Origin of the sequence: Bradyrhizobium sp. SSBR45G, assembly GCF_030159255.1 — a bacterium.
Lineage (GTDB): Bacteria > Pseudomonadota > Alphaproteobacteria > Rhizobiales > Xanthobacteraceae > Bradyrhizobium.
The window spans coordinates 1-115,343 of sequence record NZ_BSCT01000025.1 but is presented as its reverse complement, the minus strand read 5'-3'; the positions used below and the strand labels follow the sequence as shown (position 1 = coordinate 115,343).

General features: G+C 64.1%; 90 protein-coding genes, 1 tRNA gene and 5 pseudogenes (1 of these 96 running past the window's edge). 44 read left to right on the top strand and 52 right to left on the bottom strand.

What is annotated here, in order from left to right:
- A protein-coding gene (locus QQL87_RS25285) for a homospermidine synthase (protein ID WP_284421561.1) crosses the window boundary here: on the top strand, positions 1 to 400 show its end. 1,025 nt of this gene lie to the left of the window's left edge; only the last 400 of its 1,425 coding nucleotides appear in the window; the start codon falls outside the window, past its left edge; it ends in the stop codon at positions 398 to 400.
- Positions 401 to 743: 343 nt separating this feature from the next.
- On the opposite strand, the gene QQL87_RS25280 is transcribed toward QQL87_RS25285, so the two are convergent.
- From QQL87_RS25280 to QQL87_RS25240, 9 genes are all read right to left on the bottom strand, one after another.
- Positions 744 to 1,064, bottom strand: coding sequence for a hypothetical protein (locus QQL87_RS25280; protein ID WP_284421562.1), 321 nt, complete (start codon positions 1,062 to 1,064; stop codon positions 744 to 746).
- Positions 1,065 to 1,148: 84 nt separating this feature from the next.
- Positions 1,149 to 2,168, bottom strand: coding sequence for a WD40 repeat domain-containing protein (locus QQL87_RS25275; RefSeq protein ID WP_284421563.1), 1,020 nt, complete (start codon positions 2,166 to 2,168; stop codon positions 1,149 to 1,151).
- Positions 2,168 to 3,205, bottom strand: a complete 1,038-nt coding sequence (locus QQL87_RS25270; protein WP_502871214.1) for a CobW family GTP-binding protein — start codon at positions 3,203 to 3,205, stop codon at positions 2,168 to 2,170. The genes QQL87_RS25275 and QQL87_RS25270 overlap by 1 nt, the downstream gene beginning before the upstream one ends.
- A 71-nt stretch (positions 3,206 to 3,276) precedes the next feature.
- Positions 3,277 to 4,152, bottom strand: a complete 876-nt coding sequence (locus tag QQL87_RS25265) for a metal ABC transporter substrate-binding protein (protein WP_284421565.1) — start codon at positions 4,150 to 4,152, stop codon at positions 3,277 to 3,279.
- Between the two features lie 11 nt (positions 4,153 to 4,163).
- Positions 4,164 to 5,033, bottom strand: a complete 870-nt coding sequence (locus QQL87_RS25260) for a metal ABC transporter permease (RefSeq protein WP_284421663.1) — start codon at positions 5,031 to 5,033, stop codon at positions 4,164 to 4,166.
- Entirely contained in the window at positions 5,033 to 5,785 is a 753-nt protein-coding gene (locus QQL87_RS25255; RefSeq protein WP_284421566.1) for a metal ABC transporter ATP-binding protein, read from the bottom strand. Before QQL87_RS25255 ends, QQL87_RS25260 begins: the two co-directional genes overlap by 1 nt.
- 8 nt (positions 5,786 to 5,793) lie before the next feature.
- Positions 5,794 to 6,024 carry a hypothetical protein gene (locus QQL87_RS25250; RefSeq protein WP_284421567.1) on the bottom strand — a complete coding sequence of 77 codons (231 nt, stop codon included), beginning with the start codon at positions 6,022 to 6,024 and terminating at the stop codon, positions 5,794 to 5,796.
- 272 nt (positions 6,025 to 6,296) lie between these two features.
- Complete coding sequence (gene crcB, locus QQL87_RS25245) at positions 6,297 to 6,683, bottom strand: fluoride efflux transporter CrcB (RefSeq protein ID WP_284421568.1); 387 nt, start codon at positions 6,681 to 6,683, stop codon at positions 6,297 to 6,299.
- 173 nt (positions 6,684 to 6,856) lie between these two features.
- Positions 6,857 to 7,456 carry a superoxide dismutase gene (locus tag QQL87_RS25240; protein ID WP_284421570.1) on the bottom strand — a complete coding sequence of 200 codons (600 nt, stop codon included), beginning with the start codon at positions 7,454 to 7,456 and terminating at the stop codon, positions 6,857 to 6,859.
- Between the two features lie 105 nt (positions 7,457 to 7,561).
- Here QQL87_RS25240 and QQL87_RS25235 point away from each other — a divergent pair, with 105 nt between their 5' ends.
- Complete coding sequence (locus QQL87_RS25235; protein ID WP_284421571.1) at positions 7,562 to 8,095, top strand: GNAT family N-acetyltransferase; 534 nt, start codon at positions 7,562 to 7,564, stop codon at positions 8,093 to 8,095.
- A gap of 158 nt (positions 8,096 to 8,253) precedes the next feature.
- Positions 8,254 to 8,688, top strand: a complete 435-nt coding sequence (locus QQL87_RS25230) for a DUF2147 domain-containing protein (protein WP_284421572.1) — start codon at positions 8,254 to 8,256, stop codon at positions 8,686 to 8,688.
- 6 nt (positions 8,689 to 8,694) lie between these two features.
- On the opposite strand, the gene QQL87_RS25225 is transcribed toward QQL87_RS25230, so the two are convergent.
- The gene (locus QQL87_RS25225; protein ID WP_284421573.1) at positions 8,695 to 9,843 is read right to left on the bottom strand and encodes a DUF3095 domain-containing protein; all 1,149 of its coding nucleotides are present in this window, start codon (positions 9,841 to 9,843) and stop codon (positions 8,695 to 8,697) included.
- Positions 9,844 to 9,996: 153 nt separating this feature from the next.
- Here QQL87_RS25225 and QQL87_RS25220 point away from each other — a divergent pair, with 153 nt between their 5' ends.
- On the top strand, positions 9,997 to 10,800 hold the full coding sequence (locus QQL87_RS25220) for an RMD1 family protein (protein ID WP_284421575.1): 804 nt from the start codon (positions 9,997 to 9,999) through the stop codon (positions 10,798 to 10,800).
- Positions 10,801 to 11,021: 221 nt separating this feature from the next.
- On the opposite strand, the gene QQL87_RS25215 is transcribed toward QQL87_RS25220, so the two are convergent.
- On the bottom strand, positions 11,022 to 11,738 hold the full coding sequence (locus QQL87_RS25215; protein WP_284421576.1) for an MgtC/SapB family protein: 717 nt from the start codon (positions 11,736 to 11,738) through the stop codon (positions 11,022 to 11,024).
- 156 nt (positions 11,739 to 11,894) lie between these two features.
- Here QQL87_RS25215 and QQL87_RS25210 point away from each other — a divergent pair, with 156 nt between their 5' ends.
- On the top strand, positions 11,895 to 12,284 hold the full coding sequence (locus QQL87_RS25210; protein WP_284421578.1) for a hypothetical protein: 390 nt from the start codon (positions 11,895 to 11,897) through the stop codon (positions 12,282 to 12,284).
- 1 nt (position 12,285) lies between these two features.
- On the opposite strand, the gene QQL87_RS25205 is transcribed toward QQL87_RS25210, so the two are convergent.
- From QQL87_RS25205 to QQL87_RS25185, 5 genes are all read right to left on the bottom strand, one after another.
- Complete coding sequence (locus QQL87_RS25205) at positions 12,286 to 14,580, bottom strand: heavy metal translocating P-type ATPase (RefSeq protein WP_284421579.1); 2,295 nt, start codon at positions 14,578 to 14,580, stop codon at positions 12,286 to 12,288.
- A gap of 87 nt (positions 14,581 to 14,667) precedes the next feature.
- Positions 14,668 to 15,399: an SDR family NAD(P)-dependent oxidoreductase gene (locus QQL87_RS25200; protein ID WP_284421580.1), complete on the bottom strand. Its 732-nt coding sequence runs from the start codon at positions 15,397 to 15,399 to the stop codon at positions 14,668 to 14,670.
- Complete coding sequence (locus QQL87_RS25195) at positions 15,392 to 16,780, bottom strand: class I adenylate-forming enzyme family protein (RefSeq protein WP_284421582.1); 1,389 nt, start codon at positions 16,778 to 16,780, stop codon at positions 15,392 to 15,394. The genes QQL87_RS25200 and QQL87_RS25195 overlap by 8 nt, the downstream gene beginning before the upstream one ends.
- Complete coding sequence (locus tag QQL87_RS25190; protein ID WP_284421583.1) at positions 16,767 to 17,012, bottom strand: acyl carrier protein; 246 nt, start codon at positions 17,010 to 17,012, stop codon at positions 16,767 to 16,769. Before QQL87_RS25190 ends, QQL87_RS25195 begins: the two co-directional genes overlap by 14 nt.
- Before the next feature lie 126 nt (positions 17,013 to 17,138).
- Entirely contained in the window at positions 17,139 to 18,944 is a 1,806-nt protein-coding gene (locus tag QQL87_RS25185; protein WP_284421584.1) for a long-chain-acyl-CoA synthetase, read from the bottom strand.
- A 176-nt stretch (positions 18,945 to 19,120) separates the two neighbouring features.
- On the opposite strand from QQL87_RS25185, the gene QQL87_RS25180 reads away from it, so the two are divergent.
- Positions 19,121 to 20,119 (top strand): Bug family tripartite tricarboxylate transporter substrate binding protein, encoded by a 999-nt coding sequence (locus QQL87_RS25180; protein ID WP_284421585.1) that lies wholly within the window; start codon positions 19,121 to 19,123, stop codon positions 20,117 to 20,119.
- A gap of 24 nt (positions 20,120 to 20,143) precedes the next feature.
- Here QQL87_RS25180 and htpG read toward each other — a convergent pair whose 3' ends face one another.
- Both htpG and QQL87_RS25170 read right to left on the bottom strand, forming a co-directional pair.
- On the bottom strand, positions 20,144 to 22,015 hold the full coding sequence (gene htpG, locus QQL87_RS25175) for a molecular chaperone HtpG (protein WP_284421586.1): 1,872 nt from the start codon (positions 22,013 to 22,015) through the stop codon (positions 20,144 to 20,146).
- A 94-nt stretch (positions 22,016 to 22,109) separates the two neighbouring features.
- Positions 22,110 to 22,604: a MarR family winged helix-turn-helix transcriptional regulator gene (locus QQL87_RS25170; protein WP_284421587.1), complete on the bottom strand. Its 495-nt coding sequence runs from the start codon at positions 22,602 to 22,604 to the stop codon at positions 22,110 to 22,112.
- Between the two features lie 139 nt (positions 22,605 to 22,743).
- Between QQL87_RS25170 and QQL87_RS25165 the strand changes: the two genes are divergently transcribed.
- From QQL87_RS25165 to QQL87_RS25140, 6 genes are all read left to right on the top strand, one after another.
- A complete protein-coding gene (locus QQL87_RS25165) occupies positions 22,744 to 23,286 on the top strand; it encodes a VOC family protein (protein ID WP_284421588.1) in 543 nt (180 codons plus the stop codon).
- A 51-nt stretch (positions 23,287 to 23,337) separates the two neighbouring features.
- Positions 23,338 to 24,975 carry an FAD-dependent oxidoreductase gene (locus QQL87_RS25160; protein ID WP_284421589.1) on the top strand — a complete coding sequence of 546 codons (1,638 nt, stop codon included), beginning with the start codon at positions 23,338 to 23,340 and terminating at the stop codon, positions 24,973 to 24,975.
- Entirely contained in the window at positions 24,972 to 25,166 is a 195-nt protein-coding gene (locus QQL87_RS25155) for a DUF2783 domain-containing protein (RefSeq protein WP_284421590.1), read from the top strand. Before QQL87_RS25160 ends, QQL87_RS25155 begins: the two co-directional genes overlap by 4 nt.
- Positions 25,167 to 25,410: 244 nt before the next feature.
- Complete coding sequence (locus QQL87_RS25150; protein WP_284421591.1) at positions 25,411 to 26,067, top strand: Mpo1-like protein; 657 nt, start codon at positions 25,411 to 25,413, stop codon at positions 26,065 to 26,067.
- 335 nt (positions 26,068 to 26,402) lie between these two features.
- Positions 26,403 to 26,813, top strand: coding sequence for a hypothetical protein (locus tag QQL87_RS25145; RefSeq protein WP_284421593.1), 411 nt, complete (start codon positions 26,403 to 26,405; stop codon positions 26,811 to 26,813).
- A gap of 801 nt (positions 26,814 to 27,614) precedes the next feature.
- Positions 27,615 to 28,268: an HAD family hydrolase gene (locus tag QQL87_RS25140; protein WP_284421595.1), complete on the top strand. Its 654-nt coding sequence runs from the start codon at positions 27,615 to 27,617 to the stop codon at positions 28,266 to 28,268.
- A 322-nt stretch (positions 28,269 to 28,590) separates the two neighbouring features.
- Here QQL87_RS25140 and QQL87_RS25135 read toward each other — a convergent pair whose 3' ends face one another.
- The 4 genes and pseudogenes from QQL87_RS25135 to QQL87_RS25120 all read right to left on the bottom strand — a co-directional run.
- Positions 28,591 to 29,073, bottom strand: coding sequence for a hypothetical protein (locus QQL87_RS25135; protein WP_284421597.1), 483 nt, complete (start codon positions 29,071 to 29,073; stop codon positions 28,591 to 28,593).
- Between the two features lie 166 nt (positions 29,074 to 29,239).
- Positions 29,240 to 29,728 (bottom strand): DUF427 domain-containing protein, encoded by a 489-nt coding sequence (locus QQL87_RS25130; RefSeq protein ID WP_284421599.1) that lies wholly within the window; start codon positions 29,726 to 29,728, stop codon positions 29,240 to 29,242.
- A gap of 109 nt (positions 29,729 to 29,837) precedes the next feature.
- Positions 29,838 to 31,445: a hypothetical protein gene (locus QQL87_RS25125; protein WP_284421600.1), complete on the bottom strand. Its 1,608-nt coding sequence runs from the start codon at positions 31,443 to 31,445 to the stop codon at positions 29,838 to 29,840.
- Positions 31,446 to 31,654: 209 nt separating this feature from the next.
- Positions 31,655 to 31,880 (bottom strand): annotated as a pseudogene (locus QQL87_RS25120) (MBL fold metallo-hydrolase); the annotation flags it as partial.
- Positions 31,881 to 31,990: 110 nt separating this feature from the next.
- On the opposite strand from QQL87_RS25120, the gene QQL87_RS25115 reads away from it, so the two are divergent.
- A complete protein-coding gene (locus tag QQL87_RS25115) occupies positions 31,991 to 33,316 on the top strand; it encodes an acyltransferase family protein (protein ID WP_284421601.1) in 1,326 nt (441 codons plus the stop codon).
- A gap of 3 nt (positions 33,317 to 33,319) precedes the next feature.
- On the opposite strand, the gene QQL87_RS25110 is transcribed toward QQL87_RS25115, so the two are convergent.
- On the bottom strand, positions 33,320 to 34,123 hold the full coding sequence (locus QQL87_RS25110) for an MBL fold metallo-hydrolase (RefSeq protein WP_284421602.1): 804 nt from the start codon (positions 34,121 to 34,123) through the stop codon (positions 33,320 to 33,322).
- Positions 34,124 to 34,242: 119 nt separating this feature from the next.
- On the opposite strand from QQL87_RS25110, the gene atzD reads away from it, so the two are divergent.
- From atzD to QQL87_RS25075, 7 genes are all read left to right on the top strand, one after another.
- Positions 34,243 to 35,367: a cyanuric acid amidohydrolase gene (gene atzD / locus QQL87_RS25105; RefSeq protein ID WP_284421604.1), complete on the top strand. Its 1,125-nt coding sequence runs from the start codon at positions 34,243 to 34,245 to the stop codon at positions 35,365 to 35,367.
- Positions 35,368 to 35,649: 282 nt separating this feature from the next.
- The gene (locus QQL87_RS25100; protein ID WP_284421605.1) at positions 35,650 to 38,046 is read left to right on the top strand and encodes a TonB-dependent receptor; all 2,397 of its coding nucleotides are present in this window, start codon (positions 35,650 to 35,652) and stop codon (positions 38,044 to 38,046) included.
- A gap of 398 nt (positions 38,047 to 38,444) precedes the next feature.
- Positions 38,445 to 40,976: a TonB-dependent receptor gene (locus QQL87_RS25095; protein ID WP_284421606.1), complete on the top strand. Its 2,532-nt coding sequence runs from the start codon at positions 38,445 to 38,447 to the stop codon at positions 40,974 to 40,976.
- Between the two features lie 36 nt (positions 40,977 to 41,012).
- Complete coding sequence (locus tag QQL87_RS25090; protein ID WP_284421607.1) at positions 41,013 to 41,702, top strand: Fe2+-dependent dioxygenase; 690 nt, start codon at positions 41,013 to 41,015, stop codon at positions 41,700 to 41,702.
- A gap of 1,109 nt (positions 41,703 to 42,811) precedes the next feature.
- Positions 42,812 to 44,119: a tonB-system energizer ExbB gene (gene exbB, locus QQL87_RS25085; RefSeq protein WP_284421608.1), complete on the top strand. Its 1,308-nt coding sequence runs from the start codon at positions 42,812 to 42,814 to the stop codon at positions 44,117 to 44,119.
- Between the two features lie 3 nt (positions 44,120 to 44,122).
- A complete protein-coding gene (gene exbD / locus QQL87_RS25080) occupies positions 44,123 to 44,572 on the top strand; it encodes a TonB system transport protein ExbD (protein ID WP_284421609.1) in 450 nt (149 codons plus the stop codon).
- Positions 44,573 to 44,600: 28 nt separating this feature from the next.
- Entirely contained in the window at positions 44,601 to 45,389 is a 789-nt protein-coding gene (locus QQL87_RS25075; RefSeq protein WP_284421610.1) for a TonB family protein, read from the top strand.
- A 693-nt stretch (positions 45,390 to 46,082) separates the two neighbouring features.
- On the opposite strand, the gene QQL87_RS25070 is transcribed toward QQL87_RS25075, so the two are convergent.
- From QQL87_RS25070 to QQL87_RS25040, 7 genes are all read right to left on the bottom strand, one after another.
- Entirely contained in the window at positions 46,083 to 47,945 is a 1,863-nt protein-coding gene (locus QQL87_RS25070) for an outer membrane beta-barrel protein (protein WP_349817292.1), read from the bottom strand.
- Between the two features lie 86 nt (positions 47,946 to 48,031).
- Positions 48,032 to 48,373, bottom strand: a complete 342-nt coding sequence (locus tag QQL87_RS25065; RefSeq protein ID WP_284421612.1) for a cupredoxin domain-containing protein — start codon at positions 48,371 to 48,373, stop codon at positions 48,032 to 48,034.
- 553 nt (positions 48,374 to 48,926) lie between these two features.
- Positions 48,927 to 49,706: a cytochrome b/b6 domain-containing protein gene (locus QQL87_RS25060; RefSeq protein ID WP_284421613.1), complete on the bottom strand. Its 780-nt coding sequence runs from the start codon at positions 49,704 to 49,706 to the stop codon at positions 48,927 to 48,929.
- 43 nt (positions 49,707 to 49,749) lie between these two features.
- Positions 49,750 to 50,010 (bottom strand): PepSY domain-containing protein, encoded by a 261-nt coding sequence (locus QQL87_RS25055; protein ID WP_502871218.1) that lies wholly within the window; start codon positions 50,008 to 50,010, stop codon positions 49,750 to 49,752.
- Positions 50,011 to 50,831: 821 nt separating this feature from the next.
- Entirely contained in the window at positions 50,832 to 51,446 is a 615-nt protein-coding gene (locus QQL87_RS25050) for a DUF4399 domain-containing protein (RefSeq protein WP_284421616.1), read from the bottom strand.
- A gap of 9 nt (positions 51,447 to 51,455) precedes the next feature.
- Positions 51,456 to 52,922 carry a formylglycine-generating enzyme family protein gene (locus tag QQL87_RS25045; protein WP_284421618.1) on the bottom strand — a complete coding sequence of 489 codons (1,467 nt, stop codon included), beginning with the start codon at positions 52,920 to 52,922 and terminating at the stop codon, positions 51,456 to 51,458.
- Between the two features lie 32 nt (positions 52,923 to 52,954).
- On the bottom strand, positions 52,955 to 58,162 hold the full coding sequence (locus tag QQL87_RS25040; RefSeq protein WP_284421619.1) for a DEAD/DEAH box helicase family protein: 5,208 nt from the start codon (positions 58,160 to 58,162) through the stop codon (positions 52,955 to 52,957).
- A 662-nt stretch (positions 58,163 to 58,824) separates the two neighbouring features.
- Here QQL87_RS25040 and QQL87_RS25035 point away from each other — a divergent pair.
- Together QQL87_RS25035 and QQL87_RS25030 are read left to right on the top strand one after the other, a co-directional pair.
- Entirely contained in the window at positions 58,825 to 59,838 is a 1,014-nt protein-coding gene (locus QQL87_RS25035; RefSeq protein ID WP_284421620.1) for an efflux RND transporter periplasmic adaptor subunit, read from the top strand.
- Positions 59,831 to 62,989 (top strand): efflux RND transporter permease subunit, encoded by a 3,159-nt coding sequence (locus tag QQL87_RS25030; protein ID WP_284421621.1) that lies wholly within the window; start codon positions 59,831 to 59,833, stop codon positions 62,987 to 62,989. Before QQL87_RS25035 ends, QQL87_RS25030 begins: the two co-directional genes overlap by 8 nt.
- A 21-nt stretch (positions 62,990 to 63,010) precedes the next feature.
- Here QQL87_RS25030 and QQL87_RS25025 read toward each other — a convergent pair whose 3' ends face one another.
- The 6 genes from QQL87_RS25025 to QQL87_RS25000 all read right to left on the bottom strand — a co-directional run bounded on the left by QQL87_RS25025 (position 63,011) and on the right by QQL87_RS25000 (position 69,580).
- Complete coding sequence (locus tag QQL87_RS25025; protein ID WP_284421622.1) at positions 63,011 to 64,285, bottom strand: Zn-dependent hydrolase; 1,275 nt, start codon at positions 64,283 to 64,285, stop codon at positions 63,011 to 63,013.
- A complete protein-coding gene (gene hydA / locus QQL87_RS25020) occupies positions 64,282 to 65,739 on the bottom strand; it encodes a dihydropyrimidinase (RefSeq protein WP_284421624.1) in 1,458 nt (485 codons plus the stop codon). Before hydA ends, QQL87_RS25025 begins: the two co-directional genes overlap by 4 nt.
- Before the next feature lie 110 nt (positions 65,740 to 65,849).
- Positions 65,850 to 66,839 (bottom strand): ABC transporter substrate-binding protein, encoded by a 990-nt coding sequence (locus tag QQL87_RS25015; RefSeq protein ID WP_284421626.1) that lies wholly within the window; start codon positions 66,837 to 66,839, stop codon positions 65,850 to 65,852.
- Between the two features lie 44 nt (positions 66,840 to 66,883).
- Positions 66,884 to 67,729, bottom strand: coding sequence for an ABC transporter permease (locus QQL87_RS25010; protein ID WP_502871217.1), 846 nt, complete (start codon positions 67,727 to 67,729; stop codon positions 66,884 to 66,886).
- A gap of 128 nt (positions 67,730 to 67,857) precedes the next feature.
- On the bottom strand, positions 67,858 to 68,802 hold the full coding sequence (locus tag QQL87_RS25005; RefSeq protein ID WP_284421629.1) for an ABC transporter permease: 945 nt from the start codon (positions 68,800 to 68,802) through the stop codon (positions 67,858 to 67,860).
- Complete coding sequence (locus QQL87_RS25000; RefSeq protein WP_284421630.1) at positions 68,795 to 69,580, bottom strand: ABC transporter ATP-binding protein; 786 nt, start codon at positions 69,578 to 69,580, stop codon at positions 68,795 to 68,797. Before QQL87_RS25000 ends, QQL87_RS25005 begins: the two co-directional genes overlap by 8 nt.
- Positions 69,581 to 69,798: 218 nt before the next feature.
- Here QQL87_RS25000 and QQL87_RS24995 point away from each other — a divergent pair, with 218 nt between their 5' ends.
- Positions 69,799 to 70,464 carry a TetR family transcriptional regulator C-terminal domain-containing protein gene (locus QQL87_RS24995; RefSeq protein ID WP_284421631.1) on the top strand — a complete coding sequence of 222 codons (666 nt, stop codon included), beginning with the start codon at positions 69,799 to 69,801 and terminating at the stop codon, positions 70,462 to 70,464.
- Between the two features lie 6 nt (positions 70,465 to 70,470).
- On the opposite strand, the gene preA is transcribed toward QQL87_RS24995, so the two are convergent.
- Together preA and QQL87_RS24985 are read right to left on the bottom strand one after the other, a co-directional pair.
- Positions 70,471 to 71,796: an NAD-dependent dihydropyrimidine dehydrogenase subunit PreA gene (gene preA / locus QQL87_RS24990; RefSeq protein ID WP_284421633.1), complete on the bottom strand. Its 1,326-nt coding sequence runs from the start codon at positions 71,794 to 71,796 to the stop codon at positions 70,471 to 70,473.
- 3 nt (positions 71,797 to 71,799) lie between these two features.
- On the bottom strand, positions 71,800 to 73,173 hold the full coding sequence (locus QQL87_RS24985; protein ID WP_502871213.1) for an NAD(P)-dependent oxidoreductase: 1,374 nt from the start codon (positions 73,171 to 73,173) through the stop codon (positions 71,800 to 71,802).
- A gap of 685 nt (positions 73,174 to 73,858) precedes the next feature.
- Here QQL87_RS24985 and QQL87_RS24980 point away from each other — a divergent pair.
- The gene (locus tag QQL87_RS24980; protein ID WP_502871216.1) at positions 73,859 to 74,350 is read left to right on the top strand and encodes a prepilin peptidase; all 492 of its coding nucleotides are present in this window, start codon (positions 73,859 to 73,861) and stop codon (positions 74,348 to 74,350) included.
- Positions 74,351 to 74,404: 54 nt separating this feature from the next.
- Here QQL87_RS24980 and QQL87_RS24975 read toward each other — a convergent pair whose 3' ends face one another.
- Positions 74,405 to 76,165 (bottom strand): methyl-accepting chemotaxis protein, encoded by a 1,761-nt coding sequence (locus QQL87_RS24975; RefSeq protein WP_284421635.1) that lies wholly within the window; start codon positions 76,163 to 76,165, stop codon positions 74,405 to 74,407.
- A 202-nt stretch (positions 76,166 to 76,367) separates the two neighbouring features.
- On the opposite strand from QQL87_RS24975, the gene QQL87_RS24970 reads away from it, so the two are divergent.
- Both QQL87_RS24970 and QQL87_RS24965 read left to right on the top strand, forming a co-directional pair.
- Positions 76,368 to 76,802 carry a recombinase zinc ribbon domain-containing protein gene (locus tag QQL87_RS24970; protein WP_284421665.1) on the top strand — a complete coding sequence of 145 codons (435 nt, stop codon included), beginning with the start codon at positions 76,368 to 76,370 and terminating at the stop codon, positions 76,800 to 76,802.
- A gap of 38 nt (positions 76,803 to 76,840) precedes the next feature.
- Positions 76,841 to 77,443: a hypothetical protein gene (locus QQL87_RS24965; protein ID WP_284421636.1), complete on the top strand. Its 603-nt coding sequence runs from the start codon at positions 76,841 to 76,843 to the stop codon at positions 77,441 to 77,443.
- Between the two features lie 503 nt (positions 77,444 to 77,946).
- Here QQL87_RS24965 and QQL87_RS24960 read toward each other — a convergent pair.
- On the bottom strand, positions 77,947 to 81,867 hold the full coding sequence (locus QQL87_RS24960; RefSeq protein ID WP_284421637.1) for a hypothetical protein: 3,921 nt from the start codon (positions 81,865 to 81,867) through the stop codon (positions 77,947 to 77,949).
- Between the two features lie 516 nt (positions 81,868 to 82,383).
- Positions 82,384 to 82,644, bottom strand: coding sequence for a hypothetical protein (locus QQL87_RS24955; RefSeq protein WP_284421638.1), 261 nt, complete (start codon positions 82,642 to 82,644; stop codon positions 82,384 to 82,386).
- Positions 82,645 to 83,471: 827 nt separating this feature from the next.
- Between QQL87_RS24955 and QQL87_RS24950 the strand changes: the two genes are divergently transcribed.
- From QQL87_RS24950 to QQL87_RS24940, 3 genes and pseudogenes are all read left to right on the top strand, one after another.
- Positions 83,472 to 84,485 (top strand): IS110 family RNA-guided transposase, encoded by a 1,014-nt coding sequence (locus tag QQL87_RS24950; RefSeq protein ID WP_284421639.1) that lies wholly within the window; start codon positions 83,472 to 83,474, stop codon positions 84,483 to 84,485.
- Positions 84,486 to 84,910: 425 nt separating this feature from the next.
- Positions 84,911 to 85,864: pseudogene (locus QQL87_RS24945) on the top strand (IS110 family RNA-guided transposase); the annotation flags it as partial.
- Positions 85,865 to 86,995: 1,131 nt separating this feature from the next.
- Positions 86,996 to 87,613, top strand: coding sequence for a hypothetical protein (locus QQL87_RS24940; RefSeq protein ID WP_284421640.1), 618 nt, complete (start codon positions 86,996 to 86,998; stop codon positions 87,611 to 87,613).
- Positions 87,614 to 87,808: 195 nt separating this feature from the next.
- Here QQL87_RS24940 and QQL87_RS24935 read toward each other — a convergent pair whose 3' ends face one another.
- Positions 87,809 to 88,714, bottom strand: coding sequence for a LysR family transcriptional regulator (locus QQL87_RS24935; RefSeq protein WP_284421641.1), 906 nt, complete (start codon positions 88,712 to 88,714; stop codon positions 87,809 to 87,811).
- Between the two features lie 1,048 nt (positions 88,715 to 89,762).
- Between QQL87_RS24935 and QQL87_RS37280 the strand changes: the two are divergent.
- From QQL87_RS37280 to QQL87_RS24925, 3 genes and pseudogenes are all read left to right on the top strand, one after another.
- Positions 89,763 to 89,900: pseudogene (locus QQL87_RS37280) on the top strand (hypothetical protein); the annotation flags it as partial.
- A 10-nt stretch (positions 89,901 to 89,910) separates the two neighbouring features.
- Positions 89,911 to 90,453: pseudogene (gene tnpC / locus QQL87_RS24930) on the top strand (IS66 family transposase); the annotation flags it as partial.
- Complete coding sequence (locus QQL87_RS24925) at positions 90,445 to 90,636, top strand: transposase domain-containing protein (RefSeq protein ID WP_349817294.1); 192 nt, start codon at positions 90,445 to 90,447, stop codon at positions 90,634 to 90,636. The pseudogene tnpC and the gene QQL87_RS24925, both read left to right, overlap by 9 nt.
- A 429-nt stretch (positions 90,637 to 91,065) precedes the next feature.
- Here the strand turns inward: QQL87_RS24925 and QQL87_RS24920 are convergent, their stop codons facing one another.
- The 6 genes from QQL87_RS24920 to QQL87_RS24895 are packed head-to-tail and all read right to left on the bottom strand — an operon-like array spanning position 91,066 to position 96,709.
- Positions 91,066 to 91,917: a formate/nitrite transporter family protein gene (locus QQL87_RS24920; protein WP_284421642.1), complete on the bottom strand. Its 852-nt coding sequence runs from the start codon at positions 91,915 to 91,917 to the stop codon at positions 91,066 to 91,068.
- A 48-nt stretch (positions 91,918 to 91,965) separates the two neighbouring features.
- The gene (ectB, locus tag QQL87_RS24915) at positions 91,966 to 93,234 is read right to left on the bottom strand and encodes a diaminobutyrate--2-oxoglutarate transaminase (protein WP_284421643.1); all 1,269 of its coding nucleotides are present in this window, start codon (positions 93,232 to 93,234) and stop codon (positions 91,966 to 91,968) included.
- 21 nt (positions 93,235 to 93,255) lie between these two features.
- The gene (locus tag QQL87_RS24910; protein ID WP_284421644.1) at positions 93,256 to 94,140 is read right to left on the bottom strand and encodes a DMT family transporter; all 885 of its coding nucleotides are present in this window, start codon (positions 94,138 to 94,140) and stop codon (positions 93,256 to 93,258) included.
- Positions 94,133 to 94,849, bottom strand: a complete 717-nt coding sequence (locus tag QQL87_RS24905; RefSeq protein ID WP_284421645.1) for a hypothetical protein — start codon at positions 94,847 to 94,849, stop codon at positions 94,133 to 94,135. The genes QQL87_RS24910 and QQL87_RS24905 overlap by 8 nt, the downstream gene beginning before the upstream one ends.
- A 31-nt stretch (positions 94,850 to 94,880) precedes the next feature.
- Complete coding sequence (locus QQL87_RS24900; RefSeq protein ID WP_284421646.1) at positions 94,881 to 95,831, bottom strand: ThiF family adenylyltransferase; 951 nt, start codon at positions 95,829 to 95,831, stop codon at positions 94,881 to 94,883.
- 17 nt (positions 95,832 to 95,848) lie between these two features.
- Positions 95,849 to 96,709, bottom strand: coding sequence for an alpha/beta fold hydrolase (locus QQL87_RS24895; protein ID WP_284421647.1), 861 nt, complete (start codon positions 96,707 to 96,709; stop codon positions 95,849 to 95,851).
- Positions 96,710 to 97,363: 654 nt separating this feature from the next.
- Here QQL87_RS24895 and QQL87_RS24890 point away from each other — a divergent pair.
- The 4 genes from QQL87_RS24890 to QQL87_RS24875 all read left to right on the top strand — a co-directional run bounded on the left by QQL87_RS24890 (position 97,364) and on the right by QQL87_RS24875 (position 102,309).
- Entirely contained in the window at positions 97,364 to 98,527 is a 1,164-nt protein-coding gene (locus QQL87_RS24890; RefSeq protein ID WP_284421649.1) for an MFS transporter, read from the top strand.
- Between the two features lie 70 nt (positions 98,528 to 98,597).
- Positions 98,598 to 99,461 carry a class I SAM-dependent methyltransferase gene (locus tag QQL87_RS24885; protein WP_284421650.1) on the top strand — a complete coding sequence of 288 codons (864 nt, stop codon included), beginning with the start codon at positions 98,598 to 98,600 and terminating at the stop codon, positions 99,459 to 99,461.
- A 229-nt stretch (positions 99,462 to 99,690) separates the two neighbouring features.
- Positions 99,691 to 101,013 carry a bifunctional folylpolyglutamate synthase/dihydrofolate synthase gene (locus QQL87_RS24880; RefSeq protein ID WP_284421651.1) on the top strand — a complete coding sequence of 441 codons (1,323 nt, stop codon included), beginning with the start codon at positions 99,691 to 99,693 and terminating at the stop codon, positions 101,011 to 101,013.
- 588 nt (positions 101,014 to 101,601) lie between these two features.
- Positions 101,602 to 102,309, top strand: a complete 708-nt coding sequence (locus QQL87_RS24875) for a DUF3102 domain-containing protein (RefSeq protein ID WP_284421652.1) — start codon at positions 101,602 to 101,604, stop codon at positions 102,307 to 102,309.
- Between the two features lie 374 nt (positions 102,310 to 102,683).
- Here QQL87_RS24875 and QQL87_RS24870 read toward each other — a convergent pair whose 3' ends face one another.
- Positions 102,684 to 103,928, bottom strand: a complete 1,245-nt coding sequence (locus QQL87_RS24870; protein WP_284421667.1) for a PLP-dependent aminotransferase family protein — start codon at positions 103,926 to 103,928, stop codon at positions 102,684 to 102,686.
- Positions 103,929 to 105,332: 1,404 nt separating this feature from the next.
- Between QQL87_RS24870 and QQL87_RS24865 the strand changes: the two genes are divergently transcribed.
- A complete protein-coding gene (locus QQL87_RS24865) occupies positions 105,333 to 105,563 on the top strand; it encodes a helix-turn-helix domain-containing protein (RefSeq protein WP_284421653.1) in 231 nt (76 codons plus the stop codon).
- A 228-nt stretch (positions 105,564 to 105,791) separates the two neighbouring features.
- On the opposite strand, the gene QQL87_RS37275 is transcribed toward QQL87_RS24865, so the two are convergent.
- The gene (locus tag QQL87_RS37275; protein WP_172181019.1) at positions 105,792 to 106,025 is read right to left on the bottom strand and encodes a helix-turn-helix domain-containing protein; all 234 of its coding nucleotides are present in this window, start codon (positions 106,023 to 106,025) and stop codon (positions 105,792 to 105,794) included.
- A 1,207-nt stretch (positions 106,026 to 107,232) separates the two neighbouring features.
- On the opposite strand from QQL87_RS37275, the gene QQL87_RS24860 reads away from it, so the two are divergent.
- The 3 genes and pseudogenes from QQL87_RS24860 to QQL87_RS37350 all read left to right on the top strand — a co-directional run bounded on the left by QQL87_RS24860 (position 107,233) and on the right by QQL87_RS37350 (position 109,093).
- Positions 107,233 to 107,421 (top strand): hypothetical protein, encoded by a 189-nt coding sequence (locus tag QQL87_RS24860; RefSeq protein ID WP_284421654.1) that lies wholly within the window; start codon positions 107,233 to 107,235, stop codon positions 107,419 to 107,421.
- Between the two features lie 19 nt (positions 107,422 to 107,440).
- Positions 107,441 to 108,235, top strand: a pseudogene (locus tag QQL87_RS37355) (recombinase family protein); the annotation flags it as partial.
- A gap of 189 nt (positions 108,236 to 108,424) precedes the next feature.
- Entirely contained in the window at positions 108,425 to 109,093 is a 669-nt protein-coding gene (locus QQL87_RS37350; protein WP_502871215.1) for a hypothetical protein, read from the top strand.
- On the opposite strand, the gene QQL87_RS24850 is transcribed toward QQL87_RS37350, so the two are convergent.
- Positions 109,050 to 109,126: transfer RNA gene (locus QQL87_RS24850), tRNA-Met, on the bottom strand. The genes QQL87_RS37350 and QQL87_RS24850 overlap by 44 nt on opposite strands.
- A gap of 504 nt (positions 109,127 to 109,630) precedes the next feature.
- On the opposite strand from QQL87_RS24850, the gene QQL87_RS24845 reads away from it, so the two are divergent.
- Complete coding sequence (locus QQL87_RS24845; RefSeq protein ID WP_284421655.1) at positions 109,631 to 111,064, top strand: coniferyl aldehyde dehydrogenase; 1,434 nt, start codon at positions 109,631 to 109,633, stop codon at positions 111,062 to 111,064.
- A gap of 177 nt (positions 111,065 to 111,241) precedes the next feature.
- Positions 111,242 to 112,840: a GMC family oxidoreductase gene (locus QQL87_RS24840; protein ID WP_284421657.1), complete on the top strand. Its 1,599-nt coding sequence runs from the start codon at positions 111,242 to 111,244 to the stop codon at positions 112,838 to 112,840.
- A gap of 28 nt (positions 112,841 to 112,868) precedes the next feature.
- Here the strand turns inward: QQL87_RS24840 and QQL87_RS24835 are convergent, their stop codons facing one another.
- Complete coding sequence (locus QQL87_RS24835; RefSeq protein ID WP_284421659.1) at positions 112,869 to 113,630, bottom strand: SDR family oxidoreductase; 762 nt, start codon at positions 113,628 to 113,630, stop codon at positions 112,869 to 112,871.
- Between the two features lie 112 nt (positions 113,631 to 113,742).
- Between QQL87_RS24835 and QQL87_RS24830 the strand changes: the two genes are divergently transcribed.
- Together QQL87_RS24830 and QQL87_RS24825 are read left to right on the top strand one after the other, a co-directional pair.
- Positions 113,743 to 114,258: a CvpA family protein gene (locus QQL87_RS24830; RefSeq protein ID WP_284421660.1), complete on the top strand. Its 516-nt coding sequence runs from the start codon at positions 113,743 to 113,745 to the stop codon at positions 114,256 to 114,258.
- A gap of 123 nt (positions 114,259 to 114,381) precedes the next feature.
- Entirely contained in the window at positions 114,382 to 115,164 is a 783-nt protein-coding gene (locus QQL87_RS24825) for an SDR family oxidoreductase (protein ID WP_284421662.1), read from the top strand.
- Positions 115,165 to 115,343 lie beyond the last annotated feature (179 nt).

The window sequence follows — 115,343 nt, the reverse complement described above, 5'->3', positions numbered from 1 at the left end:
GCAGGAGAAGTGGCACATCCTCGACGAGAACGAGATCGTCGACGGCATCGACGAGCTCGGCGTGCTGCTCTACGGCCATGGCAAGAACGCCTATTGGTACGGCTCGCAGCTGTCGATCGAGGAGACCCGCCGCATCGCGCCCTATCAGAACGCGACCGGCCTGCAGGTGTCCTCAGCGGTGCTCGCCGGCATGGTGTGGGCGCTGGAAAACCCGACCGCCGGCATCGTCGAAGCCGACGAGCTCGACTTCCGCCGCTGCCTCGAGATCCAGACGCCGTATCTCGGGCCAGTGAAGGGCTACTACACCGACTGGACGCCGCTGAACGATCGCCCGGGCCTGTTCCCGGAGGACATCGACACGTCAGATCCGTGGCAGTTCCGGAATATCCTGGTGCGGTAAACCCCGGCCGTCGTCCCGGGCAAGCCGCGACGGCAACGCCGTCGTGGCGCTGACCCGGGACCATACGCCGTGGCGTGTGTGGGGCGCGAGGTGGAGCTACGAGCCTGCCTCACATTGCACCCCTGTGGTTATGGGTCCCTGCGTTCGCAGGGACGACACCTGTAGCGGGGCACACGTTTGCCAAACACTCCGCTGTCGTCCCTGCGAACGCAGGGACCCATACCGCGGATACTATCGAGGGCACGGAACTGTCAGCGGCCTGCCTCATGACGGCCGGTGGCTATGGGTCCCGGCGTTCGCCGGGACGACAGCGGAATTTGTGGCGGCGTCCGGGCAAATCCAACTACTTCCGTTCCATTGTCGGCGCGATCTTTTCGGCGGGCGCCGGCGGCAGGGCTGGCTTGGCGCCTTCCTTTTGCGCTTCCACGTCAGGGCGCGCGGGCTCGGGGGCCGGCGTGGTCGGGCGGGTGCCGCCCGGCTTGGATTCGGCCGGCGTCGGTGACGGCTCGGGCGAGGCTGATGGCACAGCCTGCGCCATCTGGTCGAGATGATTGGCCTTGATCTCGGTCAGCGAAACGACGGCCACGATCACGCCAAGGACGAACAGGCCCGCTGCAAGCAGCATGTCCCGGCGCAAAGTCTGTTTGCTGTTGATCGAGGCCATGGCTTGTCATCCGCATCCAATGATGTGCGGAACAACGGTCACGCGCCTGCGAGGTTCCATCGGGGCCTGCGCCCCAATGCCCCATCAGAGCCGCAGCAGGCCGGCCTCACCGCTTTCATCCGAAAAAGCGAGCCAGGTTCCCGCGGCGTTCCAGCCGATCGCCGTGATCGGCGGGGTCTCGTTCCGACGCACCAGGATCTCGGCGCCGTCCTGCATGCGCACCATCAGCACGGTGCCATCCTCGTAGCCGCAGGCCAGGATGTCCTGCTTGGGATGGCAGGCGACCGCGGTGACCTTGGCCTTCATCGGCGCCAGCATCGCCGGCTCCTTGCCCATCGGCCCGTCCTTGCCGACGAACGGCCAGAGGATGACCATGTCGGCACCGGAGGTCGCGAGAAAACGTCCGCCGCTGCCCCAGGACATCGACCTCACCCGCGACGGATAGCCGGTCATGCGCATGTGCCTGGAGTCCGCAAGGCGCCAGCCGTGCAGCGCCGGCTCATGCATCGCGGTGACCAGGAATTTGTTGTCGGGGCTGAAGGTGACGGCGTGATGCGAGCCGGCCCAGCCGAGGAATTCGGGCTCGCCCGCCATGTTCGGAAACCACAAGGTCGCGCCGTTGTAGTGTGCGATCGCGAGTCGCAGGCCCTTCGGCGCGAACGCAAGGCCGCCTGCGGTCGAGGGCACTTCGAGCGACTTCTCCTCGCCCTTCGGCTGACGCACGAACGCGGTCTTGCCGACCGACCAGGCGATCGCGCCGTCGGGATGGACAGCGACATTGTCGATCCAGCGCCGCTTCGGATCGGTGGCGAGAACGCTCACGCTGCCGGCCTTGTCGAGCGCCGAGACCTTGCCGTCATCGCCGCCGAACAGGATGCGCGATCCGTCCGACACCGCCGACAGGATGCCGCCGCCTGACACCTCGACCTTGCTGGTCTCGCCCTCCGTGTCGACCACGGCTACGCTCTCTTCCGTGCCGACGAAGGCGGCGCGATCGCCGAGATAGTGCACGGCGGTGACCGCCATGCCGAGCGACACGGGCTTCACCTTGTCGGTGACAGAGACGATGGATGCGGCCTCGCCGCTTTGGTCAAACGACGTCATCAGGTCACGATGCAGCGTTCGAAACCTTCGCGGATGGCGTCTTCCGGCAGCTCGCGGCCGATGAAGACGACGCGGCTTTGCCGCGCCTCGTCGGGCTTCCACTTCCGCTGATGATCGCCTTCCAGCATCATGTGCACGCCCTGGAAGACGTACCGGTCGTCATCGTCCTGGAACGCCAGGATGCCCTTCGAGCGCAGGATCTTGCCGCCCTCGGTCTGCACCAGGTTCTGCAGCCACGGCATGAACTTCGCCGGATCGAGCGGCTTGTCGGAGCGCAGCGACATCGACTGCATCTCCTCGTCATGATAGTGCTTCAGGCCGTGATCATGATGGTGGTGATCATGGCCGTGGTCGTGATCATGGTGGTGATGATCGTGGTCGTCTGCCGCGTTGAGGAATTCCGGCTCGATTTCGAGAATGCGATCGAGATCGAACGCGCCGCGCTCCAGCACATCCGAGATCGCGATCTGGCAGCGCTCGGTGCGGTGCAGCCGGGCGTAGGGATTGATCGCGCGGATGCGCGCCTCGACCTCGGCGAGCTCCGGCTTGGTGACGAGATCGGTCTTGTTGAGCACGATGACGTCGGCGAAGGCGATCTGGTTCTTGGCCTCGGGCGCGTCCTTGAGCCGGTCGGACAGCCACTTCGCATCGGCCACCGTCACCACCGCATCGAGCCGCGCATTCTTCTGCACGTCCTCGTCGACGAAGAAGGTCTGCGCGACAGGCGCCGGATCGGCGAGCCCCGTGGTCTCGACGATGATGGCGTCGAACTTGCCCTTGCGCCGCATCAGGCCGGAGATGATGCGCACGAGATCGCCGCGCACGGTGCAGCAGATGCAGCCGTTGTTCATCTCGAACACTTCCTCGTCGGCGCCGACGATGAGGTCGTTGTCGATGCCTATCTCGCCGAATTCATTGACGATGACGGCGTATTTCTTGCCGTGGTCTTCCGAGAGGATGCGGTTCAGAAGCGTGGTCTTGCCGGCCCCGAGATAGCCGGTCAGGACCGTCACTGGAATCTTGCTCGCGTCGGACATGCTCACTCCGAAAACCTCAGATCGCGTCGAAAAATGGCTCATGGCGCGCCGTTCCGCGAGGCCTTTTGGACCTAGCGGACCAGCGCGCCCGTCAGGGCCCTTATATTGTGCCGGACCATGGCAATGTAAGTGGGGACCGGGCCGTTTTCCGCGCTCAAGGCGTCCGAATACAGCGTGCCGCCGATCTTGGCGCCGGTCTCGGCCGCGATCCGGCCAACCAGCCGGTCGTCGTTGAAATTCTCCAGGAAAACGGCCGGAATCCGGGCTTTCCTGACCTGGGCGATGATCTCGGCGACGTCGCGGGCGGACGGCTCGGTCTCGGTGGAAACGCCCAAGGGAGCGATGAAGGCGATCCCATAGGTATCGGCGAAATAGCCGAAGGCGTCGTGGGTCGAGATCACCTTGCGCCGCTCGGCCGGGATCTTGTCGATCTCGGCGCGCACCTCGCGATCGAGCGCGGCGAGCTCGGCCAGATAGCGCTCGGCATTGGCCTTGAAGGTGTCCGCATCGGCGGAATCGGCCGCCACCAGCGCATCGCGGATGTTCTTCACATAGACCATCGCGTTGGGCACCGACTGCCAGGCATGCGGATCGGCATCCGAGCCGCGCTTGCGCGGGGTGATGCCCTGGGTGGCCGTGACGATCGGCGCCTTGCTGCCGGAGGCCTGCTGCAGGCGCGGCAGCCAGCCCTCGAGGCCGAGGCCGTTGACGATCAGCAGCCGCGCCGCGCCGACCTCCTTCGCGTCATGCGGCGTCGGCGTGTAGACATGCACGTCGCTGTCCGCCCCGACCAGCGAGGCGACGTTGACCTTGTCGCCGCCGATTTGGCGGGCGAAATCGGCGAGGATCGAGAAGCTGGTAACGACAGTCAGCCGGGTCTGGGCTGAGGCGGGAATGCTCGGCAACAAAGCGACTAGCAGGCTGAGGGCGGGCAACAGGCGTTTCATGGGCATGGACTTCAAGCTTCGAGATGGCGTCCCGGGAACAGTTGCGGAAGCACGCCGCCCACGCGTCCGAACAGCACCGAGGCGAGATAGAGCAGCGACGCGACCAGGATGATCGCGGGGCCGGAGGGAATGCGGGTCTGGAACGACAGCACCAGCCCGACGTAACCGGAGACGATCGCGGAGGCGACGGCGATGCAGATCATCGGCGTGACGTCGCGCGACCAGAACCGCGCGATGCCGGCGGGCAGGATCATCAGGCCGACCGCGAGCAAGGTGCCGAGCGCCTGGAAACCGTTGACGAGATTGACCACGATCAGGCCGAGGAAGATCAGATGCGCCGGTGCGCCGGCGCGGCTCACGGTGCGCAGGAACAAGGGATCGACGCTCTCGACCACCAGCGGGCGATAGATCACCGCGAGCACGACGAGCGTGATGGTGGCGTTGCTCGCGACCATCAGCAAAGTCGGGTCATCCATCGCCAGGATGTTGCCGAACAGCACGTGCAGCAGGTCGACATTGGTGCCCTTGACCGAGACGATGGTGACACCGATCGCCAGCGAGGCGAGATAGAAGGTCGCGAGCGACGCATCTTCCTTGAGCCCGGTCGAGCGCGAGACGAGGCCCGACAGCAGCGCCACGGCGAAGCCGGCAATCAGGCCGCCGGTGGTCATCGCGAACAGATTGAGCCCGGACAGCAGGAAGCCGATCGCCGCCCCCGGCAGGATCGCATGCGCCATGGCATCGCCGACCAGGCTCATGCGCCGGAGCATCAGGAAGACGCCGATCGGGCCGGAGCCGAGCGACAGCGCGATCACGGCCGCCAGCGCGCGGCGCATGAACTCGAAATCCGAGAACGGCGCGATCAGGACCTCGCGCAGCATCATGCCGCCTTCGAGGCTGGCGCGGGCACGCAAGGTGCGGCGGCGTCGTCGAAGGCCTCGCACATCCGCCGCGCGGCCAGGAGATTGTCCGCGGTGAGAACCTCGGTCGTCGGGCCCCAGGCCACGGCCTCGCGCGCCAGCAGGAGCGTCTGCGGGAAGTGGGCGCGCACCATGTCCATGTCGTGCAGCGCGGCCAGCACGGTGCGCCGCTCGCCATGCCAGTGCTCGATCAGTTGCAGGAGATCCGTCGACGTCTTGGAATCCATTGCATTGAAGGGCTCATCGAGCACGATCACCCGGGCATCCTGCAGCAGCACGCGGGCGAACAGCATGCGCTGCATCTGGCCGCCGGAGAGCGTACCGATGCCGCGGCCCTCGAAGCCGGTCAGGCCGACAGCGGCGATGGCGTGGGCGATCTTGTCGCGCGCCGCAGCCCCGATGCCGCCGAAGATGCCGACCGAGCGCCACAGGCCGGTGCTGACGAAGTCGAACACCGAGATCGGGAAGCTGCGGTCGATGTCGGCGATCTGCGGCAGATAGGCGATCTCGCGCGGCTTGAGGCCAGCCGCCGCAATGGTCCCGGCAAGCGGCTTCAGCAGGCCGACGATGCCGCGAAACAGCGTCGACTTGCCGGCGCCGTTGGGGCCGATGACGGCCAGCAGCGCCCCCTCCGCCACCTCGCCGGAGAGGTGGTGCACCGCCGGGTGACGGTCATAACCCAGGGTGACGTCGCGAAACTGCAGCTGCGCCATCGCCGCCCTCACCGCATCGCCAGCCAGACGATCACCCACAACCCAGCGCTCGCCACCAGCGCAGCGCCGAGCCGAGTGGTCACCGGCATCCGCAGGATCGACCACGGCGCCGGCTGCGCCGGATGCGGCGCGGCGGGGCCATGGCTGTGGGCATGGCCGTGGCTATGCCCATGCGAATGGCTGTGCTCGTGGGCGTAGGCGTGGGCACGGGCGTGACTATGGGTGACGGACTGGGTCATATCGCCAGGATGTTACATTATAACATCACCTCTGTCCACCGGCGGCGTGGGCCAAGCCGTCCCTTGACGCGCGAGCGCAGGCCTCGCCCTTCGAGACGCGCGCCTGCGGCCGGCTCCTCAGGGTGAGGAGCGAACGGCCTGCCCCGAAGATGAACGTGCCGCGCCGCGGCCCTCGACGCGAAACCCTCATGGTGAGGAGGCGCGCAGCGCCGTCTCGAACCATGAGGCCCGGAATCTCTCCGGGCCATAGCGCGAGCGGGAGCCGTGCAGCTTCAGCTCAGGACCCGCACCAGGGCCAGGCCGGCGAACAGGCCTGCAATCGAGATCCCCACCGATCCCAGGACGTAGAGTGCAGCAAGGCCCAGCGCGCCCCGTTCGTACAGCAGCGCGGTGTCGAGCGAAAACGCCGAGAACGTCGTGTAGCCGCCGAGGATGCCGGTCATCAGGAACAGCCGCCAGTGCTGCGTCGCGCCGCCCTTGAAGGTGAGGTAGCCGGCGATCAGGCCCATCACGGTCGAGCCGGTGATGTTGATGATGAAGGTGCCGTATGGAAAATCGGTACCGAGCGCCCGGGCGCTTGCCAGGTTGACGGCATGCCGGATCGAGGCGCCGCAGCCGCCACCGAAGAAGACGAGAAGATAGCCGAACAGCTGATTCACGGGACCTGACCTTGCACACGGCACAGGGACAACGATTGCCCTGCCCTCTGGACATCACGGGCAAAATTCTTGCCGAAATGCGTCTTCGCTTGCAAGGATCGCTCTCATGAAACGAGTCATGAAAAAGGGCGGCGAGCCCAAGCTCACCGCCCTCAATTCTCGATCACGATCGATCAGACAGCCTTGCCGTAGAGCTCTTCGACGTATTCCCAGTTGACGAGATTCTCGACGAAGGCCTTCAGATAGTCGGGGCGACGGTTACGGTAGTCGATGTAGTAGGAGTGCTCCCAGACGTCGACGCCGAGGATCGGGGTCGCGCCATGGACCAGCGGACTCTCGCCGTTGGCGGTCTTGGAGATTTCCAGCTTGCCGTTCTTGACCGAGAGCCAGGCCCAGCCCGAGCCGAACTGGCCGACGCCCGCGGCGATGAAGTCCGCCTTGAACTTCTCGTAGCCGCCGAGGTCCTCGTCGATCTTCTTTTCCAGTGCGCCCGGCAGCTTGGTTCCGCCGCCATTCGGCTTCATCCACGACCAGAAGTGAATGTGATTGTAGTGCTGGCCGGCATTGTTGAAGATCGGGGCGTTCTTGCCGAACGAGCCCTTGACGATCTCCTCGAGGGACTTGCCTTCGAATTCGGTCCCCTTGATCAGATTGTTGCCGTTGGTCACATAGGCCTGGTGATGCTTGTCGTGATGGTACTCGAGCGTCTCCTTGGACATGTAGGCGCCGAGGGCGTCATAGGCGTAAGGCAGGGGGGGAAGCGTAAAGGTCATGGGCTCGGTTCCGCAACTTGTGGGAAGACGGGATTAAACGGGACCTCCTTATAGAAGGTTCCGAACTCCTAAACACTGTGATTCTGGAAAAAGCGAGCCGTTTTGATGAGCATCGAAATCGAGGTCCTGAATGGCGACGCCTCCTGGACGCAGGCCAAGCCGCTGTATGACGCGATCTGGCCGCCGGAGGTCGTCGCCGGACTACCCTGGGCCGGTATCAGCTTTGCGCATGCCGACCTGCGTGTCTTGGTGCAGGATGAAACCGGCGAGGTGCTCTGCCATGTCGGGATCTATCGCCGCCTGGTGACGTGGAACGGGCAGAAGGTCAATGTCGGCGGCATCGGCGGCGTTTTGACGCGCGCCGACATGCGCAACCGCGGGCTCGCCACGGTCGGGCTGAACGCGGCGATCCAGACGATGCGGCACGAGGAGTCCATCAACTACGCCATCCTGTTCTGCGCGGCCGATCGCGTTCCCTTCTATATGGCGAGAGGATTCATTCCGTTCGACGGCGAGGTCTATGCCGAGCAGCCGGAGAAGGGCCGCGTCCGTTTCGATACGCTGTCCGCGCTCGTGCACGACGTCAAGCGCAACGCGCCGACGCGCGGCACCATCGACCTGTGCGGCCTGCCGTGGTGACGTGCCGCGCGCGGCGGTGAGACGAACGCGCAAGAGACTGAGACGGACGGTGCGGGCCGCACCTGATCGTGATGATGACGGCGTTGGACAAATGCCGTCCGACGATTGCATCGGCTTGGTTTGCTGATATGGAAGCTCGTCTTCAACCGGGGGTTAAGATGATTTGCAAACTGCGTTTGGCCACTGTCGCGTTCGCTGCGCTGGTGATGGCGCAGCCGGCCCTGGCGGCCGACGATCCGAGCGGCACCTGGCTGACGCAGGCCGGCGATGCCAGGATCAAGGTCGCCAAATGCGGCGCCAATCTGTGCGGCACCGTCGTCTGGCTGAAGGAGCCGATGGATACCGACACCGGCAAGCCGGCCGTCGACAACAAGAACCCCAATCGCGCGCTGGCCAACCGCCCGATCATCGGCCTGCAGCTGTTCGACGGCGTTCATCCCGACGGACCGAACAAGTGGTCCGGCAAGATCTACAATGCCGATGACGGCCAGAGCTACATCAGCCACATTTCGGTCTCGGGCCCGGACACGCTGAAAGTCGAAGGCTGCGTCGGAACCCTGTGCGGCGGCGAGACCTGGACCCGCGCGCGCTGATCGCGATCAGGTGACCGCCGCTTTCAGCGCGGTCGCCGCCGATGCGTAGCCGCCCTGGGCTCCATCGATGAAGTGCACGTGATCGGGGCGGATCGCCGACGGCGTGAAGCAGGTCATCATCGCGGCATCCTGCCGGTGCAGCCCGTAGCGCACGATGCCCTGCGACGCGGCGGCGCCGAGGCGCCGCTCCAGCTCCTGCGCAAGCTGCTCGGTGCAGTCGAGGATCATGCGCAGCGCATCGTCATATTTCCGAAAATCGGAATTCTCCACGACCTGCTGCTTATATACTTCCGGCACGAAGCCGCCCATGCTGATGCCGAAGCGCATGACGGCATAGACGAACAGCGTGCGGCCGAGCACGCGGACCCAGCGCGTCACGCGCGGGCCGCGCGATGCGCGGACCTCATAGCCCAAGCCCTGCGGCGGCCATCGCAGCGCAGGCCCGCCGGCGGGCACCGGCCGCCCCGCTTCGGGGCTGCGCTCCGTCAGCGTAATGATCTCCTCGATCACGTTGCGATAGGCCTGGGGATCGGCGTCCGCGGCCGGCAGCACCAGCACCGAGAGAATGAGTCCGCGCGCCGACGGCATCACCTCGAACCGGCAGGACAGTCCGGACAGATCGGGCTGCGTGCCGGGCGGCGCCGGCGGAATGGCAAACTCGCCGCGCTTCATCGCGGCCTCGGCCCAGCTCAGGCCGCCGCCGGCGAACATCGCGTAGGACAGATTCGGCGACGGACCATAGCGGGCCACGCGCACATCACCGCCCTGCGCCCGGATCGCGCTCACCGGCACGAGCGCGATCCGCATCGACAGGTCGAGATCCTCCCCGACCCAGCGCGCGGTGGCGGCAAGGGCCTCGCGGGCCGCCTCTGCATCATCCGGCCCGACCGCAAAGCTCGCACCGTCACCACCGAACACAAATGGGAATTCGCGTCCCTCCAGCGCGTTGGTCACCGCGGCGATGATCGCCGCGCCGGCCATGTTGACGGCCTTGTAGCGCTGATCGGCGATCGCCTTCGTCGACTCGACGATGTCGGCCGTGCCGACCAGCCAGTCATCCGGCACCGGCTTGTAGAGCGCCGGATCCATCAGCCGCGAGAAGCCGCGAAACACCGGGATCGAGGCATAGTAGTCCGCAGCGCTGGTCTTCGACATGGAGCGATCATCCGTCCGGAGTGCGTCTTCAATGCGGAGCTACGGACATCGCTGTCAAGCGGGTTCGGACCCGGCGCCGGCCGGCGGCCTGCCTGCAGCCGGGTTTGTTCCGCGTTGTCGATCCGTCGGTATTGGCGTGCTAGCCTTGCCACCATGAACGCCCAAGCCTCAACCGTCCCCCAACTCGCCGGCCGCGCGCTGCAGATCGCGGACCGCATCAACACCGCCGGTTTCGAAGGCCAGGTGCTGTCGGCGGCGCCGCTCGCCGTCCGGGTCGGCGAGACCGGCATCGCGGTGGTCTTCCGCTACGGCGTCGTCGTCTTCATCGGCCTGTCGGCGGCCGAGGAGATCGCCTTCCTGGATCAGCTGAGCACGCGGCTGTTCGGCCCGATCGCGCCGCATGAGGAAGAGACCGCGAAGGTGCAGGTGGCGCGCGAGTCCGATGAGCCGATCCCGGTCGGCGGTCCGATCCTGGTCAAGGAATTGTCGCTGGAGCGGCTGCTGATCGTCGCCGACGCGCTCGCCAAGAGCGTCGTGCTCGGCCGCAGCGAGCGCGAGATCGCCAACGTGTTCGACACCATCGAGCCGTTTGCAAGCGAGCTGGCGACGCTGGGACGGACCTCGAAGAGCCGGGTCGCGATGCTCAAGCTGCTCGGCGAGGCACTGCTGGTGCAGCACCGTGTCTCGGGTCGCGTCGCCGTCGGCGAGAAGCCCGATGTGCTGTGGGACCGGCCGGATCTCGAACGGCTCTATGCCCGGCTCGAAGATGAATATGAGCTCAAGGAGCGCGAGGACACGCTCAACCGCAAGCTCGCCGTGATCGCCGAAACGGCGACGACGCTCGCCGACATCATCGACGCCAAGCGCTCGCTGCGGCTGGAGATCATCGTCGTCATCCTGATCGCCTGCGAGATCGTGCTCGGCTTCTACGAGATTTTCGCGCGCGGCGGACATTGAGCGATGCAGTGCTCTCGTCCCGAGCGGCGAGGACCCCGTTCAGCTCGGGTTCAGCGGCAGGATGGAACACTGCCTCATGCTCGGCGAGGAGCACAGGGAGCAGTCAAGAATGACGCAGGCGGGCCGTCGTCGTGACCGGATGCGAGCCGAAAGGCAGCGCGACGGATGGCCGTTCGTCGAGACCCGTCGCCGGCCGGACGCAACGCGAGGCGCCTGCCCCGTCACTCCAACGCGCTGACGTTCCAGGTCGCATGACGCACGCCAGACAGCTTCGTCAGATCCGACACGATACGGTCGAGTTCGGCGCTCTCGACGACCAGCGGCACCAGCGCCGAAACGATTTCGACGATGTCCTCGGAGCGGTAGACGACGTCGGTCTCCCGCACCGGATATTTGGCCGCTTCCAGCCGATCGTCGATCGCCTCGCGCAGTTCGGCGGCATGCAGCGCGTCGGTGGTCACGACGATCTTATAGTGGGCCTCCGACGTCTGTGCATTCAGCGGGATGCGGTCGATGGCGTTGACCAGCGGCCGCAGCAGCGTGTTACCGGCGAGCACGAACAGGGTCAGGGCGACCGACTGGGCGATCAGGTCCGCGCCCGCGCAGGCACCCACCGCGGCCGACGCCCACAGGGTGGCGGCGGTGTTGAGGCCGCGGACGTTCATGCCCTCTTTCATGATCGTGCCGGCGCCGAGAAAGCCGATACCCGACACCACATAGGCGATGATGCGCACCGCGCCTTCGGCGCCGGTCAGGCGATTGCCGATGTCGACGAAGGCGGCCGCGCCGACCGCGACCAGCACGTTGGTGCGCAGGCCGGCGCTGCGCTGCCGGTATTGCCGCTCGGCGCCGATCAGCGTGCCGAGCACGAAGGCGGTGAACAGGCTGACGAGCGTGTCGAGGAAATCGTAGAGCTGGAAGGTGTGCAGGAAACGCATGGACAATTGGCCGTGTTTGGTATCACGCTGCGAGGTCGGCCTTGCGGCCGACGCAAAGTGGGCCTCCGGCGGCCCGATTGCCGCGAGAAGGCCGTTTTCTTAGTCCGTCCTTGATCGAAATCAAATCCCATTCCCTCAAGCGTATCTTAGGCTGACATGATCAACAGGCAGATGACGCCATTGTCCGACACGCGAAGGGATCACAGTCCCGCCGTCCGGCTGGGACATGATGCGGTGAGCGCGGTGAAGCTGTCTCAGCAGCTCACCGCCGATATCGATGCCTGGGCGGAGACGCATCAGGTCACACGCTCCGATGCCATCAGCCAGCTGCTTGCGATCGGCCTGCATGCATCGCAGCCGGCGCCGGCCTCGCAGCCGATCCGGACGGATCCGCAGGCGATCGAGCAGAATGCGATCCGGCTGATCGACCAGATGCTCGATCCGGGCCTGCCTGCCGAGGAGCGCGAACGCCGGATTCGCCGCCTGATCGACGGCCCGGCGGAGTTTGCCGGCGAGCGCATCGACCTGCCGAAGCATCCCGACTGACTCACGCCGCCGAGCGCGCCGCCACGGCCTCGTAGATGTCGTCCTCCTGGGCGGTGTGCATGCGCACCAGCGTCTCGATCGCCTCGATCACCCGCTGGGCGTCGCGGATCAGATAGCGGTCGACCTTCTCCGACGGCAGGTCCTCGACCACGCGCCCGAGCAGGCGCGCCAGATGCAGGATCTCCCGGTGCGCGCGGCTCATCGCGGACAGGCCGTGACTGTCCTGCAGCAGCCGCGCCAGCCTCGGATAGACCAGGCCTTCGTCATCGCGCTCATGCGCCACGACCTGGTCCTGCACCAGGGCGTTGGCCTCGACGATCAACATGGTCGCCCGCTCGGGCGACGCCTCGTCGAGTGCATCGACGATTGCGCGCAGGCGATCCAACCCGCGCAGCAGCGCCTGATGATCATGCCGCAGCCCGCGGCCGTCTTCGGCCGTGATCCGCCCGGCCTTGCCGCGGCGGGCCGGCAGCAGCGCCCTGAGAGCATTGAGGATGACTGCGACATCGATGACCTCCTGCACCAGCGCCGCCGGGACCGGCTGCAGCAGGCCCGCGGCCGCCGCCCCCATCGCAACGAACGACAGCGCCATGCCGGCGATGATGCTCTCCAGCGCGATGCGCCGGGCGCGCTGCGCGATCACGATCGCCTCGCCGACGCGGTCGAGCCGGTCGGCAAGGATCACGACGTCGGCCGCCTCCGACGAGGCGCTGGCGCCGCGGGCACCAAGCGCGATGCCGACATCGGCGGAGGCCAGCGCCGGCGCATCGTTGATGCCGTCGCCGACCATGATGGTCGGATGCAGCCGCTGCTCGGCCTTGACGGCGTCGACCTTGTCGGAGGGAACGCGGTCGGCGAGCACGGCATCGAGATCCAGCGCCGCACCGATCGCCTGCGCGGCCGCAGCCCGATCCCCCGTCACCATGACCATGCGCATGATGCCGGCCTCGCGCAGCCAGCGGATGGCGCGCGGCGTGTCGGCGCGCAATTCGTCGGCCAGCAGCAGCGCACCGATCGGGCGTCCCTCGACGGCGACGAACACGATCAGCGCCGAGCGCCAGGAGGCGCGGCGGATGGCACGGGCGGCCCAGGGCGGCGGCGCATGACCGCGGAGGATCAGGTCCGCCGAGCCGGCGCTGACGTGGCGGCCATCGATGGTGCCTTCAAGGCCGGAGCCCATCGTCTCCCTGACGCGCTCGGGCACCTTGAGCTTGAGTCCGCGGGCGCGGCCGGCCTCGACGATGGCATGCGCCAGCACGTGATGGGAGGCCTGCTCCAGCGAGGCGCCGAGCAGCAGCACGGCATCGGCATCCTCGCCCGGTGCCGCGTCGACCGAGAGCAGCCGGGCGCCGCCGACCGTCAGCGTGCCGGTCTTGTCGAACAGCACCGTATGGGCGCGCGCCAGCGCCTCCAGCTTGCCGCCGCCCTTGACCAGGATGCCGCTGCGCGCCGCCTGGGCCACGCCGGCAATGAAGGCCACCGGCGCCGCCAGGATCAGCGGACAAGGCGTCGCGGCGACCATCACGGCAAGGCTCCGGATCAGGTCGCCGGAGGCGTAATAGGCCGCGGCGGCGATGGCGAGGCTCACCGGCAGGAAGATCAGCGCATAGCGATCGGCGAGCCGCACGAACGGCGCCTTCGCGGTCTGCGCCGCCGTCACCAGCTTGACGATCCCCGCATAGGTGCTCTCGCCCGCGGTCGCCGTGACCGACAGCTCGAAGGTCTCGCCGGCATTCAATGAGCCCGACAGGATCGCCATGCCGCGGGACTTGTTGACCGGGATCGGCTCGCCGGTGAGGGCCGATTCATCGACCACCGCGATGGCTGTTTCCACCACGCCGTCGACCGGAACGATCTCGCCGGCGCGCACCATCAGGCGGTCGCCGACGGCCACGCCCGCGATGGGAATGTCCTCGATCGCATCGCCACAGCGGCGATGCGCCTCGCGCGGCGCCCGGTCGACGAGCGCCCGCAGATCGTGCTCGGCGCGGGCAACGGCGATGTCCTCGAGCACGTTGCCGCCCGAATACATCAGCGCCACCACGGCGCCCGCCAGCGGCTCACCGAGGACGATCGCTGCGCTCATCGACACCAGCGCAATGGCATCGACGCCGATCCGGCCCGCCATGACGTCGCGGATGATCGAGACGATCAGGCCGGCGATCACCGGAACGGTGGAGGCTGTGAACGCGATCCCCGCGAGATCGGCCCGGCCGGCCGCATAAGCGAGGCCGCCCGCGGCGAGGCCCGCGACGGCGATTGCGACGAGGGTCCATCGCAGGATGCGTTCGAACATGAGGGCTGGTTCCGGATTCCGCCGGCACTATCGCCGCTGCGCCGCCAGCGGCGCTTGAGCGAAATCAACCGGCACGCCGCAACCGACTCAGGCGGTATTGCCGGCATCCACCGTCAGCACCGTGCCCGTGACGTTGCGCCCGCCCTCGCCCAGCAGGTATTCGACCATGGCGGCGACGTCGCTCGTCTCGGGCAGCCGGCGCAGCGCGCTGCGGCCGGCGATGCGCTTCTGCTGCTCGTCGTCCATGCTCTGCGTCAGCTCGGTGGCGATGAAGCCCGGCGCGATCGCGTTCACGGTGATGCCGACCTTGCCGACCTCACGCGCCAGCGAGCGGGTGAAGCCGTTCGCGGCCGCCTTGGTCGCTCCATACACCGATAGACCGTTATAGCCGGTGCTGGCGATGATCGAGGAGATGTTGACGATGCGCCCCTCACCCGCGGCCATCATGTGGCGCACGATGTATTTGGTCAGGATCATCGGCGCCAGCACGTTGAGCCGTACCAGGCCCTCGATCTCGGCATTGTGCATGGTCGCGAGCAGGCCTTCGGTGCCGATGCCGGCATTGTTCACGAGGCCGTAGATCGGGCCGTACTCGTCGCGCACCGACTTCACGAAGGCCGGGATCGCGTCGACTGCGCTGAGGTCGCAGGCGCGGAAATGGATGCCAGCACTGCTGGCGCTGAACTCGGCGATGGCGGCGCGCAGCTCCTCGCTCTCGCGGCGCGCCACCGCGATCACGTCAAAGCCCGCGCCGGCGAGCCTGCGGGCGATGGCCAATCCAATGCCGCGGCTGCCGCCGGTGACGAGGACGTTACGCATCGGTGCGCGCCAGCTTGCCGGCCGGGGTGACGTCCAGCGCCGGCACGAAGCGGATCATCGCCGGCACCTTGTGGAGCGCGAGACGCGCGCGACATTCGGCGAGGATCTCGTGGCGAACAGTATCCGCGCGCGCCGGATCGTTGTCCGCTGTCAGCACGACCTCGGCCACGACGATGCCGCCGGTGATCGGGCTGCGCCGTGACTTCGCGCGCGACATCCGCACCTCCGGATGGCCGTTGATCACGGCTTCGATCTCCTCGGGATGAACTTTCAGGCCTCCGACATTGATGATGCCGTTGCGCCGGCCGACGAAGTAATAGCGGTCGCCGCGCAGCTCGACCATGTCGCCGGTGTCGACGTAGCCATCGGCGTCGGTCAACGCCGCAGCATCAGGTCCGACATACGCATGGGCCGCGCGCCGGGAGCGGATGCGCAGCGAGCCGTCGACGACTTTCATGTCGACGGCGCCGCGGCCTTCCCCGAGCAGGGTCGCGGGAAAACCCTCCAGCCCGTCATTGACGGCGAAGCCGACGCCCGCCTCGGTCGAGGCATAGGCATGACCGATCGAAGCCTGTGGAAATGCCTGCTTCAATCCGTCGAGCACGGCCTGATCGGCGATCTCGCCCGAGAGCCGCACGTAACGCGGCGCGAATTGTTCGGCCGATCCGCTCATCAAAAGCTTGCGCCAATGCGACGGCGTTCCCGAGATGTGCGTGACGCCGCGCGCATTGAGCCGCGCGATGTGGTCGGCCAGCGCCTCGCCCGGATCGGACAGCACCATGGAGCCGCCGCCGACGATCGCCCGCAGGAAGATCTGCAGGCCGCCATAGCGGCGGATGTCGTAGAACGTCGCCCAGACCGGGATCGCCTCGCCGGGGACCGGACGATCGCCGATGATAGCCCCGCACAGGCCCTCGAGCGTATGGCCGACGATCTTGGGCACACCGGACGTGCCCGATGTCAGCATCAGCCATTCGGTGGCGCGAACCGTCTGGGCGCTCTTGGCCGCGGGCCGCGGCAGCTCGAGCGGAATGATCAGCGCATCTACGCAGCCGGAAAAGCGCGCCGGCTGGTCGGTGACGACGGCATCGATCTCCGCGTCGGACATGATGCTCGCGAGATGCTCCGCCTTGAGGTCCGGCGGGCACAGCAGCATGCGGCCGGCGATGCCGTCGATCGCGATCAGCGCGAGGCCCGCGAGCAGCTGGCCGGATGTGGCGATCAGAACCGAGCGGCCGTTCAGTTCGTCGCCGCGGCCGCCCAGGCAGCAGCCGCGCGACACATCGGAGAGCGACACGGCGTGACGCGGATCGGAGATGGTCCGCTCGGTCAGCGCCGTCCCGAGATGGTCGCGCAGCGCGAAGACTTCACGCGGGGACATTCTCATAGGCCCTGATGAAGTCGCCGATCGTGTTGGGGAAGGTGACCTCCGCCGACAGCGTGAACGGATCGACGCCGAGATCGTCCTCCAATCGCGCGACCAGGATGGCGAAGGCGAGCGAATCGAAGCCGGTCTCGTGCAGGGTCAGATCATCCGTGAGCGGCGGCAGCTTGACCTTCTGCTCCTCGGCAATCTGCTTGATCGCGGCAATGATTCTCAACCGTACCGACATGGCCTCATCCGTCATTGTTCAAACGATGCAACCGAGCCTAGAGCGACAAGGTGAAGGAACCCGGACCTCGGCGGTATCTTTCCAGGCCGTTGGTAAATGCCCCTCATCGCCTATGATTAAAATCATCTACAAGCGGACCTCTCCCGCCACGATGCGCGCATGGAGATCGCGGTCGAGGACGCGATAGGCGCCTGTGGCCGCATCCCTGATATAGAGCGGCTCGTGCACGATCGCGGGATCGAACGCCTCGCGCATCAGCTGCTGCTTCTTCTGCTTGAAGGTCTCGGTGGCCTCGAGCGACGACGTGATGCGAAGCGCCACCGGCTGCGCATAGGCCGGCAGACCGCGCGCAAGCGCAGCCGAAAGCGTCGCCAGATCGAACGCCTCACTTACCACGAGCGCGGCCATGCCGGCACGGCCGTCGCTGCAGGGCACGGCGACACCATAGGTCGATGCTTCCAGCACGCCCGGGCAGCGGAGGATCGCCTCGTTCACTTCGCTGGTCGCGACGTTCTCGCCCTTCCAGCGGAAGGTGTCGCCGACGCGGTCGACGAAATAGAAGAAGCCCTGCTCGTCCTGGCGCATCAGGTCGCCGGTGCGGAACCAGGCATCGCCCTTGGCGAAGACATCGCGCAGGATCTTCTTCTCGGTCTCGGCCGCATCAGTATAGCCTTCGAAACGGCCACCGCCGTCATCGGCCTTGCCGATCCTGCCCACAGCCTCGCCGACCTCCCCGCGCGCGCAGGGCACGCAGAGTCCGTCGCCACCGCGCAGCGGCGCGCGCTGATCGGCATCGAGCCGAATGATATCAGCCGGAAAGCGATGCGCGAGCAGCGACGGCACGCGGCCGATCGAGCCGACCCGTCCCTCGACATTGTACAGCGAGAAATTGCCCTCGGTCGCGGCGTAGAATTCCAGCACCTGCGGAATCGCAAAGCGCGCCTGGAACGCTTCCCAGACGTCGCCGCGCAGGCCGTTGCCGCAGGCCAGCCGCAGCCGATGCGCGCGATCGAGCTCCGACGGCGGAGCCGCCAACAGATAACGGCAGAGCTCGCCGATATATTGCACCAGCGTGCAGTCGTGGCGGACGATGTCGTGCCAGAACTGGCGCGCCGAGAATCTCTCGGCCAGCACCGCGGTGCCGCCGGCGCGCAGCATGCTGCAGGGCGCGACGATGCCGCCGACGGAATGGTAGACGGGCAGGCAGTCGTACAGACGATCATCGGCCCCCGCGCCGGTCAGGCCGGCGAACCAGCCGCCCCAGTTCAGGATGCGGCGATGGCTGATGCTGGCGGCCTTCGGCAGGCCGGTGGTGCCGGAGGTGTAGATCAGTAGCGCGCGGTCGCTGATCGTCACGTCGGGTCGCTCGGCCGGCGCCAGCGCATGCGGGTCCGTCGCCGCCAGCGCGGCGTCGAGATCGCCGTCGTCGCAAGTCCATACGCGCGGCGTGCCTGACATCAGCGATGCAGCGCCTGCATACGCCTCCCGAAGCGCGCCTGACAGGATGACATGGGCCGGCCTGGCGACGTTGATGCAGTGCGCCAGCGAGGCGCCGACCAGATTGGTATTGATCAGCGCGACCACGCCGCCGACCCGGCTGATCCCAAGCCATGCGGCCAGATAGTCCGGTCGACTGGGCATCATCAGCGCGACCGTGGCGCCGGGCCCAATGCCGTTTGCGAGCGCCCAGCGGGCATATTGGTTGATGCGTGCGGACAGCGCGGCGTAGCTGAGCGTCTCGCGCTCCGAGACCAATGCCGGCCGCCCGGGCTGCTTCGCCGCCCAGTCGTCCACGATATCGGCGAACAGCCGCACCGGCTCCGCTTCGATCCGCGCGGTCAGCTCGATCGCCTTCAGCCAGATCTTCGCCGGCGACGGCTTCGGAGCGGGCTTGATGGGGTCCGTCGATCGGTCCGCGCGCTCGAAGTTCATGCCTGCCACCGGTTCAAGGTCGGCGTCTTATAGGTTGCACCGCCTGACCACGCGTTAACCGGCACGGTTAACTCGCAAAGAGTGCATCGTGATTGATGCGAATGCGATCCTTTACGAAGTAATCGCAAATACCGGCTAGGTTGCATGTCCCAGAACATGCCAACGCGAAGGCCGGCATGACCAAGGATGCGACGAAGCCTACGACGACGATCACGCGGCGTGCGCTGCTGCAAAGTGCCGCCTGGAGCGCCGTTGCGGCGGTGAATCCGGCCGGAGCCGAGGCCCCCTATCCAGCCCGCCCCGTCACCTGGGTCATCCCCTTTGCGCCAGGCGGTGCCACCGGCCGCCTGTCGCTGCTGATCTGCGACCGCCTGACCCGGCGGCTTGGCCAGCCCTTCATTCTCGACCACCGGCCGGGCGCCGGCGGCAGCGTCGCCACCCGAAGCGTCGCGAACGCCGCGCCGGACGGCTACACCATCCTGGCGACATCGACCGCCAACATCATCAACGCGTCGGCCGGAGCCGCCGATGCCGACGGCAGCGGTGATCTGGTGCCCGTCGCCGGCATGGCGCGGATGCCGCTGCTGCTCCTGGTGAACAAGGAGCTCTCGGTCAAGACGCTGCCCGAGTTCCTGGCCTACGCCAGAGCCAACCCGGGCAAGCTCAGCGTCGGCTCGGCCGGCCCCGGCACCGTTCAGCTGCTGTCGGCCGAACTGTTCCGGACGCTCGGCGGCATCAGCTGGTCCGTGGTCCACTATCGCGGCTCGGGCCCGGCGCTGACCGACCTCGCCTCCGGGCACATCCACGCCATGTTCGACAACACCGCCTCCGCGACCGACCTGCTGCGCAGCGGCAAGATCCGCGCACTGGCGGTGTCGACGCGCGAGCGCGCGGAGGCCTTTCCCAACCTGCCGCCGGTCGCCGACGTGCTGCCGGCATTCGAGACCTCCGGCTTCTATGGCGTCGCCGCACCGCGCGCGACGCCGCAGGCGGTGGTCGACCTGCTCAACCGCGAGATCAATGCCGCTCTGGCCGATCCCGCGATCGCCCGCGAGTTCGCCGAGATCGGCGCCACGCCGATCACCGGCGACAGCCAGGTCTATGCCTCGACCTACCGGGCCGAGGTGATGCGCTGGCGCAAGCTCGTCGCGACCCAGGCGAGCGCGAAGAACTGAGCCCCGCGCCCGCAACCGCCGGCCTCAGGCCGTCGCCACGCCCTGCAGCACCAGCCGGTTGAGCCGTGCTGCGAACGCCGCCGGATCCTCCGGCAATTCACCATCCAGGATCTGCGCCTGCTCGAGCAGCAGGAACGACAGGTCATCGACCTTGGCCTTGTCGGCTGCGGCCTTGGCGACCGCCACCACCAGCGGATGGCGCAGATTGATCTCCAGGATCGGCTTGGTGCGGGCGCCGCGCGCCTGCTGCGACAGGATCCGCTCCAGCTCGCGGTCCGGACCGTGGCTGCCGGCCACCAAACACGAGGCGCTGGTGGTGAGCCGGGTCGAGACCTTCACGTCGGTGACGTGGTCGCCGAGGCTCGCCTTGATCAGCGCGATCGTGTTGGCCTCGTCGGCCGCCGGCTGCGCCTCGTCGTCGGCCTTCGGCTCGGTGACCGGGATCGGGTCGAAATCGATGTCGCCCTGGCTCAGCGACTTCAGCGGCTTGCCGTCATATTCGAGCCGCGCCGAGGTCCAGAACGCATCGACCGCATCGGTCAGCAAGAGCACCTCGACGCCGCGCGCCTTGGCCGCCTCGAGCCGCGGATTGGACTTCAGCCGCTCGAGGCTGTCGCCGACCAGGAAGTAGATCTCGGTCTGGTTCTCCTTGAGGCCCTCGACATATTGCTTCAGCGAGCGCTTCTCGCCCGATGTCGTGGTGAAGCGCGCCAACGCCAGCAGCTTGTCGCGGCGCTCGAAATCCTCGTACAGGCCTTCCTTGATGACGGCGCCGAACGACTCCCAGACCTTGTCGAAATTCTCGGCGTCCTTGTCGGCGAGCTGCTCCAGTTCGGTGATGACCCGCGTCGTCACGGCCTTGCGGATCTGCGACAGCTGCGGATTGTTCTGCAGCATCTCGCGCGACAGATTGAGCGGCAGGTCCTCGCTGTCGATCACGCCGCGGATGAAGCGCAGATAGGCCGGCATCAGGTCGGCATCGTCGGTGATGAAGACGCGGCGGACATAGAGCTTGACCTTGCCCTTGCGCGCCGGCTCGAACAGGTCGAACGGCTTGGTCGAGGGCGCGAACAGCAGCACGGCGTAGGAATAGCGGCCCTCGGCGCGGTAGTGCAGCGTCATCGCCGGCTCGTCGAAGGCGTGGGCGATCGACTTGTAGGCCTTGGCATAATCCTCAGGCGTTAGCTCTGACTTGGAGCGCTGCCACAGCGCGCTGGCCGAGTTGATCTGGCGCGGCTCGCCCTCTTCCGCGACCAGCATGATCGGGAACTGGATGTTGTCGGAATAGGCCGTGACGATGCGCTCGATCTCGTAGGTTTCGAGATATTTCTTGGCGTCGTCCTTGAGGTGCAGCACGATCTCGGTGCCGCGCGACACCCGCTTGGCATCCTCCTCGGACGCGGGTGCGACCTCGAAGCCGGCGCCGCCGGAGGATGTCCAGGTCCAGACGTCGTTCTCGCCGGCGCGGCGGCTGATGACGACGATGCGGTCGGCGACCATGAAGGCCGAGTAGAAGCCGACGCCGAACTGGCCGATCAGGCCGGTGCCATCCTTGGCTTCCGACAGCTTCTGCACGAAGGCCTTGGTGCCGGAGCGGGCGATGGTGCCGAGATGGTCGATCAGCTCCTGGCGCTCCATGCCGATGCCGCTGTCGGCAATGGTCAGCGTATCAGCCGACTTGTTCGGAATGATGCGAATCTGCGGCGGCTCGCCCTCGCCGATCAGGTCCGGCCTGGCGATCGCCTCGTAGCGCAGCTTGTCACAGGCGTCGGAAGCGTTCGAAATCAGCTCGCGCAAGAAAATGTCGGTCTCGGAGTAGACCGAGTGCACCATCAGATGGAGCAGCTCGGAGACTTCGGCCTGGAAGGAATGGCTAACGGTGGCGGTGTCTGTCATCGTCGTGCGTTGGCCCATGCTGGCAATGAAGGAGAGACCGTCGATATAGCGCGGCGACGGCCTCGATCAAGCCTTCCGAACACCCTGCAACGCATCATGCCGACCGCTCCGTGACGCTCAGGAGCTTGTCGATGACCGTATTGAGGATGGCGGCCTCCTCCCGCGTGAGCACGCCGAGCAGGTCGGCCTCGCGTGCCAGCGCATAGGGCACGATCTTGCGGTACAGCGCCCGCCCGGCGGCCGAAAGCGTCACGATCCGCTCGCGGCCATCCTCGGGATCGCGGCTGCGGCTGACGATGCCGCGCGCTTCCAGGCTCTGCATGGCGCGGCTGACATTCATCTTGTCGAGCGTGGTCAGCCGGCCGATCTCCTTGGTCGGCAACCGCGGCTGCTCGCCCAATGCGGCCAGAATCCGCCATTCCTGGCGCGACAGCGCGAACCGGTCGCCATAGACCTCCGCCACCGCCAGCGACACCTGCTCGGCGAGGCGCGCCAGCCGGTAGGGAAAATAGCGCTGCAGCCTGAGCTCGCGCTCGCTGGCCGCCTCATTGTCGGTCCGGTCCCGGGTCTCGTTGGCCGCCTTCGTCATCGCATCCCCTGCCCTCGCCCATTCCAGGCGCTCGCCCCTGGCGACCTCAATCTTCCCACGGCCGGGTTGATCTGGATCAAAGCCACGAGATCGTATCATCCGTTACTATCTTGCCAACAACGATCATGGGAGGACCATCATGCAGATCGAGAAGATCCACCACGTCGCCTATCGCTGCGTCGACGCCAAGGCCACCGTCGACTTCTACAAGAAGGTCCTGAACATGGACCTGCTCGGCGCGATCGCCGAGGACAAGGTGCCCTCGACCAAGGCGCCCGATCCGTACATGCATATCTTCCTGGATGCCGGGAACGGCAACATCCTCGCTTTCTTCGAGCTGCCGAACTCGCCGCCGATGGGGCGCGATCCCAACACCCCGGAATGGACCCAGCACATCGCCTTCCAGGTCAAGGACATGGAGGAGCTGGAGGAGGCCAAGGCGCGCGCCGAGGCCGCCGGCCTCGACGTCGTCGGGATCACCGACCACACCATCTTCAAGTCGATCTACTTCCATGATCCGAGCGGCCACCGCCTGGAGATCGCGACCTGGACCGCGACGCCGGAGCAGATCACGCGGATGAAGTCGGTCGCCCACGCCATGGTCGATGAATGGGCGACCACCAAGAAGCCACCGCGGCACACTGCCTGGATGCACGAGAAGGAATTCGCCGGCGTCGACTGAGCGATCGTTCCTTTCCACCGTCCCGACCGCAACGCGCCAGGCGAGGCAGCCATGAGCAACTATGTCTATCCGCGATTTCCCTACGTCTGCTCCGCCGAGCAGCGCAGCGGCACGCTCCGCCGCCACCCGGTCGTCGTGATCGGCGCCGGGCCGATCGGCCTGACGGCGGCGCTCGATCTCGCCGCGCACGGCCAGCCGGTGGTCGTGCTCGACGACAACGACACCGTCAGCATCGGCTCCCGCGCCGTGTGCTACGCCAAGCGCCCGCTGGAGATCTGGGACCGTCTCGGCTGCGCCGCGCCGATGGTGGAGAAGGGCGTCAGCTGGAACATCGGAAAAGTGTTCTTCCGCGACCAGCTGTCCTACCAGTTCGACCTGCTGCCGGAGCCCGACCATCGCTGGCCGGCGATGATCAACCTGCAGCAATATTATCTGGAAGAGATCTTGGTCGACGCCTGCAGCAGAAATCCGCTGGTCGATCTGCGCTGGAAGCATCGTCTCGTCAGCCTGAAGCAGACCGACGATTGCGCGGTCCTCGCGGTGGAGACGCCGGACGGCATCTTCACCATGGAGGCGCAATGGGTGATCGCCTGCGACGGCGCCAATTCGGACACGCGGCGCATGGTCGGCGCCGAGTTCAAGGGCCAGTTCTTCCAGGACCGTTTTCTCATCGCCGACGTCCGAATGAAGGCGGAGTTTCCGACCGAGCGCTGGTTCTGGTTCGATCCGCCGTTCCATCCGGGCCAGTCGGTGCTGCTGCATCGCCAGTCCGACAACATCTGGCGCATCGACTTCCAGCTCGGCTGGGACGCCAATCCGGACGAGGAGAAGACGCCCGAGCGCGTGATTCCGCGGATCCGCGCCATGCTCGGCGAGACCACCGAATTCGAGCTCGAATGGGTGTCGATCTATCAATTCGCCTGCCGCCGGATCGACAATTTCCGCCATGGACGGGTGCTGTTCGCCGGCGATGCAGCGCATCAGGTGTCGCCGTTCGGCGCCCGCGGCGCCAACACCGGCGTGCAGGACATCGACAACCTCGCCTGGAAGCTTGCGCTGGTGCTGCGCGGCGAAGCGCCCGAAAGCCTGATCGACAGCTATCACGAGGAGCGCGCTTACGCGGCCGACGACAACATCCTGAATTCGACACGGGCGACCGACTTCATCACGCCGAAGACGCGCGTGAGCCGCCTGTTCCGCGACGCCGTGCTCGACCTCGCCCAGCATCACGCCTTCGCCCGGCCGCTGGTCAATAGCGGCCGGCTGTCGACGCCGACGCCCTATGTCGCGTCCTCTTTGAACACGCCGGACAACGCAAGCGTCCCGGCTGCCATGACCCCAGGCACCAATGCGGCGGACGCGCCCGTGACCGTTGCGGGCAAGCCCGGCTGGTTCCTGAACTGCCTCGGCTCCGGCTTCACCGTGGTCACGTTCGACAAGTCCGTCACGGCCGATCAGCTCAGCATCGACGGCATCGCCACGCGCGTTGTCGTCGTCGGCCGCGACATCGACGACGGCAAAGGCCTGCTTGGGCAACGCTACGGCGCTTCGCCGGGCACGACCTATGTGTTCCGCCCCGATCATTATGTCATCGCCCGCTTTCCGCAGTTCGACGAGGCCGGGATCGCCGACGCGGTCCGGCGCGCCTGCGGCAAGCCCGGCACGATCCAGCAGGAGCTTGCGGCATGAGCCTGACCCTCACTCCGAACATCGGCGATCCCGACGACTTCTATGCCGAGCTGATCGGCGGCCAGCGCGATCTCAGTGACGAGGAGGCCTTGCGCATGAACGCCAGGCTGGTGCTGCTGCTCGCCAACCATATCGGCGACCGCGCCATCCTCAGCGAGGCGATCCGGCTGGCGCGATCCCCCGGCGGCTGACATCCGTCCCCATGCGACTCCCCGCGCGGATTTGATCCCGATCAAAGCCGTGCGGGCGCGTTCTCTGGCAAGGGCAGAGAGGCGCAGGCGACTCGCTCGCCGGCCATGGACCGGCGTGTTCGCGTTCCAGGCGTCTCCTGCTCCGCCGCCGGTCGGTTTCATTGTGACAACATCAACATGTCACGCCACGTTCACTGAAGCGCTCTACGTCTCCGTCTCGTTGCACAATGGCACGGGGATTCGCATGTCGCGCTATTATCAGACGCTGCAGACGCAGCGCTTCGACGACTATCGCTACTATCATCAGAGCCGGATCAATCAGACGCTGCACCTGGTCAGCGCCGTGATCTTCCTCGTCGCTTACGCGCTGCTGTTCAAGCATCCCGCGATGGCCGGGCTGGTCGGCTGGCTGGCGATGCTGACGCGCCAGACCGGGCACTTCTTCTTCGAGCCGAACGGCTATGACCACGTCAACGGCGTCAGCAACGACTACAAGGAAGCGGTCAAGGTCGGCTACAATCAGACCCGCAAGATCGTCCTGCTCGCGGTGTGGGGCCTGGTGCCGGTCGCGCTGGTGCTGTCTCCCACGTTGTTCGGACTGTTCGACGCGCCGCTGAGCCGGATGGATTTCGTGCGCCACGTCGGCGTGCTCTGGCTTGCCGTCGGCATCGGCGCCGGCCTGTTTCGCGTGATCCAGCTCGCTGCGACGCAGGATGTCGCGACCGGCCTGATCTGGGCGTTCAAGGTGCTGACCGATCCGTTTCACAATATCGCGCTGTACTGGAAATCGCCGCTGGCGCTGCTGCGCGGCGAGCTGATCGACCCGACGATCAAGGACGCCTCGCATTGGGGTGCCGCGGCGGATGAAGCCGAGACCGAAGAGGCGGCCCACCTCACCTGATGCGCCCCTCGCCCTGCCACCGCCAGTACCGCGCAGGGCAATCGCATATGGCCAAATGAGGCCATCGCGGCACGAGCGCCTACGAATTTGTTGCTCCGTCATGCCCGGGCTCGTCCCGGGCATCCACCTCGTTCCGAGGGCGCAGCTGACGTGGATGGCCGGGACAAGCCCGGCCATGACGAAGTGGAAGGAGGCGTGCGCAATACGCAAAGCGCCATATGCCATCGCCCTATCGTGCCGCGGGCGGTGGAACCGCGCGGCGCCTTCAACATCTTGGAACGACTTCCCTGCTGCGCCGTTGCGGCCTGAGTGCTGGCGGCCTTCAGGAGCTCTCCATGTGTGACTACAGCCTTCATACTGTTGCCTCCCGTGATGCCAAGACCGAGGACGTGCTGGTCTCCTGTCGCTTTCCCGGCACGGAGACGCGCGGCTTCTGCACCAAGGACGATCCGTTGACGGCCGTCTGTCTGCGGCCGGGCACGGAGCTCGCCTTCGAGGGCGATGTGCGCATCAAGGGCATCTTCTTCCGCCGCAAGGTCGGCGCCCATCTCGCCCGCTTCCGCCAGGTCGATACCCACAAGCCGACCGAGCACCACGACGCACTCGAATTTTCGAACGGCCGGGTCGTCAAGGTCACCGACCTCGCCGCCGGCCAGCGCGCCCGCGTGCTGCAGATGCCGGCCGATCCGGCGAGCCGGCGCACCGCGACGCCGGTGACCATCGAGCTGCGCGCCACGCCGCTCTGACGGCTTCGACATGGCCGACGGCAGCGCCGCCACGGCGCTGGCGTCGTCCATGGGCGGCCGACGATGGCCTCGTTCATCGCGCACACAGCCTGCGCGGACTGATATCGGCTGCAGATCCGGTCGGCATGCGTCATCGCGTTCCCGCGGCCCGTGAGGCCCGAGTGATGCGGTCGTCAGCCCTCTCGCCAACGAGAGGGCGCGGGGAAGGCCGGGTGCTGACCACGGCCCATGGCCCGCCTGCAACAAGGAAAGCAGGCGGCAGTCACCACAGGTCGGGCCACCCAGCGGCCTCCCCCGCGCAACGGTTTTACGGTGTCCTTCGTGCTCTCCCTGGGGATCGGCGTTCTTGCCCCCATCGCCCGCGCGAGCCGTCACAGCTTCACTCGCGAACTTGACCTCAGCGTCGAGAGGCCAGGACCACACGACTTCGCCGTCCGTGACACCTGCGCTCGTCTGGCACAGCCGTCACGTCCATCGCAGCCCACCTCCACGTTCGTGACGACGCGTACGTCCCTCTGCACGAGGCGGGATGGGTGGAGAAAAGCATAGTTTCTGTAAAAACGCAAGATAATTATTTTTTCCGGAATTTGACCGGCGATCTGCATGAGCGCTCGGGGCGCCCAGTCGAGCAAGCACCTTACGCTTCATGCCTTGCCGCACGATGGATTCCGGGCTCGCGCTTCGCGCGCCCCGGAATGACGGGAGGAGAGAGCATCCGATGAATCTCGCGTGACGTCGGCAGCGTCCTGTGCGATCGATGCCTGCGACCATGCTCTCCATCGCCGATCCGAAAGCCCTGCCGTGCAGCTCATCATTTTCGATTTCGACGGCACGCTGGTCGACAGCCGTGCGCTGATCCTGGAATGCCACCGCACCGTGTTCACCGAATTCGGCCTGCCGGTGCCGGCGGCGCAGGACAGCCTGGCGCTGATCGGCCGCTCGCTGGAGCTCGTGCTCGCGGAGCTGGCGCGACCGGATGCTCCGGTAATTGCGATGGTGAGCGCCTATGCGCGGGTGCTGCCGCAGCTGCGCGCCGATCCGAGTTTTGCAGAGACGCCGTTCGATGGGATTGGCGAGTTGCTCTTTGGCTTGAGCCGCAGGCGCGACACGCAGCTCGGCATCGCCACCGGTCACACCTCGAAAGCCGTCGTGCCCGCGCTGGAGACCCTCGGCTGGCGCGACTGGTTCAGCACGATCCAGGCCGCCGACATGGCGCCGTCGAAGCCACATCCTGCGATGCTGCTGCAGGCGCTGGTCGCGACCGGTGTTGCGGCGGACGATGCCGTCTTCATCGGCGACACCAGCTTCGACATGGTGATGGCGAAGGCGGCGGGCGTGACTGGGATCGGCGTGACCTGGGGCTATCACACGGCGGAGCAGCTCACCGAAGCGGGGGCAGACCGCGTGGTGGAGACGGTGAACGAGCTGCGGCACCATCTCGCAACAGCGCCGTAGCAGCGGGCTTGTTCTCTCGTCATCGTCCTCCCTCTCCAAGTCATTTCTGGAAACGCGGAGCGGGAGGCCGCCTCTGGTCGACACTGCGCGATACAGCGCCCTCTCCCCTTGCGGGAGAGGGCATCGCCGGCCAATCCGCGCGTTCGGTTGGGTAAGGGGTTTCTCTCCGCGAGCAACGCTCGTGGAGGCATACCCCTCACCGAACCGAGTTTGCCGCACTGTCCTACATGCCCTCTCCCGCAAGGGGAGAGGGCGCAGTCATCGGCACCTCGCGCGCTGCGGCATCAGAAAGGATCTGGTCCTTTTCGTAGCCCCGCTACGCTCAATCCGGCAGGTTGGTGAACTTCGGCCGAAAGACGCCGAGGATGACGTTCACGGTGGCGACGCCGAGCATGACCCAGATGGCGCCCTGCTCGGTGCCGAAGTTCGGCGTGATGGTCGCGGGATCGATCTGGCCGGCGACGGCGCGGGCGGCTTCTTCAGCGGCTTCCTGCATCGGGCCCTGCACCGCGGCAAAGCCCCATTCGAACACGAGGATGCCCGAGGCGAGCTTGGCGAGTGCCCAGCCGGCGCTGTGCAGCGCGCGGTTGACGGCGATGGCGAGCAGGCCGGCGACCAGGGTCAGGCCGAGCGAGGGGAAGAACACGTAGCGCACGATGGCGCCCATCGCAGCCCGCATCTCGGCGTAGAGCGGCAGCGACACCGAGGGCTGCGGGATCATGCCGAGCAGCACGACGAGGCAGGCCATCGCGCCCATCATGCCGATCGCGCCCATCGTGTGCAGGAACTTCATCAACCGTCGCATGGCAGTCCCCGGCGTCGTGAAGATGATCGCTGGCCTGGCGCGGGATCGTGTCCGCGCCGTGCCGCAGCGGGCGGCGCCGCGCAGCCCGCGACCGCCGCCATCGTTCGTTACGAACATCAGCGGCAATCGGATCATGGAAGCGGGCGCCCGTCTACCAGTGCCGCGTCTACCAGTGCCGCGTCCCCGGCGCGCCCTTGAACGGACCGACCACGGCCGAGGTGATCCAGCCGCCGTAGAAATCGCCCTGCTGCGCTGCGACACGCTCGTCGCCGACGAAGCAGGCGTCGACCCGCGAGGCGTAGAAGGCGAGGTGCGAGGCGATCGGCGCAAACGACGGCGTCGGCTGCTCATAGCTCCAGGCCGCCTGCTCCGACACGCGGCCGCCGACGTCGAGCGACCAGTATGACGCCACGCCCTTGAACTCGCAAAACGAACTGCCCGCCGCGCGCCGCAGGAAATGCATCGCCACATGCTGCGGCGGGATGTAGTAGACCGGCGGATGGCTGGTCTCGAGCACGCGATAGCCATCCTCAGTGTCGGCGATGGTCACGCCGGCGAACACCACCTTGAGCCGCGCGCCGCAGCGCTCCATCCGTGGCGGCCGCGGATAGTCCCAGACCGATTCCTGACCCGGCCCTGGCGTGACACGCTGCATGGTGTTCTCCCTGGCCGCACGTCAGGCTGCTGCGCTCCTGTCCCTCGGCGGCAGCAGAGCAACGTCCCGAGCGCCGGGAAGGATCACCAGCACAACGTCCCGCGGAAACTCAGGACGGCGGCAGCGGAGCAGGTCCGGCCGCAGGCGCGCCCCCCTGCAGCGCGGCACTGCCGCGGTCGCCATGTCCGGTCCGGAACAGCTGGATGTAGCTGCCGCGATAGACTGGCTCCAGTCCGTCGACCGGCTGAGCCGGGGCCGGCGGATCGAGCAACAGCACGGCATCGAAATCGGAGCGCCAGTTCGCCAGATAGTGCGCGACCGGCAGCACCTCATCGGCCGGCGGATCCGGCTGCAGCCAGCGCCACGCCACCGGCTCGGCCAGCGGCTGCGCGAGCCGGCCAAAGGCGGCACGCACCGCAACGGGCTGCTGGCTCGGATGCGCGAACATCAGGGGCCAGAAGGCGCGCCGCTCAATCACCAGCAGCGCGGCGAGATGCGAATCGACATAGCGGAAACCGGGCAGCACCCGGTCGCGGCGGCTGACGACCTGCTCGCGATGGCCGTGCGCGGCGATGACCCGGGCGCCCGGCGGCACCTGCGCGATCGCCGCGCGCAGTTCCGCCAGGTCATCGCGGTGCGCGAGCCAGGCCGATCCAATGTCTGCGCAGCGCGCCAGCACCAGCCCGCCGACCACAACGCCTGTCAGCGCCGCCTTCCACCCCGTCAGCCGCGGCTGCAGGCCGGCAAACAGCAGCAGCCCCGCCATCGCGGCGAAGCGCATGTCGACGAACGTTCCGCCCTTGGCACTCGCAGGTGCCGCGAGGAAGACGAGCAGCAGCGCCGGCAGGGCGAGCCGCATGCCAGGCGCGAATTGCAGCTCGCGGCGCAGCAGGACAAGCAAAGCGAGCACCGCGGCCGCCGTGATCAGCGTCAGCTCGGCGCTGGTGGTCAGGAACGGCGTCAGGATCCGCCACAGCTTCGGGGCGCCGTCCCATTCGCCGAGGCCGGCGCCGACCTCGCTGAGCGGGCTGAGCGCATAGAGCAGCAGCGCCGGGCTCAAGGTGATCGCGATCGCCGTGAAGGTGCGTGCGAGCTCCAGGAGCAGCGTCGGCGCACGGCGCAACCGCCACAGACGATCAGCCTCGGCGGCGCCGATCAGGAGCGCGAAGAAGACGACGCCGAGCAGGTGGCACAGGAAGATCGTGGTCGCGGCCAGTGCGCCGAAGATGATGGCTGAAAGCCAGCGGCCGGGCCGGCGCAGCGCCAGCCAGCCGGCCGCGCCCATCAGCGCGAGTCCGAGCGACAGCTGGAAATTCATGAAACCGAGCAGGAAGACGGCGTTGTAGGCGATCACGGCCGAGGCCAGCGGCCATGGCGCCCAGCGCCCGAACGCGGCGCGATGATAGGCGACGACGCCGGCGAGCGGCGTGAACAGGCTGAGCGCCAGCAGCAGGCGGCCGCCGACATGGACGTCGGTCACCCGCAGCAGCGCCACGCCGATCAGGTCGATGCCGAGATTGGGCAGGATGCGCCAGTTCGGCGCATACATCTGCGACAGCACGGGATCGCCGGGATGCGCCAGCACGAACAGGCGCGCCAGATGGTTCGGATAGTCGAGCACCGGCGGCACGTCGACCAGCAGGAACGGCAGCGCCAGCACGGTGGCCAGCATCAGCGCCACGGCAGCCCAGAGCCATCGCGGGGTGGTGCTGGCCACCGGCTGGTTCAGGCCTCGGAGCGCAACGGCAGGCACAGCAAGGCCGGCCGGCGCGGCCAGGCCAGCCGGAGACGACGATGACGGCGCATGCATTGCGGTACCCCAATCCACGAGGATACCAGGACACCGCCGGACCTGAGACTGCAAGCCGGTATCTGAAAACCCTGAGGTTGTCCCTAACACCCCGTTACTTTACGGGGATTGGGCGGCAGGGCGCGCTGGCCGATCGCGAAGGACGACTCGAGCTCGATCCTCGCGCCAGACCACCTGATGACGCGCGGCAACCTCGTTGCGACTGAGGAATCACTGCCCGTTCCAGCCGACATATTGCCGCTCGTCCTCACAGACGACGCAATGCTCTGGCGACGCCGGCGCATCGGCGAACTGCGCGCCGCATTGAAAACAGGTCCAGAGGGGAAGCGAACCAAAATACACGCAAAAGCTGCATCGTCAATTATGCACGCCCCGCGCTGCCTATCTTAACGTTTCGCGGCTAAGTCGCTCACATGTACGGATCCTCTCCCAGACATGAGGACAGTCTGAGCGTGTCGAGATTGGCTGCACCATTCTCGCCCGGGGCTTCTCTGCCTCGGATCGCGTATCTCGAATCCATCAGGGGCCTCGCGGCGATCCAGGTCCTGCTGCTGCACCTTCTTTCCGCATTTCTGCCCGAGCTGGTCGCGTCCTCGCCGTCGTCGATGATCGCGGCGACCATTCATGCTTCGCCGCTAAGCTTCCTCTATGATGGCTATTCGGCTGTCTACGTCTTCTTCTGTCTCAGTGGCTACGTCCTCACTCGCTCGTTCGAGCGAAAGGGCTGCTCCCCCGCACTGCAAATCCTCGCGCGCGCCGTTCGCCTGGGTCTGCCAGCCTTGGCCGCGACGGTCTTTGCCGCAGCCTTGATGCTGATGTTTGGCAGGGCGAACGCCGAGGCCGGCCGGATTTTGGGCAGCGCCTGGCTCAGCGGACAATGGGATGTCGACCTCTCGGTCCTTTCCATCCTCCGCGACGGCACGCTGAATGCGCTTCTGCTGGGTTATCGCGATTTGCCGGCCGGGACCTTGCTCGCTCCCTGGCAGACCGAGCTGAGCCATTCCTTCGTGGTACCGTTTTGGACTCTCAGCATCGAGTTTCAGGGCTCCATTTTGATCCTGTTCCTCTGCTGGTGCGCACGACGGTCGTGGTGGCTTTGGCTTGCCGTCATGATCGCTGGAACGCTGTTCACGATCCGGAGCGCCCATGTTTGCTTCTTCGTCGGCCATCTGCTTGCGTCGGCCCATTACGCCGAACGGCCACCCTCGCATCGCAGGCTCACGGCGACGGCGCTTGTCGTCGCAGGCCTGCACTGCTGTGTGCTCGCGGACGTATGGCAGCCCGGATGGCTGATCCGCCTCTGCTCGTCCGAGACCCAATGGCTGCTTGCGGGGCAGTTCGCGCCGATGCAGCAGAAGGCGTATGGCGCGATGCTGATCCTGGCTGGCGTCATGGACCTCCGGAGCTGGCGTACCGTTCTGGCAAGGCCCATGCTGGTCGCCCTTTCGAAATTTTCGTTTCCCCTGTACCTCGTCCACTGGCCGATCATGTGCGGGCCGGCATCGGCGGCATTCGTGGCCCTGACCGCGTTCGTCGATACCAGACTGGCGCAGCTCTGCGCCATCGCCGTCGGGATCGCGGCAAGTGCGGCCGCAAGCGTCGTCTTCCTCACCATAGACCGTTATGCTGTCCGGCTCTCGTCGCGGTTTCGCCGCAGCCCAGTCGTTCGGCCCGCGAGCATCCTGCGAGCACACATCGCGGGGCCGTTTCCCGTGCCAGCCGAGGCGCTCGCCACCGCGTCAGATCAGGCTGAACGCTACTCACATTCCCCGGGTTGACGCTCAGGCGATCGCCGCGAGATAACGGTCGACGGACCGCTCGAACGCGGCCTTGGCACCGGTTGCAATGTTCTTCTTCCACCATGCGCCGTAGATGCGGTCGAACGCCAGCGGCGCCACCGCGTCGGCGATGCGGCGCACCGCGGCCGGGCCGAGCGGGATGTAGTTCGGATAGGAATACATGAAGCTGACATGGCGACGGTCCATCGCCACCATGGCGATGTCGCCGGTCAACAGCGCGCCCTTGCCGTCGACGCCGTCGCGCCAGTGCAGGATCGTGGCGCCGGGGAAATGGCCGCCGGTCCGGTGCAGCCGGATCGCGTCGGATATGGCCAACGTGTCGCTCGTCCACGGCACGATCGCCGGATGCGGCCGGGTTACGAAGTCGCGGTCGTCGCCATGGAGATAGATCGGCACACCGCCGAAGGCCTCGCTCCAGTCGGCCACCGCACCATAGAAATGTGGGTGGGACACCGCGATGGCCTTCAGCCCACCGAGCGAACGGACATGAGCAATCGCCGCATCGGAGGCCAACGGAATGCAATCCCACATCACGCAGCCGTCGGGCTCGGGTATCAGCAGCGCGCGCTGGCCGATCGCAAAGCTCGGGTCGAGGCCAAGACCGGTCAGGCCATCGTCGTCGCGCCAGACGATTTGACAGCGTGCGGAGAGCTCGTCGCGGCTGAGAAAGCGTTGCCCGCTCCAGTTCACGAACTGGCGCTCCTCGTCGCAGATTCTGCACGCGGCCGGCGGCGATTCACGATCGGGAAACTGCGCGCCGCATTGAAGGCAGGTCCAGAGGGGCATGGGCACCATCCGTCGCAAAGCCGGGGGCGAACAGGATAGCATGGCGACCATCCTGGAGCACCGTCGCGCGCGCGGTCGTGATTGCCTAAGGTTCGGCGACAGCATCCAGGAGACTGCCGATGACGACCGCCTTACGCCGCGCCTGTGTCCACCGCCTGCCGATGCGCAGCCCCGACGATGTCGGCGCGCTCGCGGCGAGCATCGCGCAGGGCACGATCGATCCGGCCGGCATCGTCGCCATTCTCGGCAAGACCGAGGGCAATGGCTGCGTCAACGACTTCACCCGCGCCTTCGCCGTGCGCACGCTCGAGGCGCTGCTCGGCAGGCACTTGACGGACGATGCGGTGCGGCAGATCGCGATGGTGATGTCGGGCGGCACCGAGGGTGCCTTGTCGCCGCACATGATCGTGCTCGAGGCGCGCGCGGCCGGCCACGACAGCGAGCCGCGCGCATTCGCCACATCGCTGGCGCTGGGGCGGGCGCGCACGCCGGTGCTGCCGAGCGAGCATCTCGGCCGGCTGCAGCAGATCGAGCTGGTCGCCGCCGGCGTCCGCGCCGCGATGGCCGATGCCGGGATCACGGACCCCGCCGATGTCCACTACGTCCAGGTAAAATGCCCGCTGCTGACGATGGAGCGGATCGAGGCGGCGGAGGCGCAGGGACAACGCACCGTTGTGCGCGATACGCTGAAGTCGATGGGGTTTTCGCGCGGCGCCTCGGCGCTCGGCGTCGCTGTCGCGCTCGGCGAGCTCGCGCTTTCCGATCTGTCCGATGCGATGATCTGCGCGGACTACGGCCGCTACAGCGAGCGCGCGGCAACCTCGGGTGGCGTCGAGCTGCTCGACCACGAAATCATGGTGGCCGGCATGTCAGCGAACTGGACTGGGCCGCTCGCCATCGATCACGGCGTGATGGCGGATGCCATCGACATCGAGCCGGCGCGCGCCGCTCTGGCCCGGCTCGGCCTCGAGGCGCCGGGCCAGGTGCCGGCGGCGTCGCGCGGCCGGATCGCGGCGGTGCTCGCCAAGGCGGAGGCGGCGCAAAGCGGCAGGCTGCGCGGCCTCAGGCACACCATGCTGGACGACAGCGATATCTCCTCGACCCGCCATGCGCGCGCCTTTGTCGGCGGTGCGCTGGCCGGGCTGTTCGGCTTCACCGATCTGTTCGTCTCCGGCGGCGCCGAGCACCAGGGCCCCGACGGCGGCGGGCCGGTCGCGATCATCGTCGAGCGGCATAAGAAATGAACCGGGCTCTCAAAGCTGCTTGCGCAGCCTCGGAGCGCCGGACTGCGTCATAACGCCCACCTCCGCGCTAGCCGGTAATTTGGAACCGTAAAATTCGGCAATAATGTAGATGCGACTCATTATCACATGCATCAGGTAACATATTCCTAATCCGGCCACCGCCCTACCGACCTTTGGACGAAATTCGAGGACTTGTTGAGAGCCGTTCGCAATTGGAGCAGTCCGATTGTCGAACTCACGAACAAGAATTCAGTCCTTGAGTAGCCATTGGGGTGGTCGAATATGGGTCGAGCTGTCTTTCCAGCAAGCTTGCGCGGGGGCACCGCGTACCAGGGGGATGCGTCCCCTGATGTCTCCGGGATGAAGGTGTCGGCCGTCGCCGGCCTGATCGCGGTGGCATCATTCTCCGGCGCGGAGGCGCAGCAGGCGCCGCTGCCATCCGTCACCGTGGAGGCACCGGCCGCCCGGGCCAAGCCGCAGGCCTCGCGGCCGTCGGCCGACCAGGTCCGCGCCCGCAGCGCGCTGCGCCGCGCCGCCCGCCAGCCGCAGCAGGAGCAGAAGCCGCCGGCCGGCCCGCAGACGCCGCCCGACGCCAACCCCTACGCCGACGCTGCCGCGCCCTACAAGGTCGACCGCGTCGCCTCCGGCAAGTTCACCGAGAAGCTGGTCAACACGCCGAAGACCATCACGGTGATGAGCAAGGAGGTGATGGAGGACAAGCACATCACGACGCTCAAGGAGGTCGGCCGCTCGACCGCCGGCGTCACGCTCGGCTCCGGCGAGGGCGGCAACGCGTTCGGCGACCGCTTCTTCATCCGCGGCTTCGACGCGCGCAACGACATCTTCATCGACGGCATCCGCGATCCCGCGGTGTCGGTGCGCGAGAACTTCTTCACCGAGCAGGTCGAGATCCTGCGCGGCCCGGCGTCCGCCTATGCCGGACGCGGCACCGCCGGCGGCGCCATCAACATCATCACCAAGCAGGCCGGCGACCGCAACTTCTACAACGCCGAATCGACGCTCGGCACCGACCAGACCAAGCGCATCACGCTCGACGTCAACCAGAAGATCTCGCCGACCTTCTCGGTACGCACCGGCGGCCTGTTCCAGGACGCCAATGTCGCGGGCCGCGATCACGTCACCGATGACCGCTGGGGCGGCTTCGTCTCGACGAAATGGACGCCGACGGACTCGCTGAAGGTGACGACCAACTACGTCCATACCGACCTCTCCGGCTATCCGGATTTCGGCGTGCCGTTTTACAAGCAGGGCAACATTCCGGTGACCTCGGCCGGCATCCCACGCAACACCTGGTACGGCTTTCTCAACCGCGACTTCCAGGCGGCACGGCAGGATTTCGGCACACTGGCCGGCGAGCTCAAGCTCAGCGACGCCGTCACCTTCACGAGCAAGCTGCGCGGCGAGCATTCCGAGCTGAACTATATCGGCACCCTGCCCAATGCGAGCGTGGCCGGAACGGCGAACGCCGACCCGACCAAATGGTTCTTCAACGCGAGTGCGCAGAGCCGCTACCAGACCGTCGACAACTGGGCCAACCAGAACGACCTCACGATCAAGTTCGACACCGGCGCCATCAAGCACACGACGGTGGTCGGCACCGAGTTCTCCAACGAGAAGATCTCGATCGACCGCTATGCGGGCCTGACCTCCGAGGCGTTCGGCTCGCAGGGCACCACGGGCGGCGGGCTGCAGAACCAGAGCATCTTCAGCCCAGCCTACACCAACCTGCCGTTCACCACCGTGCCCTATCTGACCGGCAACCCGACGCGCTACGATGTCGACACCAAGAGCGCCTATGTGATCGACACCGCGAACTGGCGCGACATCATCATCCTCAATGGCGGCCTGCGCTATGACGGCTATGGGATGCGCTCCTCCAACAATACGGCCTCGGCGACCGTCGATTCCGACCTGATCAACTACAATGTCGGCCTCGTCTACAAGCCGATGCCGATCGGCAGCCTCTACGCCGCCTATGCGACCTCGGCCAACCCGTTCGGCTCCGAGCTCGACGGCACTGCCACGGACTACGGCGGCATCCCGCCGAACAGCACCATCATCCTGGGGCCGGAGCGCAACAAGGGCGCCGAGATCGGCACCAAATGGGAGCTGTTCGACCGCCATTTGCTGGTGACGGGCGCCCTGTTCCAGACCACCAAGGACAACGCCCGCGAGACCGTCAACGGCCTCCTGACGTCAGGCGCCGCCTATCGCATCCAGGGCCTCGACCTCGAGGCGGAAGGCAAGATCACCGATCGCTGGAGCATCTTCGGCGGCCTGGTGCTGATGCAGTCCAAGGTGACCGAGAGCGGCATCGCCTCCAATGTCGGCCTGCAGCTCGCCAACGTCGCCCATCAGTCGCTCAGCGTGCTGTCGAAATACAAGTTCGACGACGGCTGGGAGATCGGCGGCCAGGCGGTGTACCGCTCCAAAGTGTTCGGCGGCACCTTCGCAGCCAACACCGGCAACGAGCTGCCGAGCTACTGGCGCTTCGACGCGTTCGTGGAGAAGCAGATCGACAAGAACTGGAGCATGAAGGTATACGCCCAGAACCTCACCAACCAGCTCTATTACGATACCTTTTACCGCAGCAACGTGCCCTTCACCCAGGTCGCTCCAGGGCGGGCGTTCTATCTGATCACGACCGCGAAGTTCTGATCGGCAATCAAGATCGGGCAACATTGTTGCCGGGTTCCCGCCGCATCTTCCGGATGCGGCGGGAGCGAAGAGCGGGCCGGCCGGCCCCGCCTGAGACATTCCGCCGCAGTTTCTCGTGCCGAAAACAGGTATCCAGGTCGGATTTTCTCCGATCAGCGATTGAACGGTGCCGTTTCGTACAACCTGGGAGTTTCGACTGTTGCTGCGTCGCGACACTTTGCGACCAATTGTCATTATCAGAAATGAATGGACACTTTTCGCAATCCGGCCATGAGCGGAACCAGCTTTGGACCGCTTTCCCTCGCTTCTTGACTTGCATTCGCAACTGGCTCGCGCCGGTTGCGTGCGTTCAATGAACCCAAGTCTGAAGTTTTGCGTAGCGAACGGGGTGGTCGAGTATGGGTAAGGCAGTTTTTCCAAGAAGCTTGCGTGGAGCGAGCTGGCATGACGGGGAATCCTCCGCCGACATTTCCGGCGTGAAGGTCTCGGCGGTTGCGAGCCTGATTGCGGTCGCATCCTTCTCGAGTGCCGAAGCCCAGCAGGCGCCGCTGCCCTCCGTCACCGTCGAAGCCCCGGTGGCGCGCCCGAAGCCGGCCGCCTCGCGCCCGACCGCCGATCAGGTCCGCGCCCGCGACGCGATGCGCCGCGCCGCGCGCCAGCAACAGCAGCAGCAGGCTGCGGCCCCCAAGAGCAACCAGCCGCCGGACCGCAACCCCTATTCGAGCCCCGCCTCCGACTACAAGGGCGAGCGGCTGCAGGCCTCCGGCAAGTTTCCGGAGAAGCTGTTGAACACGCCGAAGACCGTGACGGTCCTCAGCAAGGAGATCCTGGCGGACAAGAACTCCACCAGCCTGAAATCCGCCGTGCTCTCCACCGCCGGCGTCACGCTCGGCACCGGCGAAGGCGGCAACGCGTTCGGCGACCGCTTCTTCATCCGCGGCTTCGACGCCCGCAACGACGTCTTCATCGACGGCGTGCGTGACGCCGGCGTCTCGGTGCGCGAGAACTTCTTCACCGAGCAGGTCGAGATCCTGCGCGGCCCGGCCTCGTCCTTCGCCGGCCGCGGCACCACCGGCGGCGCGATCAACATCGTGACCAAGCAGGCCACGCCCGAGAGCAGCTTCTACAACATCGACACCACGCTCGGCACCGACCAGACCAAGCGCGTCGTCATCGACGTCAACCAGAAGATCACGCCGACCTTCGCCGCGCGCGTCGGCGGCCTGTTCCAGGATGCCGGCGTGGCCGGACGCGACTTCGTCACCGACAAGCGCAATGGCGGCTTCATTGCCACCAAGTGGACACCGCTCGACAGCGTGACGCTGGTCACCAACTACATCCACACCGAGGTCTCCGGCCGTCCGGACTTCGGCGTGCCGTATTATCGTCAGGCCGGCAACCTGACGCCAGGCGCGCCGTTCCCGGAGGTCGGCTCGCCGCGTAACGCCTGGTACGGCTTCCTCAATCGCGACTTCCAGCGGATCGGACAGGATATCGGCACGTTCAACGCCGAGGTGAAGATCACGCCCGACCTGACGATCTCCGACAAGGTCAGGGTGTCGCGCTCGGTCCTGAACTACATCGGCACGCTGCCGGAGGGTGCCACCAACATCAATCCACCATCCGCCGCGGTGATCCGTGCCAACCCGCAGAGCCGCTTCCAGCAGACCGACGTGCTGGCCAACCAGCTCGACGCGACCTGGAAGTTCGACACCGGCGCCTTCAAGCACACCCTGGTCGCCGGCCTCGAAGTGTCGCAGGAAAAGGCCATCATCAACAGCTACACCGGCCTGACCTCCGAGCAGCAGGGCCTGCCCTTCTCTGGAGCCGGCTCGCTGTCGGGCGTGAGCGTGTTCAACCCGCAGTTCACGGATCTGCCGTTCGGTATCCCCTCGCTGAGCCAGTTCCCCACCAACCTCAAGATCGACACCGCGAGCGTCTACGCGCTCGACAGCGTCAACTACCGGGATCTCGTCATCCTCAACGGCGGCGTCCGCTACGACAAATACGACGTCCGCGTGGATGGCTTCGGCACCGTGAACGGCGTCGCCAACGTGCCCGGCTCGACGGCTGCCTCGAGCGGCATGCCGAACTTCAATCTCGGACTGACGCTGAAGCCGGTGCCCTATGCCAGCTTCTATGCGGCCTATGCGACCTCGTCGAACCCGGTCGGTGCGGAGTTCGACGGCCTCAGCGCCCAGTACGGCGGCATTTCGGCCGTGACGAATGGCGGAGCCAACCAGGTCTTCGGGCCGGAGAAGAACACCTCGATCGAGATCGGCACCAAATGGGAGCTGCTCGACGGGCGGCTGCTGGTCACGGGAGCCCTGTTCCAGACCGAGAAGGAGAATGCCCGCGAGTCGTTCAACGTCACCAGCGCCAAGACCGCGACGGCGGCCTGCCCCTACAACGCCACCACCGGTAACGTGCCGTGTCTCTCCGCCGGCGCCGCTTACCGCATCCGCGGCATCGATCTGCAGGCGGGCGGCAAGCTGACCGACAAATGGAGCATCTTCGGCGGCCTCGTGCTGATGCAGTCCGAGGTGACCAAGTCGAACATCCTGCCGGCCAACACGGCGCTGTTCACCAGCAATGTCGGCCTGCAGCTCGCCAACACCGCGCACCAGTCGTTCAGCCTGCTCACCAAGTATGAGATCAACGATACCTGGGAGATCGGCGGCCAGGCGGTGTACCGCTCGAAGATCTACGGCGGCACTTGGCTCGCGGCCAACCAGGGCACCGAGCTGCCGAGCTACTGGCGCTTCGATGCCTTCGCGGAAGCCAAGATCGACAAGAACTGGACGGCGAAGCTGTTCGTTGCCAACATCTTCGACAAGCTCTACTACGACGCCTTCTATCAGAGTGCCACGCCGTTCACCTTCGTCGGTCCCGGCAGAAGCGCGTCGATCGTCCTGTCGGGGCGGTTCTGACCGCCTGAACCGGGGCATTTATCGAGTTATGATTTCATGCTGATCTGTGTCCCCGGAATTTTGAGCAAAGATGATGTGGCGGAGTTCCGCCACATCATGGACCAAAGCGACTGGGAGGACGGCCGCTCGACGGCCGGCGCCCAGTCGGCCATGGTCAAGCGCAACGAGCAGCTGCCGCCCGACAGCGAGGTGGCGCGCAAGCTCGGCCACCGCATCATCTCGGCGATGACCGCCAATCCGCGCTTTCTCGCCGCCGCCATCCCGCAGCAGATCTTCCCGCCGCTGTTCAACCGCTACAGCGCCGAGTCGGGCCACCATTTCGGCATTCACGTCGACAACGCCGTGCGCGGCGACAAGCTCACCGGCCTGCGCATCCGCACCGATCTGTCGGTCACGCTGTTTCTGTCCGAGCCGGAAGAGTATGACGGCGGCGAACTCATCATCGAGGACCTCTACGGCTCGCATGAGATCAAGCTGCCGGCCGGCGATCTCGTGCTGTATCCGGCCTCCAGCCTGCACATGGTCACGCCGGTGACGCGCGGCGTCCGCGTCGCCTCGTTCTTCTGGCTGCAGAGCATGATCCGCGATCCGCTGGCGCGCAGCATGATCTTCGATCTCGACACCACGATCCAGGGACTGTCGCAGCGCATGGGCCGCGATGATCCGGAAATGGTGCGGCTGACCGGCCTCTATCACAACCTGATCCGCTACTGGGCCGAGGTCTGACCGGAGCGTTGCTCCGCCGCGCGCGCCAAACAGTCCGCAGCCGCTTCCAGATCCCGCGCTCATGGCCGCTGAGTCATTGCAGCAAGCCCGTCTCGCATGATCATCGCTGGTTTGTGCGAGACCGCTCTCTCCATCGTCATGGCCGGGCTCGTCCCGCCTGCGCGGCCGAAGCCGCTTCGGCGCCGCGAAGGCCCGGCCATCTACGTTTCGGCGGCATCGAGAGACGGATGTGCCACTTTGCAGCGCCCTTCGGAGCTGGACCCGCGTGATGAGGAGCGACTCTTCGGCGCATCTTGAACGGTGAGGCCATCGCGGACTGCAACCGTCGTGAGATCGCCTGCTCACGGCGCGCGCATGCCCGGGCAGACGATCGGCCATCCTGCTCCCATCGATGCACGACAGCTCATGTCACAGGCAATGATACGCGGCTCTCGCGCAGACGCCTGTTAAATTCTGAGCTCGCCGCTCGCCCATGAGGCTGCCATCGTCGGATCTCGCCCGCAGGCAACGACATCAATCGCCGGGCGTTCGCGCCGAAGCGGCTCCGCGCGCGGAATCAGCCTGGCATGACGAGCGGTTGGAGCATGGGTACGAGTTCCGTTCAGCATGTGTCGGCATGTTCTGCAAAGAGTCCGATGCCGGTCAGAGATCGTGTCGTCCGATACGATTGCAGCAGGAACCGCTCTCGCTCACTCTTAATTTCTGCGCTGATCGCCCCGCGCGGCGAATCACGGCTGCCAGCCGCTTGCGACGTTGACGGCGCCCAATCGACCGCTGTGGTCCATCCTCGGATCACGCCCTGCTACACTGACTAATTAGAATTGATGCAAGTCTGAACGGCGGCAATTGCGTGACTGACCAGTCTCACTGGTGGCGCGCCGCAGACTTTGAGTCGTTCCAAGTCAGACCTTTCAGATAGTTAGTCCATCCCGGCCGCCTTCAGGCGATGATCCGCTGATTGCGTGATTCGATCCCGTGCGTCGCGTCGCACCCATCGGATTGATGGCAGACATCGATGCACCCGGTTTGGTCAAGGCGCCGTCTCAAAACAGCCCGGTTACGCCAAGAAACATGACCGCGAAATTAACTACCAAGGGGTGTGCAGCAACATGTTCAGGAACGTTCTTTACGTAGGGGCGGTGATCGCAGCCGTTTCGGCCGGCGCCATGGCGCATGCCGAGCAGCCGGCCACCTCGCCGAGACCTGGCCAGGCTGCCACCGCGCCGCAGACCGCAGCAACAAATCCGGCGAGCACGGCCACAGCGAAGAGCGCTCAGAGTCCCGCGACCGCAACGCAGGCTGCTGCACCAGCCGCCACCACGGCTGCGGCGCCGGCTCAGCCATCAGCTGCATCTCAGACCATCTCACAGAAACAGGTGACCACCGGCCAGGCATCGACTGCGCCGGCCGTTGCGCAGACTGCACCCGCACCACAGGCCGCCGCACCTGCTCCGGCGGCAACCTCTCCCGCACCCGCCGCAAGCAGCGCCGCGACGACTCCGGCCGCACCGCAGACCGCGACGACGGGCCAGGCGCCCGCAGCGGCGACGACCGACACGCAGGCCTCGACCGCCACCGAAGCGGTGACCGACGCCACCGCCGCCGACAAGGCGAAAGACCAGGCAGAGAAGCCGGCCCAAGGTGGCGCACAGGGCGGCGCGCAGGCCGCATCGCACGTCCCGCATGATCTGTCGCCGTGGTCGATGTTCCTCGCGGCCGACATCCTGGTGAAGTCGGTGATGATGGGCCTCGCGCTGGCATCGCTCGCCACCTGGACCGTCTTCATCGCCAAGACCGTCGAGTTCGCGGTTCTCCGCCGCAAGCTGAGCAATGCGCTGCGCAGGGTCGACGATGTGCGCTGGCTGTCGGAAGCCAAGCTCGCACTGGGGTCACGGCAGAGCGTGCTGACGGCGCTGATCGACGCAGCCATGCACGAGATCAGGATGTCGTCCGAGCTGCCGCCGCATGGCGTCAACGAGCGCGCCGCTTCGAGCTTCTCCGAGATCGTGCGCGCCGAGGGCCGGCGCTGTCGCACCGGCATGGGACTGCTCGCCACGATCGGCTCGATTTCGCCCTTCGTCGGCCTGTTCGGCACCGTCTGGGGCATCATGAACAGCTTCATCGGCATCTCGAAGTCGCAGACCACCAACCTCGCCGTCGTGGCGCCGGGCATCGCCGAGGCGCTGCTGGCCACCGCCATCGGCCTCGTGGCCGCGATCCCCGCGGTGATCATCTACAATCACTTCACGCGCGTGACCAAAGGCTACATGGAGCTCGTCAACCGCTCCTCCGGCGCCACGGCCCGCATGCTGTCGCGCGATCTCGATCGCGGCCAGAGCCACCACACGCCGCACGGCCAGAGCTTCGAGCCGATTCCCGTCCACTCTGCGCCTCCCATGGCGCTGGCCGCGGAGTAAGTCATGGCCGTCTCTCTTTCGGAAGGCGATGGCGACGACGATCTCGGTGAAACGAGCGACATCAACGTCACCCCGTTCATCGACGTCATCCTGGTGCTGCTGATCATCTTCATGGTGGCGGCGCCGCTGTCGACGGTCGACGTGCCGGTCGATCTGCCGACCTCGACCGCCACGCCGCAGAAGAAGCCGGACAAGCCGATCTATGTGAGCATCAAGCCGGATCTCACGCTCTATGTCGGCGAAGAGCAGGTGAAGCGGGCGAGCCTGGTGAGCACGCTGGAGCACATTCCGGAGGCCGCCAAGGACAAGTTCGTATTCCTGCGCGCCGACCGCGGCGTGGCCTATGGCGAGCTGATGGATGTGATGGAGCTGCTGCGGATCGGCGGCTATCCGAAGATCAAGCTCGTTACGGTCGAGGGCGTCTCACAGGCTGCCGCGCAGGCCGCCCATTGAAACCAGTGAAACGACGGAAGTAGAAGCTATGGTCGAACACAAGTATCAAGGAGCGACCCGCCGCTTGTGGATCTCAGCCGCGATCGGCGCAGTGATGCTGCACGGAGGCGGCGCCGCGCTCGCGGTCGTTCATCTCAGCGGCAATGATGCCGAAGGCGGCCTCGGCGCCGCCGGCGCCGAATTCGCCCTCGAGATGGCCTCGCCTCAGGTCGAGGAGAACGACCTTCCTCCCGGTCCCGACAGCGATGCCGCGGAGGCCGCACCGGAGCAGATGCAGCAGACCGCAGAGGTCAAGGAGTCCGACGCGGTCAAGGACAAGCCGACCGAGACCGAGGAGGAAGCCGATCGGGTCGTCACGATGAACGAACCGAAGAAGCCCGAGAAGGAGGAGCAGCAGCAGGCCCAGCAGCAGGCTGAAGCCTCGGTGGCGTCAGCAGCCCAGCAGGAATCCGCGCGCAAGGCGCTCGACGAGGCCGCGCCGCCCGCAGAGACGGCCAAGGCGCCCAATGTCGGGCTCGGCAAGGACAGGCAGAAGCTGACCGACAATTGGGGCCGCAAGATCAGCGCCTATTTCGAGCTCCACAAGCGCTATCCGGACGGCAAGAAGCATAACGGCACGGTCAAGGTCGCTCTGGTGCTCAGCCGCGCCGGCAAGGTGATGTCGGCCTCCGTGATGCAGTCGTGCGGAGATCCGATGTTCGACGATGCGGCGCTGTCGATGATCCGCCGCTCCGATCCGGTGCCGGCGCCGCCATCCGGGCTGACCGACGACCAGTTCAGCTTCAGCCTCGACGTCAACTTCAATCAGAAGAAGTAGTCACGCGATCCACGCACACGGATCGACAGACTGGGCAGCGCTCGCACTCCGGCGAGCGCTGCTTTTCTTTGCAAATGGCTGCGGCACGCCTCGCCGCGTGGCGGATACTCTTCACCCCTCACCCTGAGGAGCCCGCCGCAGGCGGGCGTCTCGAAGGGCGAGGCCCCGGTCGTGCCCTCATGGTTCGAGACGCGCCGCGAGCAACGAGGCCACCTCACATTGGCGGACTTGGGGCGCGGCGCTCCTCACCATGAGGATCCGGCATCGCCGGAGGCGCTGCACACTGGACCATCAACACGAGGAGCGTGCTCATGGCGGGATCGTCTCGCTCTATCGTCCTGCACGACCGTCACCCTCACCCTGAGGAGACCGCCGCCAAGGCGGTCGTCTCGAAGGGCGAGGCCTCGCTGGGCCTCATGGTTCGAGACGCGCCGCGGACAATGATCTCGCCTGGCATTGGCCCGATCGGCGCGGCGCTCCTCACCATGAGGAGCGGGTTCCGAGACCGGCGCTGCAAATTGATCATCAGCCACGTGTTCATGGAGGGGGGAGAAAGCCGAGGCGGCACTGAACACCGGACCATGAATACGTCGAGAGACGCGTCCATCGAGAGGGTCTAGAGCAGGAACCGACGCTGCGGATCGGCCACGAGCAAGGAGCTCCTGGAGAGGACAAATCGCTGCGTCCCGCCAATCAGTACTGCACGCGGGCGCCGACCTGCACCACCGTCGCCGAGAGATTGTTCTCCTTGAAGTTCGAGCGCGTCTCCTCGCGCCGGACGCTCGCCCTGAACTGCAGCAGGCGGGAGAACTTGTAGAGCATGCCGAGCTCGACCAGGTAGCGGTTGTCCACCCGCGTGGTGCCGGTGAACGCATCCTGGCCAAAGCCCGTGAGGAGCGTGCCGACGAGCCAGGGCTCGAACTGGTGCTCGACGCCGACGGTGACGTCGCGCTTGAGCACGCCGGAGATGCCGGGCTCGGTGATCTCCACCACCTGCGACTTGGCGCCGAGCATGATCGCCGTTTCTTTGGCATATTGATAGGTGAGGTTGGCGTCGGCAATGAAGCCGTTGACCGGCTTCAGCATCGGGTCCTGGAATTTGCGCGTGAGATAGCCGACGGCGACGTCGCCCGTCAGCTTGTCGGCGTAGTTGAGGGTCACGCCGGCCTCGACCGCCGTGCCGGTGGAGTCGCGGCGGAAGCCTTCGGCATCGACGGCGATGTCGTGGACGCGGCGATCGACGGCGACGTCGACGAACGGCCGGATCTCCGGCGTCAGATTGTAGGTGACGCGGCTCTGCGAGCCGTACTGGACGAAGTTGCGATCGGCATTGCTGACGATCTGGCCGTCGGTGAGCCGCGCGTTCTGGAACGCGACACGGTCGATCGCGGCCTTGGTCGAGACCTCGAAGTCCTCGAATCGCTTGGTGACGCCGGCCGAGCCGCCGACCGTGCTCGCCAGCGGAATCTTGGCGAACCGGCCGGCGAAGCGCGGCGTGCCGGGATCATCGGCGTCGACTGCCACGTGGCCCTCGCCGTTGATCGCAAACGTATCGGTGACGTCGTAGCGACCATTCACCTTCGCGTCGACGGTGGGCCTTGAGAGCTGCCGGAGCTTGGCATAGTCGATATAGCCGACGCGCACATCGGCATTGAGCAGATGCCGCTCGAACTGAGAACGCACCAGCAGGACCGGCGCAACGCTGACGAAGCCGGAGCCGGCGCCCTTCGGCACGCGTCCGGGATTGCTGTCGAAGCCCGAGGACATTTCGAACGCAGGCTTCAGGATGAAGTTTCCCACCGTGATGCCCTTGGGCTCGTAGGGATCCTCTTCCATCATCGCCGGCGCCTGGGGCTGCGGCTCCTGCGGCTTCTGCCCCTTGTTGACCGCCGGCAGCCGCATCTTCGGCCGGTCCGCCAGCACCGGCGGAATCGGCTGCGCATCCTGCCGCGGGATCGGCGGCAGATTTTGCGGCAGCACGCCGCGCGTCGCCGGCGGCGGACTGACGGCGAAGGCCAGCGCGTCGAGGCAGCGATTGGGAACGTTCGTCATCGACAGCCGGCCGGGCGTCGACAGGCAGCCTCCGACCAGGAGCCCGGCAGACGGTGTGCCGAAGAAGCCGTTGCGCACGGGCGCCAGACGCGGCGCCGGCTCGCGGCGAGCGGCCTGCGGCAGTGCGCCGGCGCCGGGATCGATCGGGGATCGCGGCCGCGGCGGCGGACGCTCCTCGACCTGGGTCGCTTCCTTGGGCTCGGGATCATTGCCGCCGGGCGCCACGATCACTTGCGGGATGACCAGCGGGCCGTTGCCGTTGGCCGGCCGCAACGGCTGCTTGCGGCGATTGGGGATGATCACCACGGGACCGCCCTCGGTGGTCCCGGGGTCCGCATAGGCTCTCGCCCGCGTGTCCGGAATGACGGTCTGGCCATGCGAGGGCGCGACCCCGAACAGCGTCACGAGCAGCACGGTGATCGCCACCGTCTCCTCCTGACACCGCGGCACGTCGCGACCTACGCGACGCCTGGGGATCCCTGCCTGTCGTCCTGACCGTTCCAAAAAGTACCGTCTCCGTCGAGTTCGCAGCCATCGGATTGCGGGCCCGCGGCGTCGCGTCACGACGCAGCGGGCCCGCAAGGATCAGGTCACTCGATCACCAGGGTGCCCTTGTTGCCCTGATGGAAATCGTCGAAGAACTCATAGCGGCCCGGCTTCTGCGCCTTGACCTTCACGACGCCTTCCATGTTCGGCTTGATCACCGTCTCGAACTGCAGCGGCTCGCTCTCGAACTCGACCGGCGCGGCGTCCAGATTCTTGATCTTGAACACAATCGGCGTATCGGCCGGAGCCTTCAGCTCGGCCGGCTGAAACTTGTTGTCCTTGACCGAGATCTCGATGGTGGTCTCGGCCGCGCCAGCAGGCAGCGCGAAAGCGGTCATCAACAGCGCGGCGGCCCCTACGGCTTGCACTTTCCCGAATAGCATCATGATTGTATGTCCCTGTCCCGAATTCACCCGTGTGCCGGATGTCTTCTCCACCCGCCATTTTCGACGAGCTTCCGACACTTCGTAGAATGACTTTAAGGTCTCGAATGCGGCAATTTACCGTGTCGAAATTTGACAAACTCGCCTTATGCGACAAAGCGCGCGAATTAATTAGTTCGTATCTTCAATGCGAAGCGGAATATTTTGAGGATTGCGCTGCAGAGCCTTGCGCACGCCGTGACGCAAGCGGTTCGACCGTCGTCGCCCGGCGAATCTCGCAGCCCGGTCGAATCAATCTGACGCACGACCTGCGTGTGACGTGCTGTCTTGATATGGGACGAAGGCCGCGTAGCTCATCGAGACGGCCGAATCATCGACACCGCCGCAACCGAAACGCGCGGCAGAGGCCGAACTCAGTCCGACCGGTCGTAAAGCGCACAGATCTCCGCGCAATGCGTCCATCGACACGCACTGCCGTGAGCCTCGCGAGGCGATCAACACCTCGCAGGATCGTCAGCCGGGCCGGCGACGAGCGCATACGCCAATCGCCGGCGATTCAGCTGCCGACGCCGAGCCGCTTGTCGTGAATGCTGAGAGTCCGCGGCATGCGGGCCGGCCCTGCCGGCTTCGCGGCGGCGGACGGCGCATTCGCACGCCTGGGCGGGAAATCCGGCACCACCGAGACGTTCTCCTCTGCGGCCACCGCCTGAACCGCCTCCACCGCCTTGGGCTCCGGCCTGTCTTTCGCGCTCACGACCGGGCGCGGAGTCGCGGGTGCGGCCCGCGCCGGCACGGGCACGCGCTTGCGTCCCGTGACCATCGCGCGGGCGAGATTCTCCCGCTGCAGCACGCTCATCCACAACGTGCCGAGCACATGCACGGCGATCAGCGCGATGACGGCATTCGACGACAGCGAATGCGCCTGCTCGATCCATCCGACGCCGAAGAATCGCACCGAGACCTGCATCACGCCGCTGATCGTCGAGACGATCAGCAGAGCAAGCATCACGACGAGCATCGCCGCTCCCGCCGGATTCAAGCCGAGATAGCGCCCGGTCTCGCCGCGCAGCATGCCCACGATGTATTGCGGGGCCGCTCGCAGCTTGAGGCTGATGCGCGCGAACAGCGAATGACGGCTGCCGATCACCCCCCAGATCAGCCTGAAGGCGAGCAGGCCGATCACGGCATAGCCCGCCAGCCGATGCAGGGCGTCGAATATGTTGGGCGTGACGCAGGCGACGAGCACGAAGGCCGCGAGGGCCCAGTGCCAGACGCGCAGCGGCAGATCCCAGATCGCAACGGTGTCCGAACGTGAGTTCGCCGGCGTCTCGGACATGACGCTCCGGTGTGCCTGTCCTGCGTCACGCATGATCGTCAGATCACTTCGCCTTGGTATGCTTCAGCGCGAGGTCCTCCGGGCTGTAGAACAGCTCGAACAGCTTGCCGCCCTTGACACCGTAGACCTCGTAGCAGGTGCCCTCGATCTTGGTCTGGCGAACCTCGTAACCCGCGGCCTTCGCCTTCGCTTCGGCCTCGGCCGTCGTCTTCCACGACGCCTTGTCGAGCTTGGTGCAATCCTTGTAGCCGTCGGCAAAGGCAGCGGAGCCGGACGCGAGGCCTGCCGCGAGTGCAACGACCATTATCTTGATGACCTTCACTATCAAATCCTCCTCGAAGACTGCGCCATCGGGCACTTGTCGTGCGCGATGCGCGAGAGACAAAGGGGAGGGAGATTTCAACGAAACTAGGACGGCCCCTGCGACCGCGGCCGGGCTCCGACGCGCATGCGCGTCCGGATTCGTTCCTCATGCAGCCGCAATCTCGCTGGCTCGCGGACCCAGATGCGGTCCGGCTGCGATCAAACGATGTCGGCAGACCACTGATCTTTTCTGACATCCCGGGCGGATGCGGTTGCAAGTGACATTGATTCGCAAGGTGTATCGCGGGCGGACGACGACGATCGCGTTGCTCGCCCGGCTCTTGCGTCATCGGCGCTGCGCCGATGACCACACTCCTGCCCGATTGCAGCTGTGACGACGATGCGGCGAGAACGGAGCCGACAGCTGCGAGCTGCGACGTTAGGTCTCAGAAAAAAATTTTGAGCGCACCGTTCGTTTGCAGATCCGAGCCATGCGGACAGCGCGTGCGCAAAGTGCGCGCGCCGATGGCGGCAGCATCACTCGAGCATCAATCGCCATTCTGCGCACATCCGTGCAAACACCGACGCGATCCCGCGCGGTCCCACACATGCCTTGGATTCGTGCGTGATCGATGAGCTACCGATGCGGACGAGCGACCCGTCGCTGCACAGCGCGGCATGACGGCATCTGGCGGGCCGCCGTAAGCCGACAAGCGCTCGACTGAACGATTGTTGCCGACGCCGGTCGGGCGCGCGCGTCGCAGAGCGGGCTTCCTGCAGAGATGATCGCGCTCGGCAGCCGCGACCGGTCGCGGCAGACCGCTACTTCGATCCCGTGAAGACGCGGCTGATGAAGTCGGAGCTCTCGGGTGACTTCGTCATCTCCGGCGTCACCGCGGGCTGCAATTGCAGCGGCTCTGGCGCCGCGGCCCGCTCCAGGATCCTGCGCCGCTCATTGGTGCTCCTGGTCGCGCGCGCCTCGTCCGACCCATTCGACTTGCCGACCGTGATCATGATCTTCTCGGAGACCAGGGGCGGATCGAAGTTGAGATGCTTGGTGTCGCCCAGCACCAGCTGCAGCGTATGCTTTCCCGGCGGCAACTCGATGCGCGCCTCGGTCTCCCCCGCCGCATAATGGATGTGCTTCTTGTCGCGCGGGATCGGCTCGCCGGCCTGCATGGTCTCGTCGACGTCGATCAGCAGGTGGTGATGGCCGCTGCCGGCGAAATCATCACCGGCATGGGTCACCCCCATGTTGCGCAGGCCGAACCGGCATATGAACGGCCCGCTCACGGTCTCGCCGTCTGCCGGCGAAATGAAGTAGACGCGGGCGTCCTTCGCGGCCTTCACGCCCTTGGCCGACAGCAGCGACGGCGCGAGCGCGAGCGACGACATCGCGAGGATGAGACAGAGACGTCCAGCCGTGACGCGCAACATTCAGATCCCCTATGGTGACGACGCGACGCGGAAGCCGAGGGTCGGATGCCTGATGCGGCCATCGTAACGGTCGCGGCTCCCGGCACGCGCATCGGCCGCCCCGTTCTTCCACGACCCCGAGCGGATGACGCGCGCGTAGCTGCCGTCCTCGAGCCAGGCGGATCCGTCGGCCGGCGCACCCTTGTAGTTCTTGTGCCAATTGTCCGCGACCCACTGGCCGACGCCGCCGCCCATGTCGTACAGGCCGAACGGATTGACCTGGGCGCTGCCGATCTTCGGCGGCTGGTCCGGCTCCACATCGCCATTGCAGCCCTTGCAACTGGCCATGCCGGGACGCATGCGGTCGCCCCACCAATAGCGGGTGCGCTGACCGGCGCGCGCGGCGTATTCCCATTCGGCTTCGGTCGGCAGCCGGAACGTCTTGCCGGTCGCCCTGGAAAGCCAGGCGAGGTAGGCCTGCGTGTCGTCATAGCTCACATTGATGACCGGACGATCGTCGGCACCGGAGGCGATGTCGGGACAGCTGGCCGCCGCCACGCACTGCTTCCACTCGCCGACCGTCACCGGATGCTTGCCGAGCGAGAACGGTTTGAGGCTCACCTGATGCGCGGGCTGCTCGGACTCATCGTCGCCTCCCATCGCGAAGCTGCCGCCCGCGATCGCGATCAATTCGGGGATGCGCAGCTTCGGCTCCGGCTCGGGCGCAGCACGCGGCGCAGCCGCCGGTTCGGATGCCGGCGGAGCGCTCTCGAGGCCAGCGGTCTGGCGCGGCGCGACGAAAGAGCTGGACGGCGACCGTGACCCGGGCGGCGGGGCCGGCGCGGCCGCACTCTCCAGCAGGATGCGTCTCGGCGACGATGGCGGCGCTGCAGGCAACGCCTCGCGCTGCGCGCTGGAGGCGCCGGCCAGCCCGCCGGGTGGCGACTGGATCAGGAGCTTGATCTCGCGCAGCGGCAGCAGCACGCCGCCGAGAAAGACGACGCCGAGGATCAGGACGGCCACGACGGCGCGGATCAGTCCCTTCCGGAGACCTGCGGATCGCGCCAGCCATGCACGCAGCCAGCCGGTCGGCGCATCCGCCTCGTGATCGGATCGATCGTCGTCCCAGCTCTCCGGCAAAGCATCCAGCAATTCGGGCGCGGCGCGGGGGTGCGTCGGCACAGCGAGCGGCGGCGGCTGATGCGGGACCGCCGCATCGCTCTGCTCCGCCTCCCACTCGGCATCGAGCGACTGCTCAAGCGCGCCGCACATCATCAGCAGCAGCCCGCCTTGATCCTTGCCGGTCCCGCGTTCCTGCACTTCCGGACACTCGACCTGGTCCTCGATGCGCTGGAAGCCCGGCGGACGCATCGGACTGAGCGACACCTCCACCGTGCGGCCGCAGCGCCGACAGGCGACCGCGCGCGAATCCATCGGCAGGGTATCCTCGGCGAGCCTGGGCGCCCGCAGCCATTGCAACGCTGAACTTTCGCTCATGCCGTCCTCGCCTCGTGACGCCGCCAACCCGCCTACTGACCCCAGCTCGCGAACGCGTCCTTGAACACGCGCTCACCCTCGGTGCCCTTCTCGATCGACAGCAGCGCACGGCTGCCGCCCTCGTAGACGATCGGAATGTCGAACCACTGCTTGCCCTTGAGCAGCAGCAGATTGCGCTTGGTATCGACCTCGTTGGCGGACAGCGCGACCATGAAGTATTTCGGCGTCACCTTGGCGGTCTGCGTCACCAGCGCGGTGCCGCGCTCCGCCTCCTCGCCCTTCAGGCCGATGCCCCTCATGCTGGCCAGCCCGGTCACGCTCTGATCCGCCCAATTGAACGTCAGCTCCATGACGTGGCTCGCCGGCAGCTCCAGCTCGGTATTCCGCCGCAGCGAGATCGTCACCTTGGTGCCGTTCTCGATCTCGATCTCCCCCTTGATCGCGGGCGCGGCGTCGAGCCGTGGTCCCTTGCTCTGCTCGACCGACCAGATGACCTTGCCGGGGAAGCGCTTGCCTTTCGGGTCCTGCGGATCCTCGTGATAGAGATAGGCCTGCGCTGGCGTGCTGGCCGGCACGCTCATTCCGACCGTGGCATGCTCCTCGGCCGCAGCGGCGACCACCGGCTTGCCGTCCGGCAGGATCCGTTCGGCGCTGACCTTGCGCGGGCTGGGCTCGCTCGGCAGCGCCGACGCCGCCGTCGCGTCGCTCAAGGACATCTGGACCCATTCCGACGCGCGCTCCCAGGAGACGGCCGCGCCGACGATCGCAAGCAGCCCGACCGCTGCGACAGCCATCAGGCGCCGGCTCGGCATGCGCCTTCGCGGCGCTGCCGGGCTCTCCGCGGCCTTGAAGGCCATCGCAACCAGCGACGGGTGGATCTTGATCTCCTCCACCGGCGCGGCGGGCGTTGCAGCCGCGCTCGGCTTCGCGGGCTCGGCCGGCCCGGCGCTCGCGGCCGGCACGTCGGCCATCGCGGTCGGGATCTTCTGTTCGGCCGGCGGAGGCGCGATCGGCTCCGGCTTGACGACGACGATCAGCGGCGCCTCGACCACGGCGCTCGTGCGCGTCTCAGCCTGATCCGGCCCGGCCGGTTGCACGGCCGCCGGCAACTCGGGCGGCACCGACGATGGTGCGGGAGGCGCGACCGCCTCGGCGTCGGCACGCGGCGGACGGCGACGCAGCACGCGAATCTCGGGCGACGCCTTGAGGGACGAAGCATTGGCGCCTGCCGCACGGCTCTCCGGTAGCTGCGGAGCGCGCGTCGCGGCCGACCCGCCATCTGCGCTGGAGCGGCGAGCCATCGAGAGATATTTCGCGACCGTGGCGATCTCCTCCTCGAGCGTATGCGTCGCGCTCATCGGCCGAGACGCCGGCCGCTTCGGTGCGGCCGCGGCGATCCGGGCCGGCCGCGACAACGCGCGCACCGGCGCATCGGCCGGCTTCGAGGCTTCAGGCAGAATCTGAGCCGCAATCGGCGCCGCTTCGGCATTGGCAGGCCGCGGACGTAGCTCGAGAACCCGATCGGGGAACAGGATCTCGGCGAAATCGCGCAGCGAGGCGCCGGGCAGCAACAGCCGACGCAGCGCCGGCGGAATACCACGCTGCGCCTTGGCGTCGCGGCGGCTGACCGCCGCCTCGTTGCGGCGCGCCTGGACCGCGGCGTCGCGGCGGTCGTCGCTGATCAGAACCTTGCGGGCCCGCAGCATCGCCGTCAGCTCGCGCAGATCGGAGCGCGACGCAGGATCGACGACCAGCAGATCGAACGTGCCGATCCGCGCCGGCAGCAGCTCGGCGACGCGCCACGCCGGCATGACGTGACAAGGAACCTCTTCGAGCCAGCCCTCGAGCGACTTGCGCGCGGCGAAACGAAGTCGGCGCGCGGTCGGGCCGGAGCAGGCCGAGGCCATCTTCTGCATCGTATCCCGGAACCGCTTCAGCGACTGCCGCACGGCGCCGCTCGCGTTCTGCGCGATTCCGAGCGACATGCGGGCGCTGATCACCGCTTCGAACAGGGCCAGCGACCGCTTCTCCAATCGCAGCCGCTGCGCGGCGAGATCGTGCAGCAGCTGCCGCGCCTCGGGACTTTCGATCCGCATCAGCACGGCCCGATTCCAGGCCGTCACCCAATCCGACAGCTGCGCCGCCTCGTCCACGCCGGGCGACGCCGGCTCGGATCGCAGCCGATCCGAAAGCTTCGGCGCGCCGGCCGCGCTTGCCAGCTGGCAAGCCGTCCTGATCAGCTCGTAGTCCGCGGCCGCCGCGCAGATCGTGTCCATCGTGGCGAGAATGCCGGTCCAGGACGCTTCGAGCTGATGCGCGTCCGTCTCGGCATCTCCGACACGCGCGAGCACCTCGGCCTGGACCGAGGTCGCGAGGTCGCCGGCGCCGGCGAACAGCTCGCCGATCCGGGCGAGCTCGACCAGCGGTCCGGAGACACGCTTCATGACGCTGCGGATCGCCGCACCGAAGGCGGTCGGCCGCTGCACGCCCGTCAGCATCGCACTGATGTCGCTGTCGGGCATCGACAGCTTGCGGCACGCATCGGACACGTTACGGACCGCGAGCGCGGCCGTCACGATCGCGGCCTCGACGCCCTTGACGATGCGTTCGAGATCATCGAATGCGCGCGCGGATCCGAGCTGGATCGCCGGCGCGTCGATCTTGGTTGCGATCGACGTCCATCGCGATCGGAGCACATGCAGCTCATGACGCCACAGCAGGAAGCGCCCGACATACTGCCAGTCGGCCAGCGTCGACGGCGCAACGCCATCGATCGTGATCGCCTCGACGGCAGCCTTCAGGGCACGCCGCGACGGCGAGAACCGCGCGAACGGCTTCTCGCCGGCCGCCAGCCGCTCGACGACGCCGATGGCGTCGCGCTTGGTGAAGGCCTCGACCGGCGCCTGCACCTGTCGCTTGGCGAATTCGGCGTTTCGCGACAGCTGGAAGGAGGCGTCGCGCGCCCAGGCCACGACCTTGTCGAGACCGGACGGGGTGTCAGTCTTCGCCGCGCCGAGCGGCGACAGCCGCGCGAGCCAGGTGTCGTCGGCGATGGCGCGATGGCCTGCGACCAGGGCGTCGAGATCCGCCGCGAGGCGGCTGGTGGCGTCGAGCCCGAATGTCGCGATCGCATCGAGCGCCAGATCCTCGTCACGGCCGCTGGTCGACGCCAGCCCTGCCTGCTCCCGGAGCTCCTCGTGCAACCGCAGGATCGTCGCGGTGTCGGGCAGCGCCGCGGTCTCCGGCAACGCGTCGTCGATATGCTTGAGACGCTCCCCGAGCCGCAATCGCGCCGCGCGGGCCTTGTCGACCGCCATGACCAGCGGATCCGCGCCGTCGAGCAGGCGCTTCGGACGATCGGTGAACCAGGCGTGGCCGTCGTGCTCGCCGACCAGGCCGTCGAACAGCTCGAACGGCAGCTCCGGCAAGCGGCCGGAAAGCCGGAGGTTGCGCCGGATGATCTCGGCGATCTCGTCATCGAGCGACGCGATCTGCGATCGCTTCGAGATGATGTCGCGCTCGAGCCGGCCGATCTGACCGACGTGATCACGCGGATTCGTCGTGTCGACGATCGCCTGCAACCGGCTCGCCAGCGCCTCCGCCTTCCTGAGCACATCCTTGTCGGAGCCCGTCGAGCTGACGGTCAGCTCGCGAATGCCCGACGGCAGCTTCTGGTGCAGCAGCGCGAGCGCGGTCTCGTCCCTGGACACGACGAGCACGCGCGCGCCGAGGGCGAGATGATGGCAGACCACGTTGACGAGGGCCGCGACCCGGTCGTCGCGGGCGCCCGACTGGATCAACAAGCCATCGGAGCGGGACAGCTCGCGCACGATCTCGGCGTCCTCGACGGCCGCCGGCAGCGGGAAGAACAGATCGCCATGCTCGACAACGGCAGGCTCACGCGCAGGCGCAAGATCGAGCGGACCGCCGACGATGCTGGAGAGATGCCGGCGCGCATTGCCGCGGCTTCTCCCGTCGGGCTGCGTCAACAGCGCGCTGACGGCCGTCGACAGACAGCATTCGCTTTGCGGCGCATGCGCGATCGCCGTCTTGAGCGATTCGATGTCGCTCAGCGCAAGGCTCTCCGGCCGTCGCCGGGCGGATATCACCCAGCGCCCGGTCGCGATCTCCGCGTCACCGGTCTCCGCGCTTTCGGCGTTGCGCGAGGTCTTGTGGCCGGCCGGCGCGCCGGCGGCGCTCAGGATCTGCTCGAGATCGATCGCGGCGAACGGCAACAGCTCGCCGCGCTGCTCGAGTGCCTCGACCAGGCGGCCGGATCTGTCGCGCAACGCGAGCGCAGCGTCCGGCGCCACCGCCTCGAGCGCCCTGAGATTGACGGTCGCGCCGGCAAAGCGCGGCCGGACCCTGATCTCGGCATCCGGACGCTCGATCAGCTCGATCTCGACCGGGCGCTCGAACAGCGGCAGCTCGAATTCGCGCCCACCGTGCCGCCATGACGACAGCGCGATGCCCCACATGATCTCCCGGCCCTGATCGGCATCGGCGCCCGCGGCCATGTCGCGCAGCCACTGATAGATCGCCATGGTGCGGCGACGCATGCGCTCGGTGTCGGCCCAGGCCGTCCATGCTCCGCTCACATAGCGCTCGATGCGCTGGGTGAGATCGGGGCGCTGCTCGAGACGCAGCCGTCCGGTCCAGGCACCGAGCGTCGCCGTCGGCGAGAAATCCTCGGGCCGGGCGTGACGCGCAAAGGTGAGGCGGTTCTTCTCGATCTCGTCGACCGTGACCTGGATGCTCTCGCGCGGCGAAGGACGCCGATCCGGATCGGACGACAGCTCGATCCAGATGTCGAGATCGGCATCGATGGCCGGCGGCTCGCTCGCAGCGAGCGCCTCAACGGCGAGCCACACCGGGCCATCGACGTCGAACGTGTTGAGCACGATGCCCGGAAGACCTTCGAGCTCGGCGCGATCCAGTGCCAAGCCGTGATCCTCGACGAGCGGATGATCCGGCTGCCGCTCGGCCAGATGCCGGTCGGAGCGAATGATCTCGGTCAGGCTGCCAAGGACATCCTGCAAGGGCTCGACGGCCGCCCCGTTGCCGAGACCCTCGTCGGCCTGCGCGTCCCAGGACTCCGCTGACGCCTCGCTCTCCGCTGCTTGCACTCCGGAAGAGCCGATGGCGCCGAGCAGCCGCATTCCGTGATCGGCCGGTCCGAGCGACGAGCCGCGCTCGATCGCCTTGGCGTCGTTGGGACGTAGGTGCACCGGGTGGCTCATCGTGCAGATCCCTCTTTCGGCTGGGCCGCAACTCCGGCTCGAGCCCGGCAAGACACTGACCGACAGGGATGACCGAGGCCGTGATCACGGCGCGCCGGGCGATCGAAGAGTGGGTTCAGGCTGGACAAGCTTTCCTCGCTGCAACGTCGATGGAACACTGGACTCGTTGCGGAGGCGTATGGCGAAGGTAGGTCACATCAATGACCCGACAGGTAGAGGAATGTGACGATCCTCGATCCGAGGGCGGAATCGGGAAAAAGTCCCGCAACAGCCGATGGCCAAAAACGCCGGTAAGCGACGGCTAGTCCTGGCTTTTTAATCCGCGCCGGTTCCGGCGGACGTGACGCGCGCGCGTTGTCCGCAAATACGGTAGAACATGTCTAAGAATACTTCTAACGCTCAAGAAGAAATATACGGACGTGTGGTCGACACCCCTTCTCCACCGCGTAGCGAGGCTGCGGCCCAGCTTCGGCCATCAACCCGCCGCTCCTGCGGCTCGTGCACGAAATGCGGCGCCACATGCGCTCGCTGGCGCATCGCAATCCGACGCCCGTGATCACCACGGAGGGTGCTGCTTGAAACCCCCGAAAAGCTCAAGTAGCTGTTGTCGCAACGACAACAACGTCGTCCAGACGTTCTCCGACCGATGGCTCCGGCACGCGATGGTTTGGCTTCCGATGAGAGCTGCGGCCGCATGCGGTGCAATCCTGGTCACGCTGATCTGCTCTTCCTGGAGCGGACACGCGCAGGCGGAAACGGCGGGGCAGGCCGGCCATGAGCCTGCGACCGTCAAGCTTTCCGCGACGCAGCAGAAGCAAATCGGACTGCAGACGGCGGTGCTGGCGGCGGAATCCCATCCCGAGCAGTTTCGCGCCTATGGCACGGTTCTGGATGTCGCCAGGCTCACCGAGCTCACCAACAACTATGCCAACGCCCAGGCCCAGCTGCAGACGGCGCAGGCCAGGCTGGACGTCGCCAGGCTCGCCTTCGAGCGCGCCCGCGACCTGGTGCAGTCGGCAGCAATGCCGCGCAAGGACGCCGAGGCGGCCGAGGGGACGTTCCGGACCGACCAGGCCGCGCTCGCCGCCGCGGAATCGCAGGTCAAGACCCTGATGGCGACCGCGCGGCAGGAATGGGGCGCAGTGATCGGAAAGGGCATCATCGAGCGCGCTCCGCAAGTCGTGCAACTGATCGAGCGCGAGCAATTGCTGGTCCAGGTGACGCTGCCGCCGGGCGTGACCCTGGCCGAGCCGCCGCGCGCGGCGCTCGCCCAGGCGCCGACGCGCAGCGTCAACATCGATCTGCGCTATTTGTCCCCCGCCCCGCGCACGGACCCGCGCATCCAGGGCGTCAGCTATTACTTCGTCGCCGCTGGCGACAGCGGGCTCCTACCCGGCATGAACACCATCGCCTACGTGCCCTCGGGCAAGTCCTATGACGGCGTCTTCATCGAGGACACCGCCATCGTGCAATGGCAGGGCCGCGCCTGGGTCTATCTGCGCGCTGGTCCCGAGACCTTCAGGCGGCACCCGATCCGCACCGACCAGCCGGTGTCCGACGACGACTATGTCGTGCAGGACATTCCGTCGGGCTCCGAGATCGTGCTGCGCGGCGCGCAGGTGCTGTTGTCGGAAGAGGCCAAGAGCGAGCTTCGCGGCGGCGGCGACGATGATTGACGGTCGTCGCGCGGCCACCGGGCCGCAGGCTGCGCTGGTCTCGTTCGCTCTCCGCTTTCGCGGCCTGATGCTGGCGCTTGCCTGCACCATTCTCGGTCATGGCCTGTTCTCGCTGGGCAGCGCCAAATACGCTGTGTTTCCGGAATTCGCGCCGCCGCAGGTCTCGATCCAGACCGAGGCGCCCGGCCTCAGTCCGGAGCAGGTCGAAGTGCTGGTCACGCAGCCGATCGAGACCTCGATCAACGGCCTCGCCGGCGTCGAGAGCATGCGCTCCTCCTCGATCCAGGGGCTATCCGTGGTCGCGGTGATCTTCCAGCCGGGAACGGACGTGTACAGGGCGCGGCAGCTGGTGACGGAGCGGCTTACTGTCGTCACCAACGGCTTGCCACAGGGCGTGCGGGCGCCGTCGATGACGCCGCTGGTGCCGGCGGCTGGCACGGTGCTGGTGATCGGGCTGACCTCCGGGCAGCGCTCGCTGATGGATCTGCGCACCATCGCCGACTGGACCGTGAGCCGCCGCCTGCTCGCGGTGCCCGGCGTGGCGCAGGTCACGACCTACGGCCGGGACATCCGGTCGCTGCAGGTGCAGGTGCGCTCCGACGACCTCGTCCGTTTCGGCGTCGGCATGAACGACGTCGTGGCCGCCGCGCGCAAGGCCACCGGCGTGCGCGGCGCCGGCTTCGTCGACACCGCCAATCAGCGCGTCATCCTGCAGACGCAGGGCCAGTCGCTGACACCCGAGCAGCTCGCGCGCACGGTGCTGCTGCACCAGGGCGGGGCCAGCGTCGTGCTCGGTGACGTCGCCACCATCGTCAACGCGCCGGAGCCGCCGATCGGCGGCGCGCTGATCAACGGCCAGCCCGGCATCATGATGATGATCAGCCAGCAATACGGCGACAACACGCGCAACGTCGCCACGCGCGTCGAGGCCGCGCTGCAGGAGCTGCGCCCGGCGCTGGAGAGCGAGAAGGTCCAGCTGCATGCCGACCTGTTTCGCCCATCAACCTTCATCGATGCCGCAACCCAGAACGTGCTGTCGGCGCTTCTGATCGGCGGCGCGCTGGTCATCATCGTGCTGTTCCTGTTCCTCTATGACTGGCGCACCTCGCTGATCAGCTGCACTGCGATCCCGCTGTCGCTGTTCTCGGCGGTGCTGGCCCTGCAATGGATGGGGCAGAGCCTGGACACGATGACCCTCGGCGGACTTGCGATCGCGATCGGCGAGGTGGTCGACGATGCCGTGATCGGGGTCGAGAACGTGGTGCGCCGGCTGCGCGAGAATCGCAGCCTGCCGTCACCGCGCAGCGAAGCCCGCGTCGTCTACGACGCCATGCTCGAGGTGCGCGGCGCCGTCGCCTACGCGACCTTCGCGGTGCTTCTGGTGTTCATCCCGATCCTGGCGCTGCCGGGCCTCGCCGGCCGGCTGTTCGGCCCGCTCGGCATCGCCTACATCCTGGCGGTGGTGGCCTCGCTGATCGTCGCGCTGACGGTCACGCCGGCGCTGTCGATGATGCTGCTGGCCGGCCGAAAGCAGCACAGCGAGCGCGAGCCGCCGCTGGTGCGCTGGTCGCGCCATCACTACGCGCGGCTGCTGCGGCGGCTCAGCCGCTTCCCCAAGCTGGTCATGGCCGCCGCCCTGCTGGTGACGGTCGGAGGCGCCAGCCTGGTGCCATTGTTCGGCGGCACCTTCCTGCCCGACCTGCGGGAGGGCCATCTGATCGTCCATGTCTCGACGCTGCCGGGCACCTCGCTCGACGAATCGCTGCGGCTCGGGGCGCTGATCGCAGAAGCCCTGCGCAGCGTGCCCGAGGTGCGCAGCGTCGCCCAGCATACCGGCCGCGCCGAAGCCGGCGTCGACACCGCGGGCACCCATTCCAGCGAGATCGAAGTCGATCTGAAGCCCGGCCTGTCGGGCGCGGAACAGGAGCGCGCCGAGCAGGGCATTCGCGCCGCACTCGCCAACTTCGCCGGCATCAACGTCTCGATCAAGACCTACCTGACGGAGCGCATCGAGGAGACGCTGTCCGGCTTCAACGCGGCGGTGGTCATCAACGTGTTCGGTCCCGACCTCGACGATCTCGAGCGCGCGGCGAACGACATTGCGCGCGAGCTCGGCGAGGTCTGGGGCGCGATCGACATTCAGCGGCAGTCGCCGCCGGGCATGCCGCAGGTCAACGTGACCCTGCGCCCCACCGATCTGCAGTCCTGGGGCCTCGATGCGGTCGAGGTGCTCGAGCTGATCCGCACCGCCTATCAGGGCGACGTGGTCGGCCAGGCCTATGAAGGCAACGTCGTCTTCAACGTCATCGTCAAGCTCGATCCCGATGCGAGCGCCCGCCCGACCGAGATCGGCAACATGCCGATCCGGACCTCCAGCGGCGCCTATGTTCTCCTGAAGCAGGTGGCCGACGTCTATGGCACGGCGGGCCGCTACGTCGTGCTCCATCGCAATGGGCAGCGCGTGCAGACGGTGACCGCCAATGTCAGCGAGCGCGATCTCGAATCCTTCGTCGCCGCGGCCAAGCGGAAGATCGCCAAGGAGGTCAAGTTGCCGCCCGGCGCCCATGTCGAGTTCACCGGCGCCGCCGAAGCCCAGGCCAGGTCACGGCGCGATTTGCTGATGAACTCGCTGCTGGCGACGATCGGCATCGTGCTGCTGCTGTCGCTGGTCACCGGCCACTGGCGCAACCTCGTGCTGGTGCTGGTCAACCTGCCCTTTGCCTTCGTCGGCGGCGTCATCGCCGTCGCCCTGACCGGCAGCGTGCTATCGCTGGGCTCGATGGTCGGCTTCGTCACGCTGTTCGGTATAGCGCTGCGCAACTCGATCCTGATGATCTCGCACTACGAGCACCTGGTCGTCGTCGAAGACCGTCCATGGGGACTGGAGACCGCGATCGCCGGCGCCGCCGACCGGCTCGTCCCGATCTTGATGACCTCGCTCGTGACCGGGCTCGGCCTGCTGCCGCTCGCGCTCGGCGCAGGCGAGCCGGGCCGCGAGATCGAGGGCCCGATGGCCCTCGTCATCCTCGGCGGCCTGTTGACCTCGATGGCGCTGAACCTGCTGGTGCTGCCGACGCTGGCGCTGCGGTTCGGGCGGTTCGTCGGCAACGCGAAGACGGCGCGTGACAGAGGCGCCGCCGCCATGCGCTAATCGCGCGGCCGCGGTCCGTCCTCAGCCGAACCGCCGGTCATAGGCGAGCACGGCTTCGAGCAGCACCTGCGCGCCGGCGCCGCATTCGTCGAACGAGGTCGATTCTGACTCGTTGTGGCTGACGCCGCCGGCACAGGGCACGAAGATCATGGTGGTCGGCGCGACCCGCGCGATATAGGCGGCGTCGTGGCCGGCGCCGGACACCATGTCGCGGGTGGCGTAGCCCGCCTTCTCGGCACCGCCGCGCACGCAATCGATCATCTCGGCATCGAAGCGGACGGCCGGACTGTCCCAGATGCGCTTCTCGTCATAGGTCAGCCCCAGCGGTGCGATCGTGTCCTTCAGCGCGGCACGGAAGTCCTGCTCCATCGTCTCCAGCACGGTCTCGTCGGGATGGCGGAAGTCGACGCAGAAGAACACCTCACCCGGCACCACGTTGCGCGAGTTCGGCCTGACATCCATCAGCCCAACCGTGCCGACAGCATCCGGCGCGTACTTCATCGCAATCGCGTGGATCTGCTCGACCATGCGCGATGCGCCGAGCAGCGCGTTCTTGCGCAGATGCATCGGCGTCGCACCAGTATGCGCAGCCTGGCCCTGCACCGTCACCTCGTACCAGCGCATGCCCTGCACGCCGGTGACGACGCCGATGGTCTTGCCCTCGGCTTCCAGGATCGGCCCCTGCTCGATGTGCAGCTCGAACATCGCGCCGATCTTGCGGCTACCCACCGGCTCGCTGCCCTTGTAGCCGATGCGGGCCAGCTCGGACTGGAACTCCTTGCCGTCGCGGTCGCGGCGCGAATAGGCGAAGTCACGCGTGAAGGCGCCGGCGAATACGCCGGACGACAGCATCGCCGGCGCGAAGCGCGAGCCCTCTTCGTTGGTCCAGTTGACGATCTCCAGCGGCGCGTTGGTCTCGTAGCCGGTCGCGTGCAACGTGCGCATCACCTCCAACGCGCCGAGCACGCCCAGCACGCCATCGAACTTGCCGCCGGTCGGCTGGGTGTCGAGATGCGAGCCCATGCAGATCGGCGCGAGATCAGCCCGCTTGCCCGGGCGGCGCGCGAACATGTTGCCGCAATCGTCGACGGCGACGATGCAGCCGACCGCTTCGCAGGCGCGCTTGAACCAGTCGCGGACCTTGCGATCGTCATCGGACAACGTGAGCCGGCAGATGCCGCCTTTCGCCGTACCGCCGAAGCGCGCCGTCTCCATCAGGCTGTCCCACAGCCGCTGCGGATCAATCGACAGATTGGTGCGATCGGACTTGGCCGGAGTTGTCACGGTCTCGCTCATGGCACCACCGGCATGCTGCGCGACACCGGCTTCGGCGCCGAAAATTCCTTCCAGGTGCTGTTGGCGACGTGGCTCGCGGGGAATGGCGGCCGGGCGATGAACTGTCCGTCGCCCTTCTCGGCGCGCAGCTCGCCGTCCTGCCAGGCGATGCGGCCGCCGGACAGCGTGATGCGCGGCGCGCCGGTGCAGGCGATGCCGTCGAACACGTTGTAGTCGATCCGGCTGGTCTGGGTCCTGGCCGAGATGGTCTTGGTGGCAGCTGGATCCCAGATCACGAGATCGGCGTCGGAGCCGACCGCGACCGCGCCCTTGCGCGGATAGATGTTGAGGATGCGCGCGATGTTCGCCGAGGTCACCGCGACGAACTCCTCCTTGGTCAGGCGCCCGGTGTTGACGCCCTTGGTCCACAGCACCGGCAACCGGTCCTCGACGCCTCCCGTGCCGTTCGGGATCATGCGGAAGTCGTTCAGCCCGAGCCGCTTCTGCTCGCGCGTGAACGAGCAGTGGTCGGTCGCCACCACCTGCAGCGAGCCCGACTGCAGCCCGGCCCACAGCGAGTCCTGATGCTTTTTCGGCCGGAACGGCGGCGACATCACGCGCGCCGCCGCATAGTCCCAATCGGGATTGCGATACTCATCCTCGTCGAGCACGAGGTGCTGGATCAGCGGCTCGCCATAGACGCGCTTGCCGGCGGCACGGGCGCGCGCGATCGCCTCATGCGCCTCGCGGCAGGAGGTGTGGACCACATAGAGCGGCGAGCCCGCCATGTCGGCGATCATGATGGCGCGGTTGGTGGCCTCGCCCTCGACCTCGGGCGGCCGCGAATAGGCGTGGTTCTCAGGTCCCGTCGCGCCCTTGCCCATCAGGGTCTCCTGCAGGCGGAACACGACGTCGCCGTTCTCGGCATGCACCAGCGGGAGCGCGCCGAGCGCGGCGCAGCGCGAGAACGAGTTGAACAGCTCGTCGTCGTTCACCATCAGCGCGCCCTTGTAGGCCATGAAATGCTTGAAGGTGTTGATGCCGTAGGTCTTCACCACGGCCTCCATGTCCTCATAGGTCTCCTTGGTCCAGGACGTCACCGCCATGTGGAAGGAGTAGTCGCAGGCCGCCTTCTCGCTCTTGTGGCGCCAGTCCTGATAGGCCTTCAGCATCGACTCGCCCGGCGCGGGAATGCAGAAGTCGACAATCATCGTGGTGCCGCCGCACAGCGCCGCCTTGGTGCCCCATTCGAAATCATCCGCCGACACCGTGCCCATGAACATGAGTTCCATGTGGGTGTGCGGATCGATGCCGCCGGGGAGAATGTCGCAGCCGCCGGCGTCGATCACCTGAGCTCCGGTCGGGGCCGACAATCCCTCGGCCACGGCGACGATCTTGCCGTCCTCGATCAGGACGTCGGCGCGGCGGGAATGGTCATGGTTGATGACGGTGCCGCCGCGAATGAGAATGGTCATGAGCGCTCCTCCGGCTGGATGGCGTGGTCGTGTCGAGCTTGGTGATCTGGAATGGGATGGCTGCAGCACCGCGAGAGGCTGCAGCCGGGATTGCTGGTGATGGCGCGCGCCTATTTCAGCGCGGCATCGATCACCGCGTGGGACCAGGCGCCCTCCGGCTTCTTGGTGATGACCGGCTGGTCGCCGCCGGCACCGAGCAGGGTCGTCACGGTGCGATCGAAATCGGCCGGGTCGAGCTTGCCGTTGGAGCCTGCGGTCAGCTTGTTGATCTCGCCCATCATGCGCTTCTGATGCGCCTCCTTCTGGGCGCCGGTCGCATCATTGTCGAGCACGATCTTGACCGCCTCGTCCGGATTGCTGCGCGCGAATTCCCAGCCCTTCATCGTCGCCTTGACGAACTTCGCCATCTTCGCCGTGAAGGCCGCATCCGACAGCTTGCTCTCGAGCACGTAGAGGCCGTCCTCCATGGTGGAGACGCCCTGGTCGGTGTAGTTGAACACCACGAGGTCCTCAGGCTTCAGCCCGGCGTCGATGACCTGCCAATATTCGTTATAGGTCATGGTCGAGACGCAGGCGGCCTGCTTCTGGATCAGCGGGTCGACGTTGAAGCCCTGCTTGATCACCTTGACGCCGCCGGCCGAGCCGTCGGTCTTGTAGCCGAGCTTGGCCATCCAGGCCATGAACGGATATTCGTTGCCGAAGAACCAGACGCCGAGCGTCTTGTCCTTGAAGTCGGCGGAGGTTGCGACGCCGGAATCCTTGCGGCAGGTCAGCATCATGCCGGAGCGCTTGAACGGCTGGGCGATGTTGACCAGCGGCACGCCCTTTTCCCGCGCGGCAAGCGCGGCCGGCATCCAGTCGATGATCACGTCGGCGCCGCCGCCCGCGATCACCTGCGGCGGGGCGATATCCGGGCCGCCGGGCTTGATGGTGACGTCGAGTCCCTCCGCCTTGTAGAAGCCCTTGTCCTTGGCGACGTAGTAGCCGGCGAACTGCGCCTGCGTCACCCATTTCAGCTGCAACGTCACCTTGTCATCGGCCGAGGCAGGAGCCGCGAGTCCCACCAGCAGCGCCGCGCCGAGCATCAATCTCTTCAGCATCCGTCGTCTCCCCTGTTCAACACCACAAACCAACAGACTTCGTTTCAACCCCGGTTCGACGGGTGCCAGAACGTCACCCGTTTCTCGAGCAGCACCAGCGCGCCGAAGAAGGCGGAGCCGGCGATGGCGGCGATCACGATCGTCGCCCACACCATGTCGAGCGACATTCGGCCGACCTCGGTCGAGATGCGAAATCCCATGCCGAGCGTCGGCGTCCCGAAGAACTCCGCCACGATCGCGCCGATCAGCGCCAGCGACGCGTTGATCTTGAGCGCATTGAACAGAAACGGCATCGCCGCCGGCAGCCGCAACTTCATCAGGGTCTGCAGCCAGGAGGCGCCGTAGCTATGCATCAGGTCGCGCTCGAGCCGGCCCGCCGCGGCGAGCCCAGCGACCGCGTTCACCAGCATCGGGAAGAAGGTCATGACGACGACCATGGCGGCCTTCGAGTGCCAGTCGAAGCCGAACCACATCACCAGGATCGGCGCGATGCCGATGATCGGCAGTGCCGAGATGAAGTTGCCGATCGGGATCAGGCCGCGGCGCAGGAAGTCGGAGCGGTCGCAGGCGAGCGCCACCAGGAAGCCGGCGGCCGAGCCGATCAGCCAGCCCGGCAGGGCCGCGCGCACGAAGGTCTGCACAAAGTCGGCGCCGAGCACAGGCAATGATGCGAACAGCCGCGACAGGATCAGCGACGGCGCCGGCAGCAGCACCGTCGGCACCTTCAAGCCGACGCAGATCACTTCCCACAGGAATACCAGGGTCAGGCCGAAGAGCAGCGGCACCGCGACTGCCGCGAGCCGCGTCAGCATCGGCGGCAAACCTTGCGCGCGGCTCCAGATCACGTTCGTAAACCAAGCGCAGGCCCAGGCTGCGAGCGCCAGGGTCATCACGATCGGACCCGATGTGCCGCGATGGGCCAACATCAGTGCGAGGATCGCGAACGCGACTCCAGCCGCGAGCGATCCCGCCAGCGACAGCGTCGGCTTGCGCTCGGATGGGGAGGACATGATGGCGCTCATGGCCGCGCTCCCATCGCCTTCAACGTCAGCTTCTCGGCGAGCGTGATCAGCGCCACCAGCAGCGCGGCGAGGATCGCCGCCATCACCAGCGCCGACCAGATCTGCACGGTCTGGCCGTAATAGGAGCCAGAGAGCAGACGGGCGCCGATACCGGCCTGCGCGCCGGTCGGCAGTTCGCCGACGATGGCGCCGACCAGGCTGATCGAGATCGAGACCTTCAGGCTCGCGAACAGCAGGGGCATCGCGGCCGGCCAGCGCAGCTTGACGAAGGTCTGCGTCCCCGACGCGTTGTAGGTGCGCATCAGGTCGAGCAGCATCGCGTCCGGCGAGGTCAGGCCCTTGACCATGCCGATGGTGACCGGGAAGAACGACAGATAGGCCGAGATGACCGCCTTCGGCAGCAGGCCGACGATGCCGACCGAGCCGAGCGCGACGATGATGATCGGCGCAATCGCCAGGATCGGAATACTCTGGCTGGCCACGATCCATGGCATCAGGCTGCGGCGCAGCGCATTGACATGCACGATCGCCACCGCCAGCGCGATGCCGAGCGTCACGCCGATGACGAAGCCCGCCAGCGTCGCCGAGATCGTCACCCAGGCATGGGTCAGCAGATTGCGCGGATTGAGCACGAGACCGTCGGCGGTCTCGCGAAGCAGCCTTGTCCCGATGGTCGAGGCATACAGCTCGGTGATGATCTGGTGCGGCGCCGGCAGCACCGGCCGTTCCAGGCTCCAGGCCGCCTCGTAGCGGTTGGCCAGGCCTTCGACGCGCGCGAGCTGCGGCAGGTCGCGATTCATCGGCAGGCACGCGAGATACCACACCGCGAGGATGATCGCCGTCAAGGTCAGCACCGGGACCAGCGCGCCGCGCCGCAGGCCGTCCCACACCCGGTGGGGCGCGGCAGCCTCGCGCGGCGTCTGCAGCGCGACGCTACTCATCGTAGCTGTGGCCGGCGCGCAGCCCCTCCCTGACCCGGTGCGCGACCTTGAGGAACTCTGGGCTCTCGCGAATGTCCAGCGTGCGGTCCAAGCCGAAGTCGCAATCGATGACATCGATGATGCGTCCCGGCCGCGGCGACATCACCACGATGCGCGACGACAGGAACACAGCCTCGGGAATCGAATGCGTGACGAAGACGACGGTTTTGCGGGTCTCGTTCCAGAGCTTGACGAGCTGCTCGTTGAGCTGGTCGCGCACGATCTCGTCGAGCGCGCCGAACGGCTCGTCCATCAGCAGCAGCTCCGGCTCGAACGAAAGCGCGCGGGCGATCGAGACGCGCTGCTGCATGCCGCCGGACAGCTGCCACGGAAATTTCTTCGCAAAGCCCGACAGCCTGACCATGTCGAGATGCTTGCGCGCCCGCTCCCGTCGCTCGGCTTTCGGCAGGCCGAACACTTCGAGCGGCAGCATCACATTGGCTTCCACCGTGCGCCAGGGATAGAGCGCCGGCGCCTGGAACACGTAGCCATATTGCCGCTTCAGACGCGCCTGATGCGGCGACAGGCCGTTGACGCTGATGCTGCCGGATGTCGGCTGCTCGAGATCGGCGATCACGCGCAGCAGCGTGGTCTTGCCGCAGCCGGACGGGCCGATGAAGGAGACGAACTCGCCCTTGGCGATGGTGAGGTTGGCGTCAGCAAGCGCATAGACCGGGCCGTCGCCGGTCTGGAAGGTCAGCGACAGGTTGCGGATGTCGATGGCCGTCTGCGCGCTCACAGCTCACCCTTCTCCGGCACAGCTCGATGGATCGCATCGAAGCAAGCGGTATGCCATGCCCTGCTCCCTGATTTCACAGGCTTTGATCGAGACAACGTCCGATCCGCCTGCGCAAGATTTGACCATCTGGTCAGATTCATTGCATGCTGCGCGCGAACCAATCTACACGATCTCATCGAATTGCAACGGACTGTCTGATGGCGGTGGCGCGGACGACCATGAAACGCAAGGCCCGCAAGGTGGCGACGCCTGATACGGAGACCCGCGCCAAGACGCGAGCCAAGACGCGCGGCGGCGAGGCCAATGTGGAGCGCATCCTCGATGCCGCGCTCTCGGTGTTCGCCATGGACGGCTTCGCCGGCGCCCGCATCGACGCCATCGCCGATCTCGCCGGCCTGTCGAAGCCGAACCTCCTGTATTACTTCCGCACCAAGCAGGATCTCTATCTCGCGGTGCTGAAGCGGACGCTCGACATGTGGCTGGTGCCGCTGGCCAGGATCGAGCCGCAGAGCGACCCGCGCGCGGCGCTGACCGACTACATCACCACGAAGCTGGAATATGCCCGCGACCATCCCAAGGCGTCGCGGCTGTTCGCGATCGAGGTGATGCGCGGCGCGCCGGTGCTCGGCCAAGTGCTGCAGGACGACCTCAAGCAGCAGGTCGACGGCAAGGTGACCTTGCTGCGGCGCTGGATGGCGCAGGGCAGACTGCCGCGACGGGATCCGCATCATCTCATTTTCATGATCTGGGCGACGACGCAGCATTACGCCGATTTCTCCACACAGGTCGAGGCCATCACCGGCCGCACGCTTGATCATCCCGCCTTCTTCACCGCAGCACGGCAGTCGATCCTCGACGCCGTGCTCGGGCCGGCGCAGGAGTGAGCCGGACTACTCCGCGGCATATTTGGCGGGCCTCGGGTTCGTCGCCATCGGATTGTTCGGATGCTCCAGCCAGGTGCGGTGGCCGCCAACCTTGAGGCCGGTGCGGCGATCGACCTCGCCTTCCCTGAGCGGCACCATGGTGATGCAGTTCTCGATCGGGCACACCACCGCGCAGAGATTGCAGCCGACGCATTCCTCCTCGATCACCTCGAAGTGCCGCTGGCCGTCCTTCAGGCTGGTGATTGCCTGGTGCGAGGTGTCCTCGCAGCCGATATGGCAGCGGCCGCATTTGATGCAGAGGTCCTGGTCGATGTGCGCCTTCACCACATAGTCGAGGTTGAGATGCTGCCACTCGGTCTTGCGCGGCGCGGCGAGGCCGACGAAATCCTCGGTTCGCGCATAGCCCTTCTGGTCCATCCACTCGGACAGGCCGGCGATCATCTCCTGGACGATCTTGAAGCCATAGACCATGGCGGCGGTGCAGACCTGGACGTTCCCAGCGCCCAGCGCCATGAACTCGACGGCATCGCGCCATTTCTCGATGCCGCCGATGCCCGAGATCGGCAGGCCCTGCGTCGCCGGATGGCGCGCGATCGCCGAGACCATGTTGAGCGCGATCGGCTTGACCACCGAGCCACACATGCCGCCATGGGTGCCGTAGCCGTCGATATGCGGCCACGGCGCCATCTGGTCGATGTCGACGCCCATCAGCGCATTGACCGTGTTGATCAGCGACACCGCGTCGGCGCCGCCGCGTTTCGCGGCTTCCGCCGGCGGCAGGATGCTGGCGACGTTCGGCGTCAGCTTGACGATGACCGGCATCCGCGTCGCCGCCTTGCACCAGCGCGTGACCATCTCGATGTAGTCGGGCACCTGGCCGACCGCGGCGCCCATGCCGCGCTCGCTCATGCCATGCGGGCAGCCGAAATTCAGCTCGATGCCGTCGGCTCCGGTCTGCTCGACACGCCCGATGATCGCGGTCCAGTTCGGCTCCTCGCACGGCACCATCAGCGACACCACGACGGCGCGGTCGGGCCAGTCGCGCTTGACCTGCGTGATCTCCTGCAGATTGACCTCGAGCGGCCGGTCGGTGATCAGCTCGATGTTGTTGAAGCCGATGACGCGGCGGTCGCTGCCATGGATCGCGCCATAGCGCGGCCCACTGACATTGACGATCGGCGGATCCTCGCCGAGCGTCTTCCAGACCACGCCGCCCCAGCCGGCCTTGAAGGCGCGGACGACGTTGTAGGCCTTGTCGGTCGGCGGCGCCGAGGCCAGCCAGAACGGGTTGGGCGAGGTGATGCCGGCGAAGCTGGTGCGGAGGTCGGCCACGGCTCAAGCTCCTGCGTGATGAGGGATTGCGGCCGCTGCAGGCTGCAGCGCTGCGATGATGGACGCGGCAGCCGCCTTGCCGTCGGCGACGGCGGCCACAGTGAGATCGTTGCCGCCGGCGACGCAGTCGCCGCCGGCCCACACGCCGGGAAGGCTGGTGCGGCGCGCATCGTCGACCGCGATGCGGCCCTTCTCGAAGGCGAGACCACTGTCGGCAAGATCGCTCGCGACCAGCGTCTGGCCGATCGCGGTCAGCACCTGGTCGGCCTGGAGCGTGAGACGCTCGCCGGTCGGAACCAGCCGGCCGCCTTCGCTATGCGTCCGCTCGAAGGTGACGCCACACACCACACCGTCGGCCTGCTCGAACGCGACCGGCGCCAAATGTTCGCGGATCAGCACGCCGCGCACCTGCGCCACCTCCTGCTCATAGGGCGAGGCCGGCATCTCCGACTTGGAGCGGCGATAAGCAATGGTGACGCATTCCGCACCGAGCAGCTTGACCTGCGTCGCCGCGTCGATCGCAGTCATGCCGCCGCCGATCACGATCACATTGCGGCCAATCGGCAGCGCCGTCTTGTCGGGCGCCTGCCGCAGCGCGGCGATGAACGCGACCGCATCGCTGACGCCCGCCGGCATATCGCCGAGTCCGAGCCCGTTGGTGCCGCCGAGGCCGACACCGAGAAACACCGCATCATGATCCGCCCTCAGGCTGGCCAGGGTGATGTCGCGGCCGAGCGTCTTGCCGTATTCGATGGTGATTCCGCCCACGGCAAGAATATAGGCGAGCTCCGCCTGCGCGATGTCACTGGTCACCTTGTAGGCGGCGATGCCATATTCGTTGAGCCCGCCGCCCTTGGGCCGCGCCTCGAAGATCGTCACCTGGTGGCCTTGGCGCGCCAGCGCGTGGGCGCACGACAGCCCAGCCGGGCCGGCGCCGACCACCGCGATCCTCTTTCCCGTGGAAGCCGCTGCGCGATAGAGCTGGCGCCCGCTCGCAAACAGTGCGTCGGTCGCATGGCGCTGCAGGCGTCCGATCTCCACCGCGCGCGCCTCGGATGACTCGCGCACACAGGCGCCTTCGCAGAGGTTCTCGGTCGGGCAGACGCGGGCGCACATCGCGCCCATGATGTTGGCGTCGAGGATGGTCTTGGCAGCCGCCACCGGAAGACCGTTCGCGATCTGCCGGATGAAGAGCGGAATGTCGATCTCGGTCGGACACGCCGTCACGCAGGGCGCGTCGTAGCAGAACAGGCAGCGCTCGGCGGCGAGGCGCGCTTCGTTGGGATGGAGCGGCGCGACCAGGTCCTTGAAATTGTCGCGGCACTGCTCGGCGGAGATCCTGTGGCCTGCGAGACCGACGGCCAATTCGTTGCTCAAGCTGATCCTCCTGCCATTGACGCTCACCGCAAGGCGGCCTGTCCGAAGAACGATCTCACCCTGCAAGATTTGACCAGATGATCAAATTTGTCAAACGTCGACATGCGGCATCGTGATGAAAAAGATGCGCGCCTGCGTACTGATCAGTTCGTTGCCTCCGCGACCGGCGCATTGCCAAATCCGGCAGCAGGAATTGCCGAGCCTTTGAGCGACGGGATGTCTGCTACACGTCCTGCGCGAGCGGCCGCCCGATCTCAGATCTCAGACTCCGCCTCGACGGCGCGCGGGCCGGACGGCCACGTCGGGGTCGACGTCTCCTCAAGGCTGCGCATCGCGTGCCGTGAACGCTGCGGTGCACCAGGTTTGCCCGCAGGATTTCCGGTCCCAGTGCCGTGCAGCTCGGAACCGGGTGCAGGAGGACTCAGGCTGTTAGTTCGTGCGCGACGGTGCGGATGAGGGGATGGCGATGGTCATGGCGTCGGCGGATGCCACATTCACCCACTCGGTCGGGCTCTGCAATGCGACCTCAGGAGCCATCGCAGGGCGGCATCGTGCTTCCTCTCAGGCGAGTCCGTGGCCGTGGCGGCTCGGTCGCTGCGATTGGCCCGATCATGGCGGGGCTATCGCCGGCCCGCGGTGCAGGTCTATGGTGAGAACGACCAAAGATCGCGAATCCCTGGCCTGCGTGACCGACCTCATCAACATCGCCTGCATCATCGTCCTGGCCCTGACCTGCGCCGGCCTGCTCTGGACCGACCTGCGCAGCGGCCTCCTGCCGGACTGGATGAATGCGCTGCTGGCGGCGAGCGGTTTCGTCCGGACGGTGGCGGTCGCCGATCTGCCGCAGGCACTGTGGGACAGCGCCGCGGCGCTGGCGGTCGGCGCGGCGCTGCTGCTGCTCCGCCACCTCTATGAGTTGGCCCGCGGCCGACAGGGCCTCGGCCTCGGCGACGTCAAGTTCGTGATGGCCGCGACGCTCTGGGTGGGATTATCGGGCCTGCCGATTCTGCTGCTCGTCGCCACCACGACCGCGCTCGCGGCGGTTCTCGTGCTGCAGATGAGAGGCCGGCAGATGACCGGCGAAACGGCGCTGCCGTTCGGGCCATTCCTGGTGATCGGCCTCGTCGTCGTGTTCGCTCTGCAGACCACCGGCAGCGACTGGATGCTTCCGTCATAGATCGGGAAAGCATCGGCCATAAGTCATTGAGCGTTCCCGTGCGGCGACGGGGTCTTACGCCGCGCGCACGCGATCGAGGAACTTGCTGACCTCGATCTTGAGGCGGTCGCTGTCGGTGGATAGTGTCTGCGCAGCCGACAACACCTGCGACGAGGCAGATCCCGTCTCCGTGGCGCCTCGCTGCACGGCCATGACGCTTTCGGAGACCTGCTGGGTGCCCTGCGCCGCCTGTTGGACGTTGCGAGAGATTTCCTGGGTCGCCGCGCCCTGCTCTTCCACCGCGGCTGCAATGGTGGACGAGATCTCGGAGAGCCGCTCAATCGTGGTCGAGATTTCCTTGATCGCGCCGACCGATTCATCGGTCGCGCTCTGAATGCCGTTGATCTGCTGGCCGATCTCGCCGGTCGCCTTCGCGGTCTGCTCGGCGAGTGCCTTGACCTCGGAAGCGACCACCGCAAAGCCGCGGCCGGCTTCGCCGGCACGCGCGGCCTCGATCGTGGCGTTGAGCGCCAGGAGGTTGGTCTGGCCGGCGATGGTGTTGATCAGTTCGACCACGTCGCCAATGCGACTTGCAGCCTTCGCCAGCTCCGCCACCCGCTCATTGGTGCGGCGCGCCTGATCGACCGCGGCATTTGCCATGCGGGCCGACTCCTGAACCTGGCGGCTGATCTCATTGACCGAGGACGACAACTCCTCGGTCGCGGACGCCACCGACTGCACGTTGGTGGTCGCCTGCTCGGAGGCCGCTGCGACCGTCGCAGTCAGTTCCTGTGAGCGCGTGGCGGTCGTGGTCAGTGTCGAGGCGGAGGCTTCGAGTTCGGTCGCGGCCGAAGATACGGTGTGCACGATCTCGCCGACGGCGGCTTCGAAGCCGTTCGCCAGCTTGTGCATGTCCGCCTTGCGCTGCTCCGCGGCAACGCGGTCCTGCTGCGTCTTCGCCTCGGCCTCCTCGCGGGCCTTCCGTTCGGACACCACCTTGAACTTCTCAACGGCACCGGCGACGTCCCCGATCTCGTCCTTGCGGCCGAGACCCGGCAGCACGACGGCAAAGTTGCCCTCGGCAAGCTCCAGCATCGATCTTGTCAGCGCGGCAATCGGCCGCGCGATGGTTGCAATCGAGAACACACAGGTGAAGATCAGGAGCAGCGCCACTGTGGCGCCGAGAATAAGCGAATTGCGCTCGGCCGCCGTCCTCTCTTGCTCCGCCACCTGTTTCTCGTGCTCGAGCTTGTTGTGGGCGAGTTCCAGGATCCTGTCACTCACCTCGGTGAGCTCGCGCGCAATCGGGAGCGTCACGTCCTTGGCAATGTGCTCGGCGTCTTCGTTCAGCTTGGCGACCTTGGCAAGCGCCTCGGTCGACAGCCCGCCGCCGTCGCGCTTCGCCTCGATCTCGATCGCTTCCGCCTTGTCCTTCAGAGCACCCCGCGCCTTGGTCACATAGTCGCTGGCCAGCTCCTTGATCTTCGCCGCGCGCTGCCGAGTCTCGTCGAGCGTTGCCGCTTTCTGGATCTGGTCTGCGAGGTCTAGCGTCGATTTCAGCCGGGCACTCATATAGTCCGAACCGGCCTTGAGCTCGGCTTCGGTCTTGGCCAGGCGGATATCGCGGATACCGATCTGCATGCCGCGCACTGCGGCCTTGGCTTCAATCGCATCCTGCAGGATCACATTCTGCCGGTCGGCGATGTCGTTCGCCGCGCGCACCGCGGCGTCGCCTGTCATCTGGACGTAGATCAGCGTGCCAACCAGCAAGATGCTCAGCAGCGAGCTGACCGCTAGCTTGGTACCGATGCGCATATCCTGAATCCATCTCAACATGTCATCTTCCGCCACAGTTCAAAGATGCCCGACAGCAGGCCGCGACCGCCGCCTTATGAGTCCGAGATTTCCATGTATTTGAATCGATCGCGGTTAATTTTCCACCTGCGCCGAATTGCCACCAAGGGGTCAACAAAAGCTAAATTGGGGTCATTTGCCCGTAGTTCTACGTGACAAATATTCGATCGCGCACTGATTGGATGTGTTGACCATCGGCGGGTTTCAGCGAATTCAGCTAACAAGCCCGCATGCATCCGCCGGCCGGATCCACATCTGCACACCACCGTGCTTCCTGCTCGATGAATCGCGCGATGGAAGTCGTCAGGACGTCCCACATCTCCGCACCGTTGAAGATGAGCTGTGGCAGGCGGTGAAGGGGACGCAGAACGAGATCGCCGAGAAGTTCGTCAACGTGACAGCAGCCGTTCGCGAGCACCATTCGAACAAGCGCATCAACAGTGCACGACGACCAAAATCATTGTTCTCGGGGCTCGTCTTCTGCGGTCGTTGCGACGGACCTTGTTCGCTGCGTGGGGCAGATCGTTTCGTCTGCTCGGCTCATGTGAGCAATGGATCCTGCTCGAACGGCAGCACGCTGAAGCGGAGTGAGCTTGAGCAGCGCGTCTTGGAGGGCTGAGGGACCGGCTGCTTGCGCCGGAGGTCGTCGCCGAAGCCATGCGCGCCTATGCTGAAGAACTGAACCGGCTGAACCGCGAGCGGCGCGCCAGCGGTGATGCCTGGCGCGCCGAACTGCTGAAGGTCGAAAAGCACATCCAAGGAATCGTCGAGGCGGTCAAGGAGGGACTGTTCCAACGATCGATGATCGCAGCGACGGACACGCGCGAGGCCTGCAAGGAAGAGCTCACGGCCTTGCTTGCCGAAGCTCCCGCCGACACCCCTGACATGCTGGCGAGCGCCTCGCAGCTCTACGCCAGGAAGGTCGCGCACCTAACGGCCTTGAACCGTCCGGTTGACCGAGCCGAAGCCGCACAGGCTCTGCGTGGCCTGATCGACCGCATCATGCTCCGGCCGGGCGCCAAGCGCGGGCAAATCGAGGCCACGCTTCATGGGAAACTCGGCCCCGTCCTTGGCTGGACAGCGGCTCACAGGAACAAGAAGCACATACCAAAACTCCCGCAGCCGAGGTGGCTACGGGAGTTTCGGATCGTTGGTTGCGGGGACCTGCAACCATCTCAAATTGCTATTCGAAGCCGCTGCGTGAGAAACCGGCCCACGAAGCCGTTCGAGACGCGAAGCGCGCCATACACGACCCGTTGAGCTCGAATGATCACAAGGGCGCCAATGGCTTGAAGATGAGTTTGCACAAAAGGTCGTGCTCGCGAGCATCTGCGTCAAAGAGAGGATCGACACCGTCCTTCACGAAATGAGTGACGCCCGGCGAACCCGGTAGTTCTCTAATACCCTTTCTTACGCCACCCGTTAGCCGTTGCCGCAGATCAAGTTTCTCATTGAGGACAAACGGGCGGTCTCTACCGCCGCCTCTCATGCACGTCGCGCGGCGGATTTTCCCAATGCGCCGCAACCAGTCAAATCGGCCGAAGCTGCCTATTTCAACAAAATTTTTCCGCCGCGCCTTCCGGCGCTACTGCCTTCTCAGCCATCGCGATTAAAGACAAATCATGGTTGGCAGATCGCATAACCGACCGCCCCCACCTCAGCGCACGCGGAGAAGAATGACGTCAAAAGCCAATAGAGCTGAACGAAGTTTGCTGCCCGGCGTTTTTCGGCTTTTAAGCGAACCTCTTCCTCGGGACCAATCGTCACCGAACATCCTGCTCCTCATCGCGCTTCTTCTCGGCGGCAATGTAGTTCTCAAGCAATTGAATCCTTTCCCGCGCCCAGGCACGGACTTCGGCTAAGCGATGAGACTGCCAGGTGCGCAAGAGCGGCAGCCAAGGTTCGATAAACGGCACGACGGACCCCCACCACGTGCTCGGATGCATGCGTCGACCAAGCTCACCCAGAACCCCCGGCTCTGTCCCGAACTCATTAACGAACGCTTCCACTTCCTTCGTCCACGACAACGACCCCGTATCATTCTTCGATGCGATCGGGAGCCATCGCATCACCTCGACTGCCCGGGTGGTCGGTGCATCACGTACCCAGGCGAGATACATATCGGGCGGTAGTGCGAAGAGAGGGCCTGCGCCGAATGTGTCGTCTCGGTCTGCACGTATCAGCCCCTCTAATCGGTGCCGTTCCAGTCCCTTCGCTGAAAGCAAGACAGGTGAAATCACGTTCCACACTTCTGCGGGGAACTCCTTCATTAGCGTGTTGAGTGCCGCGCGTACTGGATCGTCGAGCGCGAAGAAGACGTCCGAATTCTCGGTCTTGATCAGAGATAGCAATTGCCTGGTAAGCGACCGGACATACGGTGCGCGCAGCTTCCTGTGGGTCGCGAGCATCGCTACGGACTCCTGGAGGTGATGGCCGTCCATTGCGTTACGCTGACTCTGCTCGAAGAGTCCCGACGAGACCAATATGGCGCGTAGTTGCCGCTCAAGCACAATGTCGAGTGGCTTGCTGGGGTAGAGGTACATGAAGATGATATCTAGAGCCGTCCATAGACCTCGCGCCTTGTGAAGCATCAACTCCTCGATAAGCGGAGCGATTTCCTCTGGACTGAGGTGATCCATGCGCCGACCGTAGGAGAGAGTCGCGCAGTCCATCGGGTTGACGTCACCGCTCTTGAGAAGAGAGACCACGAGCTTGATATCATCCGGTTGCAACGTGCCCGAGCCGATCATGTCTATCGCAAAGGGCTTCAGTTTCGCCGACCGCAGTGCCAGGCGAATGCATTCTCGCGCCACTTTTGGGTCACGTGCTTCGGCACCCGAGATTAGTCCGCCGAAGAAGCGGAGGCTTGGTGGTTCATTGGTGCCTTCTGCAACTGTTACCGCGTCCCGGAATAACCCGAGTGGCTCCGCCACCCGCTCCGCCAAACGGCGTGCAAATCCGAAGGATGACTTTGCATCGCTTGTCGCAAGCGCCTCGATCGCACGCCGCACGAGCGGGTCATCACCAGAAATCTTTTCTGCAAGCTCAACAGACTTCCGAACCGGGTAGTCGTAGTCTGTACCCTTACGATCGTCGCGTTCGAAATTAGTGTCTGGATCATGGAAGTCGCCATGCCATCCCTTGCAATACATGACAACCAACAGGATGGGGTCGGCGGGCAGCAACTCGTCGAAATAACGCCTGATCTGTTCCCGAACGTCCTTCGGAGCAGCCTTTCCATCGAAATAGAGCCACTCGTTGATTTCCTGCAATGCCTCCGGCCAGAATCCTCCGTGGCCGACGATCTTGTCTATGAGCGATCGGACTTCGTTCGGCTGGAGCTGATTGAACATCGAGCGGAGCCGCTGGCCAAGGATGACTTTCGCCTTAGCGCCGAAAGGATCATTGTTCAGCACGAGGCGCGTAAGTCTCGATAGCGCCGCCCGGAAGAAGTCTCGGATTTCACCATATGTCTTCGGCTGCCAATCTTTCAGAGGTTCGCCGCTGCCGATTTGATCTGATCCGCCGCTACGGCTGTAATGCCCGGTCTCAAGCATCTCATCGAGGGCATCGACGCAGAGTGCACGTTCATTCGGATCGCCGGACTCAAGTCCTTCATCCAACACGACCAGCCGAACATCGGGCGCGGCTTCAGTGCCGCTCAAATAGAGACTGTACAGCCCCTTGAATTGACCAGCAGCGTTATTGCTGATGCGATCTTCAATCTCAGCTGTGCCAAGCCGCCGGAGGAGCCGTGCCGCTGTTTCGAAGGTCTCCTTTCGAAAGGCGAGCTTTTCCAGTGCCCAGACCAGGTGCCGCCGACCGTCCGTGACGCCCTGCAACTCATCAATCGACAACGAACCGAAGACCCGGTCAATTGTCGCCATGGCAAGGTCGGGTTCGACATGCACCAGTTGATCCAGCACCTGCGCGCCGAAATCCGTATTTAGGACATCGAACTCGCTAAATGCTCCCTCCAACAAGGTGCGCGCCAGAGTCTTAACTTCGGGCACAGTGTCGAACCAGCGAATGCGCCTGAGCAGCCCCTGTTGGAGTTCGCGAGGAGCGTCCATGAAGAAGGCCACGAGCTTGTTATCGGCAAGGAGGCCGAGCTGGCTGGTGGCAAGCCTCACTGCGAGTGGTATAGGCTGCACTTGGGCAAAATCGCCGCGCACGACAAGCACACCACGATTCTTGAACGACTTAATATGCTCTACGAAGGTGTCGAACAGCATCCCCGCAAGATGCTCGGCGATGTAGGCCGCTTGGCCACTTACAGGGCCTGCGATGCCCATCCATTCGAACATGCTTAGGATCGACAACGCTTTCCGTGCGGCATCATTCGGGGTGCGGGAGCCCCAGATCACGCGGTCGACGTACTGGTCGGCCGACTGGATCGCGCCACGCCCTGTGCCCTTCTTCTGCGCCGCGAGTACGGCCATTTGCGGGAAGCCGTGAGCGAATTCGTGTATGAGGCCGACATTAGTGTCGCTGATGTTGGGATCGACTCCCTTTGCGATCGCCGCAATCGTGTCTTTGGACGCCGGTTCGAGTTTCAGCGTGAGCGTTTTTTCAGCGCTTACAATCTTAGTTTCGACATCGATGGTCAGAATTCGCAGCCGTGAGTCAGCACGCTGCGCTATTTCGGACAGCTTCGTATGCACAAGGTCCGGGCATTCATCGACAACAAGCGTTGCAGCCGAACCGCTTTCGGCGATCTCCAGGGCGAGCTTTACAAGCTCATCACCGACGATCGAGTAGTCCGCATAGATCATCGTCGCGGCGTCAACCTGCCCGGCAAGAGAACCTGCCTGGTTGAAGACCTCATATGCAAACCGAGATTTTCCGTAGCCCGATGGACCCGCAATGCGAACGCTCTGCTGGTCCTCTTCAAGTTGCTTCAGGACCGCTGCTGCCGCTTCGTCAAATGTCCATATCGTCTCGGTGGGCTTCGCGGGGCTGCTGGCGTCAAGCGAGACGTTGACGGCGATGAAACGCGCATCATTGCCGCCGACCCAGGGCGAAACCCGAATATCATGTGCCTTGCCCCAACCCTCATGCGTCTGGAAGCCCGCTAATGAGCGCCGGCGCGAGAGTTTAGCAAGCCAGAGCGCGACCGACGGGTGGGTGTTGACCCAATCAGCAATCTTGTTAGCGTCCAGGACGTCAATGACAATGCGGGACGTTGTTCCACCGCCGTCTTTGACGGCGGCCTGGGCCGCCTTAATCAGCTTGTCACGCTTCTTCCCGATAAAGGCGGACGTCGAGAGGATTGTGTACGACCCGCGCTTCTTCAGCACGGTCGCTAGCGCCTCACTCAAAACCACGCCTCGCGTGGGCGATTTCTTTGCCTTTTTTCCACGCTTCGCTTTCGCACTGGATCGCTTTTTGGCGGCTGCTTTCTTCAGCACTTCGTTGCGAATGGATGCATCTGTTAGATTCTGCGCTTTTGCCTGAAATACGCAAAAACGCCGGGCAAAGAACGGTGTCGACGCCGCACCTTCCGACCATTCCACTCGCCCGTCTTCGCCGCCGTCTGAGATCGTTATTTGCATCGGAACGTGCGTCGCACGCAAAGGGATTTGCGCGACGCGGCACTCTGCAAAAATCAAAAGCTTCATCAGCTGGACGAGCTGCTTGCTGTCCAGCGCTTCGATCTGTTCGGGTTCGGCCTCAAAAATCACGGCTGCACTCTAGCTGATCGGGGAATACGTCAAGCGAACTTACACAAAGCGGATGGGCGCGTCCTCCGGAAAGCTGCGCTCCCTCGGCCCTCCGGGTGACGATCCCGCGCGCGAAGGAATATTGACGGCTAACGTCGCTGCCTTCTCGAAAGTGGTCGCTAAGGGTTTTGGACTCTCGCGCGCGCAAGGGTGCGCCCTGGCGGATTTTGGCTCCCCCGCCTAACGGCGCGGTCCCCCCAAAAAGTCGCCACGCGACTTCTCAACCCCTGCACTTGCTACCCCCAGCCTCGCCGACGGGCAGGGGTTCATGGCGGGCATAAACCCAAGAATGCAAGCGAAGAATTGGCGAATAACTCCAAGTGCGATCCTCCCGAAGGGCATCGGCGAGGCACGCTGGCGTGGCAATGGGACGTCGGAAAGCTCGTTGAGAGCCTTGACCGGTAATGCGCTTGGTGTCGGCCCCGCCCGGTTGGCGGGGCCTCGTTCGTCAATACAGGAGTCCAGATGGATCGAAGTTCAGGCGGGATCATCCGCGATCAGCTCGGGCAAAGGTTGTGGGATGAGGGCCTCCTGCGCTCCGGACATCTCTGTGAAGCCGGCGATTTCCGTAACAGCGGTGGCACCATCTGTAACGGTCGACGTCGCAGCTCCTGTTACAATGATCGCTTCAGCGTTACGACGAATGAGGCCGGCCCGCTCCCAGGCTTTCAGGCGGCGACTGGCCCGTATCCTGTTCCAGCCCCATTCTCGTCCCAGCTCGGCGGCACTCACCCTCAAGTGTAGCTCGGGCTGGGAGCGCAGCGAGGCCAGTGCCTCTATTTCATCCGGGATGAGGCGGAATGCACTCGGTCATGATAGGTGTTGCTCCATGCGTCTCCGCCCGGTCAAGAGTGAGGCAACCGAAAAGGCCGGCCGCTCAAGCCGGTGACGGATTCCTCGGTAACGGGAAAGGGGATTTTCCTACCCGGAGGGAACCGCGCATCCCGCTTGCAAGCCCCCTGCAGAACTGACAGCGAAATGCCCGGGACGCGGTGGTGCCGGATGGCGGGCATTCTGGCGCCGCCGGCGCAAGCGGATCAAGCCTCACGGGTACTGGCTTGCGCAGTATCCGCAAAGGTGCCATGCCCGCAGCCAAACTGGAACAGCCGAATGCGCGAGGTTGCAGGCTGCAGCCCTCCCCTTTAAGGGCGAGATGCGCACCTTTGCAGAGCACCTGGCGTCGACGCCATTCGGCTTGGACCATTCGTACCCGAAACTTGCACGCGGGCTGAGGTAGGAGAGGGCCGAGCAGAGGGCGCGTTGGATTGCCGTCCGTATTCGGCCTGACCGGCCAGCTGCTGACGCGACAGCGGCGGCCTTGCAGAATAAGCGCTCTCAACAACACAGGAGGTGCGCCATGGAGCTCTTCTGAGGGCTGGACGTCGGCAGACCGCGATTTGCGTGGTCGACAAGGGCGAAGTGCTGCTGGAGGTCGCGGTGGTGACTGATCCGGACGCCCTCAAGGAAGCACTGAAGATCATCTAGCCGACCTCCGCGACAGCGGAGGGTGTGGAACTAAAGTGAACTCGGACTGACCGAATCACTTTGATCACGAGGAGGCGAAGATGATGTACGGCGGGATCGATTTGCATTCCAACAACTGCATGATGGCAGTGATCGACGATGCGGACCGTGTCTTGGCGCAGAAGCGCTTGCCGAACGACATCGGGAAAATCGTCGGATTCCTTGCGCCCTGGAAGGGCGAGATGTCGGGCGTCGTCGTCGAGTCGACCTACAACTGGTACTGGCTGGTCGATGGACTGCAGGACGCCGGCTTCCGCGTACATCTGGCCAACACGTCTGCGATCAAGCAATATGAAGGATTGAAGCACGGCGGCGACGAGACCGATGCGCGTCATTTGGCTCACCTGCTGCGCCTGGGCATCCTGCCGACGGGAACGATCCTGCCAAGAGAGCACCGTGCCGTGCGAGATCTGGCACGCAAGCGCATGCAGCTGGTGCGGTCGTGCACCGCGCAGATTCTCGCGGTCGAGAACATCATGTCCCGGCAACAGGGCGGGCGCTTGAGCAGCAATCAGATCAAGCGTCTGGACAACGATGCAATCGACCTGATGTCGCTGCCGGCCGACGTCGGCCTGGCGATGAAGGCCAACGTCGCGGTCATCGACACATTGCGGGCGCAGATCGAGCTCATCGAGAAACGCCTGCTGGAACGTGTCAGACCTCGGCCGCAATACGGTTTGTTGACCAGTGTGCCAGGCATCGGCAAGACGCTGGCAACCGTCATACTTCTCGAAACCGGGCCGATCGAACGGTTCGCGGACGTCGGAAATTTTGCGTCCTACGCGCGCTGCGTTGACAGCGTGCACACAAGCAATGGCAGGAAGAAGGGCGAAGGCAACGTCAAAAACGGCAACAAATATCTTTGTTGGGCATTCGTCGAAGCGGCGAATTTCGCCAAGCGCTTGTGCCCCGAAGCAAAGCGCTTCCATGAACGCAAGAAAGCCCGAACCAACAACATCGTCGCCACCAAGGCGTTGGCGCACAAACTGGCACGGGCCTGCTACCACATCCTGAAGGAGGGCAAGCCGTTCGACGTAACGCGCTGCTTCGCCTGAAGGACGACGACGATCCGGCGAGCCACTTACGGTGACTGGGAAAACCAACTGCACTGAATTGGACGTCGGATCGCCGTCACCTTCCGTCGTGACGGCGGATCGCCCGAACTGCAAGCCATCCGGAGATTGGCACCGGCAAGCCGGCAGCCACGGTTCTGTGAAACTCTATTGGATGCAGGACGGTACCAACATTCTTCTGGGGCGGCTCAGCCGCCAGGGCGATGGTCTCGGTCGGACCAATGCTTGATCCTCATGGGTGTCTGGCGCGATCCGCGCTGCGGACGCAGCCTAAGACCGAAGAAGCGGGCGCGGTTCAAGTACGACGGCGAGAGAAGATGATCGGCTGTCCTTTTGGCAACGTAGGCTGCCAAAATAAATCTCTGCGGCAACTTGACGAACGGCCGGCCAATGGGTGTCGCCGTACTCTCGGCCGGCTGAGGCGGGTCGGCCACGAGGCGGGCGCGCTGTCGCCGTGTCTGCATCCCGAATTGCTCCGTCTCGGCCTGCCGGCGATCTGTCTGGAGACCCAGCACGTGCGCGCCGCGCTGCATGCGCAGCGCAACAAGACCGACCGTGCGGACGCGCTCGGGATCGCGCACATCATGCGCACCGGCTGGTTCCGGCGCGCGCACATCAAGACCGCGCCGTGCTACCGGCTGCGCCTGCTGCTGACGCATCGCCGCAATCTCAAGCGCAAATTCCTCGATCTCGAGAACGCGATCCGGCACTCCTTGAAGGCGTTCGGGATCCAGCTCAACCGCGTCGGCCGCGGCGCCTTTGCGCAGGCCGTGCGCGACGCGGTGGCCGGCGACGCGCTGATCAGCGAGCTGATCGATGCCATGCTCAACGCACGCGCGGCGCTGTGGAAGGAGTACTGTCGGCTGCACGGCCTGGTCGTCAAGCTGGTCGCCGGACACGAGCTGTGCCGGCGCTTCATGCAGATTCCAGGCGTCGGGCCGATCGCCGCGCTGAGCTTCATGACGGCGATCGACGATCCGTCGCGCTTTCGGCGGTCACGCGATGTCGCGGCGTATTTTGGCCTGACGTCGCGGCGCTGGCAGTCGGGCACCTCGATCGATGTGCAGGGGCCGATCAGCAAGGCGGGCGACGCCGATGTGCGGCGCACGCTCTACGAGGCAGCGAGCGCGCTGCTGACGCGCTTCAAGCGTCGCGACAAGGTGAAGACCTGGGGACTGGCGGTTGCCAAGCGGTCTGGACACCGCAAGGCGGTGGTCGCGGTGGCGCGCAAACTCGCGGTGATCATGCACGCGATGTGGTGCGACGGCACGGCGTATTGCGGCGATCAGGCCGTCAGCGCCACTGATGCGGCCGCGCATGCCAAGCGCAAGGACCGCAGGCTACTGGGCGCGCTGGCATGAACCATAGCAACAGCCCGGCAGCAACGAACAGTCGTCGCGGACGACGCGCGAATTGATGGAGCTCCGCTGTCAGCGGATGAGGACCGGTGCAGATCCAAGACGACGGAACGCACGCTATCTTGCCTGCGAGGCGGTGTCCGAAGGGACGGCGCGATCGCGCAAAATTGCCTGTGACGTGGCTCCGTCAGACCGATGGAAAATTGCGCCGCGACGGCTATGCTGCTGCCATCGTGCAGGAGCGCCACGCCGTCGCTGAGCGCGGAAAGCTGCACGGCGCACTGGGACTCCTCGCTGTCAACGAGCTGCAGATCAGGCTGCGCTGCAGACGTGTTTTTGACGATGAAGATGGAGAGCACCGATGGCGAAAGCGACGAAGACGATCGTGGCAGAGAGGCAGAACACCCGGCCGATTAAAGCGGCAAGATAAAAGCGCCTCTCCGCGGCGTAGTATCGGCGGTCGTAAGTCATTGTGGTTACTTGTCGCAGCACGGCACTGCTCTAACACCCAGAGTGTTGCTAGAAGAAGAAAGAGCTGGGAGATCAACGTTCCGAATGGCACCAATCGCAGCTTGGCGAACTGGTTCGCAAAATTGGGCAAATCTAGCCATAAGCGCATGGAAGACCGCTGCCGGATCACCGTAGCCCAGTTAGAGCTCGCGCCTAAGCGCGACCGGCGAAGCCGGCTAGCCAGCCTTGACCGGACTCAGCGTGGCCCGGCCCTTTGGCTTCCACGCGCTTATGACCTCTGGTTAGCGGGGCTGTACTGATCAGAAAGGCGAAGCAGCACGGCGGGTCGGCTTTCCGCAGGAGACCAGAAAGCGATCTATCCGATCCGAGGCGACGCGAGTGATCCCTTGCGGACCTCAGACCTGTGGATCAAGATCGAGTGCTGCAATAGACTCGTGATCTTGAACGCGCCCACGACCAGAGCGACAGAGACCGAGCCGGGTATGGCACTCCACCTGCCCAGCATTAGTTTCGCCGACGGCGGCAATCCGGGTCGCGTTCAGGTGCCGATTTCCACGCGCTGGCGATTTCGAACATGGACCTCGATGACCTGATCGTGGAGCGCCCGCCAACCGCCGAGAGCCTCCGGAACGCCCGGACCGGCACTTCTACGAGGGGGCGGTGATGCTGGCCTACGCCATGCCCCTGCTCGGGAGCGAGCCGGTCAAACAGGTCAAGATCCATCCGGACGGTCAGCGCGCGCAGCAGATCGACTTCCGGGCTGGCTCCGCCAAGCGGGGCTTCGGACGCATCGCAACCGCGCCAACTGCCTTCGCGGGCACATTCGAAAACGCCGAGGGACAGCGGATCGTCATCCACCCGCAGCCCAGAATGAGCAGCGTCACCGCCGATGCGGCCGGCGAGACCATCGAAGCCGAGTGCAAGGGCGGTACGGTCGAGACGCGGCACTGCGGTCGGCTATCGAGGCTGGACAAGGGCCTCTGCGAGATCGGGGGCCGGCTGATGATGAAGCCGGCCGGCACCCGCCAGGTCGCGATCATGCCGCAGACCGAAGTGACCCTGCGGATCGGGCGCAAGCTGGCTCCACGCTGCGCGGGCGCAGGGATCCGGATCCCGCTGATCGGGCGCCAAGGCGACGTCAAGGACGTGCAGCCCGAAGCCACGATCAAAGTTGTGCGCAGCTCTGGAAGTGCGGCAAAGATAGCGGAACGACTACCCCTTTGGAGCGCCTTCTGCCGGGACGATCGCGAACAGATCGCCACCAGCGGTTGGACCCGTTAAGTTAGGGCGCGCGAGAGAACATCATTTTCGACAAAAAGCCCTGCTGACCTTGCCCCCTTATTTTGTCCAGGCCGGAGTTCGGGCGGCTGAATGTGCGGCGGGAGCTGGCGAGGGCTTTTGACGTAGGCGCGACGATCGCGAGCGAACGCGCTTTTCGTTCGAGCTGGGCTGACCTAGAAACAGCCGAGTGTGTTTTCAACCGCTCGCGAAGCCCAGGCTTCTGACCTCCACAGCGTGGCTCGCCGTACCGGCCCTTATGCCCTCGCTGACATGCTGACAGAAACGTTGCAGCGCTTTATTTTTCTTGTCGTTCTTGTATATCGCAGAAATCTTGACCTCTGGAAGAGGCGGTAACCCAAACTGTCCGTCGATAATGTTCACTCCATTGGGAACCGTGCTCTCTTCAACTGCAGACACGACTTGGCCAGACATGATTGCGGAATGAATCGAGACAATACTGTTGCTCGAATAGACAAACTTCCACTTCCGATTACTTTTTGTCAGAATTCGAATCATCAAGTCCCTGCACACGCAACCCAGAGGAAAGCCTGTCAATGGAACCGGCTCACTCTCTGTGATCTTGATGCCCGGAGAACCGATCCAGACCAGGCGATCGGTTCGCAGTGTCTCACCTATGTTTTCTTCCGCGGTGACGGGGGTAAGCAAGAAATCGAGCTCACCCTGCTTAAACTTCTCCAGATTCTGATTGCGATTTGAGCAATGTACGGTCAGTTCGACATCTGGATGGGTCGCTCTGAACGCGTGGATTATTCTCGGAAGCAGAATCACCGCATAATCATCCGAGGTTCCAATGCGTATCTGCTCGCGGTGCTTCAAAGCGCTGAAGCTGGCTTGCAGCTCGTCATTTAAGCGAATGATCTCAAGCGCGTAAGGCAGCAACATCCGTCCTTCGGCTGTCAAATTTATCGATTTCCCGCTCCGGTAGGTTAGCTTGCAACCGAGCAATTCATCAAGCTTCTGCATTTGCATGGTGATTGCCGATTGGGTCCGAAATAGAAGTTCGGCGCTACGGGTGAAACTCCCCGTGCTTGCAAGTGTCGCAAATGAGCGAAGCAAGCTAATTTCAATGTTGCGCAACATAGGAGCCCTCTTCGCGAAGCTACGCACGGGTAATTGACAGGTTATCCTGGCCTGGCACTGCCTCCGGTACGTTACCACCGTTCCCCCACTCGCGCGAGTGGTATCACACCCGGTACACCTACCAGAGTAGATAGGCCAAACCTTCGACGGACGTGGATGCAGGATGGTGTCCATGAAGTCGTTTGGCCAGTATGGCTCCGCCGATTTTGGTGAATCCCGAGCTGACCACCTCGAGGTAGGTCTACGCTGCATGATCGCCCCGGCGCCATGCAACCGGCAACGTCCATTTATCCTTATGATTGAATAGGGGTTTTCGGACGCCCACATTGCCGAGGGACCCGGCCGAGTTCAGCACTGCAACTGCGCTCGTGCGTCAGCGCAAGCTGATCGGCTATACGCGCAAGCGACCGAAGGTTCCGCGACAGGCATCGGGAGAGAACAGCCGAAACGGTCGATCAGATTGAGCAGTGCCATCCGCTTACCAAGAGAAGAGATCGTGCCGATAGTGAACGAGCTGGTCGTGCTTGCCGTTGGCATACATGGCTCGGCAAGGTGCTCGGCGGCAAGGCCTTCGAGATCGGCAGTTCGAGCTTGAGCTGTTCGAATACCGATGTACGTCCCGATGCCATTCCAGCAGTTGAGGTTCAGATCCGTCCGTCCGCTTCAGCGTCGCCGGTCGGTGCCCGAGCATCGCGCGAGTGGATCGTGCATCCTGCGCCAACCTCCTGAGGCGGTGAGGGGGCTGCGCAAGATTGGTGAGCTCACGCGCGGCGAGGCACTCACACCCGGTGCGTTCCGGCCGCCACCTCATTACGAATGGCGCCTCAGCGATCGTCGCGGCGACAAAGCCATACCCTCGGTTTGAGCACGTGTAGGGTAAGCCCCGGTGACGGCCGCCTTGCGTCGGCAGTGATGCTTCGCGAAGCCATAGGACTAGTCCTGGAGCTAGTCCTATGGCCAAATCGGAAGTGGAAGTGATCACGTCGGAGCGGCGACGGCGGCATTGGTCGCGGGCTGACAAGGAGCGTGTCGTCGTGGCGGCGCCGGCATGCAAAGGCTGATCGAGGTCGATATCGGGACTGAGACGAAGATCCGGATCAGCGGCTCGGCGGATCCCGCGATAGTGACGGCGGTGCAGCCGGGCGCAACGATCCTGGGCGTGGCGCGGGCGTTCGGGGTGCATTCCAGTCAGGTGTTCCGCTGGCGCCAGCAGCTGTGTGGCAAGGAGGCGCCGCCACCCGGCTTTGCCGCCGTGACGATCGCCGCTAATCCGCACGCGGCTGTCGCCGACCAACTGCTCATGTTGCGGCGACGACAGGCTGCGCAAGATCGGCGAGGACGTGACCGAGACGCTGGAGCTCGTGCCGCGGCAGTGGAAGGTGATCCAGCATGTGCGCGAGAAGTTCTCCTACCGCGCCTGCGAGGCGATCAGCCAGCCGCCGGCACCATTCCATCCGATCTCACGCGGACGTGCCGGACCGCGTTTGTTGGCACACATCCTGTTTGCCAAATACGGATTGCACCTGCCCCTCAACCGGCAGAGCACGACGTATGCGCATGAGGGCATCGCGCTCGATGTCTCCACACTCGCGGACTGGGTCGGCGCGGCGGCTGCGACCTTGATGCCGCTGGTCGAGGAGATCAAGGCGCATGTCCTCGCTGGCGAGCGCATCCATGCCGACGACACCACGGTGCAGGTTCTGGCCAAGGGCAAGACGCGCACGGGGCGCGTGTGGACCTCAGACGAGGGCGGTCGCCGTGCCGCCATCTACACCCTGATCCAGACTGCGAAGCTCAACGACGTCGACCCGCAGGCGTGGCTTGCCGACGCCCTCGCCTGGCTGCCCGATCATCCGGCTAGCAGGATCGCAGATCTGCTGCCCTGGAACTGGAAGCCCCCCGCCATCTCTGCCGCCGCCTGATCGCTCCCATCAATCGTCCATTCGCGCGGACTACTCCGCCTGTGGTCTTCACCGGATGCGTACCGTGTAGGCAACCCTTAAGATTGCCCACGTCCGCGCAGTCTGACGAGCCGACTCGGCCCTCATCGCGGGTCCGGAAGACGATCTTCTGCTCCTTCCAATGGACCGGCCGCCAAGCGCTACTGCTTCGTCCCGAATCCGGCACCGGAGCGGCTCGGTCTCGCGCCGTCTGCTGCGTCAACAGGAGCCATAAGAGCCTCAGCGGTCAAGGGCCTGGAAGCATTGGGCCAGTACGCATGTAACCCAATTAAGATCCCGGCAATCGCACTATGACGAGGCGGCACAACGTCGAGCCGACAGGCGCTCGCAGGCATCGCCGACGCGAAGCCAAGCTATACGAAAGTCGGCCGCCCCTTACCTCAACAACTCTTAGCCGAACTCTATGACCTTTGCCGAAGTTGCTGTGCTATTGAGTGCCGTTCGCCCTTCCCGGGCAGATGCGAAGCTGGTGTAGAGCGATAAGCCCACAAATGCGAGTCCCCCTATAGCATTGCCAACGATAGTGGGGACTTCGTTCCATACGAGATAATCGACAATCGAAAATCTACCACCAAGCATTAGTCCGGAAGGAAACAGAAACATGTTAACTATCGAATGCTCAAAGCCCATGTAGAAGAAGACCATTATAGGCATCCACATTCCGATCACTTTTCCGGTCACGGACGTCGACATCATCGAAGCGACAACGCCTGTCGACACCATCCAATTACAACGGATTCCTCGGACAAGGAGCGTAACCATCCCAGCGACTCCGTGAGCCGAATATCCTAGAGTGCGGCTTTCGCCGATATGCCCGATCTTCACGCCGACATCATTCGCCGGTACGCTGAAGCAATAAGTGAAAACAATAGCCATAAGGATCGCGACCGTTAGGGCGCCCGCGAAATTCCCCGCGAACACCAGCGACCAATTGCGCAGAACGCCCAGAGCCGTCACTCCTGGCCTCTTATCAATCAATGCCAGAGGGACCAATGTAAAGACGCCTGTGAGTAAATCAAAGCCCATAAGATAGAGAAGACAAAAACCGACGGGGAACAGGACAGCCCCCGCGAGGGGTTGCCCAGTTTGCACGGTGACCGAAACCGCAAAGGCTGCAGACAACCCCAAGATCGCTCCAGCCATAAATGACCGCACTAAGGTGTCCCGGGTACCCATAGCAACCTTCGCCTGACCGGCGTCTATCATCTTGGTGACAAACTCGGGCGGTTGCACGTATGACATTTCTCTAGCCTCCCAGAACACCCCCGGTGACACTCGCTCACTGATCTCTTAGTCCACACTTACCAACGTCTGCCTGGCAAATACCTCGTCCACGATCGCCAATAGCCTCTGGGCTCCTTCCACGAGATCCTCTTCCGAGATCGTCAGTGGCGGCATCAGTTTGACTACTTCATCCAACGGACCGCACAGCTCCACCACGATCTTCTGCCGATACGCTTCGGCCTTAACCTCCGAGGCCACGCGCGGATCCTTCACATCGATCCCCTGCATTAGGCCCAGCCCCTTTGGGCGGAAGGGGCGCGACTCGCAATAATCTCCGAGGAGATCGGATAGAACCTCGCTCTTATGACGAACCGACAGTTCAAATTTTTCGTCCGCCCAATAGTGTCTGAGCGCGGCAGTGGCCGTCACGAACGCATGGTTGTTGCCTCTAAACGTGCCGTTGTGCTCGCCGGGAGACCAGACATCGTGTTGAGGGCGCAACAGAACCAGAGACATTGGCAATCCGAACCCTGATACCGATTTTGCCATCGTCACAATATCTGGAACGACCCCATAATTCTCAAAACTGAAAAAACTGCCGGTTCGACCGCATCCGGCCTGAATCTCGTCAACGATGAATAGTGCTCCGCTTTTTGCCGCAATGGCGGCAATTTTCTGCAGCCAATTGCGGCTTGCGACGTTGAGCCCCCCTTCTCCCTGCACCACTTCAACGATGATCGCCGCCGGCTTGTCCAGCCCTCCCGATGGATCACCTAACTGCCTGTCAAGAATATCCGCCGTGCAGATATCCGAGCCGAGATATCCATCGTAGAGCGCCCTATCAACATGAGTCAGCAGAGGGCTTGACGACTCCCGATTATATGAGTTTGCCGTCAACGCCAACGCGCCGAGCGAACAGCCGTGGAATGCATTCGAGAACGCAACAATATTGGTCCGCTTGGTGACTTTTCGCGCCAGTTTAATCGCCGCTTCAACAGCATTAGCGCCGGTCGGCCCCGGGAACTGGATCCGATAGGGAAGACTCCGCGGCCCTAAGATCAGATTGGAGAACGCCTCCACAAAGGCGTTCTTTGCTCCCGTTTTCAGATCTAACCCCAGCGCTATTCCATCTGCGGATAAGTAGTCCATTAGAACGGACTTAAGATGAACGTTGTTGTGACCGTAATTCAGCGCACCGCACCCCGACAGGAAATCGAGGTAACGCTCGCCCGTCTCGGACACCATAAAGGCACTCGTTGCCCGCGAAAACGTCGCTGGGTACGATCGACAGTAACTGCGAACCTCAGACTCGACATCAATGCCTTGCACGTTCATGACACCCTCCTACTATTCCACCTATTCGTCGTGCTTCGCTCTCAGCAGCGCGATCCCCGAAGCGACGATGATCGCGAGCCCTGCGAATAAGTATGCATCCGGCGCGTCATTGAACACCACATAACCAAGGATCGCACCCATCACCACTTCGGTATAGGTAAATGGTGCAATCGTGCTCGCGTTCGACCATTCGAACGACTTTATGATAAGGAGGTGTGCGACGGCTGCGATGATTCCAGTAGCAACCAGCAATATCCACTGCTCACCGCTTGGGCTCACCCAGACCGGGGCGACAGCTAGGGAAGCAATTACGCCGCCAACGAGTCCCGTGTGATATACCGAAACCACGGACGGAACCTTGGCGTCGATGAATCGTGTCAAGAATAGAAATAGCGCGTAAAAGAAGCCCGCAAGGAGACCCGTTCCATACGACCAGTGCAGTGCCACAAATGTCGGCCGTACTGCGATCAGAATGCCGATAAACCCGACAGCAATGGCTACCCACTGAAGGCGCGTCACTCTCTCCTTCAGGATAACTGCGGCCATTAGCGTCAGAATGAATGGCTCGACGAACCAGAGCGTTAGTGACGTGGTCAACGGTAGATAGTGAATCGTCACGTAGAACAGTCCTACTGCGGCAAACAAGGCCGCACTTCGAAGTAGGAGCATTTTCGACAGAGTCGGCTTGAGATAGCGCGGCCCGTACGCGACCGACGAATAGATACCGGTAGCAATGCAGTGAAAAAAGAAGCGCCCCCAGATGACCTGAATGACGGGGACACTCAGAGCGAGGTATTTTGCCATGATGTCGGAGAACGGAAGAATCTGGAGAGCGAGCACAATAGTCAAAACCCCTAGGTGCGCGCCCGATCTCCCGACCCCTTGCTCGACGTTGGCCTCATGCATGAGCTCGTTCCTTCGTTGACGGCCCGTTCCGTTTACCGGTTTGTTCGGATATTTGTGCGAACCCAGGGCTCCAGTCGTTCATGTCCAGAAGATACTGATTAAAGGGATTTTGGTTCGTGTAGATCTTCTGAAGCCACGCCTTGGTATCGATCGTTAGGATCACGCAGACTAACCCGTTCATGCTGTCCACATACGTGTCTCCCGTTTCACGAAACCCCATCTGCTTCATGGATTTGAGGGGGCTAATCGCCATATCTCGATGGCAGTCGGCCAGAATAGTGTCCACCCCGTACGCTACGGCATGGTGAAGACAGGCCTTCACCATGCAACCGTAGATTCCAAATGGAGCACCTGCAAAACGCTTGTCGCGGAACTTTCCGACCACCATCAGGCGCTGCACCTCGACCACCAACGGCTGACGGCTCGAGAGGGATCGGACATCAACCGCATCGGTGATGTGGAAGCCCATTTGCTGGGCTCGCACAATGCGCATTGTTCCGACTGGCACCAGGCCATTGAGCCAAGAGACATAATAATCTGAACGTTCGTGAAAGCCGTCAGTGACAGGGTTCGCGTCGTCGCTCAACCACCCGAACTCGCTCCCGTAGACGGACCGCCACAAAGACGTTACCGCTTCCAGATCTTTGGCACTATTGACACGCCTGGTTAACACAAATTCCGCAGCTTCACCGTCCTGTCTGATTGTCATGTTTGCCTCTCCAAACTCTCGAACTAGTCAGCTACGCGAGAGATGGCTCGAGAAGCCGTGGCGTGAAGTGCTGGTCGAACTCTTCCTCATTCACGAACTCGCCGTTGAATTCGTAGACGCCGCACTCCATTGTTGAGGCGTCCATCCACAGATAAGAGGGCATTGGGGGCAACTCAGTACAGTACGGCGCTTTGTCGAGCCCCATAAGTATGAGCGCTGCCCGTGCAACGATCATGTACTGCCCTAGCGCCGGCGCAAGTGACAGAATTGGGACATTCCCCGTATCACGCATATAGTCGTAGATGGCGTCCTTGCTGGGAAACCGCGGAAGGAATGACGCCTGCAGCTTCACAAGCTTATCGACTACTTCTTCTGTCTGCTGCGCATCTGGCGGAATCCCGTAAAATTCCTCCAAGGTGAGTCCGTCTTGAGTGAAGTGGTATACGTTTGCCCCCCACCCCACAACTGTTCCAGCGACGCAGCTTTTGCACGTTTTGCTTTCGCGGAACGCCTTATGCATATCGTAACGCTGATCGACCAGATAGAAGTCGACACAGTCGACTAGTAGATCACATCCGTCGACGAACTCCTTCGCGACGTGCTTCTGCATTCCCTCCGGAAAGATCTCAACAGTAACATCCGGCGTCGTCTCGTGGATCAAGTTGCCGACCACCATCGATTTGTTGTGACCAATGGTGTTCGGGGTCGCGCCGAGCTGCCGATTGATATTGGATATCTCAAAGCTATCTGGATCACAGATCTTGATGTGTCCAACGCCAAGTCGGGCAAGCATCATCGCGAGACCACCGCCTAGTCCGCCTGACCCCGCTACCCCGACGACCGCACCGGCGAGTCGCTGCTGCGAGCGATTCATTTGCTCTGGATCGATTCCGAGAAAAAGCTCATTGCGCTTTGTACGCTCACGATAGAATTCTGGATCCCGTTTGCCGTCAAGCTTGATGATACGCGGGCGCTTATACATATGACTCTCCTGACCGCTCATTCGTTTTCAATAAGAAACTGTGATGTGTGCCGATAGAGAGCGCGGCGGCACCGCTCGAACATCATCGAATGTGTGCCCTCTGGCAGCTGCAGATAGAGCTTCCGTGAGTTCGAGATTACTTCGAACATCCGCTGGCAGCTTACGGCCGGCGTGAGATACTGGTCCCATTCGCCACGAATAATGAAGGTCGGCATCGTGAGACGTGTCTCGTCGAAATACGTATCCTCCCACGCATTGAAGATATCGACCGCGAAGCCCATCGGCGCGCGAATAGGCTCATCGACCTTGCTGGCATCTCCGTGCGCCCGCTGGCTATAGATCGCCGCCCAATTGCGGACAAAGTCCTCCTCAAGAGGCGACTCCGTCCCAGCCGGGCGATCATCGCGCAGAAGCACGAATCTCTCTTTGGCGCTGACCGCAAAGTGCGAAACACGCGGCAGTTCGGGGACGCCAAAGTACTTCTGCGAGACCGAGCGGCCCAGCCCCACCTGCCTGGTTATCGGTCCGTGAAACGTGATCGTCTGCACCTTTTCTGGGTGCTCAGTCGCGTAGTAGCCGGCCGGAATTGCTCCACGCGAGATTGCGATAATGTGTACCTTGTCGGCGTGGCACTCCCGACGGATTGCGTCCACAACGACGTCAATCTCGGAAACAAGTTCTCGTCCCGGGCCAAAGTCAGCGGGATTGATTTCTTCGCCCTCGCTGCTGGACGGGTATGGATCCGACTCGCCATATCCAAGAAGATCGATCCCGTAGATCGGACGCTTAGCAGCGGCCAACGCGTCGAACCACGAGGTGCCGTCGATCCGAAACGCTGAGGTCATAAACGTCGGGACGGTGGCGCCGTGGAAGAACAAGACGGGCGCGCGTTCTAGACCCGGCCGATTCGAAGAGTGGCTGATAAGCGCTAAGTTTGCCTGCGGATGTCGACTTGGAATCGATGATACCAAACACCCCGTAGATGCATCGTAACCCGTTCGCATGGTCACTCCGATCGCTAGCCCGCAAAACTCAGTGGCAATACCAAAGGTAGCAGAGGTACGCTGCCTGCAATAACCAGAAGCGCTGATACATGTATCAGGCTTTTTGATAACGGATCGATCAATCAGACACGCGAAATCCTTGCTAGGTCCGCACCTGCGTCGCATGATGCGCGATGAAAGCGAGCTCCGTTCGTGGGTCGCATTGATCCGGCTCAGCGAGATCTGATCGTCGAGAACCGAATGGGCCGAAACCACCCCGTGAGAATTTTGGCCCTTCAATGAGCATGCGAGGCGAGGCAGGCACGTGGGAGATTGGTTGGGTCAAAAGCGCAATGGCTGCGCATTTGCGCCTCAGGATCATTCGCCGCCCAGTCCTCGCGTTCTGTGGCGTTGGAAAATGATGACTTTAGGCCATCTTGGATATGATCTCGCTGAGCGACCACAGCGTATGCGTGCTGGACGACCTGTTTTGGTCGCTTACACTCGATCCCGACATATCACCATGCTCACCGACTCGGGAGCGGCTATATGCCCTTCCTGATGATCGCAGCCGTAGCAGTGTCACTTACAGGGCTGTCCGCGCAACGGCTTTCCATGGCCTGGGCAATGTGGACGATGACCCACTCGAGTGTATGGGTTGCGTCGATTGCAGTATCCGATCTTGTTTCGACGCTGATCACCAGCGGACCTGCGGGCGCGATCATAGATCGCGCGGACCCAGCCGCGATCTACCGACTCAGTCAAGTGGCGGCATGCATCCAAGGCCTGACACTACTAACGCTCGTTGCATCTGGAGCGGTTGCACCCTTCTGGATACTTGTATGTTCGGCCTGGCTCGGGATCTGCACCGCCTTTAGCTTGCCAGCACGGCTCTCTCTCATCCCATTGATGGTCCAGCGGGAGAACTACGTACGGCTCGTCACACTCAATTCGCTAGCCAGTAATGGGGCATCATTCTTGGGGCCAGTGATCGCTGGCTGGTTAATTTCTAATCACGGCTTGCAGGCGGCCGCAGCGGTCGTGGTCGCTGCGTATGTTCCGTCGACAATCATGAGCCCGCCTGTCCGGACTCTCGCCGACGCGATGTCAGCGAGATCAACGCACCTCCCTGTCGACGTACAGATACGCGATGGTATCGCGCATCTGCGTCACAATCCGCAACTGTGGATTCTCCTGAGCGCGTTCACTACACTGGCTCTCACGGCGCGCGGAATCTTGTCGCTGGGCTCGGCCATATCTGAGACCGTCCTTGGCGGGGGTGTCGATACGTTGGCCAGATTGGCCTCGTTTCTTGCTGCTGGAGGTCTAGCCGGCGGCCTTCTTGCTTCCATCCGTTTGATGGATCAACTCACGTCGATCAGCGTCACAATGAGCGGAGCTGCAATTGCACTGCTCTTGTACGGAGTCAGCCCAAAGGAGGCTATCGCCCTAGGCGGCGCCTTTGCACTGGGCATATTCCTATCGCTGAACAATATTGCGGTGATCAGCGCGATTCAGCTCGGCGTCCACCCTGAATATCGCGGGCGTTTGAACAGTTTATACAACATTTTGCTAAAGGCCGGGCCTGCGCTTGGAGCTCTCGTCTTTGGCTGCGTTTCTGAGCTGATAGATATCCGGGCTGCAGTGATGCTCTCGGCCATCTCTTTGCTGATTGTGCTCCGTCTGCTGCTGCGCGTTAAGACCTCGCTCTAAACGACAATGACGTGTTGTGTGTTACGTGGGCATTCACGTGAACGCCTCCTCAGAAGAAGGTAGTGTGCAAATGTATGCGTCAGACCGACGGCTCGCGCTCCCGGAGCTCGAGAGAGCCTCCAACGCGGGTCATCTCTCGAACCATTACGCCATCGCTGAAACAGAATACAACAGCGCCATCCGTGACGCGCAAATCGGACGATCGTCCAGAGTGTTGGATGCTGGGTGCGGTGGCGGAGACCTCCTGGCTCGGATAGCTACGCAAGTGGGTCCGTCCGGGCGTATTTCGGCAATCGACATCTCCGCACAAGCTATCAACGCTCTCAACGGACGGCTCGCGCGCGAACCTCTCATTACGCCAGTAGAAGCACGCGTAGGCAGCGTGACGCGTATCCCATTTGCCGAAAGCGTTTTCGACCACGTCTGGTGTGCCAACGTAGTTCAATATCTCTTGGAAGACGAATTCAATGTGTGCATCGACGAATTTCGCCGTGTGCTCAAACCTGGTGGCCGGATCGCGATAAAGGAGGTTGACGTCAGGGAGACGACGCTGGCGCCGCTGGATCGAGGACTGCTCTTGCGATTGCAACTCGCACGAATTGAGCGAGGCAATCAAAGCAAGCGGTTAGGGCCTTGGTGCGGAGGCTCGCTCGCCGACCGGCTAACACGCCATGATGTCAATGTCCTAAAGCGTGTGAAGTACACAGTTAAACACCGCTTCCCACTGGCTCACCAGGCGCGCCATTACGTCTCCGAGCTTCTGCGCTACTATTGCTCGATCGCGCAATATTATGAGCTGCCATCGCGAGACATTAGGACATGGGCTGCCCTGGCTGCCGATCCGCCGTCATTGTTGGATATGCCCTCGTTCGTCTTTCGGGAGACCTTCTATCTTGTTGTGGCGAGGTCGAACAAAGCGGATAAGTCGCCGTGATCATTGATCGTAGAACGACGAACAGACCGCTCCTCTCGCCTGCGGGCGGAATCGCTGGCGTGCCCGGCACTTGCCGTGGGCGGCCCGGAAAGCCCCGTCGAGGCAAATTGGTCGCAGGGCGATCCCGCCAGTCGAGGGCTCTTGGTTGACGATCACGGGCCGCTCGCCGCGACGCTCCCAAGACTTCGCAGCCTATTCTCAACCGCCCGGACATGAAGGGAAGAAGTTCATGGTCAATAGTGCAATCGAACGGCTCGCGGCTATGCCGCGCTTTGTTTCCACTATATGTCTTCGACGAGTGTCAGCGGTACTGGAAAACGAGGGCATTGTGTGCCCGCCCTCAATCGCCATCACCGGCTCTAAGGGCAAAGGCTCAGTGGCAGCGATGACCGACGCGCTGTTGCGCTCAATCGGCCTGCGTACAGTGCGACATACCTCACCGCACTTCATTTCACCATCTGAGCGCATCGCGCTAAATGGAGATCCCATTAACGACGCGCAATTTGAGGACCTCTTACAGCGGGTTCTAGACGCGACGACTACGGTCAGTCGTCGATACCAGGAAACCTTTGCCCGATTCGAAATCCTGTTCTTAGCAGCAGTCCTTCTCTCCCAGGACGAACGAGTCGATTGTGCGATCCTTGAGGGAGGAATCGGTGGTCGCCTCGATCCCACTAGCGTGGTTGGAGCTAAATTATTTGGCCTAACTTCCGTTGAACTGGAACACACCGACCTCTTAGGTAGAACTGTCGATCAGATCGCATGCGACAAGCTCGACATTGGCGGAACGCATTCGACTGCAATTCTTGGCGCCATTGACCCGACACTTGTCGACCGTGTGAGCTATTATGCGTCACGGCGCGACATCAAGATGGTGCGAGCGACTGATCGGTTTTGCCTTTACGATTACGCGGAGGATGTTAATGGTTCTCGCGCGCGAGTGCGAGCCAGAGCCTCCTCCGGAGATCGTTCTGTTAGATTACCGCTCTTTGGACAGTATCAACTAAACAATGCCGCCGTCGCGTTAGCCTTAGCCGAACACTTCACCGAACCGGACATTGGGCCCGATGTAGACTGGATCGGCGTCGCAGGCACTGCGTGGAACGGGCTTTCGGTCCCCGGGCGGCTGGAAACCATCCGCACGAATCCAACGATCGTGGTGGATGCTGCACATACACCTGACTCGGTGAAGGGCGTGGTCAGTACACTGCTAAGATGGCGACAAGAACGGCGCGTTCTGCTTGTCGGCGTTTCAGAGGACAAGGATTGGCAAGGGATCGCCGACATACTTGTGCAGCTCGCGGCTTCCATCATTGTTTCAAGATCGGGACCGCGTGGATTGAATCCGGACCAATTAGCGAACGCCTTTAGGGACTGTGGCGGAAATGTTGTTTCGGTCACAGAGGATCTACCCAAAGCTCTCGAGTTAGCGATAGACGAAGCTAAGCGCGGCGGGGCGACTCTGTATGTCATAGGGTCACTCTATTTTTCGGCTGATGTCGTACGCCTGCTGACGGGGAGTTCACCGGCCGACGCTATCATTATCGGGTGACCCGCGGTGCTAAGTGCGCAAACTCAGCCATGAGGAGAAAGGAGGCGTAGCCAGGATAGCGCGCACAACATTTATGCGGCCGGTGCGCACCGCTTTTCCGGCCGGAGCCCCAGGCCAAGCCTCGTAGAACTCCCATAAATTCATTAGTTTTCGTTATCAAGCCGGGGTAGGCGCGCGCTGGCGCGGTCGCAGAAACTCTACGACGGGGCGGTTCGGCCCAGACAGCGCTCTCAGCTTCTCGTCTAGACGGCGGCCATGCCCACCTGAGACTAGCATCGTGCCACGGTCAACCGCACCTGTACCCCCCAGGATCTCCTCGCGGCCGAGCCGATGGAAATGCGTCAATCGGTGACTCTTGGCGGGAATCAAGTGGGTCCCCAGAGCGCGCTGCCAGTCCACTATATCTCTACCCCTGCCGCTCAGCACTCGCCTCATCGCAACTGGCTATTTGTCCAGCATGGTGCAGACAATCGGCCCTTTCTTATCCCAGAAGGATTAGTTAGATACCGTCAACCACGGGTGCTTCTGAACACGACGGCAATCTGACGGTGTTTCATACAAGAGCGTCGAAAGAGCGTGGAGGGAACCTTGGGCAGTCACCAAAGATTTTCAGTCGAACGCGTCGAAGCGATCACGAATCCAGCGTTCGATTACGCCAGCCTATCGCCGCCGGTCGCAAAATTTCTCAAGGGTCAGGCAGATCGAATTCGACGCCAGTGCGCAACTTCAATAATTCAAATTGGGAAAGCATTGATCGAAGCGAAGCGCCATGTTTCGCACGGAGCCTTCCTAAGCTGGGTCGAGAGCGAGGTCTCGATTCCTGCCCGCACCGCTCAGGCCTACATGCGTGTCGCTGGTTGGGCATCTGGTAAGGGCCCGACTGTTGCACATTTGCCACCTTCTATCCTTTACCTCCTTTCTTCATCAAGCACACCTGAGAGTTTCGTCCATGTCGTCATGGCTCGAGTAGAGGCCGGCGAGGAGATTCCCATTTCGAGACTCCGCGAAGAGTTGAAGACGGCTCGATCTGCTGCTCAGCAAACAGAGCCGCGCCCAGCGGTGCTCGGCAAGACGCCGTCCCGTCTGCAGTTGCAGTCCGACGACTCCTGCCTAGGACTTCATCGCGAGGCGTTGGCGGAGCTCGTTTCTATACTTGTTCAGGGTCTGAACCCGGTCGATTTGGCGCGCGTCCAAGACATTCTAAGAGGCGATATGTTATTCACGGGACGTGAGCTCATCTCACTGATTGAAAGCGCTTTGTCTCCAAACATTTCGCCAATCGAGGTGCCGGAATAAGTCGCTTGGCGGCTCATTTATCTCGAAACAGACTGCTTTCCGGTGACGCTCCATGCGCAAGTGCTCTTTGTTTCGTCCCTTCAACTTTCAGAGTCGCTTCGGCAGCCGATGACAGCAGATTGCCTACCCGATTGTCGCTGTCGACGTGGAAGGTACCGGGACGGAGAAGATCAATAATAACCGTCGGAGCGGCCAAGGCAGTGGCTAGTGGATGGCACCCATCCCTCCCACGTCAGGCTCGGACATGGCCATCACTTTGTCCGCATTAGTTCCGCCCCGGGCGAAGGAGAATAGCTCCGGCTGGCCCCGTCAACCTGGAGCCCCTTCGGGCTCCAACTTGGTATGAGCTGTCGACTTGCACCACGCGCTCGAATTCAGCAAAGGTTATCAAACGAATACCGGATATCCTGATGCCTGAGAAGGAGATCATCCACCTTACGCTGAATATTATGAGCGCTATCTATACCAGCCAACGCGTCCCAGAAAAGATCGGCAATCCGACGCATCTCTGGTTCTTTCATGCCCCTACGGGTCGACTCTTGCACGCCGATCCGAATTATACTTTTCCCGAGAGCAGTCTTGGAATTGACGCTGATGCCACAATCAAGAAGCTTCTGGGCTCCAAGCAAATGCTCTCCGCTATCAAAACCCATCAAGAGCACCTGATGCGATACCGGGAGCTCACCATCTCTCGAAAATACTCTAAACCCTCGCTCCTGAAGTGCTCGAGCGAGCGCGCTCGAGTTCTTAAGGACCTGCGCCGCGTATTCGCTGGCAAATACCTCCATCTCAAGCATCGAGAGGTACAGCGCCATAGTGTCACCGGAATGCTGGCTAGACACGAAAGAATCCATCGTCCTCGAAAAACGCTGCCACAACTCGTATGAATTCATGGTCACGATCGCTTTCTGAGGGCCTGGGAAGGTCTTGTGGGTACTTCCCTGCAGCACATCCGCGCCGTCTTCCAGGGGATTTTTAAACATTCTCCCTGCAATCAAGCCCATCGGGTGCGATCCATCGTAGATTATTAGGGTCTCCTTACCGACAAGTCTGCGAAGACCGCGGATGTTAAGCGGAAACAATGATCCAGAATGATCGAGATAAATGGCATTGGGAGGCACTTTCTTGAACAGCTCAGTGGCCTGGTTTAGATCCAAGTCGGAACACTCATTGTTCCACGGAAGGTAGCTGCAGTGTCGTCCGAGCCGACCGATTATGTTGGCCGTCGCAAAATGTCCTGCCTCAGTTGGCCTCAGGCAATAGATGGTGTCGCCGGGTGAGGTCAGAGCTGAGAGAGTCGCGATGATCGCATGGACCCCTGATAGAGGGCGGAAATCCGCGTAGGCAGCGCCGAACAGTACGCGAGATGCCCGCAGGGCTTCCTGTTCCATTTCGTGTACGCTCGAAAGTGACCTAAGAATTAGGCCGGAAAACGTTGTTGCGAATCGTTCGATCTCCCGCTTGTTGGCGTGCCCCAGATGGTACCGCCCGTACAGGGCGCCAGCCACGAACCTGGACGCGAGGCGCGACAGAACATTCTCGTTAGCAGTCAGATGTAGGATACTAGAGGAGCCGTGCTCTTCCTCCACCAAACGCTGAACGAGTCGTGTCAATTGCATTGCTTCCATGGCTCACCTTTACGAAGTCGACGGCTGCAGGCTTCATGCAGCCATAACAATTGCGGTCCCGCGTTAGTAATTCAACGCCCAAGATTGTTTTTTCTTAAACCGCCACTTTAGGCTTGAATTTGGATCTGCTACTTGATTGTCCCTTTGGCGCGTGCTGCCACCACTCAATCGACAAACGTAGTTGCATTATTGCCTTCTCATGAGCAGGCTTCTGCACAGGCGTGTTGCGCCGACCAAGATGCAGAGATTCTCATTTTTCAAGCGGGAAGGCTAAGGACTCAACAATCGGAACAATGTTCGGGCGAACTGTCAGCCGGCGTCGATATGTGACCATGTTTCTGGCATCGATCTCGTGAGCTGTTCCAGCATTTATCTGCGCGCAACTCTGTTCAGACAGGCTGGTACCGTTGCTCAGTTGACCGAGTTTGTGCGGTAGGCCGCTATTCTGGATTTGTCGCTCGCCAAGGCGAGTTCGACGAGAAGGGCGCGCCAGAGCTCAGGATCTGCGACATCGAGTCGATCTCGGAGGTCGAGAAGGGAGCGAACGAAGGTCATCCGCAAGCACGTCACGGCCGACGCTGTCGTCCGCAACTTCCTATGGAACGAAAAGGTCGCCGAGCCGGCGCAGTACCTCCAGTTCCAGGCTCACGTGCAACGGAAGTGGTTTCCTGTGTGGTTCTACATCGACCACAGCCGATAGACGGCCGTCGAAGGGAGGATCTTCGCAAGCAGGTTGCCACCTATCCGTTGTCGCGCAACACGCTGGTCGATCAGCTCTCGCGGAGGAAGTCGGCCTGCCGCCAGTCGACCGGAAAGGCCGAAGCCTTGCGCGTGAAGTTAGCGCGGGGCGAGATCAAGGCGCCGACCGATATCGATGAGGACGTCCTTTCGCGGGAGAGGTGCAGGCTCTCCCGACGACAGTGAAGCAGAAAGACCGGGAGAGCATCAGGAGATCCTTCTGGTCAGCTTGGATCGAGCTCAGGACTCAGATCCGAGCCTTGGTCTCTGTCGCTACGGAGCCGACGCTCGCGCAACGTATCCATCAGGTCGACGACGTTCTCGCAACGGGGGCGCTCCCTCCGACTATTCGGCAGTCGGCGTGCTTTTGGTTGATGAGGTCGACCAGAGCCGTTCCATACTGATCTTCGAACTTGCGAGGCTCGAAGGTGGCGGCCTTCTACTCCACGACGTGCCTCGCCAGATCGAGAATTTCCTTCGTGATTTTCACGTAATCGATCTCATCGAAATGTTCGGCCGGATCTCGGGTTGACGTCGACGATCCGCCTTTGCGTCGCCGTTAGCCCTCTCTTTCACTATCCACGATGCATCCAGCTTCCGAGAGCGGCCAGGACCGTGAATTACTGCTTTCATGGTCGCGTGACCGGGAGTGCGGCAATGGACAATCGAAAATATCTCACGGCGGAAGAAGTCTCGGACCGCTACCGTGGCTCAGTGAGCGTCGGGACCCTCCGTAACTGGCGAGCGATGCGCGTAGGCCCGGCGTTCGTCAAAATCGGGAAAGCGGTCCTATATCCGATTGGCGAACTCGATGCTTGGGACAAGAGAAACATGGTGTCTTGCCGTGCGCCAGGACGACCGCCGGTGACTGGGCCTGATCAGGCGTGATGATCACGATTTGTCGCGCACTACCGTCCCCACTCTCAGTCCCCATTTCATTGCTGGCCTCCGAAAGTTTACGTGTTATCAACTAGATCGCTGCAGCGCCGCGCTCATGCACAACCATCCCAATACGCTAGTTGCGTACGCGGTGCGATGATGCAGACCCGGCAGGAAGGCCGGCCAATAATCTTCCAGTTTGAGAACAGCGACAGCCTCGCCCTGTGAACGCTTCGATCAACTGCGCTCTTCACGGAGAAGGTCGGCTACAGCGACGCCGAGAGCAAATGCTAGCCGTTGAATATTGTCTAGCGTGGTGCTGTGCTTTGCATTCTCGATTTCGCTGATCTGGTCTTGGGAAAGCTCCGCGGCGTCCGCCAAGTCCTCCTGGCTCATTTGCCGAGCAACTCGCAGCCGACGTACGTGATGCGCCAGGATGCGGCGTGCCGCCTGAATGTCCTTCCGTGCCATCCGCACGGTAGGCCATCGGATTCAAAATCGTACCATGGAATCTTTTCCATAAAAACGATGGCCGCGAGCGCGAAATTGCTATAGAATAAATTCCATAAGCGTCACTCGCCGGCAGATGACCGAAGGGGTCGCTACGCGGCTGGACAGGTCATTGCAGGTAGGGAGGTTGCGGTGTCCGAACGCAGGGAGGTAGGGGGTCGGCAGCTTGAACATGCCCGAACTCCCACCGATGCAATTCGCCGAGATGAACCCCACGGAAATGAGAGCGCATTGCTAGCGCTAGCCGAGCAATTTGATACGCTTGTTGCGGAATTATCCGCCGTTCAAGACCCAACCGACGGGTCAATCAATGCACTCCAACGCGGCTCGCAACCGACGACTGAGCCGGGAGAGAATACCGAGGCCGGTATCAGTAAAACGGAGGCTGTCCTGGCGCGGCTCTATCCTGTTGAGCTATCGATCTTGGCAACGCCCGCGAGCACAACAGCCGATCTCGGTGTAAAAGCACGTCACGCGGCCTACGTAATGTCTGAGTACTGGGATGCGCCTGTCGAGCAACTCGATTGGGATGCACGGACCATCCGCCTCCTGATCGAAGCAATCTGCAGTTTCACGGGTACGCGCTTGCCCTTTCGGACGTAAGAGCCGACGGATATCGTCGCTCAGGCCATACACACTTGGGCGGCCCGCTTCATTCCGAGACAGAAGACCTAAGTCGACGCGCCAAACAGTCCGCGCCGCAACGTGACAGCTCCTAGGACCTCGCTCTGTATTGAAAAGCTGAAGCATGCAGATGAGAAAAGCGTCTCCTTGGGAGCGAAAATGTCCTGATTGTGATGGCACGGGCTTTGCGAAGGTGAAGCAACCTGCAAGGCCTGGCTATAGAATTTACCCTCCGCGCTGTACAGAATGCGACGGCAAAGGTCGAGTACCGGGACCCAACGCAGGGATGGGCCGCCAAACCAAAATCGGCGCTCTTGGAAAGGACGGAAGATGACAGGATTTCCATCCGCTTCCACGCCGACCGACGTCCGCAAGTTTTTCCACGACGATCGAATGCGATTTGGCACGCCAGGACGAGATGCCATGCGAAGAAGGGTCCCGCCTTTATCCAAATCCACGGGCACGATCACCATTGCCGCCCTCGATCGTAGCGCCGATGTTGCCTCAGACCATTGTCGGTCAAGAGGCACCACGTGGCACTACGATGAAGGAGACCGTTGCTCAAGAGAGCAAAGATGCCGCGCGCATCAGCCAGCCGGAGTTGGTGCTGGCGCCACAGAACGCCAATACTCTCAATCCGTATTTGATGGAGTTCGTGCGCCTACTGGCTCGCCGGGCGGCGCTAGAATGGTACCAAAAAATCGCCGAGGAGAGTCGCGCAAAGCGCTCCTGATCTTGCAGGAGATCGTGGCATGAAAGTCGCGCTCTATGCTCGCTACTCCACTGACAATCAGCGTGACGCTTCGATCGCGGATCAATTTCGCGTCTGCCGGGCCCATGCTGAAAAGCATGGCTGGCAGATCGTCGAGGAGTATTCGGATCATGCGATCTCAGGCGCGTCGCTGCTGCGCTCAGGCGTTCAGTCGCTTATTGCCGATGCCCTGCGTGGTCGATTCCAGGTCGTGCTGGCCGAAGCCATGGATCGGCTTTCGCGCGATCAAGAAGACATAGCCGGCCTATTCAAGCGAATGGCTTACGCCAACGTGAAGATCGTTACACTCTCTGAAGGCGAGGTCACACATCTACATGTCGGCCTCAAGGGGACAATGAACGCGCTTTTCCTTAAAGATCTTGCCGACAAGACGCGCCGTGGGCTGCGAGGCCGTGTCGAGCTTGGCAAATCGGGAGGCGGTAACTCCTATGGCTACGACGTCGTCAAACAATTCAAGTCTGATGGCGAGCAGATCCGCGGAGATCGCACGATCAACGCGACGGAGGCCGCGGTGGTGCGTCGCATCTTTCGCGACTATGTCGTCGGGAAATCCGCAAAGCGGATTGCTGCAGAGCTAAATAGGGACGGCATTTCGGCGCCTAATGGCGGCGATTGGGGTTTCAGTACAATCAATGGCAATGCCAAGCGCGGCAATGGCATCTTGAACAACGAATTGTATGTCGGTCGAATCGTCTGGAATCGGCAACGATTTATCAAGGACCCAGAGACAGGCAAACGACAGGCGCGACCAAATCCGGCAGCTGAGTGGATCGTGCAAGAAGTGCCGGAATTGCGCATTATCAATGATGAACTCTGGAACGCCGCAAAAGCGCGGCAAGTTGCCATCAATTTGAAGCGCGGAGAGGATGGCCGAGATGAACCGAACAGCTTCCGAGACCGTCGGCGCCCAAGGTACATATTCTCGGGTTTGATAAAGTGCGCATGGTGCGGCGGCGGCTACGCCATGATCTCGGCGGATCTGATCGGTTGCTCGACAGCCAGGAACAAGGGCACGTGCGAGAACCGAAAGAGTATCCAACGCGAACGGGTGGAAGGTCGCGTGCTGAACGCTCTGCGTCATCATTTAATGGACCCGGCGCTCTTCAAGGAATTCTGCGATGAGTTCACGCGCGAAATGAACCGTCTTCGGATGGAAGGTTCAGCATTGCTTGCAACGGCGCGCGCGGAGGTGAAGAGAATCGAGCGCGAACTCGGTACGCTGCTCAATCTGATCCTCAAGGGCGGCGCGGCGGATACGATCAACGCTAAAATGGTTCAGCTAGAGAGTCGAAAGGCAGAACTTGAGCGGGAGCTGGCCGATGCCGAAAGGCCGCCGCCCCTGCTCCATCCCGAAATGGCGACGTTCTACCGCGAACAGGTCAACGCTCTCCACGAGGCGTTACGGGACGACAGCGAGGCAACGCGCCTAAAGGCCGGCGAGATCCTGCGCTCCCTAGTGAAGGAAATCATCCTGACGCCGGACGCAGGTGAACTGAAGATTGATGTCCGGGGCGACCTCGCCGGAATCCTAGCTATTTCCCTCAAAACGAAAACCCCGGCCACGAGGACCGGGGTTTCGCAAGTTGAGATGGTTGCGGGGATAGGATTTGAACCTATGACCTTCAGGTTATGAGCCTGACGAGCTACCGGGCTGCTCCACCCCGCGTTAACTTCTGCACGGCCTTCAGAGAAGTATCGGGCGCTCCTGGCTGACGCTCGAGAGCGCCACCGATCACATCCCAAAGGATTCCTTGGAAGGCTTGAGCCCGTCGGCCGGTTCGACCATCGGGTGCGAGCGGTATGTACCAATGCAGGGCTGGTTTGGAAAGGGCTTTTCGGAAGTTTTTTTGCCTTATTGTGACACCGGCCGCGACGCCCCTGACCATTGAGAAAATCCCGTTGATTCATATCCTTATAAGGTAGGTTCATGTCGCCCGTGGCGCAGCGGAAGGCTTGGCCTCCGAGGGCCAGGCGAGAGTTCCACGACAACCGCGGGATAAGGTCTCGGGGGGCGCATGACGAGCGTGGACCGGCCCTGGCGGCACCCAGTCGTCACCGTTCCCCTGGAAACGGCGAAGCGCGCTTGCCAAGGGTTCCGCAACGCGGCAGCTTCGAGCAACGAACCAGAATGATTGCCTGCCCCCTCTGCAGGACACGCGAGGAGACATCCATGGACAAATCCTTGAAGGGCCCCCCGCTCTCGGCGCTCGATGACGCCTTCCATGCCATGGTCGAGGCGTCGCGAAGCACGCCGCCGCCGTCGCTCGGCGCACGCCTGGACGGCTTGAAGCGGCTGCGGGCGATGCTCGCCGGCAACGAGAAACGGCTGGAACAGGCGATCTCGGCCGATTTCGGCCATCGCTGCGCGGTCGAGACCACGATCGCCGAGACGCTGTTCCTGCAGACCGAGATCAAGCATACGCTCAAGATGCTGCCGCGCTGGATGGCGCCGCGGCGGATCGCAACCTCGCTGCAGTTCTTCCCTGCCCGCAACCGTCTGATCCCGCAGCCGCTCGGCGTCGTCGGCATCATCGCGCCATGGAATTATCCGCTGCAACTCACGCTCGCGCCAGCCATCGGCGCCCTCGCCGCCGGCAATCGCGTGCTGATCAAGCCGAGCGAGCTGACGCCACAGTTCTCGGCGCTGCTGAAGAAATTGATCACGGCGAATTTCGATCCGGCCGAGTTCTCCGTCACCGGCATCGAGGATGGCATCGCGCAGGCGTTCGCAGGCCTGCCGTTCGACCATCTCGTCTTCACCGGCTCGACCCGTGTCGGCCGCATCGTCGCCGAAGCCGCGGGGCGCAATCTGACGCCGGTCACGCTCGAGCTCGGCGGCAAGTCGCCGACCATCGTCGACATCTCCGCCGACATCGACGAAGCCGCCGAACGCATCGCCTATGCCAAGCTGATGAATGCCGGTCAGACCTGCATCGCCCCGGACTACGTGTTCGTTCCGGAGGCGCAGCGCGAGCAGTTTGCCGGCAGGCTGCACGGTCACATGATCCGCATGTTCGGCACCGATCCCGCCAATGGCGACTACACCTCGATCATCTCCGACCGGCATTACGCCCGGCTGGAAGGCCTGCTGCGCGATGCGATCGCCCGCGGCGCCAGGCCGCTCAGCGCGACCAGCCCCGAGGATCCCGCCTGGAAGAAGCTGCGCAAATTCCCGCCGACCGTCGTGGTCGGCGCGACCGCCGAGATGGCGATCATGCAGGAGGAGATTTTTGGTCCCCTGCTGCCGGTCATGACCTATCGCGACGCGGACGAGGTGATCCGCTACATCAACGCCCACGACCGGCCGCTGGCGCTGTACTGGTTCGGCAGCGACGAGGCCGCGCGCGATGCGGTGCTGGCGCGCACCGTCTCCGGCGGCGTCACGATCAACGACTGCCTGCTGCATTTCGCGCAGATGAACCAGCCGATGGGCGGCGTCGGCGCCTCCGGCATCGGCCACTATCATGGCGAATGGGGCTTCAACAGCTTCAGCAAGCTGAAGCCGGTGTTCTACCGCTCGCCCTTCAACCGCATGAAGGATCTCTATCCGCCCTACGGGGCGAGCATCGCACGGATCGAGAAGCTGCTGCGATTCCTGAGCTAGCTTCACACATCGGCCTTCCGGGACACGCAAAACGCCCACCCGGACTCCCGGGATGACGAACCGTGGCAGCGAACATCGAGATGAGAGGCTCGGCACAAGATGGCCGCGTCATCCCGTGATAAGCGTGACCCGGGAATGCCGACCAACAACAGAAAAGACATCAGGGAGAAGACACGCGTGACGGACGAGGTCGATTTCATCGTCGTGGGCGGCGGCAGCGGCGGAGCCACGGTTGCAGGTCGGTTGTCGGAAGACCCGGCGACCTCGGTGTTGCTGCTCGATGCGGGCGGACGCAACGACAACTGGATCGTGACCACGCCATACATGCTGTTCCTGATGGTCGCGGGCCCCGTCAACAACTGGTCGTTCACCACGGTGCCGCAGAAGGGGCTCAACGGCCGCATCGGCTATCAGCCACGCGGCCGCGGCCTCGGCGGCTCCTCGGCGATCAACGCCATGGTCTACATCCGCGGCCATCGCGCCGACTACGACCAGTGGGCTGCGCTCGGCAATGCCGGCTGGTCGTATGACGACGTGCTGCCTTATTTCAAGCGCGCCGAGAACAACGCCGACTTCGACGGCGAGTATCATGGCCGATCGGGACCACTGCCGGTCAACCGGCTGCGCACCGACAATCCCGTGCACGAGATCTTCCTGCAGGCCGCGCGCGAAGCGCAATTTCCGATCCGCGACGACTTCAACGCGGAGACCCAGGAAGGGCTCGGCCTCTATCAGGTCACCCAGCAGAATGGCGAGCGCTGGAGCGCGGCGCGCGCCTACGTCCAGCCGCACCTCGGCCACCGCCGCAATCTGCGGGTCGAGACCTCGGCGCATGCGTCACTGATCCTGTTCGAGGGCAAGCGCGCCGTCGGCGTCAAATATCGCCAGGGCAAGGAGGTCAAGGAGATCCGCTGCAGGCGCGAGGTGATCCTGGCCTCCGGCGCATTCCAGACACCGCAACTCCTGATGCTCTCAGGCGTCGGCGACGCCGCGGCGCTGGCCAGGCTCGGCATCGCCAGCACTCACCATCTGCCGGGCGTCGGCCAGAACCTGCAGGATCATCCGGATTTCATCTTCGCCTATACGTCAGACAATCCCAACTTCTCGTCCTTGTCGCCGCGCGGAATCAGCCGCCTGCTGCGCGGCGCGGCCCAATATCGTCGCGAACGGCGCGGACCGATCACCTCGAATTTCGCCGAATGCGGCGGCTTCCTGAAGACCGATCCCAACATCGACATCCCCGACATCCAGCTGCATTTCGGCATGGCCGTGACCGACGATCACGGCCGCAAGCGCCACGGCAACGGCTTCTCCTGTCACTTCTGCCTGCTGCGGCCGAAGAGCCGGGGCACGGTGGCGCTGAAGAGCGCCGATCCGCTCGCAGCGCCGCTGATCGACCCGAACTTCCTCGGCGAGGAGGACGATCTGGAGACCATGGTCGCCGGCTACAAGACGACGCAGCGGCTGATGGAGACGCCCGCGATGCGCGGCCTGCAGACGCGCGACCTGTTCACCTCCGGCGTCCGGACCGACGACGACATCCGCGCTTTGCTGCGCGCCCGCGTCGACACCGTCTATCACCCCGTCGGCACCTGCAAGATGGGCACGAACGATCCGCTCGCGGTGGTCGATCCGAGCCTCAAGGTGCACGGCCTGTCCGGCCTGCGCGTGGTCGACGCCTCGGTCATGCCGACCCTGATCGGCGGCAACACCAACGCGCCGACGATCATGATCGGCGAGAAGGCAGCCGACATGATCAAGGCGGAGCTGCGCTGAAAGAGTTGAGCGGCGGAGCGGCGGCCGATCACGTCAGCAGGAAGCCGCCGTCCACCGTGACGACGCTGCCGGTCATGTAGCGCGAGGCGTTGGACGCCAGTAGCAGGATGGCGCCGTCGAGATCGCTCTCGTGACCGACGCGCCGCTGCGGGATGCGCTTGATCAGCTTCTCGCCCGCCGGCGTTTCCCAGACATCGTGGTTGATGTCGGTGTCGATATAACCCGGCGCCAGCGCATTGACGCGGATGTTGTTGCCGGCGAGTTCCAGGGCCAGCGCCTTCGTGCTCTGCACCACGCCCGCCTTGGAGATCGCGTAGGGCGCGATGAACTTCACCACGCTGAAGCCGAGCACCGAGGCGATGTTGATGATGTTTCCCGGCGCTTTCCGCGCAATCATGCGGCGCGCGACTTCGGTGGCGGCGAAATAGGCGCCCTTCAGATTGGCGCCGATCACGGCGTCCCAATCGGCCTCGCTCTGCTCGACCGCGAGCTTCTCGACTGCGATGCCGGCATTGTTGATCAGGACCGTGACCGGGCCGAGCGCAGCCTCGGCGGCGTCCATGCCCCTGGCGATCGAAGCCGTGCTGGTCACGTCCATCTCGACCGCGGCAGCGCGGCCGCCCTTGGCCTTGATCTCGTCCTCCAGGGCCTTGAGCTTGCCGGTCTGGCGCGCGGCGAGCGCGACGGCGGCGCCATGGGCGGACAGCACGCGGGCGAATTGCCGGCCCAGCCCCTGGCTCGCGCCGGTGATCAGAATCACATCCTGGCTGACGTCGAACAGGCCCGACATGGCACCACCTCGCGTTTCCCTCGTTTGTTGCGGCGCATTGATACAGACGATTTGAAGCAGCGCAAACCGGATTCGTTTACCGGGCCGGCCTACAACTCCCTGCATATCAGCCATGAATACTTTCGATCTCGCCGCTTGTGCCGCCCTGATGATCGCCGTCTACAGCGGTTTCGCGACCGGGCTGCTGCGCAGCGCCATCACGATTTTGGCCTATCTGCTGGCGATGCCGCTCGCGATGGGCGTGGTGGCGGCCATGAGCCCGCAGCTGCAGGACGTGCACGGGGCGCCCCTGGCGCAGAACTGGCTGCAATTCATCGCGGCCTTCGTGGTCATCGGCGTCGCCCTGGGCAAGATCGGCCGCATCCTGCTGGACGGAGCAATCGGTCCCGAAGCGGGTTTCGGCGACCGGCTCGGCGGCGCGCTGCTCGGCGCGATCAGGGTCGGCATGGTCGCGACCACGCTGGTGCTGGTGTTCGACAGGATCGTTCCGCCCGATCGCCAGCCCCGCTTCCTCGAAGGCTCGCGGCTGCGGCCGATCCTCTCGCTCGCAGGCGCGAAGGGCTTCCGCTCGCTGCCGCCGGAGGTCGCGAGCCTGATCGATCGCCTGAAGCAGGAACGGCGCATCTGAGCGCGCGGCCTGGGCGAGCCATGCAATTCGGCACAGGCCGGCTGCCCTTATCAGCGGCAATCCGGTTGGCTAGAATGGGCGCAGCTTCCTTCCAGCCTCACTGACATATCGGAGTGATCAATCGTGGATCTCGGGATCAAGGGCCGCCGCGCCATCGTCTGCGCCTCCAGCAAGGGTTTGGGCCGCGCCTGCGCCATCGCGCTCGCCAATGAGGGCGTGCATGTCACGATCACCGCGCGCGGCGCCGAGGCGCTGGCCAAGACCGCGGCCGAGATCCGCGCCGCCAATCCCGGCATCACCGTGACCGAAGTGGCCGGCGACATCACCACGCCGGAAGGCCGCGCCGCCGTGCTCGCGGCCTGCCCGGATCCGGACATCCTGATCAACAATGCCGGCGGACCTCCTCCGGGCGATTTCCGCAACTGGACCCGCGACGACTGGATCAAGGCGCTCGACGCCAACATGCTGACCCCGATCGAGCTGATCAAGGCGACCGTCGACGGCATGATGGCGCGCAAGTTCGGCCGCATCGTCAACATCACCTCGGCGGCGGTGAAGGCGCCGATCGACATTCTCGGCCTCTCCAACGGCGCCCGCGCCGGCCTCACCGGCTTCGTCGCCGGCCTGTCGCGCAAGACCGTGATCAACAACGTCACCATCAACGCGCTGCTGCCCGGCCCGTTCGAGACCGACCGGCTGCGCTCGACGGCAAAGGGCGAAGCCGAGAAGCGCGGCGTCACGCCGGAGCAGATTCTCGCCGATCGCGCCAAGCTCAACCCCGCCGGCCGCTTCGGCGACCCCGAAGAGTTCGGGCTGGCCTGCGCCTTCCTGTGCGCAGCCAAGGCCGGCTACATCACGGGACAGAACATCCTGCTCGACGGCGGCGCGTTTCCGGGGACGCTGTAGGAACGCAATCACAAGGAGCTGCGGACGAATTTGCGCTCCGCTTCGTCGGCGCCGTCATGGCCGGGCTTGTCCCGGCCATCCACGTCTTCGGAAGCCCTCGAAAAACGTGGATGGCCGGGACGAGCCCACGGCTGTCCGGTTGAGGCTTTTAACATATACTGAGGCTCAACTGGCGGTCA

Coding starts and splice junctions, on each gene's coding strand:
- QQL87_RS25280 (WP_284421562.1), bottom strand. CDS start 1,064: ATGGCCTCGATCAACAGCAAACAGACTTTGCGCCGGGACATGCTGCTT.
- QQL87_RS25275 (WP_284421563.1), bottom strand. CDS start 2,168: ATGACGTCGTTTGACCAAAGCGGCGAGGCCGCATCCATCGTCTCTGTC.
- QQL87_RS25270 (WP_502871214.1), bottom strand. CDS start 3,205: ATGTCCGACGCGAGCAAGATTCCAGTGACGGTCCTGACCGGCTATCTC.
- QQL87_RS25265 (WP_284421565.1), bottom strand. CDS start 4,152: ATGAAACGCCTGTTGCCCGCCCTCAGCCTGCTAGTCGCTTTGTTGCCG.
- QQL87_RS25260 (WP_284421663.1), bottom strand. CDS start 5,033: ATGCTGCGCGAGGTCCTGATCGCGCCGTTCTCGGATTTCGAGTTCATG.
- QQL87_RS25255 (WP_284421566.1), bottom strand. CDS start 5,785: ATGGCGCAGCTGCAGTTTCGCGACGTCACCCTGGGTTATGACCGTCAC.
- QQL87_RS25250 (WP_284421567.1), bottom strand. CDS start 6,024: ATGACCCAGTCCGTCACCCATAGTCACGCCCGTGCCCACGCCTACGCC.
- QQL87_RS25240 (WP_284421570.1), bottom strand. CDS start 7,456: ATGACCTTTACGCTTCCCCCCCTGCCTTACGCCTATGACGCCCTCGGC.
- QQL87_RS25235 (WP_284421571.1), top strand. CDS start 7,562: ATGAGCATCGAAATCGAGGTCCTGAATGGCGACGCCTCCTGGACGCAG.
- QQL87_RS25230 (WP_284421572.1), top strand. CDS start 8,254: ATGATTTGCAAACTGCGTTTGGCCACTGTCGCGTTCGCTGCGCTGGTG.
- QQL87_RS25225 (WP_284421573.1), bottom strand. CDS start 9,843: ATGTCGAAGACCAGCGCTGCGGACTACTATGCCTCGATCCCGGTGTTT.
- QQL87_RS25220 (WP_284421575.1), top strand. CDS start 9,997: ATGAACGCCCAAGCCTCAACCGTCCCCCAACTCGCCGGCCGCGCGCTG.
- QQL87_RS25215 (WP_284421576.1), bottom strand. CDS start 11,738: ATGCGTTTCCTGCACACCTTCCAGCTCTACGATTTCCTCGACACGCTC.
- QQL87_RS25210 (WP_284421578.1), top strand. CDS start 11,895: ATGATCAACAGGCAGATGACGCCATTGTCCGACACGCGAAGGGATCAC.
- QQL87_RS25205 (WP_284421579.1), bottom strand. CDS start 14,580: ATGTTCGAACGCATCCTGCGATGGACCCTCGTCGCAATCGCCGTCGCG.
- QQL87_RS25200 (WP_284421580.1), bottom strand. CDS start 15,399: ATGCGTAACGTCCTCGTCACCGGCGGCAGCCGCGGCATTGGATTGGCC.
- QQL87_RS25195 (WP_284421582.1), bottom strand. CDS start 16,780: ATGTCCCCGCGTGAAGTCTTCGCGCTGCGCGACCATCTCGGGACGGCG.
- QQL87_RS25190 (WP_284421583.1), bottom strand. CDS start 17,012: ATGTCGGTACGGTTGAGAATCATTGCCGCGATCAAGCAGATTGCCGAG.
- QQL87_RS25185 (WP_284421584.1), bottom strand. CDS start 18,944: ATGAACTTCGAGCGCGCGGACCGATCGACGGACCCCATCAAGCCCGCT.
- QQL87_RS25180 (WP_284421585.1), top strand. CDS start 19,121: ATGACCAAGGATGCGACGAAGCCTACGACGACGATCACGCGGCGTGCG.
- htpG (WP_284421586.1), bottom strand. CDS start 22,015: ATGACAGACACCGCCACCGTTAGCCATTCCTTCCAGGCCGAAGTCTCC.
- QQL87_RS25170 (WP_284421587.1), bottom strand. CDS start 22,604: ATGACGAAGGCGGCCAACGAGACCCGGGACCGGACCGACAATGAGGCG.
- QQL87_RS25165 (WP_284421588.1), top strand. CDS start 22,744: ATGCAGATCGAGAAGATCCACCACGTCGCCTATCGCTGCGTCGACGCC.
- QQL87_RS25160 (WP_284421589.1), top strand. CDS start 23,338: ATGAGCAACTATGTCTATCCGCGATTTCCCTACGTCTGCTCCGCCGAG.
- QQL87_RS25155 (WP_284421590.1), top strand. CDS start 24,972: ATGAGCCTGACCCTCACTCCGAACATCGGCGATCCCGACGACTTCTAT.
- QQL87_RS25150 (WP_284421591.1), top strand. CDS start 25,411: ATGTCGCGCTATTATCAGACGCTGCAGACGCAGCGCTTCGACGACTAT.
- QQL87_RS25145 (WP_284421593.1), top strand. CDS start 26,403: ATGTGTGACTACAGCCTTCATACTGTTGCCTCCCGTGATGCCAAGACC.
- QQL87_RS25135 (WP_284421597.1), bottom strand. CDS start 29,073: ATGCGACGGTTGATGAAGTTCCTGCACACGATGGGCGCGATCGGCATG.
- QQL87_RS25130 (WP_284421599.1), bottom strand. CDS start 29,728: ATGCAGCGTGTCACGCCAGGGCCGGGTCAGGAATCGGTCTGGGACTAT.
- QQL87_RS25110 (WP_284421602.1), bottom strand. CDS start 34,123: ATGCCCCTCTGGACCTGCCTTCAATGCGGCGCGCAGTTTCCCGATCGT.
- atzD (WP_284421604.1), top strand. CDS start 34,243: ATGACGACCGCCTTACGCCGCGCCTGTGTCCACCGCCTGCCGATGCGC.
- QQL87_RS25100 (WP_284421605.1), top strand. CDS start 35,650: ATGGGTCGAGCTGTCTTTCCAGCAAGCTTGCGCGGGGGCACCGCGTAC.
- QQL87_RS25095 (WP_284421606.1), top strand. CDS start 38,445: ATGGGTAAGGCAGTTTTTCCAAGAAGCTTGCGTGGAGCGAGCTGGCAT.
- QQL87_RS25090 (WP_284421607.1), top strand. CDS start 41,013: ATGCTGATCTGTGTCCCCGGAATTTTGAGCAAAGATGATGTGGCGGAG.
- exbB (WP_284421608.1), top strand. CDS start 42,812: ATGTTCAGGAACGTTCTTTACGTAGGGGCGGTGATCGCAGCCGTTTCG.
- exbD (WP_284421609.1), top strand. CDS start 44,123: ATGGCCGTCTCTCTTTCGGAAGGCGATGGCGACGACGATCTCGGTGAA.
- QQL87_RS25075 (WP_284421610.1), top strand. CDS start 44,601: ATGGTCGAACACAAGTATCAAGGAGCGACCCGCCGCTTGTGGATCTCA.
- QQL87_RS25065 (WP_284421612.1), bottom strand. CDS start 48,373: ATGATGCTATTCGGGAAAGTGCAAGCCGTAGGGGCCGCCGCGCTGTTG.
- QQL87_RS25060 (WP_284421613.1), bottom strand. CDS start 49,706: ATGTCCGAGACGCCGGCGAACTCACGTTCGGACACCGTTGCGATCTGG.
- QQL87_RS25055 (WP_502871218.1), bottom strand. CDS start 50,010: ATGGTCGTTGCACTCGCGGCAGGCCTCGCGTCCGGCTCCGCTGCCTTT.
- QQL87_RS25050 (WP_284421616.1), bottom strand. CDS start 51,446: ATGTTGCGCGTCACGGCTGGACGTCTCTGTCTCATCCTCGCGATGTCG.
- QQL87_RS25045 (WP_284421618.1), bottom strand. CDS start 52,922: ATGAGCGAAAGTTCAGCGTTGCAATGGCTGCGGGCGCCCAGGCTCGCC.
- QQL87_RS25040 (WP_284421619.1), bottom strand. CDS start 58,162: ATGAGCCACCCGGTGCACCTACGTCCCAACGACGCCAAGGCGATCGAG.
- QQL87_RS25035 (WP_284421620.1), top strand. CDS start 58,825: ATGGTTTGGCTTCCGATGAGAGCTGCGGCCGCATGCGGTGCAATCCTG.
- QQL87_RS25030 (WP_284421621.1), top strand. CDS start 59,831: ATGATTGACGGTCGTCGCGCGGCCACCGGGCCGCAGGCTGCGCTGGTC.
- QQL87_RS25025 (WP_284421622.1), bottom strand. CDS start 64,285: ATGAGCGAGACCGTGACAACTCCGGCCAAGTCCGATCGCACCAATCTG.
- hydA (WP_284421624.1), bottom strand. CDS start 65,739: ATGACCATTCTCATTCGCGGCGGCACCGTCATCAACCATGACCATTCC.
- QQL87_RS25015 (WP_284421626.1), bottom strand. CDS start 66,839: ATGCTGAAGAGATTGATGCTCGGCGCGGCGCTGCTGGTGGGACTCGCG.
- QQL87_RS25010 (WP_502871217.1), bottom strand. CDS start 67,729: ATGACCCTGGCGCTCGCAGCCTGGGCCTGCGCTTGGTTTACGAACGTG.
- QQL87_RS25005 (WP_284421629.1), bottom strand. CDS start 68,802: ATGAGTAGCGTCGCGCTGCAGACGCCGCGCGAGGCTGCCGCGCCCCAC.
- QQL87_RS24995 (WP_284421631.1), top strand. CDS start 69,799: ATGAAACGCAAGGCCCGCAAGGTGGCGACGCCTGATACGGAGACCCGC.
- QQL87_RS24975 (WP_284421635.1), bottom strand. CDS start 76,165: ATGTTGAGATGGATTCAGGATATGCGCATCGGTACCAAGCTAGCGGTC.
- QQL87_RS24965 (WP_284421636.1), top strand. CDS start 76,841: ATGCGCGCCTATGCTGAAGAACTGAACCGGCTGAACCGCGAGCGGCGC.
- QQL87_RS24950 (WP_284421639.1), top strand. CDS start 83,472: ATGATGTACGGCGGGATCGATTTGCATTCCAACAACTGCATGATGGCA.
- QQL87_RS24940 (WP_284421640.1), top strand. CDS start 86,996: ATGCTGGCCTACGCCATGCCCCTGCTCGGGAGCGAGCCGGTCAAACAG.
- QQL87_RS24935 (WP_284421641.1), bottom strand. CDS start 88,714: ATGTTGCGCAACATTGAAATTAGCTTGCTTCGCTCATTTGCGACACTT.
- QQL87_RS24920 (WP_284421642.1), bottom strand. CDS start 91,917: ATGTCATACGTGCAACCGCCCGAGTTTGTCACCAAGATGATAGACGCC.
- ectB (WP_284421643.1), bottom strand. CDS start 93,234: ATGAACGTGCAAGGCATTGATGTCGAGTCTGAGGTTCGCAGTTACTGT.
- QQL87_RS24910 (WP_284421644.1), bottom strand. CDS start 94,140: ATGCATGAGGCCAACGTCGAGCAAGGGGTCGGGAGATCGGGCGCGCAC.
- QQL87_RS24905 (WP_284421645.1), bottom strand. CDS start 94,849: ATGACAATCAGACAGGACGGTGAAGCTGCGGAATTTGTGTTAACCAGG.
- QQL87_RS24900 (WP_284421646.1), bottom strand. CDS start 95,831: ATGTATAAGCGCCCGCGTATCATCAAGCTTGACGGCAAACGGGATCCA.
- QQL87_RS24890 (WP_284421649.1), top strand. CDS start 97,364: ATGCCCTTCCTGATGATCGCAGCCGTAGCAGTGTCACTTACAGGGCTG.
- QQL87_RS24885 (WP_284421650.1), top strand. CDS start 98,598: ATGTATGCGTCAGACCGACGGCTCGCGCTCCCGGAGCTCGAGAGAGCC.
- QQL87_RS24880 (WP_284421651.1), top strand. CDS start 99,691: ATGGTCAATAGTGCAATCGAACGGCTCGCGGCTATGCCGCGCTTTGTT.
- QQL87_RS24870 (WP_284421667.1), bottom strand. CDS start 103,928: ATGCAATTGACACGACTCGTTCAGCGTTTGGTGGAGGAAGAGCACGGC.
- QQL87_RS24865 (WP_284421653.1), top strand. CDS start 105,333: ATGGACAATCGAAAATATCTCACGGCGGAAGAAGTCTCGGACCGCTAC.
- QQL87_RS37275 (WP_172181019.1), bottom strand. CDS start 106,025: ATGGCACGGAAGGACATTCAGGCGGCACGCCGCATCCTGGCGCATCAC.
- QQL87_RS24860 (WP_284421654.1), top strand. CDS start 107,233: ATGAAGGAGACCGTTGCTCAAGAGAGCAAAGATGCCGCGCGCATCAGC.
- QQL87_RS37350 (WP_502871215.1), top strand. CDS start 108,425: ATGATCTCGGCGGATCTGATCGGTTGCTCGACAGCCAGGAACAAGGGC.
- QQL87_RS24845 (WP_284421655.1), top strand. CDS start 109,631: ATGGACAAATCCTTGAAGGGCCCCCCGCTCTCGGCGCTCGATGACGCC.
- QQL87_RS24835 (WP_284421659.1), bottom strand. CDS start 113,630: ATGTCGGGCCTGTTCGACGTCAGCCAGGATGTGATTCTGATCACCGGC.
- QQL87_RS24830 (WP_284421660.1), top strand. CDS start 113,743: ATGAATACTTTCGATCTCGCCGCTTGTGCCGCCCTGATGATCGCCGTC.